Here is a 114,762-nt window from a genome sequence, read left to right as displayed (position 1 = left end):
TCTGGAAGTCGTCCGCCACCCTGTCAACCTCGACTGCGATCCACGACTCCATGTGGGAGACGTTGTCGCCTTGCGCGATCAGGTGGGCGACATTCGGCATCGCTGCGGTGTCACCGCTCGAGATACCTATGTTGGAAGGCACCCGGGCGATGGCGGACATATCGCCCGTCACGTGATCACGCGAAACCACGAAGAGCGGGTGCATGACGAGCCGGATAGCGCAGTTCTGGCGTACGAGCTCGGCATTCACCGAATCCACGAGAAAAGGCATGTCATCGGTAACGATGTACAGAACGCTGCGATCTGCCTCGTTGGCGATCTTGACGTTGGCGGTGCCCGGTTTGCGGCTCGTCCCGACTTCCCGGTGCGCTTCTGCCCTCGAGGTCAGTTGCTCGGCAGCGTATCTGCGAGCATCCTCCTCTGCGAGATGCTCGTAGTAGTCACCGAAGAACCCTTCACGGACTACTGCAGGTTTGGAACGATCCTCCACGCTGGACCCTGACGACATCGACAAACGCCTCCATCACATCTTGATTGCTGCGTCCTTGCAGCCCACATGGCGAGCCTAACGCTTTAGCCGTCGCCTTGCTCTGGAATAAATGACAGAGGATTTGCCGTTTTGCTGGCCAGGTGCACAGACCAATCTGGCGATTGCGTGCCGCAAGGCAGATTCGGGCGCTGCTTCGAGGAGCACGGCACCGGATAGCAATGCGGCGTCGCAGGCTTCCGTGTCAGATGGAAGAAACACCTCGATGCCGGAGCCAGGTCCGTACCGCTCCCATGCTTCGCGAAGCTCGCGTTCAGGTGACCGGCCTGCAGATGCTGCCCGGACCTTGTTCAAAACCACGAGGGGAGCCGCCTGCGGGACTGCCCGTTCGAGCTCTGCGAGGCCACGCACGAGTCGTGGAACCCCGATGGCATCGGCTGCGCCAACCGCGTAAACGGTGTCCGCCAGTTCGATACTGCGGAGAGTGGCGGCATTGCGCCGGGGTGCCATGCTGTCGAAACTGAGTTCCTCATCGGCCTCAAGGCAAAATCCTGCATCGACCACAACGATGTCGGCAATGTCCTTGGCGTGTTCGAGCACCGAGGAGAGGGCAGAGGCACGGAGTTCAGTCCACCGGTCCGCCCGCGTGATGCCTGTAAGAACGCGGAAGCTCCCCGACCTGGTGAACACAGGCGCGGCTATCCGTTTGAGGGATTCGGCGTCCAGAAGCCCCTGGTCGGCCAACCGGCAGGCCTGCGCCAACCCGGCGGATTCGTCCAGCAGGCCCAGCGAGGCCGCGACGCTGGCCCCATAGCTGTCCGCATCCACAAGGATCACGGGCTTGCCTTGGGCCGCGAGTTCTGCGGCGATGTTGACGGCCACAAGAGTTCGACCCGGCGCTCCAATGGGTCCCCAGACCGCGATGATCCGGCCGGCCCCTGCAGGCGCGGGTTCCGCTGCTTCCTCAACATCTGATGGGCGGAGTTCCGCGGCCGTGTCCGAATAACCGGAATCCCGCTCCCCTGGGCGTCGGCTCCCCTGCCCGGATAGTTGGGCTACTGAATCGAAGATATTGGAAGCCAGCGTCGCCGAATCCACCTCCAACGACGCTGTCACGACGCCGATGCTGCGCAGGCGCGCCACCTCCGCCGAGTCGTCGCTCAGGGCAACAATGGACACGCCGACGGCCGCCAGCCGGTCGACCAGCGACGCCGTCAGCTCATCAGTACCTTCGGCTACGACCGCTGCACGCGCGAGACCGCTTTGACACGCGGCCAGCAGTTCGGCGAGTTCACCACACCGGCGGACGACCGTAACCGGACCATGGAGCCGCTCGAGTCCCCCGACCAAATCTTCCCGTGACTGCCCGACGGTGACAACGGGGATATTCATTTGCCGCCACCGCCCGGGTTCCAGACGACGGCAACCTTCGCTTTGTTGGCCTGTGCGCCAAGAAGTTTCGGCATCTGCTCATCGGTCACAAGTACCAGCACCACCTTCTCCTTGGACGCTCCGAGCGTGGAAGCGCCCTCGGTAACCTGGGCGATTTCCGCGCTGGGCAACAATAGCTGCGGCGTGCCGAAGCCGTTACGAGCGTCGGGGAGCGAAACCCAGACGTCCACGCGGGATCCAGCCACAGCCTGGGAAGGCAGGGACTCCTGAATCGAGATCGCAACAGGCTTGCGGTTCAGCGTATCGGCCGCTCCCAGGCTTTCTTGCGGGACAAGTTGATTCTTGGCGATTCTTTGGACGGCGACCCTCCCTTCGGGCAGGCCATCCGCCAGAGTCACGTAGCTGGACTCGACGTCGTCGAGCCGCACCTTAACGATCGCAAGATCGTCCTTGCTGACTCTCTGACCCACGGCAATCGGCTCGCGCGCCGCATACACCTGGATGGTGCGGTCCGCGGTTCCAACGAGGGCGATGACTCCAGCCAACGATGCCAGGACCAATAGAATCCCTACCAAAAGGCGCGGATCCCTCCATGACGGTTTCTTGAGCCGCGCTGCAGCGGCCGCGGTAGTTGCACTCACCCTGCTCCCCAAATTGCGTAGTTGGTCGGCCGAAGCCTTCAGTGGCCTCATTCTGACGGCATACAGCCAGATTCCAAAAGTCAAGTTCGTCAAATCATGTCAAACTGTGGATAACCTCAGCAAATGGATTCAACAGTGGCAAAATAGAGGCATGCCCCGATTCCTCACCTTGGCTGATGTCGCCGAACAGCTTCAAATCAACTCGCCGCAGGCATACGCCCTGGTGCGAAGCGGAGAACTCAAAGCCATTCAGGTGGGTGGCAGGGGTCAGTGGCGCGTCGAAGAAAAGATGCTGGAGCAGTACATCGAGGAACGCTATGCCGAGGCCGGCAGGATGATCCAAGAGGCCAAGTCCAAGTCCTCCTGACCACCGGCAGCACCCAATAACTCCCAAGCACCAAAGGCTGCTCAAGCACCGAAGGGATGAAGGCGCCGGAGAGTCGCCGCCCGAGCTAGAGGTCTTGGCCCCGCAGTGATCGCAGCGCAGCAAGGGACTGGAACGGAACTGTCGCAACGGAAACAACATTGCCGGACCGACGCACTTCGCCCGGCATCATGACGGCGAGATCAAAGTGGTCCTTGCCCACGCGGTCAAGGACGCCGTGTATTGCCCTCTCCCCCGACGTCGACTCGAGCAGATGGACTGCCAGTTCCGACCTGTCCCGGGCCAGCATCCGGAGTGCGCTGGCCAAGCCAAGGCGCTGCGCCGCCTTCGCGTGGTTTGCCCGCGCTTGGCGGCCAAGTCCTTGATACGTCAGGACTGCGGCTAACGGCACCAGCCACTGGTGGCGCCCCTCATCCAGGACCAGCCACTCGCTTCCGACATGGCTCAGGGCCGCCGACACAAGCGTCCCCGAGCGAAGCTTCACATCAATTTTCCGGCCGATTGCTCCACGCAACCTGTCAGAGACCTCGATTCCGGCGATCTCCACCCGGGCCCGCTCTGAGATCTCGGACTCAAGTCCCAGCAGGTGTTCAGAGGCAAGTTGCGCCTCCATGTCTTCAAACAGAGCATCCCAACGCATTGCGTCAGCGTAAGCGGGCACCCTCAGCGGGTCAAGTTTTCCATCGTCGACACTCAACTTCTAGACAAGTGATCCGTTATGTGATCAAAATGGTTCAAGATTTATTAAACTGCATCAAATGACATCAAACGAGTAAGGAGAATCCATGGAACAGACCATGAGAACCATCCGGAACGACGCTGCAATGGCGGCCACCATTCTGATTCTCGGACTTTCGCTCGCTGCCACCGGACTGAAGTTGACTGACCGATGGCAGGCTGCAGCAGGGCGTCACCAGACACCCATGTTTGAAGATCTCCTGGGATTTGTGGCAACAGGCGTCGGCCTGGCCATCGTCGCTTGGTGGATTGCGGCATTTCTCCTGGCCGTTGCCGCGGCGGTCCTCCAGCAATCGGGCAAGGGCCGCAGCGCCAGCACCACCGCAAAGCTTAGCCCTGCCTTCATGCGCAGGCTGGCTGTGGCAATTCTCGGCCTAAACCTCGTAGGAATTCCGCTGACGAATGCCGCCCCGGCACCCGTTGAACCTGGGTGGAGCCCGGATGGCGGGACAACGCCATCCAACGGCATTTCCGTCCAGTGGGCACCAGCCCCAGTCCCCTCTATGCGCCATTCCACCCTGCCATCGATTGAGTCCGATCCTTCGAAGATCGAACCGCGCTGGCAACCCCGAGCGCCTGCTACTGAGCCCGGTCTCCTGGGGTCCGTACCGCAGCGAACGGCGGAAGAGCCAGCCTCGCCAGGTCAGCGCACGGTAGTGGTGAGCCGGGGAGATTCACTGTGGTCAATTGCCGCGCGGCAGCTTGGCCGGATGGCCAGCGACGTCGACATTGCCCTCCACTGGCCAAAGTGGTACGCCGCAAACCGACATGTCATCGGAGACGACCCTGGGCTCCTCGTCCCGGGTCAGATCCTCCAACCACCGCCCCGTGGCTGAACCGCCCGGACCACACATTCCGCAGCCCACCCGCCAGCCATTAGCAACCGACCGATTCAACCGAGGAATTCCATGAGCGCAACATCAGCTATCCATGCCCTGCCCGATGCACCCCGGAAGGTGACTTCGCCACGAATCGTTCCTCCTTCCCTCGCGGTCTCATCGCGTGCCAAAGACCGGGAAGGCAGTTCGTCCGGCAAGGGGCTGTCTTCTGTCCGCAAAGTGGCCGACGTGGTTAGCCTTGATGGGGAAATGCGCACGCTGGCCCGCAGCATCGCCCAAGCCGCGGTCGAAGTCCTTGCCGGCACGCGTCCTGCCCAGCAGCTCTCGCGGTCCCTGGACCCCAGATGCCTCACCGCGCTCCAGCACCGGGCCGCGCTGACGCGTGCCCATGCAGCCCGCGCCCAGACTGGGCGGTCACGGCTTCACCGCAATCCTGTGGTCCGCTCGGTTCGTGTCTGCGCCGTGAAGGAAGGCGTGTACGAGGCCAGCTTGGTCGTCTCTGAAGAACTACGCTCCCGCGCCGTAGCCATGAGGCTTGAAGGAGGCAATGGCGTGTGGAAGGTCACTGCCCTCGAAATCGGCTGAGGCGGAGTCCGCCAAGAACGGCACCGGAAACGGAGAAGAACCGGAACCGCTGTTCCAGTCCTTCTCCGCTTCGCAGTGTGTGCCTGGGAGCAACATGAGGCTGTCAGCTCCGCGTGTGTTGCAACGCCCGGGTTAGCGACGCTTCTTCTTGCTGGTCCCGCGCTGCTTGTCTTCGGCGGCGGCCTTGGCGGGGTCGCCTGAGCGTCCCGAGGACCGACCTTCTACCCGGGTCTGGCTTGCGCCGTCTTCACCGGGCGCCGTGTACTGCAGTTGAACAGGCTTCTCCGGAGCTTCGAGGCCGGCCGCATGGATTTGCGGATCGTGATGTTCCACGTGAACGCCTTCCGGGCTGCCGTCCACGACCACGACGTCTTCGGCGGGCGTGACTTCGACTTCCAGGTTGTAGAGGAAGCCGACGCTCTCCTCGCGGATGGCCTCCATCATGCTCTGGAACATCATGAACCCTTCGCGCTGGTACTCGACCAGGGGGTCCCTTTGGGCCATTGCACGGAGGCCAATGCCCTCCTTGAGGTAGTCCATCTCGTAGAGATGTTCCTGCCACTTGCGTCCAAGGACCGAAAGGACAACCCTGCGTTCCAGCTCGCGCATGTTCTCCGAACCGATGGCTTCCTCCCGCTCCTTGTAGACGAGCTGGGCGTCCGAAAGGATCTCGTTCTTGAGGAATTCCACGGAAACACGGGACTTTCCACCGGCTTCGTCAATGATCTCCTGGGACGTGACCGTCACCGGGTACAGCGTCTTGAGGTTGGTCCACAGCTGGTGGAAGTCCCAATCGTCGCCTGTTCCCTCCGCAGTTGCGGCATCGATCAGGGCATTGATGGTGTCTTCCAGGAAGAACTGGACCTTTTCGTGCAGGTCGTCTCCCTCGAGGATCCTCCGTCGGTCGCCATAAATGGCTTCACGCTGGCGGTTCAGGACGTCGTCGTACTTGAGGACGTTCTTGCGCTGCTCTGCGTTTCGCCCTTCAACCTGGCCCTGGGCCGAAGCGATTGCACGGGACACGAGCTTGGATTCGAGGGCGACGTCGTCCGGCACTGAGCTGTTCATGAGGCGCTCGGCGGCACCGGAGTTGAAGAGCCTCATAAGGTCATCGGTCAGCGAGAGGTAGAAACGGGACTCACCCGGGTCGCCTTGGCGGCCCGAGCGTCCGCGGAGCTGGTTGTCGATTCGACGGGATTCGTGGCGTTCCGTTCCCAATACATAGAGCCCGCCAAATTCAAGCACTTCCTCATGCTCGTCCTTGACAGCCTGCTTTGCGGCTTCAAACGCCTCAGGCCACGCGGCCTCGTATTCCTCGGAGTTCTCCTCGGGGTCCAGGCCGCGCTTTGCCAGATCGGCGATGGCCGTGAACTCGGCGTTGCCGCCCAACATGATGTCAGTGCCTCGGCCGGCCATGTTGGTAGCGACCGTGACCGCGCCCTTGCGTCCCGCCTGAGCGACGATGGCGGCTTCGCGCGCGTGGTTCTTCGCGTTCAGGACTTCGTGGCGGATGCCTTCCTTGGCCAACAGCTTGGCAAGGTATTCGCTCTTCTCCACGCTGGTGGTACCAACGAGGACGGGCTGGCCCTTTTCGTGTCGTTCCGCGATGTCCTTGACGACGGCTTCGAACTTCACGATTTCGTTCTTGTACACGAGGTCCGGCTGGTCGATGCGCTGCATATCCCGGTTAGTTGGAATGGGCACCACTCCAAGCTTGTACGTGCTCATGAACTCGGCGGCTTCCGTCTCAGCGGTACCCGTCATGCCCGATAGCTTGGAGTACATGCGGAAGTAGTTCTGCAGCGTCACCGTGGCGAGGGTCTGGTTCTCAGCCTTGATCTCGACGTTTTCCTTGGCCTCGATCGCCTGATGCATGCCTTCGTTGTAACGCCGTCCGGCAAGGATGCGGCCGGTGTGCTCATCAACGATGAGGACTTCGCCGTCCAGGATGACGTAGTCCTTGTCCCGCTTGAAGAGCTCCTTGGCCTTGATGGCGTTGTTCAGGAAGCCGATGAGCGGGGTATTGGCGGATTCATAGAGGTTCTGGATGCCGAGGTAGTCCTCGACCTTCTCGATGCCGGCTTCGTTGACACCGACGGTGCGCTTCTTTTCGTCGACTTCGTAGTCGGTTTCGGGCTGGAGGCGCAGCACGACCTTGGCGAATTCGCTGTACCAGCGGTTGGTGTCGCCCTGGGCGGGTCCGGAAATGATGAGCGGCGTACGGGCCTCGTCGATGAGGATGGAGTCCACTTCGTCGACAATCGCGAAGTGGTGGCCGCGCTGTACGAGCTCGGACTTGTCCCACGCCATGTTGTCGCGCAGGTAGTCGAAACCGAATTCGTTGTTGGTGCCATACGTGATGTCCGCCGCGTACATCTGCCGGCGCACTGATGGATCCTGGTTGGACAGGATGCACCCGCTGCTGAGACCCAGGAAACGGTAGACCCTGCCCATGAGTTCGGACTGGTATTCGGCGAGGTAATCGTTGACTGTGACGACGTGTACACCGTTGCCTGTGAGGGCATTGAGGTAGGCGGGCGCGGTGGCCACGAGGGTCTTGCCTTCACCGGTCTTCATCTCGGCGATATTGCCAAGGTGAAGGGCGGCCCCGCCCATGAGCTGGACATCGAAGTGACGCATCCCAAGCGTGCGGGAAGAGGCTTCACGCACAGCCGCGAACGCCTCCGGCAAGAGCTCGTCGAGCTGCTCGCCGTCCTCGTGACGGGCACGGAGCCTGTCGGTCTCTTCGCGCAATTCGGCGTCGGAGAAGGTCTTGAAAGAGTCTTCGAGGGCGTTGATGGAATCGGCATAGGTCCGCAGTTGCCTCAGGGTTTTTTTGTCACCCGTGCGGAGAAGTTTTTCGATAAGTGATGCCACGTAAAGTTGCTCCCAGTCTCAAGCTGCCGAATTCTGGCGGTTTCAGTCTACGGGAGAGACCTTGACCACGCGGCCTCGTTTCCCTGAGAGCGGAGAGCCGGGCGTCGTCCGCGGTTGGGGACGGCGGCAGAATTCAGTTTCGGGCGGCTACCGAGGCCAGCGCCGGGGAGAGATCGCCGCTCGGTGACACGACGACGTCGTCGAGCCCGAGCCAATCGGCCATGAGCCGCAACTCCGCGAAGAGCTCGACGGCGGTGTCCCCCGGAGCGTCCGGTTCACCATGTGCGGCGCGTACCAGAAGCTGCTTGGCCGAGCGGTCGGCTTTGAGGTCTACACGGGCGACTAGAGCATCGCGGAGGAGGAACGGCAGGACGTAGTAGCCGAACTTGCGCTTCGCCGCGGGTGTGTAGATTTCGATCCGGTAATGGAAGCCGAACAACTCCTCGAGCCTTCTACGCTCAAAGACCAGTGAATCAAACGGGCTGAGCAGTGCGCGGCCCGTGGCGGCCCGGGGAAGCCGTGCGTCCACATGCCGGTACAAAGCCCGGTCCCAGCCACGCACCGTGGCCGGCTCCAGGCGTCCGGCGGCAACGAGCCTGTCGATCGATGCTGCGGCCGCCTTCACTGGAGTCCGGAAGTAATCGGCGAAGCAGCGGATTGTTCCGATGCCATGGGCCCGGGCTGCGGAGTCGATCAGGCGGTCCATGGCCGCCGCTGACAGATTGGAGCCACCGCCCAGGAGCGCTCCTCCGCGAGCGTTGACTGCACGCAATCCCGGTGGCAGAACCCTCGACGTCAAGGTGTACCGGCGCTCGAACTGCTCGGTCCTCGACGCAGCCGTGACGAGTCCCTCTTCAAACAAGTGCTCCAAAACCCGTTTGACGAGGTTCCAATTCCAACCCCAGTTGTCGTGCTGCCGCTCTTCCTCGTGCCCCAAGTGCACGGTCAATTGGGCGGCCGTCATGGGGCCCCCGCTCGCGAGCGAGTCAAGGATACGGCCAGCCATATCCTCGCGGATTCCGCGCTCCAGGTGGGCCGCGCCAACCCAGGAACGGTTTTGCCACAGCAGCAGGTCCTGAAAGTGCTCGGGGCGGATGAAGCTGGCCTCGTGCGCCCAGTACTCCATCATGCGCCTCGGACTTCGCCCGGCCATCGCGTGAAGGATGCTTCGGTCATAGTTGCCGAGTCTGGAGAAGAAGGGGAGGTAATGGCTGCGTGAAACGACATTGACGGAATCGATCTGCACCACCTGGAGCCGGGCAAAGGTGCGGCCCACCGTCCGTGAAGTCACGGGGCCGGTGGGCCGCTCCTTGTCCAGTCCTTGGGCTGCCAATGCGATACGCCGTGCCTGCAACAGGCTCAGCGAAGCGGCCATGCCAGTCCTTTCATGGGAGATACGAATGTTGCCTAGGCTGTGGCAGCTTGGTCATTCGAGCGGTAAGCGTGGATCTTTTCCTCCACGGCTTCGTCTCCTGGTTCGCACGTGGAGTCGAGCGTGATTACTCCATATGTCCAGCCACGGCGGCGGTAGACGACCGACGGCGTGTTGGTTTCCTTGTCCATGAACAGGTAGAAATTGTGGCCCACCAATTCCATGTTGTCCACCGCGTCATCAAGGGTGAGCGAGGCGGCGGGGAAAACTTTGCGACGAATCAGGACCGGGGAATCACCGGCAGGAATGTCGTTGTCGACGTCGTAGGGCGAGGTCTCCACCGGTGGCGTCGTTGGCTCCTGGTGGTTGCTGGCCTCTACGTAAATGGGTTCGCTCGCGCTGGCAGGCTCAAGCGTCGCAGTAGCCTCACGAACGGCTTTGGGGGTGTGGCGGCCGTGGTGGACCTTCTTGCGGTCCTTGGCCCTGCGGAGTCTTTCCAGCAGCTTGCTATAGGCGAGATCAAAGGCGGCAAATTTGTCAGCGGCGCTCGCTTCGGCCCGGATCACAGGGCCCCGGCCCAGAACTGTGACTTCCACCGTGAGCTGGCCCGGCGTCTGGCGCGGGTTGGTTTCCTTTGAAACCTTCGCGTCAACCCTCTGGACCTTGTCCCCAAGCGATTCAATCTTTGAAATCTTCTCGCCGGCATACTCGCGGAAGCGATCCGAAACGGTCAGATTACGGCCGCTGATCATGAACTCCATGGTGCCCTCCAAACAACTCAGGTGACACGATAAGGGCGCTTCTCGGGGCTGATCTGACGGACAGTCGAGCCCCTTTCCGAGCCGCTATCGACAGGTACATCTGTTCTTGGTACCCATAACCGACGTTAGTTCATCGTCACGGGTAATTCACCCTTTCGTCACTTATTTTTTGTTTGAGTCGATGTGCGCTGCCGCTCCCCCGTATCTAGGGGAGCTCGTTTCCGGCCGGTGGTCGAGTGGCCGCAAGGACAACCGCACCACACACCGTGCCACCCGCGGCCGTCACTGCCCGGGCCGCTTCAGCGAGGGTGGCACCCGTGGTGAGGACGTCGTCGACGATGATGCAGGCCCTGCCCTCCAACGCCCGTTCCCGGAACAGCCGGACGGTCATGGATCCCCGGACACGGCGCGCACGGTCTCCACGGCCCAGGCCCTTTTGTCCGGTTCCTGGCCGCCGCAACGTAACGCCGGGCTTTTGGGCGGCACCCGCTGGATGGAAAGCCTCGCGCCAACGCCTGGCGTTTCCCACAATGCTGTCCGCAACACCTTGGAACCAGGCCGGCATTGCGGTGACGAGTGTCTGCACTGCTGTCCCGGGACTCACCTTCTTCAACGCGTCCTTCACCTCCAGGCCTGGCAAGGCACCCCGGCGCCGCAAATGACCGAGTAGGAGATGGACAGGACTGAATCCGCGGCGCCGGAAAGCCGCGTTGCTGCTGGGAACAGGAACCACACAGATATCCCCCCGGTATCCAACGGCTGCCCGGATGGCCTTCCCTAAAGCAGGGGCGAGTGTTGAAGCCAGCTGACCCTGGCCCAGATGCTTGAAAGACAGCAGGACCTGCGCGAGTTCGTCCCGATAGTGGCCCGCCGCGACAACAGGCAGGAGCACGGCGCCATCCACCGTGAGCAAGGCCGGCGCCTGCCCTTCAGCGCGGAAAGGGCGCTTGCACAAAAGACGCAACTGCCTCGCACAGGCACCGCAAAGAGCAGAGTCCTCGGCACCACAGCACACGCACTCCACGGGAGCCAGAATGGCCAGCAACTCGATGACCGCGTCGTCCAGGGCCTGTGCGAGCCGCATCAAACGGGCAGGATGAAATCCCCGATGACGCGCGGGGTGGACGCGGAGCGCAAGATCGGGGTCGCGCACGCGGCAGGGCCTGTTGTCATTCCCCATTCCCTAAGCATCCGGCTTCCCGTCCACCGCCAACAGCACCGGACGTGCTCATGTGGAGAACCAGGCTATGTGGACAACAGGCTGTGTCGAGAAGTTGACGATATTGACGACTAGCCCGGGAAGGCAGGGTCCACCGGACCCTTGAGTTGCAGTTCCCAGCCATTGCCCACCCGCTGGAACACTCCGGCGGCCGACTGTCCAAATATCTGGTCGGGCCCGTTGCCGGCACTGATGGTGGTCAGGCTCGGCCAAGCCGGCAACAGCTGCGGCTGGCTGGATGTCAGGGACAGCAGCTCGGGAACAACGTTTTGACTGGATGAGGCCTTCATCACGGCAACCGTCGTGGAATTGACCCAGACCCCTTGATCGGCAGGCGCTGAAGAAATCAAGGTAATCGGGGCGGTCAGATCTTTGGGGGTGCCGTCGGGATTGCGGACAATGCCGGTCACTTGCACGGATGACTTGCCATTCATTTCGGAGATGACGAGTGCGCGCGTGCCTTCGCGGGATATGCGGAAATCCCTCACCACGCGTCCGGCCAACCATGCCGGCGCCATGGTCACCGTGGGGACAGGCTGGCCCTGTGCAACGTTGGATGGTTTGAATGCCACAACCTCGGTGGCGCCGCTGGCTCCCGGCCCTGCCGTCCAGACCCAATCCTGCGGACTGAAGGAGGGGTGGCTCAGGGTGCTCCTGGTTGTCAACTGACGGGCGGGCTGGCCCGGAATGATCGAATAAAGGACTGTTCCAGCGTCGTTGAGGAAGGCCACCGCCTGGGATGTCGGGGACTCGGCTGGAGCCCTCGGGTCCAGTCCCGCCACCGGCTGCATGTCCGGGAGGGTCGAGATTCTGTTGTTCTCGTAGCGCACCAGTTCATTGTTGCTGACTGCGATCTGACGGGCAGGTGCATTCTTCTCCAGCACGGGCGGCAGGACCGAGCCATTGTCTTCCACCCGGACAAGATCCTGGTCAGCCCGGAGCTGCACGTTCACCACATCCGACTGGCTACGGAACGTCAGCGCCAGCTGATTCTGCATGCGCTGCCTATCCTCGGCGGAGGCGTCGACGAGCTCCTTCGCTGACAGGTCAACTTGGGCTGCTCCCGAAACAACGGGCACCGATTCCCTGGCCAGCTTCATGCCCGATGGGAAAGCGCTGACGACAGCGCCCCGCAGATATGGCGCCGGCCCGGCAAGCAAGGCGCTGGTCATCGCCTTGACGGTGTTCTTCTTAATGAACCAGCGGATATCCGGAACCGCATAAATAAACGTGGGGTCGTAGAAATAGATGGGCTGGGCCGCATAGATGACTTTGAAGGTCTCTTCCGGGATCGCAGTACCGTCCGGAACGGCCGAGATCCGCCACTCGCCGTCGACCTGTTCCAAAGTCACCGGAATTGTCTCCGTGGTTCCTTCTGGAAACTGCGTGGCAACGCCGTCGGCGTCGACCGCGTAAGCGAGGTCGAGCTGGTACTTGAACTCATTTTCCACGCCGGTTTTGACGACTGTCGCCTTGCGGAAAACGAGCGTTCGTTTGTCGGACTTCCAACTGACGGACAGCGACTGCGTAAGGTATTGGCGCGCCACGGCATAGTCGCTTTCGTACCCGCTGCCGGCGCCGTAGAAGTCTTCAATGATTGACGCCGGGCTGGCTCCGGGGTGTGGCGGCGGAGGGAAGAAGACGGGAGCGTTCGGGTTGCCCGCGCTTTCGTCCTTGCTCTTTCCCACAGGACCGGACCTTGGGATTTGCGCGCAGGAACTGAGGACTACCACGAGGACCGCAAGAATGGCGATTGTCGCCCTCAGCAGATACCGGCGCCGGGGCAAGTATGAGCGTCGGAAGCTCATGATGCGGTTCCTCCCGTTTTGTCGGCATCGCCCTTGCCGGCCGGAGGCAACGCCGGGGGGATCGCCGAAGGACCATTCGGCGTCGGGCCAGTGGAACCCTGCTCCGACGGCGCTTCGCCCGCATCCAAGACGAGCATTTGGCGCTCGGGGGCGGCGCCGGGCAAGTGGATATCCGCCGGTTCAAGCTGCAACGGGGATTTCACAATGGCGCCTCCCTTCTTGAGGGGCAAGGTCAAGCGGAAGTTGGACCCGGATCCTTTACGGCCCCAAGCCTGAAGCCAACCGTTATGGAGTTTGGTGTCCTCCGCTGCGATGGAAAGTCCAAGGCCGCTGCCGCCGGTTGTCCGGGCCCGGGCAGGGTCGGCACGCCAGAAGCGATCGAACACCCGCGCGGCCTCGGCCGGACTCATCCCTATGCCGAAGTCCCGCACTGAGACAGCGACCGCTTCATGGTTGGCTGCGACAGAGATATGGACGGGTTTCCCCTCGCCATGTTCAACGGCGTTGAGGAGCAGGTTCCGGAGGATGCGATCGATCCGGCGGGAATCCATGTCCACGATGATGCGTTTGTGGCGGGAGTTGAGACGCACTTCGGAGCCGTACTCCGCGGCGACCGGTGAGGCACTATCGATGACATGGGATACCACCTGGAGTATGTCCGTGGGCTCGGAGTCCAGGACAGCAGCACCGGCGTCGAAGCGCGAAATCTCCAGCAGGTCAGAGAGCAAGGATTGGAAGCGCTCCACCTGGTTGTAGAGGAGTTCGGCTGAGCGCTTGTTGATGGGGTCGAAGTCATCCCGCGCGTCGAACAGCACCTCTGCTGCCATCCGGACCGTCGTGAGAGGGGTCCGCAATTCATGCGACACATCGGAAACGAATCTCTGCTGCATCTGGGACAGGGTGGCCAACTGCGTAATTTGTTCCTGCAGGCTCGCGGCCATGTGGTTGAAGGAGGCACCCAGCCTCGCCACCTCATCTTCGCCCTTGACCACCATGCGCTCCTGCAACTGGCCGGCGGCCAGTTTCTCTGAGACGACGGCGGCGTGGCTCACCGGGCTCACGACGTTCCTCGTCACGTACCAGGCAATGCCACCGATCATCAGGATAAGTGCGGCGCCACCCGCCCACAGGACATTCTGGATCTCGTCCAGCGTTTGTTGGGCGGTATCCAAGTCGTAGAGGAGATAAAGCTCGTAGACGGTGCCGTTGAAGGTGACTTTGTTTCCGACGGCGATGCCAGGGTGGTCCTGGTTGCCGACCGGAAACTCCGTGGATGCCCAGTACTGGTCCTTGCCCGATTCCTGGACTGATTTGCGGAGCGCCGGGGGGATGACGCGCACCGTCAATTGATCCGACGCCCGCGATTCCACCCAGCGATTGCGAGGCTTTGTTTGTTCGGGCATGGCTTCGAAGACATATCGCCGCTGGATGACCGAACCGTTGCCCTCGACTGCCTTGAGGGTGTCGTAGACGAGCGTGATGACGCTTGACTGATCGTTGGCCTGTGAACCGTCGAAGGTGTCCTGGACCTGCTTGACGTAGTAGCGGCTCTCAGATTCGGCTTGCTTCAGACGCTCCTGGAACAGGTTGTTCGCTATTTGGTTGGAGAGGTACGCCCCGACCACCGCAAACGAAACGACCGACAGCACGATAGTCACGGCTACGGTCCTGAATTCAAGCGAGCGGCGCCAACGGCGCAGCAGGGCGCGCCACAAATACCGGATTCCCGGACGAATGTGGCGAAGTCCGGTCACCACAAGCCGAGACACACGTAGTGCCAAGATCAGGGCGCGGCGGGTCCAGATCCGAGTACGCTCCAGGATCCAAGGAAGGTTTAGTGCCCGGGCGTCGGTGTGTTCCGGGACAGGATGTCCTGCAACGGGGTGTTTGACCTCTGCCGATGCTGCCTCTAGGTCAGTGCCGGGCTCACCGGTGGAAGACTCAGGAGCCTGCTTTATATCCGACACCACGAACCGTCAATACAACTTCGGGGGCTTCCGGATCACGTTCGATCTTGGACCGCAGCCGCTGGACATGGACGTTGACCAGCCGGGTGTCGGCAGCGTGGCGGTAGCCCCACACCTGCTCAAGGAGCAGTTCGCGGGTGAACACCTGCCAAGGCTTGCGGGCCAGGGCAACCAACAGGTCGAATTCCAAGGGTGTCAGCGAAATCCGTTCTCCGCCGCGCGTCACCAAGTGGCCCGCGACGTCGATGGTGACATCGGCAATCCGCAGGGTCTCCGGTGCTTTCTGGTCTCCGGGGCGCAGCCGGGCGCGGACCCGTGCCACGAGTTCGGCCGGTTTGAAGGGCTTTGGCACGTAGTCATCGGCACCCGATTCAAGGCCGCGGACAACATCGGAGGTATCCGATTTGGCAGTGAGCATGACAATTGGAACGTCGGACTCCCCACGAATCTGCCGGCACACTTCGATGCCATCCGAACCGGGCAGCATCAGGTCAAGCAATACCAGATCAGGCTTTGAAGAACGGAAAACTTCAAGTGCTTGCCCTCCGTCCGCGCAAAACACCGGGTCGAAGCCGTCGTTCCGCAGCACGATGCCGATCATTTCAGCCAGCGCTTCGTCGTCGTCTACTACCAGGATGCGTGCCTTCATAGTTATATATTCCCTTATCGCCCAGCCTTTGTCCCGTTGAGCCGGATCACGGCATGGCGCGCTGCTAAAGGCGGGCCGATTGGGCTATGAGGCACGGCGGCGGAACTATAGGCTGGAGCGAACGGTCCCTTTCCGGGTCCGTGCACGGCTGCGGGCCGCATTTTTTGGGGAGGAAGACGTGTCACAGCCAGATCCGGGCGACCGGCCCGAACAGGGACCGCGGTCACCGTGGGATGCCCAGCCGCAATGGGGCGCGCCACCGCCCGGCGCCCAGCCGCAATGGGGTGCCCAGCCGCAATGGGGCGCGCCACAGTATCCGGGGCAATCATGGGGCGCCCCGGTTGATCCGCGCTGGTCCGCGAGCGGTCCGCCGCCTTATGGCCAGCCCCGCTATGTCGCTCCCCCGAAACCCGGAATCGTGCCCCTCCGGCCGCTGATGTTCGGCGAGATCATGGACGGCGCTTTCCAAACCATCCGCCGGAACGCCAAAACCATGTTCGGTTCCGCACTTATCGTCCAAGCCATCATCGGCGCCTTGAGCGGGGTTGCCGCGCTGGGGATGCTCGGGATCGCACAACCTCCCGTAGGCGGATTCACGAGCCAGTCGGAATCGATGCGGTATCTTGGCCCGATCCTTGGCGTCTTTGCCGGGGCTATGGGTATCTCATTGCTCGCCATGGGGCTCGCCGCCATCCTCCAAGGCGTCATGGCCATACCCGTCGCCAGGTCGGCGCTGAACCGCCCTACCGGGTTCAAGCAAATGTGGTCGCTGGCCCGCTCACGTATCTGGCCCCTCGTGGGCCTCGCTGTCCTCCTGCTGGCCGGATCATTGCTGTTCTTCGTGGTCCTGTTCTTGCTCGCCGCGCTCATCTTGACTGGCATGGGACCTGCCGGGCTGCTTCTGGTCCTTCCCCTGGGACTTGGCGCCGTCGTCGTATATATCTGGGTCTACACCAAGCTGATGGTGGCCCCGGCCGCCGTCACCATAGAAGGAGCCGGCGTCTTCGCCGGTCTTCGTCGCTCGTGGACCCTGACGTCGAGGAATTGGTGGCGGATCTTTGGCATCACACTGCTTGTTGGCTTCATGGTGGGAGTCATCGCGCAGGTCATCCAGATTCCCGTGAGCTTGGCGTCCGGCGGATTGACGGCCGTCTTTTCGCCTCATCCGAGCGCCGGACAAGTGACCACGACAACGGTGGTCCTGTTGGTGGTTTCCTCGGTCGTAGGGGCTCTCGTAGGTGCGGTTGGGTTCGCGTTCCAAACTTCCGTATCCGCGCTGATCTACATGGACTTGCGGATGCGACGTGACGGCCTGGATCTGGAGCTCCTGCGGCTTTTGGAGACCGGAGAAGATCCCGACGGCGTTCCCGGCCGCGGCGGGGTTCGTCAACTTAACGCGCCGCCATGGCCGCCCGTGACCGGCCAGGGTTCGCCAACAGGATGATCCCGGGATCCGCGCCTTTTTCCTTTCTTTTCGTTGCCTCCGAACCTCCCGTTGACCCGGACCGCGAGGAAGCCCAACGATGGGCGGTTGAGGAACTCTCCAAGCCGCGATACACGTCGGCCAAGCCCAGTTGGATCGATGAGATGTGGAACCAGTTCATCGAATGGCTCCGTTCCCTGAACGGCGATTCCATCAGCGGGCCGAACATCGGCATGCTCCTGATTGGAGTGTTGGCGGTAGTCCTCATCGTGGTTGCCGTGATCGTGGTCAGGCCACGGCTCAACCCCCGCCGGAAGGAATCTGCGGAGGTTTTCGACGACGCGTCCTCGGTGAATGCCGAGGCTTTCCGCGCGCGGGCATCTGCCGCAGCAGGCCGTGGAGACTGGCAGACGGCCGTTGTCGAGCAGTTCCGCGCGGTGGTTCGCTCGGCTGAGGACCGCGCAATCATTGATACCCAAGCGGGCCGGACCGCGGACGAGGCGGCTGTCCAATTAGGGCGCGCGTTCGCGACCGCCGGTTCGCGGCTTGAACACGCGGCCAGACTCTTCGACGGGGTGAAATACGGCAAGGCAGCGGCCACCTCATCCGATCACGCTGCCGTCCTGGCACTGGACACAGAATTGTCGGCGACAAAACCTGATTTCCTCGGTCAGGCAGGCAACGGTTTGGCGGTGCCGCGATGACTTCAGCTCCCGGCACGGCCAAGGAACGTGGCACCCCTGACCGAGCGCCGGGCGGAACACACGGTCAGGACAGGGCCCAGGACGGCCAGAGGCTTCGGTGGACCTCGCGGCTGCTTGGCTGGTCGAGACGCCATATCGCCTGGATCATCATCGGAGCGATCGTCGCCGTGCTTGGCATCCTCACCGTGGCCCAAAATTCCGCCAGCACGGACAAGGCACCCCTGTCTGCCCGCAATCCGGCCCCCGACGGGGCCATGGCAGCAGCCGAAGTCCTCCGACAGCACGGAGTAACGGTCACGGAATCCAATTCCTTCGCCTCCACAGCCTCGTTCCTGGCAGGGAAACCCGGCGCCACCGTCCTGCTGTACGACCGCAATGGCTATCTCGACCCTGCCCAATTGCACATGTTGCTGAAATCAGCCGGTCGCGTGGTGGTGGTGTCTCCCGGTCCCCGGACCCTGACCGGACTGGGCAGCGGGATCCGTCACGCCGGCGTGGTTCCTAGCGGCACGGCAACGTTGGACGCGGGATGTCGCCAAGCGGATCCACTCGTCGCAGGCCGTGTCTCCGGCAAGAACGGGTTCCTTTACAAGGGAGCCGACGCGATGTGCTACAGCCCAGGCACCGGCGACGGCGGGATGTACGCCGCCACCACGGACGGACGGCTGGTGGTTCTCGGCAGCGCGGCCATGATCAGCAACGATCTGCTGCAGGAAGAGGGCAACGCCGCATTGGCCTTCCGTACCCTTGGACCTGCCCCGGATCTCGTCTGGTATCTCCCCGGGCTCGGAGACGTACCCACCGCCGGCAGGCCGGCTACGCTCAATGAATTGGCGCCACCTTGGGTGGGCTTCCTGGGCCTGTGGCTGATGGTCGTCGCCCTGCTCGCCGTGCTGTGGCGCGGCCGGCGCCTCGGTCCGCTCGTGTTCGAACCGTTGCCGGTGGTGGTCAAGGCCGCAGAAACGGCCGAAGGCCGCGCCCGGTTGTACCAGGACTCGCGGGCGGTCGGCCGGGCAGCCGACAATCTACGGGCCGGCGCCCTGACCAGGCTTGCGAGGCATTTCCGGCTGGGCCCCGAAGTGGGCGCAGATGCCGTCATCGATGCGGTGGCCCGAAAGATGGACCGGCCGGCACAGGAGCTCCGGATGCTGCTGGACCACCAGCCCGGCACCGAATCCGAACTGGTCCGATGGGCACAAAACATCGAAAAACTCGAGCAGGAGGCGACAGCCCAATGAGCAATCAAGCAAACAGCTTCACCGACGGGAACTACGGCTACTCAGGAGGGCCGGCATCACAGGGACCACCGGCGCAGCAGCCGGTCCGGCACTCTGCGGACTCTGATCCCGACCGCAAAGCCCTGCTGGACGTCCGTCACGAAGTAGGCAAGGCCGTCGTCGGGCAGGATGCAACGGTGACAGGCATGCTCATCGCGTTGCTCTGCGGGGGTCACGTCCTGCTGGAAGGCGTACCCGGGGTTGCCAAGACGCTGCTCGTGCGTGCCTTGTCCACCGCGCTCAGCCTGGATACGAAACGCATCCAGTTCACGCCGGACCTCATGCCCGGCGATGTCACCGGTTCCCTCGTATACGATTCGCACACCTCGGAATTCACTTTCCGCGAAGGACCGGTCTTCACCAACATCATGCTGGCGGACGAAATCAACCGAACGCCTCCCAAGACCCAGGCCTCGCTGCTGGAGGCCATGGAGGAGCGCCAGGTATCCGTGGACGGACTTTCCCGTCCGTTGCCATCACCGTTCATTGTTGCCGCCACCCAGAACCCCGTGGAATACGAGGGCACCTATCCCCTGCCGGAAGCCCAGTTGGACCGCTTCCTCCTCAAGCTCTCCATGCCCTTGCCTGGACGCGCCGAGGAAATCGAAGTGATCCGAAGGCACTCCGAAGGTTTTGATCCGCGCAACTTACTGGCAGCCGGAGTCAGGCCGGTGGCGGGCGCCGTCGAACTCCAAAACGCCCGCGATGCCGTGGCCAGGGTGACGGTGGCCCCCGAGATCCTCGGCTACATTGTGGACGTCGTCCGGGCGACGCGCGCTGCTCCGTCGTTCCAGTTGGGGGTTTCCCCTCGTGGCGCCACTGCATTGCTGAACACCTCGCGTGCCTGGGCATGGTTATCCGGACGCAACTTCGTCACCCCCGACGACGTCAAGGCACTATCCCTGCCATGTCTGCGGCACCGCGTCGGGCTTCGCCCTGAAGCGCAGATGGATGGCGTCCGCGTGGATGATGTCCTGGGCAGCATCCTTGCTTCTGTCCCCGTTCCGCGCTGATGGTGCCGCGCCTTAAACCTGTCCGGGGGTGCTGAATGGCCATCACAGGCCGCTTTGTGCTGCTGGTATTCGCCGCGTTGGTCCCCTTGTTGCTGTTCCCTGCGTGGGGGACGGTCCTCCTCATCGCGGCCGGGCTTTTGGCCCTGATGGTGTCCGACATCCTGCTGGCCGCGTCGCCTGCCAAGGTCTCCCTGCGGCGCCAGGATCCGGGCAATGTCACCCTCCACTCGGAGGCGGAATCTGTACTGACGCTGGAGAACGGCAACCGTCGGACCTTCCGCGGGCTGGTGCGTGACGCTTGGCAACCCTCCGCCGGGACCATAGCCCCCGTCCAGCGCGTCGGGATCCCGGCTGGTGAGCGGCGGCGAATGTCAGTCCGGCTCAGGCCCACACGGCGTGGCGACCTGACAGCACCGCACGTCACGCTCCGTTCGATTGGCCCCCTCGGGCTGGCGGCGAGGCAACGAACTGTGTCTCTCCCCGGCCGCCTGCGCGTCCTGCCGCCTTTTCACTCCAAGCGGCACCTACCCTCCAAGCTGCGGAAACTGCGGGAACTCGACGGCAAGGCTGCGGTCCAGATCCGTGGAGCCAGCACCGAGTTCGATTCGCTCCGGGACTACGTACGGGGCGATGACGTGCGCTCCATCGACTGGCGGGCGACCGCGCGGCGCACCGCTGTCGTCGTCCGGACTTGGCGCCCCGAGCGGGACAGACGCGTGGTGATCATGCTCGACACCTCGCGCACGGCCGCAGCACGCATCGACGACGAGCCCCGCCTGGACACCGGGATGGAAGCCGCCCTCCTGCTCGCAGTGCTGGCAGAGCGCGGCGGAGACCGCGTGGACTTCTTCGCGTTCGATCGACGCGTCCGCGGGCGCGTCGACTCGGCAGCCAAGGGCAATCTCCTCGGCTCCTTGGTCCAGGCCATGGCGCCGCTCGAGGCCGAATTGATCGAGATGGATTGGGCGCAGATCCCGGCCCAAGTGCGGGCCATTTCCGCGCACCGTTCCCTGGTAGTGCTGCTGACCTCGCTCGACGGCGGGGCCCCCGAGGAAGGACTCATTCCCTTGGTGGCGCAATTGGTGAGGCAGCACGTCGTGTTGGTTGCATCGGTCCGTGACCCCCTGCTGGGGCGAATGAAGGAGGAACGCACGACGGCGAGCCAGGTCTTCCGTGCCTCGGCCGCCGAGCGAGCCCTCCTTGACCGTGAGGCAGTCAGCGCCCAACTGCGCCAGCTTGGTGCGGAAGTGGTCGACGCCGAGCCTCTTGAACTACCGCCACGCCTGGCCGATGCATACATTCGGCTGAAGGCTGCGGGCCGTCTGTAGCGCCGCCAGGCACTGAGCTATCAAACCAACACCCACAACCCGAGGAACCACCATGAGCACACCGATCTACGAGTTGGCGCTGGGCAGCAAGTTCCGGCAGTTGCAGCCTGAACTCCAGGACTATTTCTCGCTTGCGCCGGGGTCCGGATCATACGGAATCGGCGAGGGTGTGTTCGATGTGGTCGGCTGCCGGCAGAAATGGCTCCGTCCGCTCCTGGCCACGGTTGCCGGGGAACAGGCCTTCTTCCCCGAGTACGGCGAGCGCATTCCGTTCCGCATCGAGAACCACGCACACTTTGATCCGTTCGGACGGTCCAGCCTCACGGCGCGGCGTGAAATTTTCTTTCCCGGGCGTACCCGCTTGTTCCATGACACCACGGTCGCGGAGACCGGCAACGACCGTGGCACCCGGCTCATCGACTACCTGGGCCGCTACCGCCGGCTGGCCACGGGGCTGGATTTGGATGTCACACCGGAGGGGCGGCTTCGCGGCGTCTCGGGTGCGTCGCGTTTGTTCCTGGGTCCCCTGAGGCTGGCCTTGCCCGTTGCGCTCGATGCGAAGGCCTACGCAGAGCAGTGGTGGGATGCGGCGGAAGGCAAGCATCGGATCCAGGTGAAGGTGCTCCAGAAACACGTCGGCTTGGTCCTTGTTTACGCGGGCTCCTTTGATTACCGATTGGCGCCCTCGCTGCCCGGGACGGATGGCGCGGCAGCCTCGCGGACCGCCACCGCCGCCGTCGGGCTCCCCCGGTACGCCGAGCCGGACCGCTGGGAACGGCGGATCTAAAAGAGGCCGGGAAGCGGCTAGCCGAGGGCGAGCTGGTTCAATCCATCGGCAAGCTGGGCCAAGCGGGTCAGGACCTCTTTGGCCCCCGACGGCGAGTACTCGGCCAGCCCGTCCGACGGTGTGACACGCACGGCCCCCAAGCTCGACGCCGGTAAGCCGAGTTGGCGCCAAGGCCGCCAAACGGTGTCCACCACCTCGGCGGTGCGTGGCAAGGTTGCCCGCGGATTTTCAGTGGCCAGTGCGCCGGCCCAGAAGCGCTTGCCGTCCTCTACCGCCGTCGCAATCTGTTCCCATTGGCGCGTGGTGAGCGCCTTGAGCGGAAGGGCGACGCCGTCGGCTCCGGCGGCCAGAATCTGCTGGATGGGTGCTTCGATCTCCGGAACGGAGACTACTGTCTCGGCCACTCCAGCTGCCCGCAAAGCGTCGATCACCAACCGCCAGGCGCCGGTGACCTCTTCGCCAGGGATGGACCGAAGGGTACGGTAGCCGCTCGCGGTGGGAATAGTACCTGCCAACACAGAAGCAATGTCCGGCTCGTCGAGTTGGATCACCACGTCGGCTCCCGGCACTGCGGCTCGGACCCGCGTTATGTGCTCGGCGATGCCGGCGGCCAGGGATTCCGCGATGTCCCTGCGGGCCCCGTAGTCAAGAAGGGCACGCTCCCCGTTGTGCAGGTAAAGGCCCGCTGCGAGGCTCATGGGACCGCGCAGCTGAATCTTCAGCGCCTCCGCGGAAGTTTCTTCCGAGCCGGCAACGTCAGCCAGGACGTTGATGTCGGTAGCAAGCGCGGACCTTGCACGCCGCAGGTCTTTCCCCGGGCGGTCAACCAGGCGCCAGCCGTGGGGCTGCACGTCGATGGCCAGCTCAACCAGCAGTGAAGCAGTCCGGCCAAGGGGATCGGATCCAACGCCACGGTCCGGAAGCTCAGCCAGGAACGGCAGGTGCGGACTGCCCAGTTCGCCACGGATAATCCGTGCGGCCTCCGCGGGATCGGTCCCGGGCCAAGGACCCAGGGCCGTTGCCGTGACCTGGTTCTGCGCGGTTTCTGCGGGCATGTGTTCAGGCCTGCGCGATGGATGCCTGGTGGTCTTCGGCGATTGCCTCGTGGTGCCGGATGACCTCGCTGATGATGAAATTCAGGAACTTCTCGGCGAAGGCAGGATCCAGGTGCGCTTCCTCGGCGAGTCTGCGCAACCGTGCGATCTGGGCGGATTCGCGGCCCGGGTCCCCTGCCGGGAGCTTGTGCGTCGCCTTGAGGACACCAACCTTCTGGGTGGCCTTGAAGCGTTCCGCGAGGAGGAAGACGAGGGTGGCATCAATGTTGTCGATGCTGGACCGGATGGAGAGCAGCTCGTCCATGACGGACTTGTCCACACGGCCGGCAAGGGAGCTGGCCGCGGGATCGAAGGAATCGGCGTCGGGAAGGGCATGGTTCTGCTCAGTCATTCCTCCAGTCTATGGTGTGCTGGCCGCGCCTTGAGGGGCAGAATAGGCATGTCCGCGCCGATGAAAAGGAGAGCACGCATGAAAATCGCAGTTCTTGGCACCGGAAGGGTGGGGCACGCATTGGCCAGCAAACTGGTGGCGGTTGGCCATGAGGTCATGATGGGTTCCCGGGAGGCGGGCAATCCCAAAGGAACGGAATGGGCGGCGCAGGCGGGTTCGGCAGCTAGCTCGGGTTCCTTCGCCCAGGCGGCGGCCATGGCCGAGATCGTGGTCAACGCAACGCCCGGCACGGTCTCGCTCGCGGCGTTGAGTGAGGCCGGGGCTGCGAACCTGGCAGGCAAGGTCCTGGTTGATGTGTCCAATCCCCTGGACTTTTCCGCCGGGTTCCCGCCGACGCTTTCGGTCTGCAATACCGACAGCATCGCCGAAACCATCCAGCGTTCCTTCCGCGAGGCCCGCGTTGTCAAGGCCCTCAACACCTTGGAGGCTCCGCTGATGGTTGATCCGCTCAGGCTCGCCGACGGCGCCCACGACGTCTTCGTGGCGGGGAACGACGACGACGCGAAAGCCACCGTCGTCGCGCTCCTGCGGGAGTTCGGCTGGCTCCCCGAACACATCCACGACCTTGGCGGGCTCGACGTCGCCCGCGGCCTGGAAATGTGGATGCCGCTGTGGCTCCGGATCTTCATGCGTCAGCCGAAGGACAAGCTCTTCAACATCAGCATCGTCTCCGAATAGGCAGCACGGGAAAGACCGGCACAGACGAAAGACCCGCCTTTCACGAGAAAGGCGGGTCTTTCCGTCAGGGACGAGGCTAGCTTTCGAGTAGCTCGGTGCCCAGCAGCTCGCGGTTGTCTTCCCGGCGTCGGGCCTGCTCATCAGGGTCCGGCACCGGCAGCGAGGCGATGAGCCTGCGGGTGTAGTCATGCTGCGGATTTCCCATGATCTGGCTACCGATTCCCTGCTCCACCAGCTTGCCCTTGAACAACACGCCCACCCAATGGGAGAGCATGTCCACCACTGCGAGGTCGTGGCTGATGAACAGCGCGGCGAAACCGAACTCTTCCTGGATGTCCTTGAACAGTTCCAGGACCTTTGCCTGTACGGAAACGTCGAGGGCCGAGGTTGGCTCGTCGGCGATCAAAAGGCGTGGATTGAGGGCGAGGGAACGCGCCAGCGAAGCACGCTGGCGCTGCCCGCCGGAGAGCTCGTGCGGGAAGCGTTCAGCGTACGACGCCGGCAGCTGCACCGATTCAAGCAACTGCGCCACACGCAGGCGTGCTTGAGCCGGGCTCGGATGGGTGTGGATGAGTAGCGGTTCCGCTACGCACTCGCCGATGGTCAGCTGGGGGTTGAACGAGGCTGCCGGGTCCTGGAAGACGAAGCCGATGTCCTTGCGAAGCGGCTTGAACGTGTGTTCCTTGAAGTCCAGCATTTCGTAACCGAGGACCTTGAGGCTGCCACCGGTGATCCGGTTGAGGCCGGCTATGGCCCGTCCGATAGTGGACTTGCCCGAACCGGACTCGCCTACCAGGCCAAAGACCTCGTTCTCGGAGACCGTAAAGCTGACGTTGTCCACGGCCTTGAACCCGGGTTTTCCGAGGCGGCCCGGATACTCGATGGTGAGGTTCTTGGCTTCAACGAGGGCTTTCCCGCCTTGGTGCAGCCTTTGGGTGGCCCCTTCGGATGCTGAGTTGCGGCCGAGGTGCGGCACGGCGGCCAGCAGCTTCTTGGTGTAGTCCTGCTTGGGCTCCGCAAAGAGAACCTTGGCCGTGGCTTCTTCGACGACATCGCCCTGATACATGACCACCACGCGGTCAGCAAGGTCTGCCACCACACCCATATTGTGCGTAATGAGGACGATCGAGGTGCCGTATTTGTCCCGTAGGTCCCGGAGCAGCTGCAGGATCTCGGCCTGGACAGTGACGTCAAGTGCCGTTGTCGGCTCGTCCGCCACGATCAACCCCGGGTTCAAGGCGAGCGCAGCCGCGATGACTACGCGTTGCTTCTGGCCTCCGGAAAGCTGGTGGGGATAGTAGTTGACACGGGTTTCGGGATCGGGGATGCCCACCTTCCGCAGTGCCTCCGTGGCCCGCTTCTTGGCTTCCCTGGCCGAGATCCGGTGTCCGTCGGAGGCATGGGCCCGGATGCCTTCGGCGATCTGCCAGCCAACCGTGAACACGGGGTTCAGCGCAGTGGAAGGTTCCTGGAAGACCATGGCCACGTCCCGGCCACGGATCTTGCGGAGCTTGGACGCGCTGACGCTGATCACGTTGTTGCCATTGATCAGCACGGCTCCCGAGCTGATGGCTGTCTCGGGGAGAAGACCGAGAATGGTCTTCGCGGTGACAGTCTTGCCGGAGCCGGACTCCCCTACGATCGCCAGCACTTCCCCGGCCTTGACCTCGAGGCTGACGTCCTTGACGGCGTAGACGTCGCCGCTGTCCGTGGCAAAGGTGACTTTGAGCCGTTCAATGTCCAGGACTGGCCGCCCCGGTTCCTGCGGCTGGTCCGAGATGTTGCCGATGTTGGTGGTCATGCCTTACCTGCTTCTGATTCAGGAGCCGAAAGGGCTCCTGTGTTCTTGCCGTCGGTTCCTGCCGTCACTTTGGAGCGGGAGGCCTTGCCTCCGGCACGCTTGCGTCCGCGTAGGCGGGGATCGTTGAGGTCGTTGATGCTCTCGCCGACCAAGGTCAAACCGAGCACTGTGAGGACGATCGCGATACCGGGGAAGACGCCGGTCCACCAGATGCCGGAGGACGCATCGGCCATGGCCTTGTCGAGGTCGAAGCCCCATTCGGCCGCAGAGGACGGTTCGATGCCGAATCCCAGGAATCCGAGGCCGGCCAAGGTCAGGATTGCTTCGGAGGCGTTCAGCGTGAACATCAGCGGAAGTGTCCTGGTGGCGTTCTTGAAGATGTGGCGGGTGATGATCCGCAGGCTGGAAGCACCCAGCACCATGGCTGATTCGACGAACGGCTCGGCCTTGAGCCTGATGGTTTCGGCGCGGATCACGCGGAAGTATTGCGGAACGAACACCACGGTGATTGCGAACGAGCACGACAAGATGCCGCCCCAGAAGCTCGATTGTCCCCTGCTGACGACGATCGAGATGACGATCGCCAGCAGCAGCGTCGGGAAAGCATAGATGGCATCGGCGATGACCACGAGGACCCGGTCCAGCCAGCCGCCAAAGTAACCACTGAGCAGGCCCAGCGCCACTCCGAGGAAGATGGACATCGCCACGGCGACGACGATCACGGTCACGGCGGTCTGCGAACCCCAGAGGACCCGCGAAAGGACGTCATAGCCGCCGACTGTCGTACCGAGCAGGTGCTTGCTGTTGGGGGCCTGCTGGGTGGGGAACGAGCCGGAAGCATCACTCAGTTGGGCGTAGCCGTAAGGCGCTATGAACGGGGCCAGCACCGTGCAGAGCAGGAAGAACCCGGTCAGTACGAGCCCGGTGATGAGCATGCCACGCTGCAGGCCAACGCTCTTGTTGAGGTGGGAAATGACCGGGAGTCCGGACAGGAAGGACTTCTTCCGTCCGGGAATTGTTGCAGTGCTCATCTCAGTACCTCACTCGCGGGTCGATCAGCGCGGCGATGATGTCCACGACGAAGTTGGTGATGGCCACGATAACGGCCAACAGCACCACAATGCCTTGGACTGCTACGAAGTCCCTGGCGTTCAGGTACTGGACCAACTGGTAGCCGAGCCCCTTCCATTCGAAGGTGGTCTCGGTCAGGACAGCACCGCCCAACATGAGGGCGATCTGCAGGCCCATGACGGTGATGATGGGGATCAGCGCCGGCTTGTAGGCATGCTTGGTGACGAGCCGGAACTCGCTGACGCCGCGTGAACGCCCGGCCTCAACGTAGTCCTTGCCCAGCGTGCCGATGACATTTGTGCGGACGAGGCGCAGGAAGACGCCTGCGGTCAGGAGGCCCAAGGCAATGGCTGGAAGCACTGCGTGCGAGACGATGTCGCCCAGCGCGTTAAAGTTCCCGCTGCGCAATGCGTCTAGCCAGTAGATGCCGGTCGGAGCCGCGAGTTGACCCATGGTCAGCTCGGTGCGGGTGGAGACACGCCCGGCCACTGGCAGCCAGCCGAGCCACACGGAGAACGTCAGTTTCAGCAATAGCCCCGAGAAGAAGACCGGGGTGGCATAGCAAAGGATTGCAAAGCAACGGAGGAAGGCGTCTGCGGCCTTGTCGCGACGCTGAGCGGCGATCAGGCCCAACGGGATACCGACAGCGAGTGCCACGATCAGCGCGTTGATAGACAGCTCAAGGGTGGCTGCGCCGAACGTCGACAGCATTTCGACGACGGGCCGCCGGTCCGTGATGGTGGTGCCGAAGTTGCCGGTGACCAATTGGCCCAGGTATTCGAAGTACTGGATGATGATCGGCCGGTCGTAACCGGCGTCGTGGATTCGCTGTGCCAGGACGTCAGGAGGAAGCCGACCACCCTGCGCTGCAGTGATGGGGTCACCGATGACCCGCATGAGGAAGAAAACCAGCGTTACAAGGATGAAGATCGTGGGAATGATCAGGAAAAACCTGACCACGATGTACCTGCCCAGACCTCCGCCCGCTGATTTGCTCTTGGGAGCGACCGCGTCCGGTTCGACGTCGGGCACCTCTATAAGTGTTGTCATTGCTACCTAAAGTTCATTGCCCGCGGATCGCGCGGGGTTTTGCTCATATGTGAGGCAATCAGCAGTAAGGGGAGGCAAAGCGCCTGTTGGCACCCGCCTCCCCCGACCGGCTGCTTACTTTGAAACGGTTCCCAATCGGAACTTGAAGGATGCGTCAAGCGTCTTGTCGACGCCGTTCACGCCCTTCGCCGAAATGGCAACTTGTGCGCCCTGGAGCAGCGGCAAAGTGGAAATGTCCTTCGCCAATGCGTTCTGGGCGTCCTTGATGGCCGACTCGCGGGCCGACTTGTCAGTGGTGGTCAGCTGCTTGTTGATCAGATCCGTCACTGCCGGGTTGTCGTAGTGGTTCTTCAGGAAGCCGCCCTTCGGGAAGAAGGGGGTGAGGTAGTTGTCGGCGTCGCTGAAGTCCGGGAACCAACCGAACTGGAACAGCGGGTATTCGTCGGCGCGGCTGGCCTTGCTGTAGGTCACCCATTCGGTGGACTGCAGGTTGACCTTGAAGAGACCCGACTTCTCAAGCTGGTCCTTGATCATGGCGTACTCGTCGCCTGAGGACTTGCCGTAGTGGTCCGGGTTGTACTGCAGGTTCAGGGTGACAACATCCTTGACGCCGGCGTCGGAGAGGACCTTCTTGGCCTTGTCCAGGCTCGGCTTTCCGTTGTCGCCGTATGCGTCCTTGAAGGACTCGTTGGCGCCCAGGAAACCGCTGGGAACATTGGAGTACAGCGGCAGGTATGTGCCCTTGTAGACCTGGTCGGCGATTGCCTGGCGGTCAACCAGGTTGGCGATCGACTGGCGTACGGCGAGTGCCTTGGCCGGGTCCGCCCCCGCTGCCTTGGCGCCAAAAGGCATGGTGTTGAAGTTGAACGTGATGTAGCGGATTTCGCCGCCCGGTCCAACGTTTACCTTGACCTTGGAGTCCTTCTTGAGGTCATCGACATCGGTGGCGCTGAGGCTTCGGTTAGCAACGTCGATGTTGCCCTGCTGGATGTCCAACTTCATGTTGGTCGGCTCGGCGTAGTACTTGATGGTCGCCGCGTCATTGGCCGGCTTGCCCAGAACACCTTTGTAGTCCGGGTAGGCCTTGAGGCTGATGAGCTCGTTCTTCTTGTAGCTGTCGATCGTGTACTGGCCGTAGAACGCCTTGGCCTTGATGATGTCGTCATCGGAAAGCAGCTTGTCCGCCGGGAAGACCTGGTGGTCCACAATCGGCGCGGCCGGGCTGCTGAGGATCTGTGCAAACGTCTGGTCGTTGGCGAGCTTCAGTTTGAAAACCGCGGTGTTGGCGTCGGGGGTGGAGACACTATCCAGGTTTTCGAGGAGGGACGCCGGTCCGGCGGGGTCGTTGATCTTGACCTGGCGGTCGAACGAAAACTTAACGTCGGTGGAGTCCAGCGTGTGACCGTTGGCCCACTTGAGTCCGGACTTCAGCTTGACCGTGAACTCGGTGGGCGACGTGAACGACGCCGATTCCGCCAGATCCGGCACGGGCTCGGCGCTTCCGGGCTTCGAGTTGAGGAGGAAGGAATAGACCTGGTTCATCACCATGAAGGAACCGTTGTCGTAAGAACCAGCGGGATCGAGCGCGGTCACTTTATCGGTGGTGCCGTAGGCGATCGGGCCGCTGGCAGCTGAAGAAGCCGAACCGCCGCCGCCGGACGGGCCCGTGCAGGCCGTCAAAGCGAATGCGGAGATGCCCGCGAACGCGATAACGCTGCGCAGGGCTTTTTTGTTCATTGCCATCAGTGAACTTTCTGTTCGATGGATACGGCGTACCGCCGTCGGTAATTTCCTCGGAGCACATACTCCTGATTTCACGATTCAATCAGAAGGATTCTTGGTGAAACGTTTGATTCTGTGAGTTGAGACACAAAATTTACTTTTCTTTGGTCGCGTCGTCGGCTATATCGATCACCATGCGCAGGAACGCCTGATTCCGAAGGGCTATTCACCGGTCCCGTGGAACTTGTCCTGGACTCCGCCGGAAGCCTCCTCTTCAGCGGCGCGCTGTTCGTCCGAGACGAACAATGCAGCCTGCCGTTCACGGGACATCACCGGTTTCAGCGCCGCGTAGACGAGGCGGCCACCGGCGTCGAACCTCAAGACTCCGCCTCCGCGGATGTCCACATACTCGCGCTCGGTCTTCAGGCCAAGACGCACATAGGCCTCTTTTCGGCTCATGCGCACCGTCTGAATGAAGGACGCTCCGATCTCCGAGACGACGAAGCCGTCCGGGGTGACCCGCTCGGAAGTCCGCACTCGCGTGGAACTAAGCGGAGTTCGGCGCTCCAAACGGGCGGCATCGAGCAGCCGGGGGTTTTCCCAGACAAAGCGCTGGACCTCTTGGGGATCCGAGCCCAGTGCCGTGAGCCGAATAGGGTACCGCAGCCCCTGGTAGTTGTCCACCCCGGAAATATTGGACAGCGAGACTCGATGGATGCCGATCCCGGAGAATTCGGCTTGGAGGGCCTCCCGGTAACCGTGCGCGTCCTCTGGAACCATGTCCAGGTCCGATGCCATGACCCCCCGCAACAGGTCGTGCCAGGAGACGTCCACAGGAGGCATGTAGGCCAGCCCCCGGATGAGCATGCGCAGGACCCTGATGCCCACGATGGATCCGGACTCGGCTTTTTGCTGCAGGCTCTGCCCCTCACCGAAGCGGCGGTTCCGTTCGACCCAGAGTCTATGGACAGCTCGCAACACGGCCCCGACGACGACCGCGCCACGCTGGTGCGGCTCCGGCAGCTCCTGCCAGTGGTCGGGGACCGCACCGACGAACGGCTCACGCAGCGGGCCGCGGGCATAGAGATCCCGGGCAAAGTCGAAGATGGACCGCATCAAGACGGTCTCGTCCACTTCCTGTCCGGCCTCGAATCCGCCGGCCGCGGCCTTGAGCTGGCGGTACACCACGTCCCGCGAAGAAAACACAGAAAGGACGGCAACAAGGTCCGCCAGCGCTTCATGCAAGGCGATTTGTTCCGCCGTGGCCATCGCATCACCCCATGCCGGCCGGAATCCATCAAGGATTGCGTGCGTAACCTCGTGCGCCACGATGTCCCGGAACAACGCGGTCGGAACCTTGTAGCCCATGCGGTCGATGGACCCGAAGCGGATGATGTTGGTGTCCCGCTCGTAGCCGGTGTCCGTGGCCGTCACGAGGTCGCGGGCCTTCAACACGAGCCGCCCCTCCGGATTCCACGGCATGCGCCGGCCCAGGGTCGATTCGAACAGGTCAAGGGTTGCCGAAGCCACGCCATAGACGTGCTGGGCCAGGAACCTCGAATCGTCAAGGAGTGCCCGCAAGTCCGCGGGCGGGTCCTCGGAGACGAGGCGCCACGGATCCCCCGGCGCCGTGAGGGTAATGGGAACCACGCTGGTGCCGCGCCATTTCCTGATGTGCACGGCAAGCCGGTGTCCCGTGGGACCGCGCCGCAAGCGCTCAACGGGGATGCGCAGCCGGGCGATCAACGGACCGTCGCCGCCCCTGCCGATCGGGCCTTCAGCAAGAACCGCCACCTCGACCATTTGCCCGGCCTTGATGTCCCCCGGGGCCTTCTTTTGAAATGCCACAGCCATCGCCGTCCCGAATGCGGAACCCCAACCACCGCAGCGGAAACGCTGCTTAGCCAAGTATGGAGCGGGCCTTCACTGGAGGCAATGGCGCAGACACCGCTAGGGCGCTGCCGCGGACACCCTTAGAGCGCCGCGCGCTGGAGGGACCGGGCGGCGTCGATGGTTGCCTGGCCCAGTACACGCGTGCCTTGATACAACACGATGGTCTGTCCGGGGGCCACTCCGCGCAGCGGATCGATAAGTGTCACCACGAGGCCTTCACGCTCGATGCCGGCGTCGTCGACATTCCGCCCTACCGACGCCTTGGCCGGAACGGGGTCGCCATGGGCCCGCACCTGGGCATAGCAGTCGAACTCGGCTCCGGTAGCTACCTCGGCGATGGGCAGTCCGGCCCAGGACACCTTGATTCCGCGGATCTCGTCGATCGCGAGCAGGGCTTCGGGCCCGACGACAACCTTGTTTTCCTTGGGCCGGATTTCCAGCACAAAGCGTGGCCTGCCGTCAGCGGCAGGAGTGCCCAGCTTGAGCCCGCGGCGCTGGCCGACCGTGAACGCGTTGGCGCCTGGGTGCTCCCCTACCTTGGTCCCGGCCTCGTCCACGATGTCGCCTGTGGTCATGTCGATCTTTTCGGCAAGCCAACCCGCGGTGTCGCCATCGGGGATGAAGCAGATGTCATGGCTGTCCGGCTTGTTCGCCACGGACAGGCCGCGGCGTTCGGCCTCCGCGCGGACCTCGGCCTTGGAGGGGGTCTCGGCCAGCGGGAACATGGAGTGCTTGAGCTGTTCGTGGGTCAGGACGCCGAGAACGTAGCTCTGGTCCTTGGCCCAATCGGCCGCGCGGTGGAGTTCGGGATTGCCGTCCGCATCCTGGATGACCTTGGCGTAGTGACCCGTGCAGACCGCGTCGAAGCCCAGCGCGATGGCCTTTTCCAGTAAGGCCGCGAACTTGATCCGCTCGTTGCAGCGCATGCAGGGATTGGGAGTGCGACCCGCGGCGTATTCGTCGATGAAGTCCTGGACGACGTCTTCCTTGAATCGCTCCGAAAAGTCCCAAACATAATACGGGATCCCCAGCACATCGCAGGCGCGCCAAGCGTCACGGGAGTCTTCGATCGTGCAGCAGCCGCGGCTGCCGGTACGCAGCGTTCCGGGCATGCGTGACAGCGCCAAGTGGACGCCGACGACGTCGTGCCCCGCCTCGACGGCGCGGGCGGCGGCAACGGCGGAATCGACTCCGCCGCTCATGGCTGCAAGAACTCGCATGCTGGCTTTCTGTAGGTGTCGGGGAGGAGAATTGCGGCTGAAAAGAGTGAGCGCGCCCGACTATTCTAGCGCCCCGCCGGAATGGGCCCCAAAATGCCTTGACCGCCATCACGGACAATTCTAAAGTCAAAACTATCAGTTTTAGATGTTCGACTGCGTGAACCGTCCGCGTCCACGCGAACTTCCACTCCCCCGCGAATCGAGTCACCATGGAGACTGAACCCATCGTCATCGCCGGCGGCGGACTGGCCGGAGCCACCGCCGCCAAAACCCTACGCTCAGAAGGATTCGAAGGCAGGATCACGGTGGTTTGCGCCGAGGATGAGCAGCCCTATCTGCGTCCTCCGCTTTCCAAGGAGTTTCTCTTGGGAAAGGCAGACGAGGACGCCGTCCCGGTGCTGGCGGCCGGCTGGTACCAGGAGAACGGCGTCGAACTCCTCCTCGGCGAGGCGGCCATTGCCGCCGATCCTGCCACCCACACCCTGCAGCTGGATTCAGGGACGCAACTCGAGTTCAGCCGGCTACTCATTGCCACGGGAGCGCAACCGCGGCACATCCCCCTCCCCGGTTCCGAACTGGCCGGCGTCACGACGTTCCGGACTTTCAACGATTCGCGCAAACTCAAGGAAGGGCTGTCAGTCGGCGGAAGGAACGTGGTGATGGTCGGCTCTGGCTGGATCGGCATGGAGCTTGCCGCGGCCGCCAGGAGCTACGGCAACGCGGTGACCCTGCTGGGATTGGAGGACGTGCCACTGAGCCTGGCCATCGGACCCGAGCTGGGTGGCTTCTTCCGCAACCTGCACGAAAAGCACGGCGTCCAGTTCCGGCTCCCCGCGAGCGCAGCGGAGATCAGGGGACGTGACGGCAAGGCACAGGCGGTTGTCACCAACTCCGGCGAGGTCCTTCCAGCCGACCTGTTGGTGGTGGCCGTGGGCGTTGTTCCGGACACCGCCCTGGCCGAAGCCATGGGGCTGGAAATCCGGAATGGAATCGTGGTCGATTCTTCGCTCCGGACCAGCAGTCCCGATGTCTTTGCGGCGGGAGACGTTGCCAATGCCCTCCACCCCTTCACTGGCGAGCACCACCGCAGCGAGCACTGGTCCAACGCCCTCAACGGCGGCAAGGTCGCGGCCAAAGCGATGCTGGGGCAGGACGCGATGCTGGACGTGGTCCCGTATTTCTACACGGACCAGTTCGACGTCTCGATGGAGTACTGGGGATATCCCACGCTGGCGGCGGGTTCGGCGCCCGTCATCCGCGGCTCGATGGAGGAGAACAGCTTCATTGCCTTCTGGCTGCGGGACAGTGCCGTGGTGGCCGGTATGAGCGTCAACCAGCAACGCGTCCAGAAGCCCATCAAGGCGTTGATTGCCGGGCGGGTCCGCGTCGACACCGACCGCTTGGTTGACCCTGCGGTGCCGTTGGATCAGTTGTTGCCGGAAGCCTGATCTCCTGCTGGGCCCCTGGCAGAGTCGCCGACATAGCCGCGGGCCACCGTCGCCGCGGTCTGGATACTGGACTCATGCCCGGCCATTCCGGCCAACCTCGCCCGGGCGTACGCGCCGGGCAGCGCGCTGAGCAACGAGTCGACGTCGGCATCGTTCGAGGAATGCCCCAGGCTGAATCGCTGCGCGCCCCGCGCGGTGTCCTCATCCAGCCCCATGGCAAGCAAGACGTGCGAAGGCCTGGGGACGCCTGCGGTACAGGCGGATCCCGTGGAGGACTCAATACCCGCGAGGTCCAGCAGGAACAGCAAGGAATCGCCCTCACATCCCGGGAAGGTGAAGTGCGCGTTGCCCGGAAGCCGGGCGTCTCCAGGCGCTCCGCGCAACACTGCCTCGGGAATGGCCGCCTGGACTCCGTCAATGATCCGGTCGCGCAAAGCACCGATTCGCTCGCGCTCCGCGGGCAGGTTCTGGGCAGCTGACTCCGCCGCGGCGGCGAACGCCGCGATCGACGCTGTATCCAGTGTTCCCGAGCGGACGTCGCGTTCCTGCCCTCCCCCGTGCTGAACGGGCGTGACCTTGGTGGACCGCCCGAGGAACAGGGCGCCCACGCCCACTGGGCCGCCGATTTTGTGGCTCGACGCCGACATCGCGGCGAGCCCCGATTCGCGGAAACCCAGGGGGATCGAGCCGAAAGCCTGGACGGCGTCCGAGTGCACGGGAATGCCGTGACCTGCAGCGAGTTCCACGATCTCCCTGACCGGCTGGATACTCCCGACCTCATTGTTTGCCCACATGACGGTCACCAAGGCCACCGATTCCGGATCGCGTTCGATCTCTGTCCGGACAGCGTCGAGCCGCACCACGCCTTGGGAATCGACAGGGAGCCAGACTGCTTCGGCTCCTTCGTGCCGTTCAAGCCACTCGACGGTGTCCTGCACGGCATGGTGCTCGACGGCGGAGCAAAGGATCCGCTTGCGGCGGCCGTCTTCGTCGTGGCGGGCCCAGTACAGGCCCTTGACTGCGAGGTTGTCGGCCTCGGTACCTCCGGACGTGAAGATGAGCTCGGAAGGATGCGCCCCGGCAGCGGCGGCAATGGCCTCGCGCGCTTCTTCCACCGTTCGCCGGGCACGGCGCCCCGAAGAGTGCAGCGACGAGGGGTTCCCAGTCCGCGCCAGTTCGCGCGTCATTGCACTGAGGGCGACGGCGGCAATGGGCGTGGTGGCGGCATGGTCCAGATAAACAGGCACTACCCAAGTCTATCGACGGAGCGGGATTCAGGCTTTGCCAGGGGAAGGCGGCTGCTCAATCCGACTCCTCAAACCGCGGGGCGGATCCTGGCGCAGCAATGGCCTTCGCGGTTGTCATCGGCGATCCGGTCCTCGGCAATTCCGCACGCGGCCGCCGCTCCGCTCAGGAAGGCGCCGTTCATGGCGCAGACGACGTTCGTGTGGCTTTCGGCCAGCCGGTGGAACGGGCAATTGACCAGGGAGTACCCACCGTCGTCGTCAGCTTCCGGGCGATAGCCGTGGCTCGCGAGAAGGTCCAGGAATTGCGGCTCGGCGCTTCCGGCCTCGCGGCCCCGCGCATAAGCAGTTCCGAGGAGTACCTCACGGGGGGAACCTCCCTCGGCCATCAGATCCTGGATGGCCGAGGCCATCACTTCCCCGGCGAGGTCATAGTGGCGCTCCGGAACCGAGGCGCCGATCTCTTCAATGACCGGGGCGTAGAGCTTCGCGGGGCGCCCGGAACCTGGCCCAACCTTGCCACCGAGTTTGCGGAATTCAACGCTCAGGAGCCCGTCCCGGACCAGCCGGTCCAGGTGGAAGGAGGCGGTGCTCCGGGGAAGTCCGAGAGCCATCGCGGCGTCGTCGCGGCTCACCGCGCGGTTGGCACCGCAGACGTGTTCATACAAGCGGCGGCGGTTGCCGTCGTCGAGCGATGCGAGGGCCGAGAGTCGACGCAGCCAGGGAAGTCCGGTCATGGATCCAGCTTAACTCTAAAAACAACACTCGTTGCTTAATTCCTCCGAACATTCTAAAATCAAGCTATCTACTTTTAGAAGAGGCCATCATGAACACTGCATCATCCGCAACCCGAGCGAAAACCGGATCACTCACGTCCATGGATCCACAGCGGCAGGCATTCCTGCTCCTCCGGACCGTGTTCACCGTGGCGCCGATCATTTTCGGCCTGGACAAGTTCACCAATCTGCTTACCCACTGGACGATCTACCTGGCCCCCGTGGCCACCTCGGTGGTGCCGATCCCTGCCCAGACATTCATGTACATCGTGGGCGTCGTAGAGATTGTGGCCGGTATTGCGGTAGCGGTCCGCCCGCGCTTTGGCTCGCTCCTGGTAGCCGTATGGCTTCTGGGTATCATCGTGAACCTGCTGGTGCTCGGCAACTTCTTCGACGTCGCACTCCGCGACTTCGGGCTGCTGGTGGCCGCACTCGCGCTCAACCGCTTGGCCGTAGCCTCGCGTCGCTGAACGGCCTGCTCAGGCCAACACCCGCAGGGCGCCCGGAACCACGTCGATGTCCAAGGGAAGGAGGCCGATCCGCTCACCGTCGGCGTAGGCCACCACGTTGTGGGCCGCAAGGCGCACTGAGCGGACCCGGCGGATTTCCACGGCCGGATGCGAGGTATGGCGGCCGGAGAAGACCTTCGGGAAGACCGCAAGGAAGGCCAGCCGGGACAGAGGCTTGACGACAAACAGATCGAGCAACCCGTCGTCGGGCGCGGCGTCCGGGACGATGCGCATCCCACCGCCGATCGACTGAGCGTTGGCCACCGAAATCAACATGGCACCCTCCCTCGATGTCACGCCGTCGGCCGTCACGGTGTAGTTGATGGCCCGGAACGAACCCAACTCCCGGAGCATCGCCAGCGTGTAACGAAACGAGCCGCGGGGCCACCGCCAGGAGTTGGCCCGTTCGTTGACGGCGGCGTCGAAGCCGGCGGACACAGCCCCGGCAAACCACGTGGTCCGTCCGCCTGCGGTGATGCGGCCTGCGTCGAGCACCCGCCCGCCGTCGGCGAGCGCCGAGATCACGCGGGCGCACGACCCCGCAACATCCTGCAAAGGCAGCCCAAGCATCCGGGCTACGTCGTTTCCGGTGCCCACGGGAACGATCCCGAGCGGAAGCCCGGTCCCACCGAGTGAGTTGACCCCCAAATGGACCATGCCGTCGCCGCCCACCACCACCAAGGCATCGGTGCCCGTGTGAAGGGCTTCGTCTACCGCTTCCCGCAGAGCGTCCATGCTGTTGCGCCGAAGAACGACGACGTCGAGGCCGGCGGCGCGGAGGCAGCGCTCGGCTTCGTCCCCCGCAAGGGAGTGCCGGCCAAATGCTGCAGCCGGATTCACCGCCAGGACGATCCTTCGGCGGGGAGCGTCACGCGGCCGCTCAGGACCCGTGCCTGGTAGGTCAAGGGGACTATTGGCGCCGGCCGGGGAGTTCACAGCATGAATCATGCCACCGGCACGCGCGGGACCCCGGGAACTAAAGCCCGGGGCGCCGTCGTTCTCATGGATGGCTGGCTAGACTTGCCAAGATCGCTACTCCGCACCGGGACGGCGGGAAACTTCAGAATTTCCAGAGAAAGGCCCATGGTTGGCTGAGGGCAGCAGTTCCCACTATCAGGTCCTCCGGGTCCCCGTCACTGCGACGGACAAGGAGATCAAAGTGGCCTACCGAAAGGCTGCGAGGAACGCCCACCCGGACCATGGCGGGGATCCTGAAGTCTTTCGGCAGGTCACGCTCGCGTACGAGACCCTGATTGATCCCAAACGACGCGCGGAGTACGACCGCCGCTACGCGAGCGGCGCTTCCGGCAGGGCAACCCCCTATCCGGCGCAAAGACCGAACTACGGCGGGGCCGGCGCTCCCGGAGGGGAAACCCGCACCACCGCCGGGGTCCACAGGCCGAATGCCCCGCGCAACACCGCCGGCGACGCCCCCGTCTATGTCCCGCCCTTCGATGATCCACACGAGGTTCCCCTCATCTCCAAGGGCGAGGCCGCCCTGCAGATCCACGGGATTCCCCGGAAGCGTGGAATCTTCGGCGCCGAAGCCCGCATTCAGCGCGAAATGCGGACAGTCCAGCTCATCAGCCGCCAGATCCTGCCCGCCATCCCCTCGGCCCGCCTCATCAACGGTCTCCGCTCCCCCTCGGACGACAGCCACATCGATCACGCCCTGCTTGCCGGATACCGCCTGGCGTTGATCGGCTCCATGCTGCTTCCCAAGGGCGCCTATGCCTGGGACGGGTTGGCGCTCAAGCACGGCGGCCGTTCGGTGCCACCGCCGCGACTCGAGCTGATCGTGCGCCACATGCAGGAGATCTTCCCGGAATTGAATGTGACGGGCTGGGTGGTAGTCCACAGCCCGGACGGCAGCCCGCACGAACCAGTCATCGACCACTACCGGCGAACGGACGGAGATTTCGGTTCAGTCCAGATCGTCAACGCTTCCGGGCTGGCCCGCGGCCTCAAGCAGTTCCTGGGTTCGGGCCCCGTGCCCAACACCGTGGTGATCCCGGTGCTCGCCCGGCTGCTGCGCGGCATGCACTGAGCTGTCCAAGCGGGCACTTCCGCTGGCTAGGATTGGTACGTGTTCCGCATCCTCTTCCATACTCCTGAAATCCCGGGCAACACGGGCAACGCTATCCGGCTCGCCGCCATCACCGGCGCGGAGCTCCACTTGGTGGAGCCGCTGGGCTTCGACTTCTCCGACGCGAAGTTGCGCCGGGCGGGGCTCGACTACCACGACCTCGCGGTGGTCACGGTGCATAAGGACATCGAGGCGGCGTGGGCGGCCTTGCAACCCGATCGCGTTTTCGCATTCACGTCCGACGGCGAAGCCTCCTATGCGGACATTGCCTACCAGGAAGGCGACGTGCTGCTGTTCGGCCCGGAATCCGTCGGGCTTCCGCAGTGGCTGAAAGAGGACCCGCACGTCACGGCCCGCGTTCGGCTCCCGATGCTGCCATCGCTTCGCTCCCTGAACCTGGCCAATGCCGCCTCGATCGCCGTGTACGAGGCCTGGCGCCAACACGGTTTTGCGGGCGCGAAGCTCTAGCGGGCTGACCTAGCGGCCCAGATATCCGCAAGGTCACCTCGGCGGATCACCCATCCAAAGCTCCCGCTGCGCCGAACACCCTATGCAGGCACCAACAGCCTGGCAGGCATCTGGCCTGCGAAGCAAGGGGCCGGTGAAGCGACGGTCGCGGAAGGGGCTCAGGTGACTACTCTCAAGACTCGCAGTGCTTCTGGTACTGCCGGGGTCACGAGCAATCTATGCTGGACGGTGATGGATACACCGAATGTGCGAGGCCCCGAGGCCCCCGGCCTGATAGCCGGCTCCAATGCGCAGCTTGCGGAATTGCTGGGGTTGATGGCCGACGGCGACCGGGCCGCCTTCAGCGAGTTCTACCGGCTCACCGCGCGGCGGGTCTTCGGGATGGCCAAGCGCGTCTTGGTAGATGCGGGCTTGAGCGAAGATACCACCCAGGAAGTTTTCATCCAGGTCTGGCAGAACGCGGCCAAATTCAATCCCGAGGCGGGCAGTCCGCTCGCCTGGCTCATGACCATCACCCACAGGCGGGCGATCGACCGCGTCCGTTCGGCCCAGTCGGCCACGGACCGCGAAGCGAAGTATGGCGCAGCGAGCCAACTCCTTGACCACGATTCAGTGGAAGAAGAAGCCAGCAGCCGGCTTGAGGCCGAAGCAGTCACCCGTTGCCTTGGCACCCTTACGGAAACGCAATTGGAATCCGTGCGGCTCGCCTACTATGGCGGGCTCACCTATCGGGAAGTCGCCGAACAACTCGGTGCCGCGATTCCGACCATCAAGTCCCGCATCCGCGATGGACTTCTCCGACTCAAGACTTGCCTGGGGGTGAGCTGACATGACCGAACACGATGACAACAAGCAGAACTTCGGGAAGGAAGGTTACCTCCGCAAGATGTTCGCCACCGATATAGCCATTGATCTTGCCGAAGGCCGCGTCTTGGAGCTTGCCGAGATCTATGCCCTCGACGCGCTGAGCGACGCCGAGCGCGCGGAAATCGACAACTACATTGCCACCGCGCCTGAACGCTCAGCGTTCCTTGACCGGGTCAGGCAGTCACGCGAAACCCTCGCCACCTCCTTCGCCGACGAGGCCGAACCGCGGCCTGGGCTCTTGCAGGACATTCTGCGGCAGCTCCCCCAACAACCACGCGTGGCATCCGCGCCGTCGCCGGCTCCCGAAGCGTCGGCTGGCCCCACAATAATGCACGTTGCCCCCGACGTCGTGGACCTCGCCGCAGCCCGGAACCGACGGGATCGGCGACGTTTCGGCGGCGTCCGCGGTTGGGTGGCGGCCGCCGCGGCTGCTGCGGTGATTGCCCTTGGCGGGGTGGGCGTAGGCGTCTATGTAGCCGGGCAGAACGATCCCGTGAACCAGGTCCTGCAGGCCGGCGATGTCCGGCAAGCTACCGTCAACGTCAACGGCGGCGGCACTGCCACCGTGTCCATTTCCAGCACGAAGAACGCTGTGGTGGTCCGCATGAACGGAGTTCCCGCTCCCCCCGCGGGCAAGGTCTATCAGATGTGGCTCATTCCCAAGGACGGCTCCGACCCCGTATCCCAGGGACTCATGGACGCCGAAGCCCTGAGCCATCCGGCGGTGGTCTCGGGCATTTCCAGCGCGGCAGCCATCGGGATCACCGTGGAACCCGTGGGCGGCTCGAAGAAACCGACGCTCCCCACCGTTGCGGCAGCACCTCTCACGTTATAGGGAGAGGCTTCGCCGCTGACCCGTCCAGCCCGTCCAGCCCGTCCAGCAACAGGGCTTGACCTTGACGTAGCGTCAACTTCTACGCTGGATATATGAAGCAGGACAAAGCCGATACGTGGACCATTTCCGAAGTGGCCAAAGCCAGCAAAGTTTCCTCACGGACCTTGCGGCACTACGACCAGCTCGGACTATTGGAGCCTGCCCGTAGTACCGGGCACAACGGCTACCGGTACTACGGGCAGCCCGAGCTGCTGCGCCTGCAGCGCATTCTCCTGCTTCGTGAACTTGGCCTTGGGCTCGAGACCATCGGCGAAGTTCTGGATGGCCAAGCCGATCCTGCGGAGGCGCTTGCCGTACACAGGAACTGGCTGCTGGCTGAGCGGGACCGCCTGGACCGGATGTCCCGGACGGTCGACGCCACTATCGCAGCACTACGTCAAGGAGAAACCATGACCGCGGAGAATATCTTCAAGGATTTCGACAACAACCCCTACGAAGCCGAAGCGCGCGATCGCTGGGGCGACCGGGCCGTCGACGACAGCAAGGCCCGCCACTCGGCAATGACACCGGCCCGGAAACAGGCGTTCATGGAGGAGTACGCGGCCCTGAACCAGGAACTCGCCCGCTGCTTCGACGCCGCCCTTCCAGCGGCCCACCCGGCGGTCCAGGCCGCCGTGGACCGCCACTACAAGTGGATCTGCGCCAGTTGGACACCGAACGCCGAATCCTATCTAGGCCTGGGCCGGATGTATGTGGAGGACCCCCGGTTCACCGCTAATTACGACAAGGTCCGGGTCGGCTTGGCACCCTATCTGCTGGAAGGCATCAAAATCTACGCCGCCGAAAGACTTAGCTAAGGCTTCCCGCTGAAAGCGCGACTGCGGCCCGCCTCCCCCGTGTGGGGAGCCGGGCCGCCGTCGTACTTACCGCTCTGTGTAGTCCCGCTAAATGATCAGCGAGAGCACCATGATGAAGGTGAAGCCGACCACCGAGATAAGCGTCTCCATCACCGACCACGTCTTGAACGTCTGCCCGACCGTCAGGCCGAAGAGCTCCTTCACGAGCCAGAAACCGGCGTCGTTGACGTGGGACAGGAAGAGCGAACCTGCACCGATGGCCAGGGCAAGGAGTGCCGCGTGCGTCGGGCTCAGGCTGCTCGCCAATGGAGCCACGATGCCGGCGGCGGTCACAGTGGCAACTGTCGCCGAGCCCGTCGCCAGGCGGAGCGCCACAGCCACAATGAATCCCAGGACCAGCACGGACATGTTGGCGCCCTCGGCCCATTTCTTGACCGCGTCACCGACGCCGGCACCGATCAGGGTCTGCTTGAAGCCACCGCCGGCGCCCACGATCAGGAGGATCGCGGCGATCGGTCCGAGGCTGTCGCCGAGTTTGGCCGTGATCTTGGTGCCGGTGAATCCGACGGCGTATCCGAAAGTCACCATGGCGGCGAGTACTGCCAGGGTCATGGCCGCGAGCGGCTGGCCCACGAAGTCCAGGACCGTACGGATCATCGGAGCATGGGCGGCGTCGGGCCAGACGATGTCTGCCACGGCCTTCAGGAGCATGAGCACCACCGGGAAGATGATGGTCAACAACGTGACGATGAAGGTCGGCTGACGCTTGACTTCGCTGAGATCGACGGCGTGCTTGGTGTCGACGCCGCCGGCCACCGCGGGAGCATCCACGGGAACCCAGCGCGCGGCCAACCGGGAAAACAGCGGACCACAAATGATGACTGTGGGAATGGCGACCAAGAGTCCCAGTGCCAAGGTGGTGCCCAGTTCAGCCTTCACCGCGCTGATGGCGATCAGTGGCCCTGGGTGCGGCGGCACCAGACCGTGCAACACGGACAGGCCAGCCAAGGCCGGGATGGCGATGCGCATGAGCTTCATCTGCGAGCGTTGGGTGACCAGGACGATCACCGGCAGGAGCAGGACGAGACCAATCTCGAAGAACATCGGAAGGCCGATGATGACTGCGACCAAGGTGATCATCCAGACCACCTTGTTGCCGCTGGCCTTCTCCAGGAGGGTGTCCACCACACGGTTTGCGCCGCCGGAGTCAGCCAGGAGCTTGCCCAGCATGGCGCCGAGTGCAATCAGGATGCCGACCTCTTTGAGGACACCACCCACGCCGTCTTCGAAGTTGCTGATGACCTTGGCCAGTTCCACTCCGGATGCAAGGCCGACGAAGGCCGAGCCGAGCACCAGAGACAGGAAGGGATGAACCTTGAATTTGGCGATCAGCAGGACGATCAGCGCAATGCCGATGGCCGCGACCACGAGGAGTTGGGTATCGTGCCCGGTCCAGTTCACGCTGCATCTCCAGTTGTGTGTGCCGGCTGTGCCTCAAGGCCGAGCCGTTCGATGATTTCGTCAGCTTCTTCAGCCGGAGAAGCGGAAACGCACAGCGAGATGTGGTTCTCCTCCTCGGTGGGCGCCTCAAGTGCATCGAACTGTGATTCCAGCAACGAGGGAGGCATGAAGTGGCCGTGGCGCGAAGCCAGCCGATCGGAAATCTTGTCCTTGCTTCCTTGGAGGAAGACGAACACGACTCCCTCGCCGCGAAGGACATCACGGTAACGCTTCTTCAACGCCGAGCACGTGATGATGCCCGGCTTTCCAACCGCTGTGCGCTCCTTGATCCAATCGGCAATGATGTCCAGCCACGGCCAACGGTCCTCATCGCTGAGTGCGTGCCCTGCCTGCATCTTTGCCACATTCGCTTCGGGGTGCAGGTCGTCGCCTTCGGCGAGGTCCCAACCCAGGCGGCCGGCCAATACGCCGGCCACTGTCGATTTACCGGAACCGGAGACGCCCATGATCACCAATACCGGTTGTTGTGCAGTCTTCGCCATCAAAGTCTGCCTTCCTCAATTAAATATGATTTAAACGAGACTAAGCATATGACACAGGTTACACATCAGCAATTTCAGAAACCGGCGATGGTTCCGGAGCCGTTGACTTCCACTACGTGGAACGCCTCGGCGCCCCGTCCGGCCACCATCCCGGCGCGCGAGGCATTCCGCTCCAACATGCCCCGGACAGCGCGTTCCATACCTTCCAAGTCAGGATGCTGGCTCGCATGGATCCGGATCGCGGCGAGCTTGGCGTCAACGTGTCCTGTGACGTCCACGAAATAGTTCTCACGGGTTTCCGGACCGGCAAACAGCCATAGCCACGGCAACTTGTAGGCCTCGAGTCCGGCCTCCGCGAGTTCCGGGTAAGCGAACGGGTTTTCAACCGCGGGGTACACGGCCCGGGTCACGATTTCCCCCACAGCAAGGTGGTCCGGGTGGCTTTTCTGGATCCGGTCCCAGTTGCGTTCCGGGTGCATCGCCAGGACGACGTCGGGACGGATTTCGCGGATCAACTTCACCACTTGCCTGATGACTTCATGCGTCGGTTCGAGGTAGCCATCACGCCCGTGGAGGTAGTGCAGGTCCGTCACTCCGACGAGGGCCGCGGCTTGTCTCTGCTCCTCCGCGCGCATGGCAATGATTTCTTCGCGGTGGGCTGGATCGAACCCCCCGGCATCGCCGTCGGTCATGATGCAGTAACTGACTTCGACGCCGGCGGCGGTCCAGGCAGCGATGGTGCCGGCCGCACCAAAGTCGATGTCGTCCGGGTGGGCGGTAAAACAAAGCACCCGCTCAACGCGCTCCGTGGAGGCGTTGAACGGGCTCTTTGTTGACGTAGCGTCAGAAGACAAAGGGATCAGCCTTTCCGCTTTTTGATCTCTTCGGTGGCCTGCGGAACAACCTTGAAGAGGTCGCCGATGATGCCAAAGTCCGCGATTTCGAAAATCGGCGATTCCGCATCCTTGTTGATCGCGACGATCACCTTGGAGGTCTGCATGCCGGCCTTCTGCTGGATGGCACCTGAGATGCCTGCCGAGATGTAAAGCTGCGGGGAAACGGTCTTGCCCGTTTGGCCTACTTGGTAGTCATGGCCGATCCAGCCTGCATCCGTAGCGGCACGGGAAGCCCCGAGTGCACCGCCCAGCGCGTCGGCCAGTTCTTCCAAGGGACCGAAGTCGCCATCGACGCCGCGGCCGCCCGCAACCACAATCCGGGCTTCAGTGAGCTCGGGACGGCCACTGGCAGGCTTTTCGGCGCGCCCGGTGATCCGTGCGGCGTTCGCCGTGGCGTCGGCCGGGACGTCGATAGTGACGGCTTCAGGAGTGCTTGCCGCGGCCGGGGCCTCGACGTCAACACTGTTGGGCTTGACCGTGAGCACGGCGACGGCCGTCCGAGCCTTGGCCGTGGTGGTGTACGAACCCGCCAGGACCGACTTGTGGGCCGTGCCATCGGCGTCGACGCCCACAACATCGGTGATGACACCGGCGTTGAGCTTCACGCCAAGGCGGGCTGCGATTTCCTTACCGTCCGCCGTGTTCTCCAGCAGGACAGTTTCGGCTCCGGAGGCGGCAACAGCCGCGGCAAGGTATGCGGCTTTCGGCGCGACGAGGTAGTCGTCCAGGTCCGTAGTGGATGGCCGGTAGAGAACTGAGGCTCCGTGCGCCCCCAAGGCGGCGGCGACGTCGTCGTGCAGTTCACCGTTGAACGCGACTGCCGCTTCCCCGAGGGAACGGGCGATCGTCAGGAGTTCGAGGCTGCTCTTCTTGAGCGCCGATCCCGGGTTGTCAATGAATACAAGTGCTTTTGCCATGTGTCTGGAATCCTCTTAGAGCAGCTTCTGGGCGGCCAGGAACTCAACCAGCTTGATGCCGGCGTCGCCTTCGTCAGTGATGATGGTGCCCGCTGAGCGCGGCGGACGCGCTTCTGCGGTCTCGACGGCGGTCAGCGAACCCGCGGCGCCTACCTGGGCGGCATCGACGCCGATGTCGGCCAGGGTGAGTGGCGTGATTTTTTTCTTCTTGGCGGCAAGGATGCCCTTGAAATTGGGGTACCGGGGCTCGTTGATCTGGTCGGTCACGGATACCAAAGCCGGCAAGGTTGCCTCGACGGTGTCCGCATGGGCGTCGCCGTCACGGCGGGCGACTACGCGTTCGCCGTTGACTTCAAGGGAGGAAGCAAACGTGACCTGCGGAAGCCCGAGCCGCTCGGCGATCTGGGCGGGAACCAAGGACGTTTCGCCGTCGGTCGAGGCCATGCCCGTCAGGACAAGGTCCACGGGCGCGTCTGCGCCGAGATACCGGATTGCCGCGGCGAGGGCCAGCGAGGTGGCGGCCGCATCGGAACCGGCCAAAGCATCATCGCTCAAATGCGCACCCGATGAGGCTCCGATCTGCAAGGACTTCTTGATGGCGTTCACGGCGCCGGCGGGACCCATGCTCAAGGCGATGACCTCGTTGCCCGCCTTCGCACCTCCGCGGGCCTCGCTGAGCTGCAGGGCTGCTTCAAGCGCATACTCGTCCAGTTCGGAGAGGATGCTCTCGTCGCGGTCCGTCGTGTTGCCTGGGCCGGTGAGGTGTCGGTCGAACTGCGCGTCCGGGACGTGCTTGACCAGAACAACAATCTTCAATGTGTCTCCCACTGTGTTCGAGGCAGCCTTCCATACTCGGGGATGGCCAGCAGCTGGCGGCATGGCCAAGAGTGCCCAGCGTAAGGGCTCGTCCTAGCTAAGCATATTGCGGGACAAGTCGGGCAACGCCGCGTACCCGCGTTAACTCCTGTTTCATGGATCGCCCGCGTTTGCCGGGCTAAGCACACGACTGCGGGCGGCACCGTTGTGGTGCCGCCCGCAGTCGTCGATTACTAACCTTTTGCCCGATGGAAGGCTACTGTGCGGCGTCCAGGGTCACATCGAGCTCCTGCGACTGGCCGCCGCGCTGGATGGTCACCTTGACCGTTGCACCTGCCGGCTGCTCGCGGACAGCCGCGGTGAGCTGTTCGGGATCGTTGACGTCCATCCCTGCGAACTTGGTCACGACGTCACCCACCTTGATACCTGCCTTCTCGGCAGCGGAGCCCGCGGTCACGCTTGCCACCTGCGCGCCTACCGAGAACCCGGAGGTGCTTCCTGTGGCCGACTTGGGCTGCACGCTGACGCCGAACTGCCCATGGCTGGCCTTGCCCGACTTGATGATTTCATCAGCAACACGCTTGGCGTTGTTGATGGGGATGCTGAAGCCCACACCGATGTTGCCGCTCGACGAAGACGAGGAACTGTTGCTGCCGGCCGAGGCGATCGCCACGTTGACGCCGATGATCTCACCCTTGGCGTTGACCAGGGCCCCACCGGAGTTGCCCGGGTTGATGGCCGCATCGGTCTGGATCACGTTGAGCGAAACGGTGCCCTGGCCCGCACTGCGCTGGCTTTGGCCACCGCCTGGAGGAGCGAACTGGAATCCGCCCTGGCCGCCGCCCTGCGAGCTGTCAGAGCCGCCGTTGGGAACGGCCGAGGACGCCACACTGATGGTGCGGTTGAGCGTGGACACGATGCCATCAGTGACGGTGCCCGGCAGGCCGAGGGGGGCGCCAATAGCGACGGCGTTGTCCCCAACGTTGATCTTGCTCGAGTCACCGAGCGTAGCCGGCACCAGGCCCGAAGCGTTGTCCACCTTGATGACCGCGAGGTCCGACAGCGGGTCCGTACCCACGACCGTCGCCTTCATGACGCGTCCATCACTTAACCGCACTTCAATCGCGGCGTTGGCGCTGGCGCCGTCGAGGGTCACCACGTGGGTGTTGGTCAGGATGTGTCCCTGATCATCGAGGATGATGCCGGAACCCGTGCCGCCTTGGCTTCCACTGGAGGCCATGATGGTCACGACGCTTGGCGAAGCCTTGGCTGCTGCTGCCGTGATGGCGTTGACGTCGTCCTTGTTGTTGACGATCACCGTTCCCGTCTGGCTGCTGCTGGCCGCGATCTGGGTCCGGCTGCCGAACAGCTGATCACTGGCGGCCACCACTCCGCCGCCCACGAGCCCTGCCGCCAGGATGCTGGCCACCAGGGTCCCGACGCCGAAGACTGGCTTGCGCTTAGGGCCGGCCGCTGGACCGCCCGGGTGGGCCGCCGGCGGGAACTGCTGGGTGGGATAGTGCTGCGCCGGATTCGGTCCACCGTAGAAAGGCTGGTGCTGCGGATATGGGTGCCCCTGGCCTGCGGGGTAGCCCGGGCGCTGGGGTTCCGCGTGCTGCGGCGCCGCGCTGTGCTGGGGGGCGCCGTGCTGTGGCGGGTTGTTTTGGGGAGCGCCGTTTTGAGGCGCACTGTTTTGAGGCGCACTGTTTTGAGGCGCACTGTGCTGCGCCTGGATCTGTTCGGTGGCGTTTTCGGCCGGGCCCTGGGCCCAAGGTGCCGGGGTCTGCGCTGTGTGTTCGGTCTGCGCTGTGTGTTCGGTCTGCGCTGTGAAATCCTGACCCGGCTGGTATGCCGGCAGCGGCGCCGTAGGCTGGGAGCTTGCTTGCTTGTCCCCCTCCGCCTTGCCGTTGCCCTCAGGACCATGGTTCTCGGGGCCATTGTTCTCAGGCACGGCGCCCTGTGATGGGTTCTCCGTCATGGGACTTCCTTTCTTCCTCGTCCCCTTAACTATCGTCGCTCTTGCTGAATCAAGAGTCGACGTTCGCTGGGAGCTTGCTGAACGCCGTCCTCGGAACGGACGTGTGCCCCGAGTGGCCCCGGCTAGCCCCTTCAACGCCGGGGCAGGGCAGATCTCTCCCCGTTTCGCTGGCGGCATATTTACCGCTGTGGACGCTCCAAAAGGTGCACCATAGAATCAAGTGGAATTGCCACAGCGACCTGCGGCTTGACAACCATGCGTGGGGGCGCTGATGCATTCTGTTTCGATTGGTCCGGCCCGGACCAATCGCAGACGTGCTGAAGGGTTGCCATGCGGTCAATGTTGAAACGTGTACTCGCCGTCATCGGCCTGGCTGGAATGCTGGCCCTCCCGGCCGCAGCGGCCTGGGCCGCTGACCCGGTGACTATCCCGTCCGGCCAGAACATCACTGACGACGCCGGCGTCCTTCGCGACAAGACTGCGGTTCAAAACGCAATCAAGTCCCTCTACAACGAACACCAGTTCAATCTGTATGTCGTCACTGAAAAGACCTTCACCAACCCGGCCACGCCCACCGATTGGGGCAACGCGGTGGCAAAGAAGAAGTCCTTCGGATCGACCGACGTCCTGCTGGCCGTCGCCACGGACGAGGGCAAAGTAAACATCACCCGTGGACCTGGCAGCAAGATCACTGATTCCCAGCGCGACGACATCCTCAAAAACGCTGTCCTTGCAAACCTTGTGCAGGGCAAGAAGAACTACGACCAAGCAGCGATTGATGCCGCCAAGGCCATCGGCGACACCCAGAATTCCGGCGCGGGCACTGCGGTACTCATCGGTGCGGGCGTGGTTGCGGCTGGGGGCGTTGGAACGTACTTGTACTTCCGCAACCGCCGCAAGAAGAGCCCGGCATCCAGTGCGAGCTACGGCCCGCAGGGAGGTCAGCTGGATCCCCTTGCCTCCCTGAGTATCGCGGAATTGCGGCGCAAAGCTGGATCCCTGCTCATCGAAGCAGATGACACCATCAAGTCCAGCGAGCAGGAACTCGGCTTCGCGCAAGCGCAATACGGCGACGCCGCCGTCGGGAACTTCACCAAGGCCTTGCTGGATTCAAAAAACCACATGACCGAATCCTTTAAGCTGCAGCAACAGCTCGATGACCAGATCCCGGACACCGAAGAGCAGCAGCGTAGTTGGCTCGGCGAAATCATCCGACGCTCGGAGGCCGCCCTTGAGTCGTTGCGTGAGCAGAAGGCCGATTTCGACTCCCTGCGTGAGCTTGAGAAGAACGCTCCCCAGGCTTTGGCAGCCGTTGCTGCCGGCGCCAACGAAGCGGAGGCGAAGATCAGCAGTGCCGAGGAATCCCTCAACGGCCTGCGCGAAAAGTACGCAGACAGTGCGCTCGGCCACGTGAGCGACAACATTACGCAGGCCAAGGACCGCCTTGCCTTCGTTCAGAACGCAACAAGTACAGCCCAGGAAAAGCTGGCGGCAGGTGAAAGCAGCCTTGCCGCAGTGGCGGTCCGCGCCGCGGAAGAAGGCCTGCACCAGACCAACGTGCTGATCGGTGCGATTTCCAAGGTAGCGGGCAGCCTCGACGAAGCACGGAATTCGCTAGAGGGTGCGGTGGCGGAGACAAGCCAGGACCTCGCACAAGCCAAAGCGATGATCCAGTCCGGCGAGCACCCGGAACTGGCCGGTCCGGTGGCCGGAGTCGAAGCCGCGCTGGCTCAGGTCAAGGCAGAAATCCAAGGCGGCAAGATCGATCCCCTAGCCACCTTGGACCGGGTGGAGAGGGCACACCAGGCCTTGGACCAGTCCCTCTCGGGAATCCGCGATCAGCAGGAACAGGCGCGGCGCGCACAAGCCTCGCTTCAGCAGACCATCATGGCTGCTCAGTCCCAGATCAGCGCAACCTCGGACTACATCGCGGCGCGGCGCGGCGGCGTTGGCCCCGAGGCCCGTACCCGATTGGCCGAAGCCCAACGGAATCTCGACTACGCCCTGTCCATTTCGCGCAATGACCCGGTCACCGCGCTGACGTATGCTCAGCAGGCCCAGGCGCTGGCGGCACAAGCCGCGCAACTGGCGCAGTCCGACGTCGATCAATTCGGCGGCTTTGCCAACCAAGGTTACGGCCGTGGCGGCATGTTCGGCGGTGGAGGCAGCGGTGGCGGCCTCGGCGGAGCGATTCTCGGCGGCATCCTCATCAACTCCATCCTCCACGGCGGCGGAGGCGGCTGGGGCGGTGGGAATAACGGCGACGGAGGCGGCGGAGGTTTCTTCGGCGGTGGAGGCGACGGTGGTGGAAGCGGAGGCTTCTTCGGCGGCGACGGCGGCGGTGGAGGCTGGGGCGGCGACGGCGGCGGAGACGGGAGCTTCTAGCTCACGAAGGCTAGGTGGGGGCCAGTCCCCTGCGTAGAGCGGTACAAGAACTGATCACTGGATTCAGTGGGCACCACTGAGCAGGACGAAAGGCAACACCATGGTTAAGCAGTCCATTTTCGGGCGGATCGCGCAGCTCGCCAAGGCGAACATCAATGCCTTGCTCGACCAAGCTGAGGACCCGCAGAAGATGCTGGACCAGATGGTCCGCGACTACTCGAACAACATCGCCGAGGCCGAGTCCGCCGTGGCGCAGACCATCGGCAACCTCCGCATGCTCCAGGCCGACTACAACGAGGACACTAAGAACGCCCAGGACTGGGGCAACAAAGCCCTTGCAGCCTCCCGCAAGGCGGACGAGTACCGTGCCACTGGTAACCCGGCCGACGCTGTGAAGTTCGACAACCTTGCCAAGGTGGCCATCCAACGCCAGATGTCGGCCGAGAACCAAGCCAAGGCCGCCGAGCCCAACATCTCCTCCCAGTCGGAAGTCGTGGACAAGCTCAAGAGCGGCCTGGACCAGATGAAGGGCAAGCTCAACGAACTCACCAGCAAGCGCAACGAGCTGATCGCACGCTCCAAGACGGTTGCTGCTCAGACCCAGGTGCACGACGCCCTCAAGAGCATCGACATCATGGACCCCACCAGCGAGGTTGGCCGCTTCGAAGAGAAGATCCGCCGCGAAGAGGCCAAAGTACTCGGCCAGCAGGAGCTTGCAGCTTCCAGCCTGGACGCACAGTTCAACCAGCTTGAGGACCTCGGCGAGCAGACTGAAATCGAGGCTCGCTTGGCAGCCTTGAAGTCCGGCGGTTCGAAGGCTGCGATCAGCGCAGGCGCTACCGCTCCGGCAGATGACACGGTGGACGAAGCCGACTTCGACAAGCTCTGATCCAACCAACAGAATGGCCGGACCTCCATGGAGGTCCGGCCATTCGTACTTGCTGCGTGCTTTAGGCCCCGACGGCAAGCCGCCCGACGATTAGCCGCATGATTTCATTGCTGCCTTCCAGGATCTGGTGGACACGCAGGTCCCTGGCAATCTTCTCCAGCCCATATTCGGACAAGTATCCGTAGCCGCCATGCAGCTGGATGGCCTTGTTTGCCACGTTGAAACCGGCATCCGTGGCGACGCGCTTGGCCATCGCGCACAACCTCACCGTGTCCGGGGCGCCACGGTCCAAGGCGTCAGCGGCGCGGAGGATCAGCGTCCTGGCAGTTTCGAGTTCGGTGTCCATGTCTGCGATATCAAACAAGAGGGATTGCTGGTTGATGAGTGGCCCACCGAATGCCGAGCGTGACTTGAGGTAGGCGATGGACTTGTCCAGCGCCGCCTGGCCGCCGCCCACGGAACAGGCGCCCATATTGACCCGGCCCCCGTTGAGGCCCTTCATGGCGATGCCGAAGCCGCTGCCTTCCTCCCCAAGGCGGTTGGCCACGGGAACCCGCACGTCTTCGAAGATGACCTGGCGGGTGGGCTGGGCATTCCATCCCATTTTCTTTTCGTTCGGCCCGAAAGACAGGCCCGGTGCGTCCGCGGGTACCACGATTGCGGTGATTCCTTGGCTTCCCGTGTCCGCAGTCCGGGCCATGACCACATAGATGCTGGAAGCACCGGCGCCCGAAATGAACTGTTTGGTGCCGTTAAGAACGTAACTGTCGCCGTCGAGCACTGCTTTGGTGCTCAGCGCCGCGGCGTCGGAGCCTGCTCCCGGCTCAGTGAGGCAATAGCTGCCCAGGGCTTCCATGGACGCAAGCTGCGGGACCCATTGGGCCCGCTGCTCATCGTTGCCGAAAGCGTCGATCATCCAGACCACCATGTTGTGGATGGAGATGTACGCGGCGATGGTGGGGTCTGCTTTGGAGAGTTCCTCAAAGATCAGGGCAGCATCCGTGCGCGTGAGCCCCGAACCGCCGAACTCTTCCCGGACATAAATGCCTCCCATGCCAAGGGTGCCCGCTTCCCGAAGGACGTCCACCGGGAAGTGTTTGGTCTCGTCCCATTCGGCGGCGTGCGGGGCAATGGCAGTTTTGGCGAAGTCGCGCACCATCTCCACCACCGCTTGCTGGTCTTCCGTGAGCTCAAACATTGGCACTCCTTTTGCAGTTCTTCCCAGTTTTTCGGCTATTGGCAGCGGTTTACTTGCTGACTTTCCCCATCAGCGAAGCGATCGGACGCAGGAACAGCGGCCTGGCGAGGAACCAAGCGCCCACAATCACCAGGAGGGACGCGGCGAAAATGCCGAAACCAACCCAGTTGATGTCGTCGCTGCCGCCGTACATGTGGTTCAGGTTGCGCAGCGCCCCGGTGGCGAGGACCAAGGTGACATGCACGATGGTGAAAAGCACGAAGTACACCATCACCGGGAAATGCACGGCGCGGGCAAGCTCGATGGGATACACCTTGTTCACCGTGCCGGACTTCTTCGGCCATGCGGAGGATGTGCGCAGGCCGGTGATGATGGCCAACGGGGCGGCGATGAAGACCGTGACGAAGTAGGTCAGCAACTGCAGCGCGTTGTAGTTGACCCAGCCGTCCTCGGTAGGCCAGTTCAAGGATGCGTACTGGAGCGCGGCGGAAATTGCGTTCGGGAACACATCCCAGCTCGTGGGAATGATCCGCATCCATTGCCCGGTAGCGAAAATCACGATAATGAAGACAATCCCGTTCAGCACCCACAGCGCATCCAGCGTCAGGTGGAACCAAAGGTCCAAGCTGATCTTGGTAGGCGCGTTCTTGGTCCGGATCAGGCCGGTGTTGTTGCGGGTCCACTGGGCCGGTGGCCGCTTGGCTGTGCGAACCTGCCAACCGGAGCGGACGATGAGCACGATGAAGAAGACGTTCAGGAAATGCTGCCACCCGAGCCAGGCCGGGAATCCTACAGGGGCGCTCTCCGGGAGATTGGAAGCGCCCGGGTAGTCGTGCAGGAACGATTGCACACTCGACGTGCCCGTCAACCATTTGGCCACCAAGACAATGAGCAAAAGCACGATCAGCACACCGGGCACCACCCAGACGGGTTGGGACCACTTGCTTTTGGCTGTTGTCGACTTTTTCGCGGGGGTGGACATCTTCTCAGACACCTCTCGGATGAACTTTGCAATCACGGACGCATCAAGCTAACAGGCTTTGGACTGAAGCGGCCAAAGCCTGTTACGCCATCAATTGGATCGGGCTTTGATGGCCTCGACGAGTTTCGGAACAACGGTGAAAATATCGCCCACGATTCCGAAGTCGGCCACGTCAAAAATGGGCGCGTCCTCGTCTTTATTGATGGCCACAATGGTCTTGGCGGTCTGCATGCCTGCGCGGTGCTGGATGGCTCCGGATATTCCCAAAGCAACGTACAGCTGCGGGGACACACTGACGCCGGTCTGGCCAACTTGGGCCGTCTGGGCGATGTACCCGGCGTCGACGGCGGCCCGTGACGCGCCGATCGCCGCACCCAGAGCGTCGGCCAACTGTTCAACCAGCACAAAGTTCTCGGGCGAGCCCAGGCCGCGTCCTCCGGAGACCACGGTTGCGGCACTGCGAAGCTCCGGACGGGCGGAGACAACGGGATCATCGTTGAACCGGTCGATGACAGCGGCACCCGCCGTGGTGGCTTCCATGACCGCGGTGCTGACATCCGCCGTGGTTGCTGGAGCCTGGCCTTCGATCGCACCTTGTCGAATGGTGAGGATGGGCAGCCCGCCGTCCACCGCGGACTCAACGGTGTAAGCCCCGCCAAAGACTGAATGCTGGGCGACAACGGTTCCGTTGTCAGTGCGCACCTGCACGACGTCGGCGAGCACACTGCCGCCCGTCCGCACGGCAAGCCGGGCGGCGGCTTCGCGGCCATCCGCGGTGTTCGTGGTAAGCACGGCCGCAGGCTCATAAGCCTCTACCGCCCGGCTCAGCGCATCGACTGCAGGGGCCACCAGAACGGTCCCAGCGGCCGGTGTCACAGCCGAGTAGATCCTTGCCGCGCCCAGCTCACCCAGCCGCGCGACGTCGTCGTCCGCTAGAGGCTCCGATGAGACCACGACGGCGATCGGCGAGCCCAGCGTGGCAGCGGCTACCAACAGCCCGCGGGATGAGGCGGCAATCTCGCCACGGTGGGAAATTTCGATGAGTGCCAAAACGTTCGACATTTCTGTTCCTCCCTCAGACCAGGCGATTCACAACGAGGAACTCAGCCAGCTCATTGGCTGCCGTCCCGTCATCGATGAGTTTTCTTCCGGCTGCGCGCGGTGGCCGTTCGACAGTCGAGACCACCACGGTGCGGCTCGCGCTTGCCGGGACTTCGAGTGCGGAGACGGACAGCGTGGCAACTGGTTTGCGCTTCGCTGTCAGGATGCCTTTGAAGTTGGGAAACCGGGCTTCAGGGAAGCGTTCGGTCACTGTGAGAATGGCAGGCAGCCCCGCATGGACGTTAAGTGTTCCGCCGTCGCCCTGGCGAACGCCGCTTACCGCGCCGTCGGCGATCTCTGCGGAGATCAACGATCCCAGCAGAGGCAACTGGAGGTGCTCCGCCACCATGGCGGGCACGACGCCGGCGCGGCCATCCGTGGATTCGTTGCCGGCCAGCACCACGTCAAAACCTGTGGACCGCAAGGCGGCCGCAAGTGTCGCGGCGGTGCGCCCCGTGTCGGCGCCTTCGAGGGAATCATCCAGGATGTGTACCGCTGAATCCGCGCCCATGGAAAGAGCTTTGCGCAATGCCTGGGAGGCCTCGTCCGGTCCCATGGTCATTGCCACCACTTCGGTGCCCTTGTTGGCGTCCTTGATGCGCAACGCTGACTCGAGGGCGCGTTCGTTGATTTCATCAATCACGTTGTCGGCGGACTCACGGCCGAGCTGCCCCGTAGCGAGGTCCAGCTTCCGTTCTTCCGCCGTGTCCGGCACTTGTTTGACGAGCACGACGATCTTCATTCAAAAGCTCCCTCGATGCAAATGGCTGACGCCTGGAATCGAGAATACTAGGAACTCCTAGTATTTACCATGCAGCGATGGAAAGAATACTTGGATCTCCTATTGATTCTTGCGGGAACTGGGGTTCGCGCGCTGCGCATCGCGATGCGGTCCAGCGGTGGGTATCAGGATCCGGAAGGGACCGGCCTAACCCTGGCGAAGACCGAGAGTGTTCCCGTCGGGGTCACGGAACCAAGCTCCACGTGCGGGTCCGAGCTGGGCGATGTGTCCTGTCGTGGCAAGGGGGCCCTCTGTGTAGTCGAGGAACTCGACGCCCTTGGCGGCCAGGTCCTGGACCACGGCCTCGATGTCATCCACTTCGAAGTGGGCCAGGGTGTGCTCGGTAGCGGTAGGCGGACGTTTGAAGATAGAGATCTCACTGACCGACCCGCAACGGTACCGGACGCCTATGGGAGTTTCCCAGAGGAAAGTCAGCCCCAAGATGCGGCCATAGAATTCCTTCGCCCGTTCCAGATCCGTCACCGGAACTGTCGCGACGACCATCGTTGCATTGATCATCAGGAACCTCCCTGGCCGGCCCTTTGCGTCAGATGAACGGGCCATTCGGCCCAAGTTTCGTCCTCCAGGAGCTGGACTGTCAATGCTTGAAGCATGTGCTAGTTCGCGCAGTTTCCTGAGGGTCCGGGGGATGCGTTGCTGCTTCGCACGGCCACCATCACGCTGACAAACATCGACAACGCTATGACCACGACCATTCCGGTGAAGTTGGGCTGGAATTCCAAAGCCAATGCCCCGTTTTCGGTTCCGGCGTTCGCCATGAACAGACCTGGCAGGGTCGCCGGGGCGCCCGCCGAAATGGCGATCACACTCGTGGCCACGCACAGAATGAACGCCAGGGCCCATCCACCAGCCGCTCCTCCCAGGGCTGCGCCGACTATTTTCGATGTCTTGTTCATTGAGGTCCCTCCTCTTCCCCCACCAAGAAAATAGCCCTGTGTTTCGTCTCTAGGTGGTGGAAAGGGCCAATCCCCGTGCAGTTTTACCCAAAATAGGTGCATTTTTCGGCAATCTAGGTGTGGTTCTCCACCCGTCTAGGTGTAAGCCGCTGCGAATGGTTCAACTGGCATAGCCGCCCAGGACCGCAGCCAACGGGGCAAAACAAAAGAGCCCACCCTGTCGGGTGGACTCCTTCGTGTACTTGGTTGCGGGGACAGGATTTGAACCTGTGACCTCTGGGTTATGAGCCCAGCGAGCTACCGAACTGCTCCACCCCGCGTCGCAAAATCAACTCTACCGCACATTCAGGGGCGCCTCTGACCACTCAGGTGTGGGCTGGGGCACGTTGGGGAATACTCCGCTTTCCACCCACGAAAGCGATGGAAAACAAAAAGATCCGGCACAGTATTTCTACTGTGCCGGATCCTTTTCTCCAGTTGCGGGGACAGGATTTGAACCTGTGACCTCTGGGTTATGAGCCCAGCGAGCTACCGAACTGCTCCACCCCGCGTCGCAAGAACTACTTTACCTGCCGGTGAATGTCAGGCCAAATCCAAACGACGTGACCTCCGTCTCCCCCATCCGCCGGCAGCCCGCCCCTGGCCCCAAAACGGCCTGAGCACCGCGGTCAGGTCGCCGGAACAACCGGCCAGGTCACCGGGCCAAAAGAAAACCGGGCCAGCCCTGGTCTGGGCTGGCCCGGTCCTGTAATGCTCCCCAGCTAGGCCGATATCAGCCAGCTGGAGAACTACCTACTTGCTCGGCGAGGGCGACGACGTGGACGTCGGTGACGGCGTCGCGCTGGCCGAAGGCGCCGGCGTGACACCGAGCCGCGACTCGGCGTCGAGCGCCTTCTTCAGTGCGGCGGACAGAATGTTCTGCTGTGCGCCGTAGCCGGCGAAGTCACCCTTGGCCAACGCAGCCTGGCCGTCCTGGATTGCCTTGTTGGCTTCATCCAGCGCGGCCTTCAGCTGGGCCTGGGCATCTGCCGCGGCAGGTGGAGTGCTAGCCCCCGGCGTGGTGGGAGTCTGGCCGTTGTTGGCCGAGTCCCCAGCGGAAGCCCCGGAGTCGCCCCCGAACAGGATCTTCAACGCGGCGTCGAGCGTCGGCGCAAAGCCGACCTTGTCACCAAAGGCCACCAGCACCCTTTGAAGCGTCGGATATGACGTCTCACCCGTCGATTTCAGATACACCGGCTGGACATAGAGCAGGCCTCCGCCCACCGGCAATGTCAAAAGGTTGCCGTTGAGCACATCCGAGGCGCCTTGTCTCAGCAGGTTGAGTTCCCGCGAAACTTCAGGATCGGAGTTGAACTTGTTCTGGGCCTGGCCAGGTCCCGGGACTTGGGTGTCCGTGGGCAACTGCAGCAAGCGCAACTGCCCGTACGTGTCAGCCTTCACCCCCTTCTGGCCACCTGCGTCGGAATCTGCTGCCAGGAAGCCATACAGGATATTCCGAGCGGCCCCGTTGACAACCTGCGGGATAAAGGACGAGGTCAGTTGGAACGCAGGCTTGGTCTGGTCGGGCATTTGCAGAGACATGTAGAACGGTGGCTGTTTGACGGCATCGGTGACCGTGGGATCGTTCGGAACGCTCCACGCATCGTTGTTCTGGTAGAAGTTGTCCGCATTGGTCACGTGGTAACGCCCAAGCAGCTCACGCTGAACCTTGAACAGGTCCTCAGGGTAGCGAACGTGGCTCATCAGCTGCCCCGACATTTCCGAGTACGGCTTGATGGTGGTCGGGAAGATCTTTTCCCAGGCCTTCAGGATGGGGTCCTGGTCATCCCAGGCGTACAGGGTCACCGATCCGTCGTAGGCGTCAACAGTTGCCTTGACCGAGTTCCTGATGTAGTTGACGGTGCTGTTCGGCAAGGCTGCTGTACGTCCGGAGGTGGTTTGCGAGTCAGCCGTAGCGTTCTGCAGCTGCTGCTGCTGGGAGTAAGGGAAGTACTGGCTGGTGGTGTAACCGTCCACGATCCACTTCACACGGCCATCGACCACTGCCGGATAGGCGCTGCCGTCCACGGTCAGGTAGGGAGCAACCTTTTCCACGCGTTCACGCGGGGTGCGGTCATAGAGGATCTGGGACTTCTCGTTGACGCCGTCAGACAGCAGCAGATCCGAAGACTGGAACTTGATGGAGTACAGGAGGCGGTTGAACCAGTTACCCACATTCGGGCCACCGTTGCCCGCGAACGTGTACTGCGTTTCGGTCGAGGTGTCCTTGCCGGCAGGACGGTCCTGTTCACGGTGCGCAGCACCGTCCGGGGCGCCGACCACCGAGTAGTCCGGCGAATCTTCACCGAAATAGATACGGGGCTGGTAACTCGTGTCGCTGCCGAGCGTACCCGTGGACGGAATGCCGGAAAGCAGGAAGTCGGGCTTGCCGTCAACCGTGAAGGTGTTGCCTTTGGCGGCCACTACCCCATAACCGTGTGTGTAGACGATATGCCGGTTGACCCAGGTTTGTTGGCTGGCGTTCAACCCGTCCTGGTTCAATTCACGGACGGCAATAACGGTGTCCTGGGTCTTGCCGTCAACCGTGTACCTGTCAACGTTCAGGGCCTTGGGGAACTGGTAATACGGACGGTATTGCTCCAACTGGGAGAACGCGGAAGAGACCAGGTTCGGGTCCAGCAACCGGATATTGGCAGCCGTCTGCGCGTCCTTGGCAAGAGCCCCGCTCTTGGCGGCCGTCGTGGCGTTGTAAGGGGAAACCTTGATCTGGTCCAAACCGTAGGCGGCACGGGTCATCGCAATGTTGCGGTCGATGTACTTGTTTTCCAGTGTCTGCTCCGACGGGCGGACTTGGAACTGCTGAATGACCCACGGGTAGACGCCACCGGCCAGGATTGACGTGATAATGAGCATCGCGGTGCCGATGACAGGAAGGCGCCAGCGGCCGATCACAGCGGCCACGATGAAGAGGATGGCCACGAGGCCAGCGGCAACGGCCAGGATTGTCTTCGTGGGGATCACAGCGTTGACATCGGTGTAAAGGGCGCCCGCCCAGTGTCCGCCGTTGTTTTGGACGGTGCTGTAGACGTCCAGCCAGAAGTTGGCTCCAAGTAGCAGCAAGAAGATGGCGCCGGTCAAGGCCAGGTGGATCTGTGCCGCGCGGCTCGTGAAGATGCCGCGTTCCATGAGCCTGATGCTGCCGTAGAGGTAGTGCGTCAGGATCCCGGCGATTCCGGCAACCACCACAACGCTCATAAGGAAACCCGTGACGAATCCAAGGAACGGCAAAGTCATGAGGTAGAAGCTGATGTCCAGGCCGAACTGCGGGTCAGTCTGGCCGAACGGCACCTGGTTGAAGAACAAGAGCACTTTCTGCCATTGGCTCGCAGCAGCGCTTCCGGCGAAGAGTCCGAAGAGGACGGGGATGCCGATCATGACCACGCGGCGCACAGGTTCAAGCTGGGCCTGGTACCGGTTCATGTTGTCCCTGGCCTCGGAGTCCGGGGCATAGACGGGCCGCGCGTGGTAAGCGACGCGGATCGCGTAGAAGACTGCGACGAACATCAGGGCGAAGCCGGCCAGGAAGACGAGGATCCGGGCAAGATTCTCCCGGAAATACACTTCGAAGAAGCCCAACTGCTGATACCAGAGGACGTCAGTCCACACATTGGCAAAGAAGATGAATCCCACCACGACGATCGCCACGACGATCAGGGTAGGAGTCAGGGCACCCCGTCTCAGCGGCGGTCTTCCGGGCGGGTTGGTGCTGGCTGGACGGGACAAACTCGGTACCTCATAGCTGGTCGTCAGTTAATTGTCATCAGTGCGCGTGTTCGTCGGCCCCGGTGCCTGGTGCTGATGGCGGAGGCCGTCATATGTGCCACGAGTGGCGGTGGAGCTAAGTTCCATCGTCAGTCTAGTTGTTGGAGCACGTCGGAAGACGGGACATGTCCTGTCCGGAGGCGAGTCGTTCCACGGCCGACTTCGCATCCGCCAGGGTCTCCACTTTGACTACTTGCAGGCCATCCGGAATATGCCCTACGACTTCGTCGCAATTGGCTGCCGGTGCGAGGAAAAGGGTGGCGCCTCCGTTACGGGCTCCCCGCATTTTCTGGGCGATTCCGCCGATAGGTCCCACGGCGCCGTCGGGCGAAATGGTGCCGGTGCCGGCCACATGCTTGCCACCCGTCAGGTCGCCGGGAGTGATGCTGTCAATGATGCCCAGGGCAAACATCATGCCGGCACTTGGTCCGCCTACCTGGTCCAAGGAGATCTTGACATCGAACGGGAAGGTGAACTTGTACTGGAGCATCACTCCGAGGATGTAGCGGCCGTTTGAACTCTTGCCCGGCGTAATGTTTACGGTCACCGGAGTGCCCTTGCGATCGACGACGACGGCGGCTGGCGCGCCCGCACCATCGGCCAGTGCGGTTTGGACGACGTTGAGGGACGTAATGGCCTTGCCGTTGATCGAGGTGAAAACGTCTCCGGTTTGGAGTTTGCCTGCGGAGGCCGAGCCGTCGGACAACCCCGCGACTTCAAGTTTCTGCTGGTACGGAATGTTCTCTTCCTGGAGCGCAGAGGCAACCGCATTCTCTTGAGAGGTTGTCATGGCGAGCGCGCTTTCCTGTTCGGATTGCTGCTTGGTGACGCCCTTGGGATAGAGCAACTCTTCGGGGTACACGGCTTTGGAACCGTCCAACCAGGCCTGGAACGCCTCGAAAATGCTCACTGGCCCGTTGGGGCCACCGTTGATGAACACGGTGGTCAGATCGAGATTTCCTTTGGCGGGGAAGGTCTCGTGGCCCGTGATGCTAATGACCGGTTTGTTGTGGTCCGTGCCCAGGGTGTTGAACGTTGGCCCCGGCGATTCCACCACGTAAGGAACGGGGAGGGCAGCGGCGGCCACTCCCAACACGATGGTCAGAGCGCCGGAGACCAGCATCGCGAAGTACCGTCCGTCACGCCGCCGCGCCCGTTCAGGCGCGTGAGGCTGTTCCTGCTCCGGCTCCCGCGATTCAGCTTCCTGCGCCGGGGAAGGGGCAGGCGACGTCGGGGCGTCTTGCGGGAAGGGGGGGCCGAGAGGCTGTCCGGGTTCCCCGGACGCTCCGGGGCTCGGCAAACTAGTCAATGAAAGACCTCTCCGCGCAGGAACTTGTGCCCGACGCTACCGTTGCGGCCCCTCAGGGTGGAGGCCAGTAAACATACCAACGATCCACCCTACGACGCTGTGCCCACCGGACGTGCTTTGCCTAGAGCGAACGACGCGTTCCTGAGGCAGACAGCCCCCGGGCATCGCGGTACCTTGAAAGTGATCACCAGTCACATCGACGATCGGCGGCACCATGACCTCCAACCCCAACACCCCCTCCAACGGAGACGATTCACCCCAGGACCCTCTGGCAGAAATGCTGAAGAACCTGATGGGCGGGCAAGGCATGGGCAACATCGACCCCGCCGAATTGGCGAAGGCCGCCGGGCTGCCGAACGACCCCAATATGCTGCAGCAAATGTTTGCCCAAGTGCAGGCCATGATGAGCTCCACTTCCGAGGGCCCTGTCAATTGGCAGCTCGCCCACGAGAACGCCCGCCGCGTTGCCGCCGCCGGCACGGATCCGTCGGTGAATGCCGTGCAGGCCCGTGAAGTCGACGAGGCCCTGCGCCTAGCGGAACTCTGGCTGGATCCGGTCACTGACCTTCAAGCAACTGGCCTGATTGGCCGCGCCTGGTCCCGCGCCGAATGGGTGGAAGCCACCCTGGCCACCTGGAAACGGCTCACCGAGCCGGTGGCCAACAGCATCGCCAATGCGCTCTCGGACGCACTGACCCAGCAGATGCCGGAAGAAATGAAGGCCATGATGGGTGGCACCTCCTCCATGTTGCAGAACATGGGCGGCGCGATCTTCGGCATGCAGCTTGGCCAGGCCATCGGCGCCCTGTCCGCCGAGGTGGTCAGTTCCACCGACATCGGTGTTCCGCTCGCCGATCTCGAAATGGCCTTGCTACCGGCCAATGTGGCCAAATTCGGCGAAGGCCTAAGTATCCCTGAGAATGACGTCCGGCTGTTCCTCGCCGTCCGCGAAGCCGCGCATGCACGCCTGTTCGTGCAGGTTCCTTGGCTGAGGGGCCACCTCCTCGGCGCCATCGAGGCCTATGCCCGCGGCATCCACATTGACATGTCGCGCGTCGAAGACCTCGCCCGCGATCTCGACCCGGGCAATCCCGAGGGCATCCAAGAAGCCCTGTCTCAAGGCGTGTTCACGCCCGAGCGCACACCCGAACAAGCGGCGGCCCTGGAGAAACTCGAGACGGCCCTGGCACTTGTTGAAGGCTGGGTGGACGAACTCACCGCCGCTGCCACCGAGAAAGTGCTGCCCTCCGCCGTCGCACTCCGCGAAACGGTGCGTCGACGCCGCGCCACAGGAGGACCCGCGGAACACGCGTTCTCCTCACTGGTGGGACTGGAACTGCGCCCGCGGCGCCTGCGCGAGGCCGCCACGTTGTGGGCTGCGCTGAAGGACGAACGTGGAATCGCCGGCCGCGATGCCATCTGGCAGCACCCCGATTTGCTCCCCACAGCCCACGACCTGGACGATCCCACGGGCTTCACCGAACGGCGCCGCCTGGCCGAAGCCAGCGATACCGAGGTGGACGACGCCCTGCAGAAGCTCCTTGAGGGTGGCTACGACACCCCGGACGAGAACGGCCCGGAGGCTCAGGAGTCTGATGAGGAAGACACCTCGGGCGACAACCCGGAACCTGGTGGACCCAAGGCCTAACCGCGGCCCTGCCTTAAGGCGCGGCTCCATAAAGGAGCCGCGCCGCTCCCAGCAGCATTTAGTCGGCGTCAGCCTCGACGTCCCAGTCCCGGGCTGGTGCGTCGGCGCCATTGTCACCAGGGCCGAGCCCCCGCGACGTCGCAAAGGCGACGCCCTCCAGGAAGGCTTTGGCCCGCTGCGTCTCGGGGTATGCCTCCAACAATCGCCAAAACGCGGCGTTATGTCCGGCCACCAGAAGATGCGCGAGTTCGTGGAGCAACACGTAGTCGATCACCCACTGCGGCATGGCCCGGAGCTTGTCCGACAACCGGATGGTCCCGTCCGCCGGAGTAGCTGATCCCCACCGTGACTTCTGGTTGCTGACCCAGCGGACCGACGTCGGGATTGCACGACCGCCCAGATACTTTGATGACAGCTCCGAGGCATGACCGGCGAGGGCGGCATCGCTGGCAGGACGCCTCCTGCCGGCACCTTGGGTCCGCCTCTCCCCCTGGCGTTTGAGCTTGTCCAGCATCCGCCGGACCCATTCGCTCTCTTGCGCCTTCGTGAAGTGGGCAGGGATCGCAACAATTGCGTTCCCGTCCTCCCAGAAAGCCGCCACAGTTCGGCGGCGGCGTGCCGAACGTCGAACGACGACGGGCGCACCGTCGTCGGTGGTCAGCGGCAAAGCGGGCTGGCCCGCGACCCGCGGCACTAGGCAGACCCGTTCTCGACCAAGACCGCCAGCACGGCTTCGCCATACTTTTCCAGCTTGGAAGGACCCACACCAGCTAGCTTCGCCAGTTCCTCAAGCGAGGCAGGCCGAGCCTCGGCGATGGCAGTCAACGTGGCGTCGGTGAAGACCACATAGGCGGGAACCTCGTTGCTCAATGCTTCGTCCTTGCGCCATTGCCGTAAAGCCTCAAAGGTCTGTTCCTCATACGTGGGCGGGCACTGGCTGCAGCGACCCACTTTGCGTTCAGCGCCGGTGGCGAGCATGGTTCCGCAGACCCTGCACGACGCCGGTGCTGCCGCTTTGCGCCGCGGGATGGCGCGGCTGCGGGCGCTGGCTCCGAGCACCGAATCCGGGCGCAGCCCGTCGAGGAAGCGCGAAGGCTTGCGGTTGGCCCGGCCTCCAGGGGTGCGGGCCGTGGACCAGGAAAGCGTCAAGTGTTCGCGTGCCCGGGTGATCCCGACGTAGAGCAGGCGGCGTTCCTCGTCTACGCTCTCGGGGGTGTCGGCGAAGGAAATCGGCATGAGGCCCTCACTCAAGCCCACCAGGAACACGGCATCCCACTCCAGACCCTTTGCCGCGTGGAGTGAAGCGAGGGTCACGCCTTGGACCGTCGGGGCGTGCTGGGCCACTGAACGTTCCTGGAGTTCGTTGACGAATTCCATCAGCGTGAATTCCGGCCCACGGCTGATGGCAAGTTCGTCCGCGAGCGCCACCAGAGCTGCCAGCGACTCCCAGCGTTCGCGCAGGGCCCCGCCGCTGTGGGGGGCGGCATCCGTGTAGCCGAGCGAGGCCACGATGTCCCGGACCAACTGGCCGAGGGGTTCTTTGGTGGACTCCTCGGCCACTGCCCGCGTGGCAGCGCGCAACTGAAGGATGGCATCCCGGACTTCCTTGCGCGCGAAGAAGCGCTCACCGCCCCGAAGCTGGTAACCGATGCCCGCCGAAGCGAGGGCTTGTTCGTAGGCTTCCGACTGCCCGTTGGTGCGGAAAAGCACAGCGATCTCGCTCGCCTTGGTGCCGGCGTCGATCAGCTCCCGAATCCGGCCGGCGACCACCGCGGCCTCTGCCTCGTCATCCGGGCATTCCATGAACCGTGGCTCGGGTCCAGTTGGACGCTGCGCCACCAGCTGCAGTGGCTTTGCCCAAGCAGCATCGGCTACCGTTCCACCGCTCCGCCGGGATCCGAGGAGATCATTGGCCAGCTTCACCACCTGCGGCGTGGAGCGATAGTCACGGACCAGCTTCACGACTGAGGCCGAGGGGTACTGCCCCTTGAAGCCAAGGAGATGCTTCGGGGAGGCCCCCGTGAAGGAGTAAATGGTCTGGCTGGCGTCGCCCACCACGCAGAGTTCGTCGCGTCCACCAAGCCAGAGCTCCAAGAGCCGCTGTTGCAGCGGGGAAACGTCCTGGTATTCGTCCACCACGAAATGCCGGTACTGCTCGCGGACCGTGGCCGCTACTTTCGGGTCTTCCTGCAGGATGCCGACCGTTATCAACAGGACGTCCTCGAAGTCGATGACGTTCCGGTCCGTCTTCACGTCCTCGTAGGACTGGAAGACCCGCGCGACGGCGGTGAGGTCGAAGCCGCCCGGGGTGCCGCGTCCCTGGGCGTTTTCAAGGTAGTTTGCCGGCGTCAGCATGGAGACCTTGGCCCATTCGATCTCGGCCGCAAGGTCACGGAGGGAGGCTCGATCGGTACTGAGCCGGAGGCGACGTGCGGCTTCGGCGATGATGTTGGCTTTGTGGTCAAGCAAGTTTGGCAGGACACCGCCGATCGCTTGGGGCCAGAAGAACTGCAATTGCCTTAGCGCGGCGGCGTGAAAAGTGCGCGCTTGGACGTTCCCGACGCCGAGATCCCGCAGCCGGCTGCGCATTTCGGCGGCGGCGCGGGAAGTGAACGTGACGGCCAAGAGTCGCTGTGGGCTGTAGACACCGGAATGGACGCCGTATGCGATGCGGTGCGTGATGGCCCGGGTTTTCCCTGTTCCGGCTCCGGCAAGGACACACATGGGCCCGTTGAGGTTGCTGGCGACTTCCCGCTGCTCGGCGTCAAGGCCGCCGAGTATCCGGTCCTCGAGAGAAACGGTGTCGCTTGGAATAGCCTCCGTCACGGCTGGAGGTCCTCGATGACGCCGCCGTACCAGTGCTCGATCAGGGAACGCGCAATCGAGAGCCGCGTGGAGATCGTAATCTCGCCGCTGAGCACAGCGGCCTGGAGTTCCGGACGGCTGAACCAGCGCGCCCGGGTGACCTCGACGCCGTCGGGCCGGGCTTCGACGTCGTCCGTTGTTGCCGTAAACCCAAGCATGAGCGAGGCCGGAAACGGCCACGACTGGGAACCAAGGTACTGGCAAGCGGTGACCCGCACACCGACCTCTTCCCCGATTTCCCGCACCACGGCCTGTTCAAGCGACTCTCCCGGCTCAACGAAGCCAGCCAGGGTGGAGTAGTTCTTCGCGTCTACAGGCCCGCCCCCTCCCAGAAGCAGCCTGCCGTCGGAGCCGACGACCGTGACGATGATGGCCGGATCCGTCCGCGGATAGTGTTCCGAATTGTCCCGTGGGCATCGACGCACCCAGCCCCCGGCCTCGATGACGGTAGGGGTACCGCATTGCGGGCAATGTGTGTGGGTGGCATGCCAATTGGAAATGGCGCTGGCCTCAACGAACAAAGCGGTTTCCGTGGCATCGAGGCGGGCAGCGATCTCCCGAAACCCCGTCCAGGTGCCCTCGGCCGGAAGTCCCGCAGTTCCGGGGGCGGCCGGCTCGCCGGGCACGAAGAGGACGATCGGTGTTCGCTCCGGGACAGAGGAAGGGGCAAGTGTCCGGCCGAGATAAATGGCAGTGAGCGGTCCTCCGGCCGCCTGGAGGCTTTCAAAGAGCGGCGCAGCATCGCCCAGCCACAGCTTGTCACCCACAGCGAGAGCTTGGCGATGCGACAGCACCATGGCCTTGGCACCGCCCGAAGAGATCACTTCGTCAAGCATGCCTGGCGTCATGCGCTCGGCCGATCCCCGATCCACCAAGGCAGGACGCACCGGAAGAACGGTATCGATTAGGTGGTTTGCCGGTGCCGGGAACTCGGTGAAACTCATGTACCTACCGTACTGACTCGCACCGACAAATGACATTTGCATCCATCTTGGAGGCGCACTCCCTGAACGCAGTTTTCACGCGGATCTCAAGACTCGCCGCACTGCATCGCTCCCATAGGCGCCAGTCAATCTACCTTGGAATACGTGAGAAGAACACCGTTCGAACTGGCCGCTGTAGCAACTGCGGCGGTGCCCGGCCTGACGCCGACGGCTGCCGCCTCCGCCCCGGATGATGCTGCCGATTTCGATTCGGCGCTTCTGCTGGACTCGGAGGGCAAGCGTTGGCGCGTCCGTTCACCGCGCCATCCGGAAGCCAGCGCCCGGCTGGAGACCGAATTCATGATCCTGCGGGCCTTTGCCCCGGCGATCCGGGCCGAGCTGCCCTTTCTGATGCCCACAGTGGCCGGAACGGTGCGCCAAGGGGCGCTGAGCACTTTTGTCTATGCCCACTTGGCCGGGGCCACGCGCAGCATCGAAGAGCTGTCCGGCTGCAATGATGCATTGGCCAAGGAGATCGGCACGGCACTGGCAGCGGTCCACGACCTCCCCCAATCGCTCGTCAACAACGCCGATCTTCCCAGTTACACGGCGAACGAATTCCGCCAGCGCAAGCTGAATGAGTTAGACCAGGCCGCCACCACGGGCAAGATTCCGCCCTCCCTGCTTCGTCGTTGGGAGCACGCACTCGAGGACGTGGCGCTGTGGCGCTTCAATCCGTGCGTGGTCCACGGCGATCTCCATGAAGACAATCTGCTGATCGACGGCGACAGCGTCACCGCCCTGACGGGGTGGACCGATCTGCGCATCGGCGATCCGGCCGATGACTTCGCCTGGCTCGTGGCGTCAAACGAACAGAGGTTTGTAGAGTCCGTCCTACGGCACTACACGGAAGCCCGACGGGACACGCCGGACGGACACCTGCTGCGTCGCTCGGCACTCCTCGCCGAATTCGCCCTGGCCCAGTATCTCGTCAAGGCCATGGCGGCGGGGCACAGTGAAATGACGGACGAGGCCGAGGGCATGCTCAGATCCCTCGCCGACGACATTGATGAACAAAACGCACTGGCGGCCGAGGAGGCCGAGGCCGCAGCTGCGGAGCTTGCCGCTTCGGACGACGGCCCGGCGAAGCCCGCGGTGAGCGTGACAGCCATCCCGGAAGCGGTTCAAACGAAGGAGCCGGAAACATCCGCCACGACGCCACCAGTCACTGCTCAGCCCTTGGACGAAGCCCCTGTGGACAAGGTCACACTGGATGATGCTGCCGGAGACGAGGCCGCTTCAGACTTCGTGGTGGTTTCAGGCAACAGGACCGGCTCGACGCCGGAGGCGCTGTCCGAATCGGACGACACCTCGACGAAGGCCCTCCAGATAGTGGAGCCCGCTCCTTTGCAGGACGCCAAGGACCGCTAGTCGGTTTTCACGGCAGCGCGGTCTTTGCTGCCTAACGGTCTTTGCTGCCTAACGGTCTTGGCTGCCTAGCGCGGAAACGATGATGTTCTCCAGTTCAGCCACCGTGCCCAAATCGTGGGGCCTCACAACGGCGTCATCGGCTACGTAGTAAAACGCTGCGCTGACCCGCTCCAACGGCACGCCCTTGAGGCGTGCCCACGCCAGCCGATACACGGCAAGCTGCACGGCGCGGGTCTTAAGCTGCCGGCCGGCCGGTCGCTTGCCCGTCTTCCAGTCCACCAGTTCCCATGTACCGTCCGCCCCCTGAAAAACGGCGTCGATCCGGCCACGCACAACCACGTCTCCAATCCGTGTCTCCACCGGGACCTCGACGAAAGCAGGGGCACGATGTGCCCATTCGGACGTGACAAATGTTGCCACCATGTCATCAAGACCATAGGCCTCGTCGATGTGCGAGTCAGAACCGGGTGCCTCGTCGAGGTCCAGCATGCCGGTGGTTCCGAAGTACTCCTCCACCCATGAATGGAATGCGGTGCCCTTGCGGGCCGAGATCCCAGGCTGCCGCGGCACGGGCCGCCGGAGCTGGGCCAGAACGGCAGCAGGATCGTCTCCAAGATCGACGAACATGGATGCCGAGATATGCCCCGGCAAATGGACGTCCTGGACCGGTTTCCGTCGCAACTGCCGTTCCAACAACAGCCTTGCCTCGGCCGCCCAGCCCGCGGCCGCGCCGCGGAGCGGTTGAACGGACGGGCGGGACGGAGCACTAGCCAACGGGGCCTCGATGACGATCACCGAATCCGCCCGGAGCCCCTCAATGGCTTCCCTGACCCGGGTTGCCGCGGCCTCCATGGCAGCCCTCCTGCCCGGCACCAACCGGAGCCGTTCTGCCGTGCGAGGGTCGCTGGGACCTTCGAGCGGGTCATAGGGGAAGAGCGCCACTTCCGTGCCGACCGTCAGGGGGCTCTCAGTGGGCAGTGCGTCTTCACTGAGCGACTGCGGGTGAATGACAGCTGCGGATCCTCCAAGGGGGTCGTCGCTTACCTGGTCAGCCAGACATGCCAACTCAGCAAGGAACGGAGACGTCTCTGCAATCCCTGCCCGGGAACCGTTCCATGCGGCGCTCGATGCCCACAAGACGAACTTTGCACGCGTGTAGGCAACGTAGGCGAGTCGCCGTTCTTCAGCCTCGCCATGGTGCTGAACCTCTGATTTGAAGTCCTTTTCGGCATCCAGCCAGCCTTTCTGGTCCGGTTGGTCCAGATCCCATTGCGGGAGGTCGGCCCGATCTCCGCGGAGGGGCCATGGCAGGGCTGCGGTGCCGCTGCTCCATCGCGAGTCGCGGCTGCTCGGGAAGGCCCCGGCGTTGAGCCCGGGCACAAAGACAACGTCCCATTCCAACCCTTTGGAGGCGTGGACCGTCAGCAGTTGCACAGCCTCGTGGTTCACCTCGGCGTCGGCCATGTCCAGGCCGCCCTCTTCCGCTGCGGCGGCTTCAAGCCAGCCCAGGAAGGCCAACACATCCACGCGCTGAGAAGTGTGTAGGAAACTCGCAGCCGCGTCGTGGAATGCGTCCAGGTTCCGGCGAGCCTGATGGATACTCGTGCCGGGCTTCGCTGCGACCTCAATGTCCAGCAGCATCGCACGCTCCACCTCGCCAAGGAGGGTGGTGAGATCATCCCCAATGAACCCACGGAGGTTCCGAAGTTCCGCAGACAAGCGGCCGAGACGATCCAAAGCCGGGGCGCTGAGGGAGCGGCCGTGGCGTGAGGTCCATCCCGGTCGTGGCAAGAAGTCCAGAGCCTCCACAAGGCTCGCGGCGTCCGTGATATCGCCTTCCACGACGGTCTCCGCCGGGCTTTCGTCCGCTGCGTGGTCCGCCGCGCCTCCCTCTCCGGCACGGCCTTGGGAGCGCCGTCGGGCCAGGAACTGCGACCAGTCGCGGAATGCCATGAGGTCGGCCGTACCGATGCGCCACCGGGCTCCTGCCAGCAAACGCATCAGGGCATCGGAACGGCCAGGATCGGCCAGGACCCGGAGCGCAGCCACGAGGTCCACTACTTCAGGGGTGTCGAGCAGCCCGCCGAGGCCGACTATTTCGTACGGGATCCCTTGGACCTCGAATTCACGCCGCAAGCACTCCATCTGCGCCCGACGGCGGCAGAGTACTGCCATGGTGGGAGAAACTGGCGTACCGTCGGCCGAAGTTTCAAAGACTGTGCGCCGGTAGCGGTGGACGTCCCGGGCAATCGCAACGGCCTCGCCCTCGTCTGTGGCAAAGCGCCCGAGCACGACGCTGCCGTCCACAGCCGCTGGGCTCGGCTGCAACGGAGGTACTGCCACAGAGCTGTCTGTGGCCTTTGCACCCGGGGCACCGTCAATCGCGGCCGCCTTGTCGGACTGGGTTGCGCCGTTGAGCCGGGTTGCCTTGTTGAGCGGCGCGGAAATGACGTTGGCCGCGGCCAGGATGTTGCGTCCATTCCGCCACGCGGTTGTGAGGTATGAAGTGGGGGCAGTGGCAAAGGAAGCGGTTCCGAAGCTGTCCTCCACGCGGACGGGGAATTCCTGCACGAAGTGGAACAACTGGCCTGCCGAGGCACCCCTGAACCCATAGATTGACTGGTTGGGGTCCCCCACCGCCGTGACGGCATGTCCTCCCCCGAACAGACGGGAGAACAGGACCAGCTGGGCGTGCGAGGTGTCCTGGAATTCATCAAGCAGCACCACCTTGTAGCGGGCCCGCTCGGTAGAGGCAGCCAAGGGTATGTCCTGGGCGATCTTGGCCGCGAGCGCTACGAGGTCGCCGAAGTCCAGGACCCCCCGGTTCCTCTTGGCCATTTGGTAACGCTCCACCATGTCCGCAACGCTGGCCCTGGTACGCAACATGGCACCGAGATCGCCGGCGGCTTGGGTGGGGTTCTTTTTCGCCCCGTCCACATAAGGCAAGTGAGCGAACTCGGACACCCGCTCCATCAACCAGCGCTGAACTTCGGCGGGTTCCCGCAAATGCTCGGCGCACTCGCCCGCCAACTGCATCACGGCATTCACCAACGTGGACTTGGCAGCTGTGAAGTGCTCGTAATCGCCGTCGTACGCTTCAACCACCTCACTGGCAAGCTGCCAGGCCTGGGCGCCTCCCAGCAGCACCACATCGCGTTCGATTCCCAGGCGAAGGCCGTAGTCGGCCACAATCCCGCTGGCGTAGGAGTGGTAGGTGGACACCTTGGGTTCAAGTTCGTCGGAGCCTGCAACACCCTCCGGGAAACCGTAATGCCCGCTATCCGACGACGCTATGCGTTGCAGTGTTGCCAATTTGGCGCGGATACGGCTTGCCAGCTCCCCTGCGGCTTTGCGGGTGAAGGTGACGCCTAGGACTTCTTCGGGGCGGACCCACCCGTTGGCCACGAGCCATACAACGCGATCCGCCATGGTTGCAGTCTTCCCGGATCCCGCGCCGGCGATTACCAGCCGTGGGGTCAACGGGGACGCGATAATGCGGGACTGCTCTTCCGTCGGACGGTTCCGTTCGCCGAGGATATCGGCCAATTCGCCGGGCGAGAATCGAGGTTCGGGCAGCGCCGGGGCATCTTCGGCAGTCTCTTCAGCCTCGATACCGGCGAGTGTTTGGACGGTCATTCGGTGACCTGCTTTCCCCTGGAGCACAATGGGCAAATATCGGGCAGACGGCAACCGTGGCCCCCGTGGCTGCCTTTTGAGGGATCGTGACGGGCCTCGAAGGTAGCTCCGGCCATGAGTACAGCGGCCTCGCTGACAAGGTCCTGTGCCCAGTTATCTCCCGGGTCCAGAGGTTCCTGCACTTGGATTGCCGGCGTCTTCGTCTTGGTCCCAAGCTGTGCCAGAACGGCGCCGCCTGGAACAAGCCCGGGGACGGGCAGACCCTCGAATCCGCCGTGCAGCACCGCCGCCTGATACGCGCCCAATTGCGGGTGCCTCGCAAGTTCGGTTTTGCCCGGCTGGCGCTTGCCCGTCTTGAGGTCAACAATCACCAGCCTGCCTTCGGCATCTATTTCCAAGCGATCCACTTGCCCCCGAAGCACAGCGTTCCGGACAGCATCGGAATCCTCGGAAGAGGGATCGAGCCGCACCTCCGGCAGGGGAACGTCGAAGTCTACTTCCACCCCGGCCAGGCTTCGGCCTTCGCTCCGCATGACAAGGACGTATTGGGCGAGCTTCCGGACCATCTGTTCTGCACGCTGGAAGTCCAGCCTGCCCTCCCAGTTGTCCTTCATGCCAAGGGTCGGCCAGCGACGCACAAGTTCCGCAACGTACTCAGCGCCGGAGGCATGGGGCAGCTCCTGGGCAATCGCATGGACCAAGGTGCCAAGGCTACGGGCAAAGTCAGTGGCGGGTTCGCCACCCGCAGCCTGGACAAACCAATCCAACGGCGATTTGTGTACGGTTTCCACCTTCGAGGGAGAAACGAACACGGTGCCTCCTTGCGGGACCACCGGTTCCTCGCTGCTGAGCGGCGCCAATCCCCACCAGGAATCCGGATGTGCGCCCGGCACCGCAGGCTCTGCCGTGGCAAGGTGAGCCAGGACCCGGGCCGCTTCCGCGGCCTCCTCGGCCACGCCGGGGCGGCCAAGCGCGACGTCGTCCGGTTGAACGCGCTGCCTCAGCTCGGCCACCAAGGCACGAAGGGTCATGGGCCGGCCTACTGGCGTGTACTCACGTTGGTACTGTCCCGGCTCAAGGGCCGCCACGTAGTCAAGAAAGGCCGATTGCTGCTCATCTTCGGAAGAAACAGCCGTGCAGATGAGGACTTCGCGTGCACGTGAAACGGCTGTGGAGAAGCTGCGCAGCTCGTCATAGCGGATATCCCGCAGCCTGCTGAGGGGGCCCCGTTGCAAGGCGTGTGCAACCCCGTGCTCGATGGCATCGGCAAACAACGTACTTCCGAGGAGCTCACCCCGGAGCCTGGTGTTGGGCCAGACGCCTTCCTGCAGGCCCGCGACTATGACCACGGACCATTCCCGCCCGGCCGCGCTGGCCGGCGTCATGAGCTCCACCGCATCCTCCAACTGCGCCCTGGCGGCAAGGGTGTCCATGGGGAGTTCCTGACTGAGCAGATACTCCAGGAACTGTTCGGGACCGGAACCGGGGAGTTGGTCAACATAACGCTCGGCCGTGTGGAACAAAGCCATCATGGCGTCAAGGTCCCGGTCCGCGCGGGCGCCTGCCGCGCCGCCGTCGAGCGCCATTTCCGTCCAGCGCGAAGCCAGCCCGGTGGCTTGCCACAACGCCCACAACACCGTTTCAGCGTTGGCTCCGGGTTCGGCGGAAGCGAGACGTCCTGCCGTGATCATGCGGGCCAAGCGCCGTGCCGCGCCGCCCTCGATACCCAAAGAACCCAGAGCCCCAGGCTCCAGCAACGCTTCAACGAGCAACTCGTCACTGGACCGTCCGCCGCCGCCCAGCAGTTCCTCCCTGCGCAGGGATTGCCGCAGGCGGCGCAACTCGATAGCGGTAGCCCCGCCGATCCTCGACGTGAGTAGCGAGACGGCGGACTCAGGCGTCAGCTTGGCGGCATCCAGCACTAGCCCATACACCTCAAGCAGGGGACGAACAGCCACTTCATCGCGGACAGCCGAATCCGCGACAGGCACACGGACAGGAATTCCCTGACCGCTCAAATAGCGTTGCAGTTGGGCCAGTTGGCCACCGTTTCGCACAATCACGGCAATGTCAGCGAACTCGTGGTTCTCACGGAGCTGAGCTCCAAGGATTCGTTGCGCCACGTAGCGCAATTCGTGGACTGCGGAGGGAAGGACATGCGCTTCCACCCGGCCCACAGGCTGCGGGCCAGCTGGCGTAGGCGGTGGATCCAGACGCCGGGCCAACTGGCCTCCCGCACGCCGCGAGATACGCGCGGCCACGCCCGTCCACGCTTTCGCGACCTCGGGGAGGTGCCGGTGGGTGTGCCAAAGAGGAAGCTCCCGCACGGTACCCGCAAGGCCTGCGAGGGCTGTGCCCCCGAGCAGTTGGGGCAATTCGGCGACAAGATCGGGACGGGCACCGCGAAACCCCTGGACCACGGTGTCCGGGGAGGACGTCACCAGAACATCCTTGCCCTCTGCGATGTCCGCGAGCAGTTCGAACACCGCAGGATTTGCCTCTTGGATGTCGTCCACGAGGATCAACTGCAGCCGTTCACGCTCGGCCGCCAGGAATCCGGGCGAATCCTGAAAGATCTGGCGCGCCGCGGTAATGATTCCCGCCGGGTCAAACGCCTCCGGCATCCTCAGATCCAGCACGTCGCGGTACTCCCCATACAGGTCCGCAGCGGCAATCCAGTCCGGCCGGCCGCATTCGTAGGCAAGCGCCGTCAGGTCTTCCGCAGTGCGGCCGGATTCAATGATGCGGTCAAAAAGCTGACGGACCTCCTGCCGGAAACCCCGAGTCGGCAACGCCGCAGACAAATCCTGGGGCCACGGAAGTTCAAAGCCCGGTTTGGCGTGCCCCTCCAGCAATTCCTTGATGATCAGGTCCTGTTCCGGCCCCGAAAGCAACTTAGGCGGCCGCTGCAGCGGCAGCACGCCCTCGGCTTTGGCTCGCCGGATCAGATCGAAAGCGTATGACGCCCAGGTCCGTGCCGGCGTCGTACTCAAACTGCGGTCCAGGCGCCCCGTAAAGGTGTCCCGCAACGCCGACGCAGCCTGCCGGCCGGGTGCGAGAATCAGGATGCGTTCGGGATCCACGCCATCGCGCTGAACTCGCCGGACAGCGGCCTCGACCAGCACAGTGGACTTCCCGGTGCCCGGCGCCCCCGGCACCAACACCGGCCCGGATCCGAGCGGAAGTTCGACGACGGCGGCCTGGTCAGCGGACAACGTCGGTGCTGCGTAATGGACTTCACGCGGCGGAAGCAGGCGCAGCCGGGCGGAGGCCTGCCGCGGTGTTTGCCGTGTTGTTGCTTGCTGTGTTGTCGCTTGCGGGGACGGTGTTGGACTCACACAGTCATTTCATCATCGGGCACTGACAATTTATGGAGCTGACGCTCGAGTTGCCCAGAGATCACATCGATACTGTCGAAATCCTGATCCGTCGGAGCCCACCGGGCCAAGGCGAGGTCAACCCGCCACCGGCCCTCGCCAGTCCGCAGATACTCTGCGTAGGCGCCGTGGAGCGGCGTTCCCTCGTCCAAGTAGTGGCGCAGCGCCTCCGCCTCAAGGCCCGGCGGGGCCTCGCCGCTGGCGCGAAGGACGCGCCACCAGGCCACGGCGCTCCCGTGGTGGCTCATGACGGATCCGATCTGCCGGGGACCACCGGAGCCTAGAAGCTCGGCAACATCCCCATATGACACCGCTACCCCAGGCGGCATGAGATCCACGACGGCCAGCACCGCCGTCACAAACTCCATCCGCATGCCACCAGCGTATCGTCATAGTCCGCCGCATCGTCCCAGAGGGAGTGTGTCGGTCCGGTTCTTGTCGGAGGGCGACGGTAGCGTTGAAGCATGAGCTCCTGGAACACCCTCCCCCGTGCCGCGTTCGACCTTGAGACCACGGGACGGAACTCCCGTTCCGCGAGGATCGTCACCGCTTCCGTCACGGTCGTGGATGACGATGGCGGCGTCATCAAGGAGCTCGAATGGTTGGCGGACCCTGGCGTGGAGATCCCCTTGGAAGCCAGTGAAATCCACGGCATCACCACGGAGAAGGCGAGAGCCGAGGGCCGTCCGGCCGCAGAGGTCACACGTGAGGTTGCGGCCGCACTCCAGGAACTGTTCGACGACGGCGTGCCCATCATCGCGTTCAATGCCAGCTATGATTTCACGGTCCTGGCCGCCGAGTCCGCCCGCTACGGCGTGCCGCAACTGACCCGCTTCCCTGTGCTTGACCCCTACGTCATGAACAAGCAGGTTGACCGGTACCGCAAGGGCAAGCGGACCCTTACAGCTTTGTGCGAGGAATACGGCGTGAACCTCGATAACGCCCACACCTCCGCCGCGGACGCCCTCGCCACCCTGCGCGTCCTGGATGCCATGGCCGGCAAATTCCCGAAGCTGCAGATGCCCGCTTCCAAGCTGCACCACCTCCAGGTCGATTGGGCCGCTGCCCAGGCGGCCGATTTCCAGACCTACCTGCGCAAGACCAAACCAACGGCTGTCATTGAAGGCAATTGGCCGGTGCTTCCCCCGGAAGATGCCAGCCGCGGAGACTTCTAAAGGCCTAGGTCCACGGACTGGACGCTTCTCCAAGCGTCCGAATGATGGGATGCACGTCACATTGCCCTTTGCTGCCTGAATGCCAGCTGGACGTCAGTCACGAATTCCCTGTTCATGCGGAACGGCACGGCACTTCAGTGGTAATTGCGAATCAATTGTGAATTTAATTCGGAGTTTCTGGGATTGGTGCGCCATATTGTCGCCAATTCATCGTCGAATAGGCTGATGACATAATTAAGTTTGGCGGGTCGAGTTCTGATATTGCGGCCCAAACCTGCTTTGGCCGCGTTCCCCGCCCATCTCGATACGAACGCCGTGTTCCCCGATGAAAGTGATTTGCTTGATGAAAATCAAAGCCCTGAAGTGGTTCTCTGCTGTCCCCGTGGCTGCAGCCCTGGTTGTCTCCCTAGCCGCCTGCAGCGGCGGAGCGGGCACCACCAGCAGCGCCTCGCCGAGCGATGCCCTGGCTGGTAGCAACCAGCAGGCGCTGGACAAGTACACCACCAAGGACGTGACGCCGCTGGACAAGATCGACAAGTCCAAGCTCGGCCTGATTACGGACGGCACGATCAAGGTCGGCACCCTCTCGGACGCGCCGCCGAACATCTTCATCGACAAGGACGGCAACTTCACGGGCTACGATAACGAGCTTCTCAAGGCCATGGCGGCCAAGCTCGGCCTCAAGGTGGAGTTCGTGTCGACGAAGTTCCAGGGTCTGCTGGCCCAGGTCAAGACCAAGCAATTCGATGTCGGATCCTCTTCGATCTCCACCACTGACGCCCGGCGCGACACCGTCGCCTTCACTAATGGCTACGACTTCGGCTACATGGCCATCGTGACCAAGGACGGGGCGAAGGTGAAGACCTTCGACGACCTCAAGCAGGGAGTGCGCATTGGCGTTGTCCAGGGCACGGTCCAGGATGACTTCGTGACCAACACGCTCAAGCTGGAGCCTGTCCGCTTCCCGGACTACAACACCGTCTACGCCAATGTGAAGAGCGGCCAGGTGGACGCCTGGGTTGCCCCGTCTCAGCAGGCCGAGGGCCAGGTCAAGGCTGGCGATGGCACGACGATCGCCCAGAAGAAGGTCAACACCCAGAACTTCACCGCCTACGCAGTTGGCAAGGAGAACAAGCCGCTCGTTGACGCACTCAACACTGCTCTGGATGCCGTCATCGCCGACGGCACGTGGACCAAGCTCACCGCGCAGTGGTACACGGACCGCCCGACCCTCAAGGAGCAAACGCCTGAAGGCTGGAAGCCCGGCAGCAAAGCCGTCCAGATTCCCGCGAAGTAATCGACTGACAGGCGCCACATGGATTACCTGAACCAGCTCGCCGAGACCTTCCTCAACTGGAAGGTCATCGGCGAGGTCCTGCCTTCGATGTTCGCCGTCGGCCTGCCTAACACCATTGTGCTGGCCGCCATCTCCGGCGTCATCGGGACTCTGCTCGGCATGGTGCTCGCTCTCATGGGCATCTCGCGCAATCCTGTGGCACGGTGGGCCGCACGGGTTTACACAGACGTGTTCCGTGGGCTCCCGGCGGTACTCACAATCCTCGTTATCGGCCTGGGATTCGGCCCGATAGTCCGGGAATTGACCGGAATCTCAAGCCCGTACCCCATGGGTATTGCTGCCCTGTCGCTCATGTCCGCCGCCTACATTGGAGAGATCTTCCGGTCCGGCATCCAGAGCGTTGACAAAGGCCAGCTTGAGGCAACACGCGCCTTGGGGTTCGGCTACGGCGCCTCGATGCGCCTCGTCGTCGTGCCCCAAGGCGTCCGCCGCGTCCTGCCGGCGCTTGTCAACCAGTTCATCGCCCTCATCAAAGAATCTTCCCTTGTCTTCACCCTGGGCCTCATGTCTTCTGAACGTGAACTCTTCCAGATCGGCCAGGACGCCGCGGCCCGCAGCGGCAACCTCTCAGGGTATGTCGCTGCAGCCATCTTCTATCTGGCGCTGACCATTCCGTTGACTCACTTCGTGAACTGGATTGACCGCCGTCTTCGCTCGGGCCGGCCGGAGAAGAAAGAACCGGACGAGGTAGCCGCCGTCGTCGGAAAGGGAGCCCACGTATGAGCGAGTTCGTTTCCGGAACGCTGACCGCGAAGAACATCCACTTGTCGTTCGGATCCAACCATGTCCTGCGCGGAATCGACCTGCATGTCGAGAAGGGCACCACGGCTTCCGTGATCGGTCCCTCCGGCTCAGGGAAATCCACGCTCCTGCGGGTCATGAACCGGCTGATCGAACCCGAGCAGGGTGACATTTTGCTCGATGGCCGTTCGGTGCTCAAGGACAACCCGGATGAACTGCGCCGGCGGATCGGCATGGTCTTCCAGCAGTTCAACCTGTTCCCCCACAAGACCGTGGCGGAAAATATCACGCTGGCTTTGCGGAAGCTGCGCGGTATGTCCAAGGAGCAGGCACGCGAGGAGGCGTTGGCACAGCTGGACCTCGTCGGACTCAAGCACAAGGCCGATGCCCGGCCCGCCAATCTCTCCGGTGGGCAGCAGCAGCGTGTGGCCATTGCCCGCGCGCTGGCCATGAAGCCCGAGGTCATGTTCTTCGACGAGGCAACTTCCGCCCTGGACCCTGAACTAGTCAAGGGCGTGCTCGCGCTCATGGCCGATCTGGCCAAGGGTGGCATGACCATGGTGGTGGTGACCCACGAAATGGGCTTCTCAAGGAACGTGTCGGACACCGTGACGTTCATGGATGCGGGCATCGTCGTGGAGTCGGGATCGCCCGAACAGCTCTTCACGGAGCCTCGAACCGAACGTTTGAAGGGCTTCCTTTCGGACGTACTCTAGGCCTTACAAAGAAATCCCCGGCTTCCAGACGAACCACCCGCGCGCGGTGGTGAATCGTCTGGAAGCCGGGGATTTTCGCGTCCGGCCTGCTGCCGTCCGGCCTACTGCCGTCCGGCCTACTGCCCGGCCTTGACCTGAAGAACGGTCAAGGCCGCGGCATCGACCGTTTTGCGGAAATCAGGATCGGTCTTCGCCCGTTCCAGGACCTGGGCGTACATCACCCGAACGGAGGCCGTATCTGCGCACAAAGCCATGGTGCCGCCCGCGGCGATGAAATTCGTTGCCCTGTCCCCGGGGCTCCAAGGCGACAGCTGCACGGCGTTGCACAGGTCATCGGACACGATGATTCCGGTGAACCCTGCGTCTGCACGCAACATGGTGCGCATGATGACGGGTGAGAACGGCGCCATGTGGTCGGGATCGATCTTGTCGTAGTAGGCGTTCGAAATCATGACCCACCGGAGCCCTCCGTCAATCGCAGCCTTAAATGGAGCGAGGTAGGGATCCTTCCGGGTGGTTTCGGCGTCGCGGACGTTGGCGCTGACGTCGGTATTCAAGCTGACGCGTCCCATGCCCGGAAAATGCTTGACCACCGGCGCCACCCCTGCGTCCCGCAGCCCGGCCGCCATCGCGTTCCCGTGCTCGGACACCGAGGCCGGGGTGAAGCCGTACTCGCGCTGGAACGCACCAATGGGCTTATTCGAGGGAGCGAACTCAGGGCTGGGAACCGTATCCAGTACCGGTGCCAGGTCAACATTCACTCCGGCCTGCAGCAGCTCGGACCCCCAGTTCCGTGCGTCGGCGCGTAATTGTTCCGGGCTCGATTTTCCTTGGTCCAAGGCGGCGGGAATAGGCAGGAACCCGGGTCCCCTCAGGACTTGGACGGAGCCGCCCTCCTGATCCGTCGCGACGAAAAGCGGCAACCCACGGGTTGAAGCCGGCGAAACGCCTGCCTTCAGTTTCTCCACTACTGATGCCGTTGCAGCCACGCCCGCCTGGCTGCGTCCGGCCAGATAGATGTTGCCCACATGGTTGTTCAGGAGCTCAGCCACCGCGCTGGCATCGCCTCCATCGGCCTTGGCTGCCACCATGAACAACTGCCCCACCCTCTGTTCCAGGGTCAAGGCCGCGAGCCGTTGCTCCGGCGTCGGGTGGGGAGGAGGCGGCAACTCAGTAGGCGTAGCAGGGGAAACAGAAGCAGACGGCGATCCCTCCGCCGGAGGGGTGGAAAACACGGGCATCGGAGCGGCCTGCGCAATACCCGCCGTCGGGGGTGAATCCCCGCCCGCCAACAGTCCGCGGTCCGGGCTATCAGAACGCGCGATGCCGGAAAACACCCCGGCTATGAGGGCTATGAGGACAAGCAGTGAAATTCTGGACGGCTTGAGCAGATGAATCATCGCCTTGTCGATTCGATCATTGTCCGCAGCCTGCTCCCGGCCCATCGGTCGGCGCACGGAGCAGGCTGCAAGACATCGGGAAAACGCCGCGTGTCAGGCAGTCGCCTCCGCGGCTGCCTTGGCTGCGGCCGGCAGCGCGTCGAAGATCCGGTTCATCGCGGGGTCGTCGTGCGCGGCGGACAAGAACCACGCTTCGAAGACCGACGGCGGCAGGTAGACACCCGAGTCCAGCATGGAGTGGAAGAACGGCGCGTAGCGGAAGACCTCCTGGGCTTGCGCGTCGGCGTAATTGTGGACGCCGTTGGCGGACGTACCAAAGGCCACGGAGAATAGGTTCCCGGCGCGCTGGATCGAGTGGTCCACGCCGGCGGTGTCCAGTGCCGATGAAAGTGCCGCGGAGAGTTCCAGCGAGCGGGCATCCACGAAACTGTAGACCTCGGGCGTAGCGTGCGTCAGGGTCGCGACGCCGGCGGCCATTGCCACGGGGTTCCCGGACAAGGTACCCGCCTGGTACACCGGGCCAAGGGGCGCAAGGTAGTCCATCACGTCGCCCCGTCCGCCAAGGGCCGCCGTCGGCATGCCGCCCCCGATCACCTTGCCGAAGGTCAGCAGGTCCGGCACCCAGCCTTCCTGGCGGCCCGTGAGGCCCCAGTAGCCCGCGTAGCCGGTGCGGAAGCCGGTGAGGACCTCGTCCAGGATCAAGAGAGCGCCGTGTTCGCGGGTGATGCGGGAGAGCCCGGCGTTGAAGCCTTCGTTCGGCGTGACTACGCCCATGTTGGCAGGAGCAGCCTCAGTGATGACGGCCGCGATGTTGTTTCCGTGGGCAGCGAAGGCGGCTTCCACAGCGGCGAGGTCGTTGTATGGAAGGACGAGCGTTTCAGCCGCGGCCGCTTCCGTAACGCCGGCCGAACCGGGCAGCGCCATGGTCGCGAGGCCCGAGCCCGCGGCGGCGAGGAGTCCATCGAGGTGGCCGTGGTAGCAGCCGGCGAACTTCACTATCAGGTTGCGTCCAGTGAATCCGCGGGCCAAGCGCACCGCGGTCATCGTGGCTTCCGTACCCGTGGACACCATGCGGATTCGCTCGACGGCGGAGACGCGTTCCTTGACGATCGCGGCGAGGTTTGCCTCGTCCGGCGTCGAAGCACCGAAGGACAGGCCACGGTCCACGGCGGCGTGGACGGCTCCGAGCACGGCCGGGTGCGCGTGACCCAGCAGTGCCGGACCCCAGGAGCATACGAGGTCTACGTACTCGCGACCATCCGCATCGGTCAGGTAGGGACCCTGTGCGGAGACCATGAACTTCGGGTTGCCGCCCACGGAGCCGAATGCGCGCACCGGGGAGTTGACGCCGCCGGGCATCAGCGAACGGGCGCGGTCGAACAGCTGGTCGGAGACAGGGGTGTTTGAAGTCATGGCTTCCATTCTTTCAGGGATTCGGGGCGGTCCAGACGCCGGCGAGAGCGGTTCAGGCAACGGCGGTTTAGGCGCGCGTTCAGGTGCGTTCAAGGGACAGCGAGCAGTTCGCTAACCAGAGGGGCTACTACAGTGCCGAAGAGTTCGATACAGCGCATCATGGATTCATGGGGCAGGGTTCCGTTGCTGTATTTGAGGTCAAAACGGTCCACGCCGAGGTTCTGCTTCAGCAGCACGATTTTCCGGGCGACGGTTTCCGGGGAACCGACATACAGGGCACCCTCGGGACCGCACATGGCGTCGAACTCGCCCCTGCTGGCCGGGCCCCAACCCCGTTCAGCGCCGATCCGGTTGCGCTGCGCTAACCAGTGCGGGAACAACTCTTCGCGGGCTTGCTCGTCGGTCGGAGCGACGTGGCCGGGCGAGTGCGTGGCGATCTGCTGCATGGGGTGTCCGTATTTCCCCATTGCCTCGCGGTACAGGTTTACCAGCGGGGCAAAACGGCGCGGCTCTCCACCGATGATTGCGAAGATGATCGGATAGCCGTATTGGGCGCAGCGCAGCACCGACTCAGGAGTTCCCCCCACACCAATCCACGTTGGCAGCAAGTGATGTTCCAGCGGCGGAAAAACGCTCATTCCGTTGACATTTGGCCGGGTGCGGCCCTCCCAATGCACGGGCTTTTGCGCCCGGACCTTGTCGAAGAGATCGAGCTTTTCCTCGAACAAGACTTCGTAATCTGCCAGGTCCAAGCCAAACAACGGGAAGGATTCCACGAAGGAGCCACGGCCCAGCATCACTTCTGCCCGGCCGTTGGAGAGTGCATCAACGGTGGAGAAGCGTTGGAAGACCCGAATGGGGTCATCAGAACTCAGGACGGTGACGGCAGAACCGAGCCTGATCCGTGATGTGCGGGCGGCTGCGGCCGCGAGGAACACTTCGGGCGCTGAGACAGCGAAGTCGCGGCGGTGGTGCTCCCCCACGCCAAAGGCGTGAAGCCCGACGGCGTCCGCCAGTTCCGCTTCCACCAGCAGCTCCCGCAAAACCTGGGCGTGCGGTTTCGGGTTGCCATCCGCGTCCACCCCGGCGTCACCGAAGGTGTTCAGTCCGAGGAGGATCTCCGTAGGACCCACCGGGGCTGTGGGAGTGGAACCGGTTTCGGTCATCAGGACTCCTTGAGCCAGCCGGCAAGCTCGGACGCCCAGTACGTCAGCACCATGTCGGCGCCGGCCCGTTTGATGCCGAGCACGGATTCTGTGATGGCGCCGCGGCGGTCGATCCAGCCGTTTGCGGCAGCCGCTTCGATCATGGCGTATTCACCGGAGATTTGGTAGGCCGCCACGGGAACCGGGCTCATGGCCGCGACGTCGGCCAGAATGTCGAGGTAGCTCATGGCCGGCTTGACCATCACCATGTCCGCGCCCTCTTCGAGGTCGAGTTCCACCTCGATGATGGCTTCCCGGCGGTTGGCAGCATCCATCTGGTAGGTGCGGCGATCGCCCTTGAGCTGCGAATCCACGGCCTCGCGGAATGGGCCGTAGAAGGCCGAGGCATACTTCGCCGCGTACGCGAGGACCGCGGTGTTCTGGTGTCCGGCAGCTTCCAGGGCCTGGCGAATCACGGCGATCTGGCCATCCATCATCCCGGACGGTCCCAGGACATGGGCGCCGGCCTCGGCCTGCGCCACGGCCATCTGGGCGTAGATCTCCAGGGTGGCATCGTTGTCCACATAACCGTTGGCGTCGAGGACCCCGCAGTGGCCGTGGTCCGTGAACTCGTCCAGGCACACGTCGCCCATGACCACCAGGTCATCGCCCACTTCGGAGCGGACATCGCGGATGGCCTTGTTCAGCACGCCGTCCGGATCCAGTGAAGCGGTGCCGCGGGCATCACGGACTGCGGGAACACCGAAAAGCATGATTCCGCTGACACCGAGTTCCACGGCTTCCGCAGCGGCGCGCTTCAGCGAGTCCGTGGTGTGCTGCACGACGCCGGGCATGGAAGTGATCGGAGCCGGCTTGCTAAGCCCTTCGCGAATAAAGGCCGGCAAGATGAGGTCCGCGGGCGCCAGCCGGTGTTCAGCCGTCATCCGGCGCATGGCGGGCGTGGTGCGGAGCCTGCGGGGCCGGTGGTTTGGAAAGCTCAACTTTCGTTCCTTTCGCTTGCGAATACAGTGCGTAGGGCGGCCACGATCCCGGCGGGTGTGGGTTCCTTGGCGGTTGCGGCAACCGGGAGGCCGAGAGCGGCAGCCTCTGCCGCCGTCGAGCGCCCGATCGCGATGAAGCGGCAGTCTTCCAGCGGTGCAAGTGCGGCATGGATGCGGCGCGCTGCACTGGGCGAGGCGGCGACGACGGCGTGGAGCCGGCCGCTGGAGAGCTCGGCTTTGGCGGCTGCCGGACTGAGCTCCGGGGCACCCAGTGCCGTCCCGGCTTGCCAGCCGTTCGCCGAGAGCAAGGCAGCCGCAAGCCGGCATTCGGGGTCCGCCGGGTAGTCCACGGTGTGGTAAGCCGTGACGGTCTGGACCACGGCTCCCTTGGCTTCGATCCCCGCCGCCAACACTGCACCGGCGATGTCCGCTTGCGGCAACAGCACACTGACAAAGCCTGTGGGCCAAACATCGACGAGTCCTGCGGCAGACTGGACATCCTCCGGCGCGAGGTCCACACGGATGCCCTCCGCTTCGAGGACTCGTCGGCTCGAAGGGCCAATCGTTGCGACCATGACCGAGTCCGGAATCAGTTCCTTCAACTCCATGCGGCGTTCGGCCGCTTTTTCCTTCAGGGCGCGCACAGTGGTAATGCTGCTGACCACGAGCCAGTCATATGCACCCGCGCGGAGGGCGTCCAACGCAACCTCGAGCGAATGCTGGTCCCGGGCACGCTCGAAGTCGATCAACGGAAGCAGGAGCGGTTCGGCGCCAGCTTCCCGCAGGGCAGCGACGAGCGGCGCTGCACGGTCCGGACTGCGCGTCACAAGGACCCGGGCGCCTTCAAGGGCCCGGGTCTCCCCTGACTTCACCGCGCTGTGCCGTCCCATGGTCTCCTGTTGGCTCCGGTTATCGGGAAGCGGCAAGATCTGCGATGTCCGCAGCACCCGCAGCAAGCAGGAGCTCAGCGACTTCGATTCCCAGCAACGTGGCGCCCACCTCAGTGAGGCCGTCCGTGGCTTTCTTCTCCCGTACGGTTTTGCTCCCATCCACGGCACAGACAACGGCTTCCAAGTACAGCATGCTGCCCTTGCGGTAGGCATAGGCGCCCACGGGGGCAGCGCAACCGGCTTCGAGTCGGGCCAATACGGCGCGCTCCGCGGTGACGGCCAGGCGGGTGTCCTCGTCGTTCAGGGCGGCGAGGGCCTGGGCGAGGGCATTTTGGGTACTTTGGGCGCCCTGGGAACCCTCGAGCGAGCCGGCCTGTCCGGGAGCATCCGCCGCGCGGCACTCGATCGCGAGCGAGCCCTGCCCCGGCGCGGGAAGCATGACGTCCGTTTCGAAAAATTCAGTCACGACGTCGAGCCTGCTGATCCGTTCCAGTCCCGCCGCGGCGAGGACGACGGCGTCGAGGTCTCCGGGTGCATCTTCTGCGTTGCCGGTGAGCCCCGGAACGCGGCCCAGCCGGGTGTCCACGTTGCCGCGGATGTCCACGACGTCGAGATCCGGGCGGGCGGCGCGCAGCTGGGCGGCGCGGCGCGGCGATCCGGTGCCAACCTTTGCGCCTGCCGGAAGATCCGCCAGCTTGAGCCCGTCACGGGCGCACAAGGCGTCCCGGACGTCGACGCGTTTGGGCGTTGCGGCAATCGTGAGTCCTGGAGCCGCACCCGTGGGGAGATCCTTCAAGGAGTGCACAGCGACGTCGCACGCGTTCGCCAACAGCGCGTCACGAAGAGCGGCGACGAACACGCCAGTGCCGCCCATCTGGGACAGGGAGCCCGTCCGGACATCGCCTTCGGTCTTGATGCGCACCAGTTCCACGGGAAAGCCCCCGACGGCGGCCAGCTGGTCAGCTGCCTGCTGGCTCTGGGTGAGCGCGAGTTTGCTCGCGCGGGTACCGATCCGGACGGTCATTTCGCGCTTTCTCCTGCGGGGTAGGCATCATGGCCGGTCCCGACGGTGGTGTCTGCACCCGCAATCGTGGGCTTCTCGCCGCGGAAGTTGGCGCAGCAACCGGGCCGGCAGACGTCGTACCACGGACCCAATCCCGTCATGGCCGGGCGATCGGCGATGTTGTTGGCTACCGTCCGCTCACAGATGAGGTCCGCCAGGCCGGAGACGAACTTGCGGTGGGTACCCGGGGTGGGAACCCGGGTGGCGGCTAGCCCGAAGTTCTTGCAGGTTTCCAGTGCCTCGGTGTCCAGGTCCCACGCCACTTCCATGTGGTCAGAGACGAAGCCGAGGGGAACAATGACAACACCTTTGATCCCCTGCCCGGCCAATTCCTCGAGGGCATCGTTGATGTCCGGCTCAAGCCAGGGAACATGCGGGGCGCCTGAGCGGGACTGATACACAAGGGACCACGGCGCGGTGAGCCCGGATTCGGCTTCAACCCGACGAACCACCTCGGCGCCTGCCGCCAGGTGCTGGGCCACGTAGGCCGAGTCCTGCTCGAACTCGCGCGGCTCGGCGTCCGAACGCCCGGCGGCTTCGGCGTCACGGGTTGGAATGGAGTGGGTCGCGAACAGGATGTGGATCGGAGCGTCCTCGAGGCCGGCTGCGGCCAGTTTCGACCGTACCTCTGCGAGCCCCGCCGCGGTTCCTTCCACGAAAGGCTCGACGAAGCCGGGGTGGTCGAAGTACTGGCGGACCTTGTCCACCTCGAGTTTGCCGTCAAGGCCGGTCTCGGTCAGCGCGATGCCGATGTCCTCACGGTACTGGCGGCAGCTGGAGTAGCAGGAGTAGGCGCTTGTGGTGACCATGAGCAGCTTGCGGTGGCCGGCGTCGTAGGCTTCCTGGAGCGTCTGCGGAATGTATGGATCCCAGTTGCGGTTGCCCCACAGCACCGGAAGGCTGACGCCTCGGGCGGCAAGCTCTGCTTCGAGTGCGGCCTTCAGGTCCCTGTTGTGCTGGTTGATGGGGCTGATGCCACCAAAGGCGCGGTAGTGGTGGGACACCTCTTCGAGGCGCTCATCGGGGATGCCGCGGCCGCGGGTCACATTGCGAAGGAAGGGAATGACGTCGTCCTGGCCTTCGGGACCGCCGAAAGAGGCGAGGAGCACGGCGTCGTACTCTTTGGGAGCCATGCGCCCGGCCTCGGTGACGTCATTGACCTCAGTGAGGCTGGCTGGCCCGGTGGAGTGGCGGCCGCTCACGCGAGGACCTCGGCGATCTCCGCGGCGGTGATCCGGCGGCCGGTGTAAAACGGGATTTCTTCGCGCACGTGGTTGCGGGCATCGGTGGCCCGCAGGTGGCGCATGAGGTCGACCAGGTCAACAAGCTCGGGAGCTTCCAGGCCGAGGATCCATTCCCAGTCGCCCAGGGCGAAGGAGGACACAGTGTTGGAGATGACCTGCGGGAAGTCGCGGCCCAGCATGCCGTGGTCGCGCAGCATCTTGCCACGCTCTTCGGCCGGCAGGATGTACCATTCGTAGGAACGGACGAACGGGTAGACGCACAGCCAAGTGCTGGGTTCGACGCCGCGGGCGTAAGCCGGAACGTGGTTCTTGGCGAATTCGGCCTCACGGTGGACGCCCATGGCGGACCAGACAATCTCGGTGCCGGCGAATAGCGCGCTGCGGCGGATGTCACGGACGGCCTGCTGCAGGGCCTCGGGCTTGGCCCCGTGGAGCCACACCATGACGTCGGCGTCGGAACGCATGGCGGAGACGTCGTAGCTTCCGCGGAGGACCACGCCGTCCTCGGCGAGCTTGGCAGCCAGCTGCTCGAAATCCTGGACGGCATCGGCGCTGCGCAGGGCATCGCCCAACCGCTTGAAGACGGTCCACAGCGTGAAGAACTGCTCTTCGGATTCGGCAGTTTTAGTGACAGATTCGGCAGAAGTGTGGCTCATGGTACAAGTCTGCCCCGTGGATGCCACTAAGTCGAAATGCACCACTTCTACAAGACGTAGAAGTGGTGCATTTCACAATATTGCGTCGATTTGCGCAGAAGTATCGGCAACTACCGCAGCCAGGCCGTTTCCGGCGAGCCAGCCGCCCACAATCGCCAGCCCCTCGGCTTCGGAGCAGACGCGGCGCACCTCGGCAACCCGCTGTTTGTGACCGACCGCGGCGAACGGCAAGGCACCCGCCCAGCGGACCACGTCCCAATCGAGCACGTCTTCGCGGACAATCGGCACGGTCAGCAACGTCGAGGCATCGCGGAGCGCAGCCTCAAACAGAGCATCGTCATCCAGCGCGGCCGCCGATTCAGGGGCGTCCGCCCCTTCGCCCCGCCCATAGGACAGGCGCAGCACGTGCGTGCCCGGGCCCGCTTCTTCGGCCAGCCAGTCCCATTTGGCCGTGGCATGTGTCAGGGCCTTTGCCTCGATTCCGGCGGTTTGCGGTGCCACCAGGATCCCGGTACCGCGGGGGCGGCGGTCCAGTTCGGGCACGTCAACCACCAAGGTCACCAAGCTCACCAGCGGGCCCGCCGCGGGACGCAACCCGGACAGCTCCGGAAGTGCCTTCTCCAGGAGCCCGACGGCGGCCGGACCGTCCAGCGCCACCACCAGCCGCCCGGCGTCGTACGTTTTGTGTGCGGTGGAAACCTGCCAGCCGCTTTCGGTGCGGGCGATGGAATCCACCCGGGCACCGGAAATCAGGGTGACACTTTGAGAGCGAAGCTCCGCGACGAGGGCGGCGATCAGGGTGTTCATCCCGCCTTTCAAGCCGCCGACGGCGGATCCGGCCTTCGCCTCGCCCGTTCCGTTTTGCTTTGAAGCAGCCTGTCCCGAAGCAGCCTTGCGCTGACTGGCCACCGCAGCAGCAAGCGAACCGTGCTCACGCAACGCTGCACGGAGGCCGGGGGCCACCATGTCGACGTCGAGCAGTCCGGGATCGGCAGAGTGCACTCCGCCCACCACAGGTGCCACAAGCCGTTCGAGCACCCGCTTGCCCATCCGTGCGCGGACCAACGCAGAGACGCTCGTGACCGCGGCCGAGGTACCCACTGATGCGGGCAAATAGCGGTCAAGAGAGGCCCTCAAGGAACCGGCGAGACCCAAGGAGCGGCGGACTTCCGGGTCCCAGGGATTCGCGGGAATTCCGAGCACCCCGGTCTTGGGGAGCTCCTGCGGGCCGTCAGGCAACTGCACCCAGGCGCCCCCCGGATGTGGAGCGACGATGTTGTCACCGAGCCCGAGTTCGCGGGCGAGATCGGCCACTGCGGTGGACCGGGTGGCGAAGGACTCGGCGCCGCTGTCCAGCTCAAGGCCGGCCACGGTATGGCTTCCCACGCAACCGCCCCACGCGTCGCTCGCTTCGAGCACCGTGACAGTGATTCCCGCTTTGGCCAATCCGCGTGCCGCGAGGAGGCCGGAAATACCGCCGCCCACGACGACGGCCGTCAGCCCGGTTTGTGATGTCTCGGGAAGGGGGTGTTCGGGCTTTGGGTGTGCCCCGCGCATTCCGGCTACCGTGCCGGGATCGAGTGGATGAGTTCCACAACCCGGGTCAGGACTGCGGGGTCTGTCTCCGGCGGCACGCCATGGCCAAGGTTAAGTACGTGGCCCGGGGCCGCGGAGCCGGCGGCGATCACCTCACGGACGTGCGCTTCCAGGACGTCCCACGGCGCGGAAAGGAGCGCCGGGTCGATGTTGCCCTGCAGAGGGACGGTGCCGCCCAGGCGTCGGTTCGCTTCGTCCAACGGCAGCCGGTAATCCACGCCCACAACGTCCACTCCGACGTCGCGCATGGCGACAAGTAACTCGGACGTTCCCGTGCCGAAGTGGACCAGCGGCGCGCCGAGGTGGCGAACGTGGTCAAGGGCACGGGCCGAGGCAGGAGCAACGTACTTGGTGTAGTCAGCCAGCCCTAGGGAGCCTGCCCAGGAGTCGAACAGCTGCCCGGCAGACGCACCGGCTTCCAGTTGGGCGCGAAGGAACATTCCGGAAGCATCCGCGGCCCAATTGGCCAGGGCGGTCCAGGTCTCCGGATCGGCGTGCATCATGGTGCGCGGACCGAGGTGGTCCCGGGACGGCTTGCCTTCCACCATGTACGCAGCGAGAGTGAACGGTGCACCCGCGAAGCCGATCAGCGGTGTGGCACCTAGTTCCGCCACCGTGAGGCGTACGGCTTCGCGAATCGGTTCAAGGGCTTCCCACGTCAGCTGCGGCAGCGCGGCGACGTCGGCCGCGGTGCGGACGGGCTTGTCCAGGACGGGCCCGACGCCGGGCACGATGTCTACACCAACTCCCGCCAGCTTGAGGGGAATGACAATGTCGGAGAAGAAGATCGCTGCATCAACGTCGTGGCGGCGGACAGGCTGCAACGTGATCTCCGAGGCGAGCTCGGGACGCAGGCACGAGTCCAGCATCGCAACGCCTTCACGGACCTTCAGGTATTCCGGCAACGATCGGCCGGCCTGGCGCATGAACCACACCGGGCGACGGGACGGCTTGCCGCCACGATAGGCCTGGATGAGGGGCGAGTCTGCGGTGCGGCCATCCATGAGCGGGTGGTTTGCGTCAAGGCTTGAGGCGACGATGCCGGAAGCGCCGTCGGCCGACACAGAGTTGGCCGACACGGAGTGGGGCAGTGCAGAACTGGAAGTCATGCCTTCGATTGTGCCGAAGATCGGGCCCAAAAGATAACGACAGCCTGTCCCACACCATGGGACGTGGCGGGCGTCACTCCAAGCAGTGCGGAGAACCACTGCCGTGCGTTGTTCTACATGGCGCCGAAAAAGCTATGATTGCTTTGCTGTGGTTCTTTTCTCATTGGTGGCTACACACGCCGACATCGACCTTGAAACCGTCGCTCAGTTGAGCAACGGTTCATCCGAGGTTGCCTCGTCCGCTTTGGCCGACTCCCAACTTGTCTCCGGCGCCGTGGTCCTGGCCACTTGCAACCGCTACGAAATCTATGGTGAAACGCCGCATGTCGAGAACCTCGAAGCCGCGCGCTCGGCGCTCGTCACGCAGATCAGTGGCTTGAGCGGACTCAACGAGCAACTCGTCTCACGCGCCTTCAGCACCCGCACCGGGCCGGAGGTCAGCAGGCACCTCTTTGCCGTGAGCGCCGGACTGGACTCCGCCGTCGTGGGCGAACGCGAAATCGCTGGACAGGTGCGCCGCGCCCTCATCACTGCCCAGCATGAAGGAACCGCAAGTTCAGGACTTGTCCGGCTGTTCCAGGCCGCTTCCAAGACCGCCAAGGACGTCGGGGCCCAGACTGCCCTCGGTTCGCGTGGCCTGTCGATCGTTTCCGTTGCCCTGGACCTCGCCACGGATCTCTCGGAGAACGCCGACTGGAGCACCAAGAAGGTCGTAGTCTTCGGAACCGGCGCCTACGCCGGAGCCACCATGTCACTTCTTCGCGAGCGGGGCTGCACCGATGTGTCGGTCTATTCGTCCTCCGGCCGGGCCGAGGCTTTCGTGGCGACCCGCGGCGGAACCGCGCTCGACGCCGAGACCCTTCCTGCCGCCGTCGCCGCTGCGGACGTCATGATCGGCTGCAGCGGATCGGACACGCGCGTCGAGGCCGCGGAGCTTGCCCGGGTCCGCGCATTGTCCCCTCAAACGCTCATTGCGATCGATCTCGCGCTCACCCACGATTTCGACCCCGCAGTGGGCGAGCTCGACGGCGTCGAGCTCCTGACGCTCGAATCCGTCCGCTTGGCAGCACCGCAGGAGCAGGCGGAGTCGCTTGCACAAGCGAGCACTATCGTGTCCGGCGCAGCAGCGGCCTTCGAACAAGAGCGGGAGGCCCGCTCTGTTGACTCGGCCATTGTGGCGCTCCGCCGCCACACCATGAGCGTCCTCGACGCCGAAATGGAGAAAGTCCGGGCACGGCATGGCTGCACCGCTGCGGCCGAAGAAGTGGAGTTCGCCCTCCGCCGCATGGTCAAGCAATTGCTGCATATCCCCACGGTCCGCGCTCGGGAACTTGCTGCCAACGGCCAGCAGGACGAGTACGTGGCCGCACTCGAGGCGCTGTACGGCATCCAGGTGGAGCAGCCTGTTGCCGCGGCTCCGGCAGCTGAATGCCCTGTGGACCACCAACAGGCACCTCAGCAGGCTGAAAGCGCGTAGCACACGCGACGCCGCCCGCCCCCGGCGGTTCGCTTCACTTGGAGCATGCTCTGCCATGATCGCTAGCACTGGACATAACAGGGTTATGTCCAGTGGCAATAACCGCGAATGAGCATGTCCCTCGTGGTGGTGGTTCGCGAACCGCGGGTTCCTATGCGAACGCGTTGACGCCCGTCATTTCGGCGGAGACGGCCCACAACCGTTGTGCAGATTCCGGATCCACGGCGTGCGCGTCGACGCCCTGGTACCGAGCCAGGGGCGAGGCCGGGTCCGTGGGGTTGGCGATATCGCAGTCTTCGCAATACACCCCGCCCATGCCCTCCAGCGCCGGTGATGTGGCTGCCCACGTGGACGTGGCGGCTCCCTGCTCCGGAGTCTTGAAACCCTCCCTGACGTTGCCTTCGGCGTCCATCCACCCGGCAGCAACCATCTCTTCCCGCGGCAGGTGGCGCTGCAGCTCGGTCATGATGCCTCCGGGATGGACCGCAAAGGCCCGCACGCCGAAAGACCGGCCCAGGCGGTCCAGCTCCACGGCGAACAGCGCATTGGCCGTCTTTGCCTGGCCGTAGGCCTTCCATTTGTCGTAGCCAGTCTCGAAGTTGATGTCCTCGAAGCGGATCGGCGAGAGTTTGTGTCCTGTGGAGGACAAGGCCACGACGCGGGCCGAGCCGGCAGCCGCCAGCGCGGGCCACAACGTGTTGAGAAGCGTGAAATGGCCCAGGTGGTTGGTGGCGAACTGGGATTCCCAACCCGGGCCCACGCGCTGCTCCGGGCTAGCCATGATGGCCGCGTTGTTGATCAGGATGTTCAGTGTTGGGTTCGATGCCAGGAAGCGTGCCGCGAAATCCTTCACTCCTTCCTGGTCGGCCAGATCCAAAGCCTCCACGGAGACTTGTTCCGGCCCCAGACCGGCCGAGGCGAGGACTTCTTTCGCGTGCTCGGGCCGTCTGGCTGGAACCGTGACCCGCGCCCCGGCAGCGGACAATGCCCGTACCGTTTCCAGGCCGAGCCCGGAGTAGCCACCCGTGACGATGGCCGTTTTACCGTGGAGGTCCACCCCGGCGAGCACGTCCGATGCCGTGGAACCGTGGCCGAATCCCGATCCGACCGGGTGCTGCGGTGTTGTCATGGAATCCTCGCTCATGTCAGGGCCTTTCGTGTTCAGTACGCTGTCGGGTCAGTAGACCGGCTTGCCGGGCTCGACGTCGCGCACCCAAGCCAGGATCCCGCCGTCGAGATGGCTGACGCGCGTGTAACCGGCACGCTGCGCTGCCGCGAGCACCGCGGCCGAACGGGTGCCGCCCTTGCAATGGAACACGATCTCTTTGTCCTGCGGAAGCTCCGTCCAGGCCTCCCCCGCCAGGATCCGTCCCTGTGGGATGAGCACCGAGCCGTCGATGTTCACAATCTCGTGTTCACCAATCTCGCGGACGTCCACCAGTTCGAAGTCGCGCTCCCCCGCCGCGCGGGCCGCGAGCATGGCGGAGAGCTCGGCGGCCGTGACCGTCCGAATCGAGTCACTTGGAGGCGCAGGGGTAAACCCGCAGAATGCCTCGTAGTCGGTCAATTCGGTGATCGGCGCGGCCTCCGGATCCTTGGAAACCTTGATTTCGCGCCAACTGCCGCCAAGCGCGTCAAAGAGCGCTACCCGCCCCAGCATGGAGCGCCCGACGCCGGTGATCAGCTTGATTGCCTCCGTCACCATGAGTGAACCGACTGCGGCGCACAGCATGCCGAACACGCCGCCTTCGCCGCAGGACGGGACAGATCCAGCCGGAGGGGCCTCCGGATAGAGATCGCGGTAGCTGGGGCCGTGCTTCTCCCAGAACACGCTGACCTGGCCGTCAAAGCGGAAGATGGATCCCCACACATAGGGTTTGCCGAGAATGGCGGCAGCGTCGTTCACCAAGTACCGGGTGGCAAAGTTGTCCGCGCCGTCCAGGATGAGGTCGTAGCCGGCGAAGAGCTCCAAAGCGTTGGAAGAGTCCAAGCGCACATTGTGCAGTTGGACGTTCACGAGCGGGTTGAGTTCCTTTATGGCGTCCCGCGCCGATTCAATCTTCGGCCGGCCAACGTCGGCCACCCCGTGGATGACCTGGCGCTGCAAGTTGCTGAGGTCGACGACGTCGTCGTCCACAATGCCAAGTGTCCCGACCCCGGCTGCGGCCAGGTAAAGCAGGGCGGGTGAGCCCAATCCACCGGCACCTATCACGAGCACTTTCGCGTTCTTGAGCCGACGCTGACCGGCCGCCCCGATTTCGGGAATAATGAGGTGGCGCGAGTAGCGTTCTACCTCTTCGGTGGTCAGCTCTCCGGCCGGTTCCACGAGGGGCGGCAGTGAGGACGGCAACGTTTGGGCAGCAAAAGTAGTGGCCATACTCCAAAGTATGCCTGCCGGTGCCGCCCGGTCATATTACTGCGCAGTATTGTGGTCATAACTGCAAAGGAAAGGCGGCAGACAAGTGGCTGAGAGCGCACGTATCAAACAGGAGGCACAGGTCAAGCAAGACCGGACCGGTTCGCCACGCTCGGCGAGGCTGCCACGCGATGAACGCCGGGCCCAACTCCTGAACGCCGCCCTGGAAGTGTTTGTTGCCAACGGCTTCCATGGCGCAGCCATGGACGAAATCGCCGAGACTGCCCATGTCAGCAAGCCTGTGCTGTACCAACACTTCCCGTCGAAGCGGGAGCTGTACATGGCACTCCTGGACAGCCATCTGGCCATGCTCACGGACCAGATGCTCACGGCACTGAATTCGACCTCTGACAACAAGGAACGCGTCCAGGCCGTCATGCGTGCCTACTACCGCTTCATCGCGGGAGATGACCAGGCTCACCGGCTCGTTTTCGAATCCGATCTCATCAATGACCCCGACGTCAGTTCCCGGCTTGAAACTTTCAACCGCACGTTTGCCGACGCCGTCGCCAAGGTGATTGCCGAAGACACCAAGCTACCCCCGCTGGAGGCCCAGTTGCTGGGCAGGGGCCTGGCAGGAATGGCGCAGGTCAGCGCCCGCTATTGGCTGGAAACCGATGGCGATTTGGACCTCGATGTCGCCAGCGACCTGATCTACCGTTTAGCTTGGCGCGGAATCAGTCGCTTCCCCAAAGAGTCCTAGGCTACAAATAGAGGACTGAGTAATTTCTTGATTGGCTGGGAGGCCCTGCTGTGGAAGTAAAGATCGGCATTCAGAACGTTGGCCGTGAGATCGCGCTTGAATCCGCTCTGGATGCCGAGGCTGTTGCCAAGATCGTGAGCGACGCCATTGCCAATGGCACGGACCTTCGGCTCACCGACGAGAAAGGCCGCCAGGTCATCGTGCCCGGCAACGTCCTCGGCTACGTTGAGATCGGGGCTGAGGAAGTCCGCAGGGTCGGTTTCGGCGCCCTCTAAGCTTTATCTCAGAACACCAGCGAGCCAGGAGTCCGCATGCTCTCACTTGTCATCGTGGCGCTAGCCACTCTCGGTTCAGGCTTCATTGTTTGGGGAAATGACAAACATCGTGGCACGTACGGAATCGCCGTCCCCGCCTGTGTTTCGGTAGCTGCCGCCATGCTGAGTTGGATGGTCTTCATCCAGCTCGGCTTTGGCTACCAGCCCGGTGTGACCTGGATCCCGTGGGTCTTGCCCATCATTCTGGGCACTGCGGCGGCCGCAGCTGTCGCGTTCTTGCTGGGCCGCCATCGGTTCCGGCACGACACCGCGCAGCTGACGGCAGCCCTGCGGCTCTGACTTTCCGGGCCGGGCTGTCCCTGAACCGAGCGAAAGTAACAAAACGGGGATATTCGGTCTATGGTGATGCTAGTCACATATTTTCAAGGCCTAAGGACACAAATCTCTTACGAGTCGCCACCTTATGTACTAGAAAATCGAGCTGTCTGCCTACCGTTTGGCCATGATCAAGACTCCTTACGACGTGGTAATTGTTGGCGGAGGCCACAACGGTCTCACTGCAGCGGCCTATCTGGCGCGTGCAGGCAAAAGTGTCTTTCTGCTCGAGCGTGAAGACCACCTAGGGGGCGCGGCAGTATCTGCCGCGGCCTTTGAAGGAGTCGACGCCCGACTGTCGCGGTATTCGTATCTCGTGAGCCTGCTCCCGAAACAGATCATCGACGATCTGGGGCTGGATATCGAGCTCGCCCGCCGGCGCTACTCCTCCTACACGCCCATCCCCGGAGATACCACCGGCGGTTTGCTCATCGACAGTGGCGACGCTGATGCCACCCGCCTGTCCTTCGGCCGCGTTGGCGGCGGCACCGACACGGATTTCGACGCCATGAGGGGCTTCAACACAGACACGGAACGTCTGGCACGAGCACTTTTCCCGACCGTCTGCGGGCCGCTGCCGACCCGCTCAGAGGCCCGGAAAATGCTCGACGACAACGCCCTGTGGGGAGAGTTCATCGAAAAGCCCCTCGGCCAGGCCATTGTCCAGCGATTTGAAAACGACCTCGTACGCGGTGTCCTAGCGACCGATGCACTTATCGGGACGTTTACCTCACTGGACGACCCGTCTTTGGAGGCCAACCGGTGTTTCCTTTACCACGTGATCGGAAATGAAACAGGTGACTGGGACATCCCGATCGGTGGCATGGGAGTTGTTTCCCGTGAACTGGAGCGGGCCGCCAGAGCTGCCGGTGCAGATCTGGTCACCGGGGCCGAAGTCATCTCAATCTCCGCAGATGGCGACGTTCGCTATCGCCTACAGGATGAGGAACATGTGGTCGAAGGCGGGCGCATTCTGGTCAATGTGGCTCCTTGGGTGCTGCGCGGGCTGCTGGGGGATGACAACAATGAGGAAATCGCCCGGCCCGAAGGCGCTCAAGTCAAAGTCAACCTGCTGCTCAGTCGGCTCCCGAGGCTCCATGACGAATCAGTGCGCCCCGAGGCAGCTTTCGGAGGAACTTTCCACATCAACGAAGGCTACGGCAGGCTTGAGAGTGCCTTCCACGAAGCCCTTCAAGGATCCATCCCTGACCCCCTACCTTGCGAAATTTACTGCCACTCGCTGACGGACCCAAGCATCCTCTCGCCTGAACTCACCGCTGCCGGAGCTCAGACGCTCACCGTGTTCGGGCTGCACACTCCTGACCGTTGGATCAACGAAGAAAACAACGATGCCAGCCGAGACCGGCTCCAGGCCGCCGTGCTTCGTTCCTTGAATTCGGTGCTGGCTGAGCCGATCGAGGACCTTATTCTCAAAGACGCCACGGGCAAGCCATGCATTGAAACCAAGACCACTTTGGACCTTGAGCATGCCCTCAACATGACGGGAGGCAACATCTTCCACGGGCCCCTACAGTGGCCGTTCCTGGAGGACGACGCCCCCCGAAATACAGCAGCCGAACGGTGGGGTGTCGACACCAGCAACCCGCGCATTCTTCTCTGTGGTGCCGGTGCCAGGCGCGGCGGCGGAGTCAGCGGACTCGGCGGCCACAACGCTGCGATGGCAGTCCTAGAGGACCCGCCAATCAATAGGAACAATCTGCGGGACACGATGCAATAGGTTCCCCCGAGTTCGTCAACGCCACTTTCTCCCCCCACGTCAACTCCGTCGCCAAGGATGACACGCTGGCTGCCTTGGTTCCCGCGGCCATCAAGTCCAAGGGCACGCTGACCATCGGCTCGGACACTACCTATGCTCCCGCGGAATTCCTCGGGACCGACTGCCAGACTCCGGTCGGTTACGACGTCGACATCGAGATCGGCTTTGCCCGCGAGGTCGGCGACACGCTGACATTCATGAATACCCGGCGACGCACAAATGCTCTGTCGAGCCTGGAATTCCAGCCTCGTCAGGGCATTTCCGTGTCGCCAGTCAGGTCTGATGTCGCCAGTTAACCCGAGCTACAGATCCGGCTCGTGGCCCGATTCGGTGCAGAGGCACAACCTATTTCCTTGTGAATCCGTGACCACCACCCATTTGGGTGCGTGGTCGTGGCCCATTAACGCCCCGGTAGCGGCGGTCTTCTCCAAAGCGGGTTCCGATTCAGTCTGGCTTCGGTGCACGTCCAAGTGGAGCCGATTCGGGTGGGGAGTTTGGGTTTCCTGGAACCACACGTTGGGCCCGCGGCCATAGGGATCCTCAAGGCCTCCAAAGCGGCCCTTGCGGTAGCCAAGCGCCACTCGCCAGACTTCCGAAATCCCTACGGGATCAGGGGTGTCTATTCCAACTTCTACCGTGCGGTAGAGTCCCGGCTCGGCCACGGCCCCGGCTTCCTTGGCTGCTTGGCTGGCGTGGGTGGCTGCGCGGATGTCGCGCTGCGTTACCTCGCTCCCGGCGTCGTGGGAGGTATAGCGGACGAACACCCGGTTGTACCGCCAGTCCAGGTCCGGGTGGTGGTTCTGTTCCTCGGCGATGCGCCCGACGGCGGCAATCAGCCCGAGCGCGGCAGCCGACGTCGGGCATTTGTAGGCGGTGACGAGACCGCCTAGGCGGTACCGCCAGTCCGGCAGCTCCGTCAAGGCGTCGTCAATCGCGGACCTGGTGAGAACGTCATCCTTGCCGGCCATGGGGGCTCCTTCGCTGACGTTGAATCCTTCGCAGGATGCCCCCCGCGGCCGGCAGAAGCCCGCTAGAGGAACTCGGCCCGGCCTTCCATGGCCGAGGACGCCAGAGCGTGCTCCCGGCGCGGGATGCGGCCCGCCTGCTTCGCCAGCCTACCGGCGATGACTGCGTGTTTGAAGGCCTCGCCCATCTGCACGGGGTTCTGGGCCCGGGTCACCGCGGTGGCAAGCAATACGGCGTCGCAGCCGAGCTCCATGGCCAGGGCTGCGTCGGACGCGGTGCCAATGCCGGCGTCGAGCACTACCGGCACTGAAGCGCGGGACACAATGAGCTCGATGTTGTGGGGATTCAGGATGCCCAAACCGGTGCCGATTGGCGCCCCCAAAGGCATCACCGCGGTAGCCCCGAGGTTTTCCAGGCGAAGCGCCAGCACGGGGTCGTCGTTGGTGTAGGCGAAGACCTTGAAGCCACGGTCGACGAGTTTTTCGGTGGCATCCACGAGTTCCACCGCATCCGGCAGGAGCGTGTGCTCGTCTGCGATGACCTCGAGCTTCACCCAATCCGTTTCCAGCGCCTCCCGGGCAAGCTCGGCTGTCATGACAGCGTCCTTTGCGGTAAAACAGCCTGCGGTGTTGGGGAGGACACGGATCCCGTGATCCACGAGCAATTGGAACAGGGAGCCTGTTTCCGTGGGCGTGTACCTCCGCATGGCAACGGTAGTGAGTTCGGTACCCGAGGCCAGCAGGGCCGCCCCCAGACCGTCCAGGCTCGGCGCCCCGCCCGTCCCCATGATGAGGCGCGAGCCGAACTCAACACCGTCGATCACCAAGGCGTCGGTTTGGGTGCTTGCTGTTTGAGTGCTTGCTGCGGTCATGGTTCAGCCTCCCTGTACTGCGGTAACGATTTCGAGTTCGTCGCCTTCTGCGAGCGCGGTGGCAGCCCACTGGCTGCGCGGCACCACTTCGGAATTGCGCGCGACGGCGACGCCAATCTTTCGTCCGTCGGCCGCCTGGCCTTTGGTATCCAAAGTCCGTCCGGTGATGTGGGTGACGAGCGTGGTCACGGAGGCGTCGTCGCTCAGTGTGTGGTCGGCGCCGTTCAATTTGATATTCATGCGTGGTCCTTCGGAAGGGGATCTACGGTGGCAGCCTGCGAGCCGTTTGTCGCGACGCCTGCTTTTGCGAGTGGTTTGGAGAAGCGGTCCGGGCGGAACTTGTTCCAGCGTGGATCGTCAGTGCCATCCATGAGTCCGACGCAGATTTTCGCGGCTGCCGGGGTCAGGAGCACTCCGTGCCGGAAAAAGCCGCTGGCCACGATGAGGCCGGGCACGGTGAGGCCGGGCACGGTGCCTTCTGCTCCTTCGGGGCCGGCACCTGTTGCCACCCTCCCCAGCAAGGGTGCGTTGTCCGGTGTCCCCGGACGGGCACGGGCTGTGGCTTCCAGGAGTTCCAATTCTGCTACGGCCGGGACCAGCACCTGCGCGTCGCGGAGCAATTGGTATACCCCACCGGCCGACACCGGGTTCGCGGATCCACCCGAAACCGACAAGCCGTCCTCGCGTTGCGTTGCGCCGATCACCACGGTCCCGTCCTCCCGGGGCACGATGTAGACCGGCACCCCCCGCACCATCCCGCGGACCGTTGCGGTGACCAGGGGCCGAAGGTGTTCCGGAACGCGCAGCCGCAGTATGTCGCCGTACACGGGGCGTAACGGGAGGGACAAGCCATCCGGCAGCCCGTTCAACTGGGCAGCGTGCAGCCCGTTGGCAACCACTGTTTCCTTGGCGAGCACCCTTGTGCCTGACTCGAGCTCAGCCCCGACGACGCGCCCGTCCTCCCACAGAAGGCTCGCCGCCTTGTTGCGGACCGCAAAGCCCTCCTCTGCCCCCTCAACCCAACTGGAGTCACCGGGTTGGTGGTCTCCCAGTGCGCCAACAATCGCGGCCGCAAGTCTTCGCGGATCCACTTGGTGGTCGCCGGGAATGTGGAAGGCACAGGAAATCTGCGGGCTCAACAGCGGCTCACGTTCGCGTGCCTCGCGCAGCGGCACAGATTCCACCACCAAACCGTTGGCCAGCTGGACGTCCCGGAGGTCGGCGAGCGCCCGGCGGTCCGCAGCGTCCGCGCCGACGGCGAGGGTCGGCGTCGTGCGGTATCCAGTACTGCGTCCGGTACTTGAGCCGGTCACATTGCGTTCGAAGTCCGGCCACAAGGCCGACGATTCGAGCATGAGTTCCAGGAGGTCCTCTTCCTGGTAGTGCAGTTCGCTGACGGGCGCCAGCATGCCCGCTGCCGCGAACGTAGCGCCGCTGGCCGGTGCGGGGTCGATGAGGACCACCGAGCGGCCGGACCTGCGGGCTTCCCACGCGATGCCGAGGCCGATGACACCGCCCCCGATCACCGCCACATCGGCGTGCAGGCGTTCGTGCTGAGTGTTCACTTCGTCCATGGAGTCCTTCCCTACGCCGGTACTAGCCGGATCAGGTCAAGCGGTCGGCGCTGAAGCCCTCTCAGCCGCGCGGCGATTGTGACTGCCGCCGCGGCTCCCGCGGTACCAGCCCAGTTTAGAGGAACTACTCTGTTTCCATGACCCAGCACGATGTCCACACCACCGCCCGCCTGTACCTATGCACCGACGCCCGCAAACAGCAGGGCGATTTTGAGCAGTTTGTCGATGCCGCGTTCGAGGGCGGCGTGGACATCATCCAGCTGCGGGACAAGACCATTGAGGCGGCCGAAGAACTGGAACTCCTGGAAGTTCTGCATTCCGTGGCGCACCGTCACGGCCGCCTCTGGGCCGTCAACGACCGCGCAGATATCGCGTCCCTCTCCGGCGCTCCGGTGTTTCATATCGGCCAGAAGGACATCCCGCTGCGCTCGGCCCGGAAGCTGCTCCACGACCCCACCATCATCGGCCTCTCGACGCACACCCCCGAACAGATTGACGCGGCCATCGCCGCATCGCCTGGCCGCAGCGGCCTGGACTATTTCTGCGTCGGACCGGTGTGGGCAACTCCCACCAAGCCGGGGCGTTCCGCCGTCGGGCTCGATCTCGTAAAGTACGCTGCCGAGGCCATGAAGAAGGCAGACGCGGAGACCGTGGGCGGCGTTGTGCTCCCTTGGTTCGCAATCGGCGGCGTCGATCTCAGCAACGTTGAGGAAGTGGTGCAAGCAGGCGCCAGCCGCATCGTGGTGGTCCGGGCCATCACTGAAGCAGAGGATCCGACGGCCGCAGCCCAGGCGCTCCTTGCCGCCCTGGACGCTGCGGCGGCTTAGCAAGACTCCGGGAGATTTTGGAGTTACCCTGACTTTCGTGTCACATCAGCGGATAGCACCGAATCTCAGTGAAACGTCGAACACGCTCGCAGAGGCGCTGGCGGCGCTTCGAACTGAGCTTGAGCTGCCTGCCGGCTATCCCATCGAAGCGCTGCGCGACGCCGAAACTGCGGTTTCCGGTCACACGCTGCCCGCCCAGGACCTCACGGAGATTCCGTTCATCACGATCGACCCGGCATCTTCCACGGATCTCGATCAAGCGCTTTTCATTGAGCGGTCCGGCAATGGTTACAGGGTCCTTTACGCCATCTCCGACGTGCCCTCCTTCGTCACTCCGGGAGGGGCGCTCGACGGCGAGACCCGTCACCGTGGGCAAACGTACTATGCCCCGGACGGGCGCATCCCGCTGCACCCCGAGATCATCAGCGAGCGTGCCGGAAGCCTGCTGGCTGGTCAGACGTGCGGCGCCTTCGTATGGGACTTCGAACTCGACGCCGAGACGGAGTTCCGTACGGTCTCCGTGCGTCGGGCCAGGGTTCGCAGCCGCGCCAAGCTCAACTACAAGGGCGTCCAAGCGGAGATCGATTCCGGAACAGCGGATCCGGTCCTGCAACTCCTCAAGGAGGTCGGGCTCAAGCGGGTGGAACTCGAACGCCGACGAGGCGGAGCCAGCCTGAACATGCCGGAACAGGAAATCGTCCAACTGCCCGACGGCGAGGGGTACAGGATCGTTGCTGCTCCCCCGTTGCCGGTAGAAGACTGGAACGCCCAGATTTCGCTTATGACCGGGATGGCCGCAGCCCAGCTGATGCTCGACGGAAAAGTGGGCATCCTGCGTACCATGCCCGCCCCCGATGAACGCTCGTTGCTCCATTTCAAACGGCAGACGGGCGCCCTCGGCAAGCCTTGGCGCGACCGGATCAGCTATGGCGAGTACCTGCGGACCCTCGATGCCAGGGACCCCCGGCAGCTGGCAATCCTCCATTCGGCAGGGATGCTCTTCCGCGGCGCCGGCTACACGCCTTTCGACGGCGAGGTACCAGACAGCGTGATGCAGTCCGCGATCGGAGCCCCGTACGCCCACGCGACCGCTCCGTTGCGGCGGCTGATCGATCGCTTCGTCTTGGTCATCTGCGAAGCCCTGAGTAACGGGACAGCAATTCCCGCGTGGGCACGGGACGCCCTGCCGAGCTTGCCTGCAATCATGGCGTCATCCGATCAGATTGCCGGCAAGCTTGAGCGCCTGGCCCTGGACACTGTGGAGGCAGCGCTCCTGGTGAACCATATCGGCCAGGAGTTCGACGCCGTCGTCATCTCCGGGTCGAAACCCGCCAAGAACAACGGCAACGGCAACGGGAACAGCACCAACGGCAACAACGGGAATGGGAACGGAGCCCCGCACGGTCCCTACGGCATCGTCCAGATCGCCGAGCCCGCGGTCACCGCTCGCTGCGACGGCGAAATGGAATCCGGCACGAAGGTCCGGGTGAAACTGCTTGACGCGGAAATCGCCACCCGCCAAATCACCTTCGAACTGCTCGCTTAGCGGAGTCCTTCGCAGGCCCGGGGCCGCGATCCGGGGTTTATTGCCCCCAGACGCTAGACTGTGTGAGTAGTAATGGATGCCCGGTCGTTGATCCAGTTAATTTTTTGACATCAACAAGCCCGCCCCTACGCGATCTTGAGATACACCAACTGGTCCCCAGTGCCAGTATTTAGATAGCCCGCGATCGGCTTCCACTGGATTTGCTTGCGCCCATCCGTGCTCCGGAACGGCCCTGCCACAACCGTTGAGCACGCAGCGCAGCCCAAATGAATAAGGAAAACTCCACTGTGAGTGAATTGCACACCCATGAAGTCCTGACAGACGGAACCGAAACGATCGAACCCGAGGAGACCATTTCCTCGGATGAAATACCCCACGAGATCGCAGAAAAGTCCTTCGCCGATTACAACGTCCGCGCCGACATCGTTGAATCCCTCGCCGACGCCGGGATCACCCACCCCTTCCCCATCCAGGCCATGACCCTCCCGGTAGCCCTGGGCGGTCACGACATCATCGGCCAGGCCAAGACGGGTACCGGAAAGACCCTCGGCTTCGGTATTCCGGCGCTGCAGCGCGTCGTCGGACCGGACGACGCCGGCCACCACAAGCTCGCCGTCCCGGGTGCACCCCAGGCCCTCGTGATTGTTCCTACCCGCGAACTCGCCGTTCAGGTGGCCAACGACCTCCAGACGGCATCCCGGAAGCGCAACGCGCGCATCGCCACGATCTACGGCGGCCGCGCTTACGAGCCCCAGATCGAGGCCCTGCAGAAGGGCGTCGAGGTTGTCGTCGGCACGCCCGGCCGTTTGATCGACCTCTACAAGCAGAAGCACCTTAACCTCAAGAACGTCCGCATGGTGATTCTCGACGAAGCAGACGAGATGCTCGACCTCGGCTTCCTTCCGGACGTCGAGACCCTGATTGCCGGAACACCCGCCGTCCGCCAGACCCTGCTCTTCTCGGCCACCATGCCCGGCCCGGTCATCGCCATGGCCCGCCGCTACATGACGCAGCCCACTCACATCCGTGCCGCCGACCCGGACGACGAAGGCCTGACCAAGCGCGACATCCGGCAGCTCATCTACCGTGCCCACAGCATGGACAAGGTCGAGGTAGTCGCCCGCATCCTGCAGGCCCGCGGACGCGGCCGGACCATCATCTTCACCAAGACCAAGCGCACCGCAGCCAAGGTCGCCGAGGAACTCGTGGACCGCGGCTTCGCCGCCGCCGCCATCCACGGTGACCTGGGCCAGGGCGCCCGCGAGCAAGCCCTCCGCGCCTTCCGCAACAACAAGGTGGACGTCCTTGTGGCCACTGACGTCGCCGCCCGCGGCATCGACGTCGATGACGTCACGCACGTGATCAACTATCAGTGCGTCGAAGACGAAAAGATCTACTTGCACCGCGTTGGCCGCACCGGCCGCGCCGGCAACAAGGGCACGGCCGTGACGTTCGTCGATTGGGACGACATGCCGCGCTGGGGTCTCATCAACAAGGCACTTGGCCTGAGCTATCCGGAGCCGGTGGAAACCTACTCCTCGTCGCCGCACCTCTTCGAGGAGCTGGACATCCCTGCGGGCACCAAGGGCCGCCTGCCCCGCGACAAGCGCGTTCTGGCCGGCGTCGACGCTGAGGTCTTGGAAGACCTCGGCGAGACCGGCAAGAAAAACTCGCGCTCCGGGGGCGATTCCGGGCGTGGACGCTCCGGCCGCGACAGCGGACACGAAGGTGGACGCCGTGGCGCGAAGTCCGGCGATGCTCCCTCTCGCGAGGGCAGCGGCGAGGGTGGACACAACCGCACGCGCCGTCGTCGTACTTCCGAAGGCGACGCGGCCCCCGCCGAAGCTGCAGCCCAGTCTGCCGAGCCGCAGTCCGGCGAAAGTGCGGACAAGCCTTCCCGCGCACGCCGTTCGCGCACGCGCCGCCGCAACGGCGAAGTGGTGGCCGCTTCCGGTGGTTCTGCCGAGAGCACCGAGGCTTAACGGCCTCAATGACTGACACTGTTTGGGCGCCGGACGGCAGCAATTTGGTGGTTCACGCGGACAACGCGGATTTCCTCCCCACGCTGCCGGACGGCGCCTTCACACTGATTTACGTGGACCCGCCCTTCAATACGGGCCGCGTCCAGAGCCGCCAGGAAACGCGCATGGTGCGCAACGCCGACGGTGACGGCGACCGCGTCGGGTTCAAGGGCCGCTCCTATGACACCATCAAGGGCGCCCTGCACAGCTACGACGACGCCTTCAGCGACTACTGGTCCTTCCTGGAACCCCGGCTCGTGGAGGCCTGGCGCCTACTCGCCGAAGACGGCACCTTGTACCTGCATCTGGACTACCGCGAGGTGCACTACGCCAAGGTCATGCTGGACTCGATCTTCGGCCGGGAATGTTTCTTGAACGAGATCATCTGGGCCTACGACTACGGCGCCCGCGCCAAGAACCGTTGGCCCACCAAGCACGACAACATCCTCGTGTACGTGAAGAACCCCGCCAAATACCACTTCGACAACGCCGAGGTGGACCGCGAGCCGTACATGGCGCCCGGCCTCGTGACGCCGGCCAAGCGGGAACTCGGGAAACTCCCCACGGACGTGTGGTGGCACACCATAGTTTCGCCCACCGGCAAGGAAAAGACCGGCTATCCAACGCAAAAGCCGGAGGGCCTGGTCCGGCGGATCGTCACCGCATCCAGCCGGCCGGGAGACTGGTGCCTGGACTTTTTCGCCGGGTCCGGCACGCTCGGTTCAGTCGCCGCGAAGCTCGAGCGCAAGTTCGTGTGCGTGGACCAGAACGCCCCGGCCATCGACGTGATGCGTAAGCGCCTGGACGGCAAGGCCACTTTCTACCCCAACTAGCTAGCAGTTGGGCTTCGCGGGACCTCCGTCAGCGGACCACGGAACTTCCTGTGCCAAGTTCCTCGATGCGGGCCAGGACCTCCGGGGACGTCAGGTTCTCCCCGAACAGATTGGGTTTGCCGGTTCCGTGGTAGTCGGAAGATCCGGTCATGAACAACCCGTTCTCTGCAGCCAGGCGCCGCAGGAACACGCGGCCTTCCTCGGGGTTGTCGCGGTGCTCCACTTCCAGCCCTTGGAGCCCGGCGTCGATCATTTCCCGGTAAGTCCGTTCCCCCACCACCCGGCCGCGGGCCGAGGCGACCGGATGGGCGAAGACGGGCACGCCACCCGCCGCACGGACGAGCTCGACGGCGAGCGCCGGGGCCGGTGCGTAGTGCTGCACGAAGTAGCGCGAGTGCGAGGTCAGGATCGCGGAGAAGGCCTCGGAGCGGTCAGCCACGGCACCGGATGCCACAAGGGCGTCGGCGATGTGTGGACGGCCCACGGTTGCGCCAGGAGCCACATGGTGGATGACATCGTCCCAGCTCAAGGGATAGTCCTCGGCAAGGAGCGTGACCATGCGCTTCGCTCGAGTGAGCCTCGCGTCCTTTGCTTTGGTGATTTCTTCGAGCAGGCCGGGATGCTCCGGATCATGGAGATAGCTCAGCAGATGGACGCTGATCCCCTCCCGGGTGCGGCAGGATATCTCCATCCCCGGCACGAAGGCCAGGCCGAATTCAAGGGCGGCAACGGAAGCCTGATCCCAGCCACCGGTGGAGTCGTGGTCTGTCAGCGCCACCACATCCAGACCCGCGGCAGACGCTGAAGCGATCACTCCCGCGGGAGCCTCGGTCCCGTCGGAAACATTGGAGTGCGCGTGCAGGTCGATCTTCACTTTCCAAGCCTATTGGATCAGGGGCGGCTTGGACCGTTGCGGCGTTGGCCTAGTGTCGGCCTTGATGGGACGATGGGACGGTGAACGATGCAGATAACACCCAAAACGGTGAAACCACAGCCTCCCAGCCCCTGGAGGAGCGCGTCAACAACCGCTCCCAGCGGCCCACATCCGATGCCTTCAAGGCGTTCATGGCCAGCAATTGGGCGCCCGCCCCGCAGGTGACCCCTGCGCGCGACGCCGTTGCAGACCACGCCGCCACGCGTCGTCGGGCCATCTCCGACAAGTTCGCCGGTGTGCGCCTGGTCGTACCGGCGGGTCCTCCCAAGGTCCGTTCGAACGATTGCGACTACCGCTTCCGCCCCCACTCCGGCTTCGCCCACCTCACGGGCTTGGGCCTGGACCACGAGCCCGATGCCGTGCTGGTCCTGGAACCTGTCGAAGAAGGAACCGGCGACGACGGCGGCAACCACCTCGCGACCCTCTACTTCCGTCCGCTGGCTGGCCGGGACACGGAGCAGTTCTACGCGGACTCGCGTTCCGGTGAGTTCTGGATCGGTGCCCGTCCCACGCTCGCCGAATTCGAAGCGCGCCTCGGGCTCAAAACTGCTCATATCGATGAACTCGAGATGGCCATCACAAAGAACGTCGGCGCCGCGGAAATCGGAGGCATCTCCATCCGCCTGGTCCGCAAAGTGGACGAGAACATCGAAGCCCTCGTAGATACCGCCCGCTACAACACGGCCAAGGATCCGGAGAACTTGGACCTGAGCGAACTCGATGCCCTCGACGAACTGCTCAGCGAGGCCCTCTCCGAGCTTCGCCTGCTCAAGGACCCCTGGGAAGTCGAGCAGATGAAGATCGCCGTCGCAGCTACGGTCGAGGGTTTCGCCGACGTCGTCCGTGCCCTCCCCCGCGCCATGACCCACCACCGGGGCGAACGGGTCGTCGAGGGCGCGTTCTTCGCCCGTGCGCGCGAGGAAGGCAACGAACTCGGCTACGACACCATCGCGGCAGCCGGAAACAACGCCACGGTGTTGCATTGGACCCGGAACACGGGCAAGGTCAACGCCGGGGAGCTCCTGCTCGTGGACGCTGGCGTGGAGGCGGATTCGCTCTACACGGCGGACATAACCCGCACCATTCCGGCTAACGGAAAGTTCTCGGATGTTCAACGCAAGGTCTACGAGGCCGTGCTTGACGCTGCCGACGCCGGATTCGCCGCGGCCCAGCCGGGCGTGAAGTTCCGCGAGGTCCACACCGCCGCGACCACGGTGCTTGCCGAGCGCCTTGCCGAGTGGGGTCTGCTGCCGGTTTCGGTGGAGGAAGCCATCAACCCCGAAGGCCAGCAGCACCGCCGCTGGATGCCGCACGGCACCAGCCACCACTTGGGACTGGACGTCCACGACTGCGCCCAGGCCAAGCGCGATCTCTACCTGGACGGTGTCCTCACGGAGGGCATGGTGTTCACCATCGAACCCGGGCTCTACTTCAAGAACGAGGACCTCGCCATTCCTGAGGAATACCGTGGAATCGGTGTCCGGATCGAAGACGACATCCTGATGACCGCCGACGGTCCCGTCAACCTCAGCGCCGCCCTCCCCCGCAAGGCGGACGACGTCGAGACCTGGATGGCGGGCATTTACCAAGACGCCGAAGCGTAATTAGTCAGGCAAACGCAAAAGGAGGGCTACCGGGTACTGATCCGGTAGCCCTCCTTTTTTGCTTTGGGGACGACCCTAGTAATGGTGGCGGGCTGCAATGATGACGAGTTGTTCCGGCTCGGCAGCATAAACCAGCCGGTGCTCTTCGGTGATCCGTCTGGACCAGTACCCCGAAAGCTGGTGTTTTAGGGCCTCAGGCTTGCCGATGCCATCAAAGGGATCACGTTGGCAGTCTTTGATCAGCGCGTTGATGCGCCTGGTCATCGCCTTGTCGGTACCGATCCAGTAAACGTAGTCGTCCCAAGCTTTGTCGGTGAAGAGGATGTTCACTCGGCCAGTTCGCGCCGGACTGCCGACCCGGCGCGGTGCTGTGCGATGCTTTCGAGCAGGTGAGCGGCATTTGCCGGCGTTCGTAGCAGGTAAGCCGTCTCTTCCAGTGCCTCATAATCCGCTAGGGACATGAGAACAGCACTGCCCTTCTTGGACACGATTTCAATGGCTGTGTGATCGGCGTTGACTCGCTCAATAAGAGGGAACAACTCCGCTCTGGCTTTTGAAGCGGTGATCGCCATGACTTCTTCCTCGCTCACGTTTGGTACCAAATATTGTACCATTTCGACACGAGCAGCGGCTACTGCTTGGCCGCGTCCTCGCCGTCAGATTCGTGCTGCTCGCCGTTTCCCGCACCGTTCACTCGAACGCCGTACTGTGGCCGGCCGTCCGGAAGGTCCGGGTAGCGCACGCCTGTGGTGGGCTGTGCCGCTTGGACTGGAACATCCGCGGCTGGCTGGGCCGGCTCGCCGGTTGTCGGCTGTCCGGACTCGGGTCCGCGCTGGCCGTAGGGGTCCTGCCAGGAAGCCGGCCGTTCGGGGGCGGGGCCCTGTGGGCCTGGCTGGACTGGCGGGTTCCGGTAGTCCTGCGGCGTGTAGGCCTGAGGCGGCCGGCCAAACGCCGCCTCGGAGGGATTCATCGGCAATTGGTGAAGGAGTCGGCGCGCTTCCTGCGATGCTTCCAACGCGACAATGACGTCATAGTTTGTCGCCACCACCTGGCTGGTGGACGTGAAATCCCGCTTTCCGCGCTGGGCGGCATAAGTGACGATCCCAAAGAGCATGAAGAAAGCAGCACCCATGAGAACCGATGTCACAATCGAGAACGGGCCCCCGGCCGGGGTGAAGAACGAAAGCATGACCCCCACGAACAGGCCGAACCACATGCCGCTCAGGGCGCCTGACAGTGCAACCCGCGGGTAGCTGAGCCGTCCCGTCACCCGCTCCACCATTTTGAGGTCGTTTCCCACAATGGAGACATGCTGGACCGGGAACTGCTGGTCGGCCAGATAATCAACCGCCTTCTGGGCATCAAGATAGGAGGTGTAGGAGCCAACGGTGTCGCCCTTGGGGACGCTGCGGGATTCCTCCGTGGCCTTTGGGGTACCGAAAATGTTCGCCATAGCCCCATTCTGTCCCATTCACATGTGCAGCGGCTGAAATTCAGCTAAAAGAGAGCAGACTCGGTAGCCTGTAGGTGTGAGCACAAATCCTTCACGCGTCTTTGTTGCGCGCCTGCTCGGCCTCGATGTCTTCGACCCCCTGGGGGATCGTTTGGGCCGGCTGCGCGATGTCGTTGTGCTCTCGCGCGGCTTGCGCGGGGCACCGCATGCAGTCGGTATCGTCGTCGAAGTTCCGGGCAAGAAGCGCGTCTTCGTTCCCATGACCCGGCTGACGTCCATGGACCAGAGCCAAATCATTTGCACCGGCCTGGTCAATCTGCGCCGCTTCCAGCAACGCGGTGCAGAGCAACTGGTGGTCGGCGAGCTCTTTGACCGCAAGGTGACGCTCAAGGACGGCAGCGGCGACGCCATCATCGAAGACATCGCCATGGACCAGCAACGCAACGGCGACTGGTTGGTCTCCAAACTCTTCATTCGCCGCGGGACGTCTACCTCCAGGCTTCGGGGGCTGCGTCGCGGCCACACGCTGCTTGTGGACTGGGCGGACACGCTGCAGGGCTCCGAGAACGATCCCCAGGGTGCCAGTCACTTCGTTGCCACCCATGAGGACCTCAAACCCGCGGACTTTGCCGACGCACTGCAGGAGATGTCGGACAAGCGCAGGATCGAAGTGGCCAGCGAGCTCCAGGACGAACGCCTCGCGGATGTGCTCCAAGAGTTGCCGGAAGAAGACCAAGTGACGCTCCTTTCCGCCTTGGACAACGAACGGGCAGCCGATGTGCTGGAAGAAATGGACCCGGACGACGCCGCCGACCTGCTGGCAGACCTGCCTTCCGCGAAGGCCGAGGAATTGTTGCTCCTGATGGAGCCCGACGAGGCGGACGACGTCCGCCGGCTCCTGCAGTATGACGAAGACACTGCCGGTGGCCTGATGACCCCCGTACCCGTCATTCTGCCCCCGGAGGCTACGGTCGCTGAAGCGCTTGCGCATGTGCGCAGCGAGGAACTCTCCCCCGCCTTGGCCTCGGCCATCTTTATTTGCCGCCCGCCGTTGGAGACCCCCACGGGACGATTCCTCGGCGTGGTGCATATCCAGCAATTGCTTCGCAGCGCACCGCCCGAACAGCTGGGCAGCATCGTGGACAAGAACCTGGAACCGGTTTCCGATCACGCCAGCGTCAGCGAGGTCAGCCACACCATGGCCTCCTACAACCTCAATTCCCTCCCGGTCGTCAACAGCGCCGGTCGCCTGGTAGGGGCGGTGACTGTTGATGACCTCTTAGACCATTTGCTCCCGGACGACTGGCGAACCCACGAAGACGGAGCCCCGATCAGGAAACTAGGAGGCCGAATTGGCTGAGAAGCCCACAAGCGGAGGACTGGACACCCCGCTCGAGCTGCGTTCTCGCATGCTACCGAATTTCGGCAACGACCCCGATGCCTTCGGCCGATTTGCCGAGCGCTTCGCCCGCTACATGGGTACAGCGAATTTCCTTTTCTATATGACGATCTTCGTGATCGTCTGGATCGCGTTCAATGTTGTTGGCTTGTTCGGCTTCCAATGGGATCCCTACCCGTTCATCCTCCTCAATCTTTTCTTCTCCACGCAGGCCTCCTACGCCGCTCCCCTGATCCTGTTGGCCCAGAACCGCCAGGACGACAGGGACCGCGTGACCATCGAGCAAGACCGCGCCCGCGACGAGCGCAATCTTGCTGACACGGAATACCTGACCCGTGAGGTCGCGGCTCTTCGCATCGTCCTGCGCGAGGTCGCCACGAGGGACTACGTGCGTGCCGAACTCCGCTCTCTCCTTTCAGACCTCATCGAAGCCCAGGAAGAGTTGCGTCCGAACAATTCCACGGGCTCGAACAACGGCGAAAAGGCCAAGGAGAAGATCAAGGACAAGCGCGACAAACAACGCAATCCCCGCACGCAGCAAATCCCCAAAGTCCACCCGGCGCATTCCAGCGCCACGCCAGCCGACCCGGGACTCTCGATCGTCGGCACCTCGACGGGGCCACTTTCTGGTTCCGACCAGCCTGAAAGCTGAACATCCACTCCATGAGCACACCATCCGTCGAGGCCCTCAACGCTGCCTTGGCTACCGTCATCGATCCCGAACTCCGCCGTCCCATCACTGAGCTGGGGATGCTGGATTCGGTGGAAGCCGGAGCGGACGGAACCGTCCGGGTTGCAGTGCTGTTGACCATCGCCGGTTGTCCCCTGCGTGAGACCATCACGGCCGATGCCACGGCTGCCCTAACGCGGGTTCCGGGAGTTACCGGCGTCGAGGTCGAGCTCAAGGTCATGACGCAGGAACAACGCGATGCGCTCAAGGAGCGGCTGCGCGGCACCGGCGGCCAACGCGGAATCCCCTTCAACGAGCCGGGCTCACTGACCAAGGTCTTTGCTGTGGCCAGCGGCAAGGGAGGCGTGGGAAAGTCCTCGGTGACGGTCAACCTTGCGTGCGCCCTCGCGGCGCAGGGGCTGCGCGTAGGAATCGTCGACGCCGATGTCCACGGTTTCTCCGTCCCGGCACTCATGGGAATCACGCAGCAGCCCACCCGTGTGGACGATATGATCCTCCCGCCGGTGGCCTACGGCGTGAAGGTGATCTCCATTGGAATGTTTGTTTCCGGGAACAAGGCAGTGGCCTGGCGCGGCCCCATGTTGCACCGGGCGTTGGAGCAATTCTTAACTGACGTGTATTTCGGCGACCTGGATGCCTTGTTCCTGGATCTGCCCCCCGGCACCGGCGATATCGCCATCTCAGTGGCGCAGTTGCTTCCCAAGGCCGAAATCCTCGTGGTGACCACCCCGCAAGCCGCCGCGGCGGATGTTGCCGAGAGGGCCGGCACTATCGCAACGCAGACCGGCCAAAAACTTGCCGGCGTCGTAGAGAACATGTCCTTCCTGGAAATGCCCGACGGCGGCAGGATGGAATTGTTCGGCAGCGGCGGTGGGCTCGTGCTGGCTGAACGGCTGAGCGCTGCCGTCGGCACCGACGTGCCGCTGCTGGGACAGATCCCCTTGGACATCCGTCTGCGCGAAGGCGGTGACACGGGCCGTCCCGTCGTGCTGGCGGCTCCGGAGACGCCCGCGGCACAGGCACTTCAAAGCATCGCGGGCAAGCTCAACGCCAAGCCGCGCGGTCTGGCCGGAATGTCGCTCGGCATCCAGCCAAAATAGCTTTAGGTGGCTTCGGAGTCGAAGGGCGCCTTTTCACCGACGGGAAGCCGTTCAATAACCCGTTCAGGGGCCTTGGCCACCGTTTCCACGGCAACGGCAGCGACAGGCGCACCTGCGCTCACCGGCTTCGTGTCGTCGTCGAGCAGTGCTTCCTTGATGATCCGGCGCGGATCGTATTGACGGGGGTCGTATTTCTTCCAGTCGACTTCATCGATGTCGATGCCGACTTCTTCCTTGATCTGTTCGCGGGCACCGGA

General features: G+C 63.7%; 102 protein-coding genes, 2 tRNA genes and 1 riboswitch (2 of these 105 only partly in view). Of the genes, 39 read left to right on the top strand and 65 right to left on the bottom strand.

Going from position 1 to position 114,762, the window contains the following annotated elements; genetic code table 11:
- The 3 genes in view from OOZ51_RS01560 to OOZ51_RS01550 are tightly spaced (at most 57 nt apart) and all read right to left on the bottom strand, a layout consistent with a single transcriptional unit that may run on beyond the window.
- Window positions 1-508: the 5' portion of an NAD-glutamate dehydrogenase gene (locus OOZ51_RS01560; protein WP_265977128.1), read on the bottom strand. Its footprint begins 4,346 nt before the window's first position; only the first 508 of its 4,854 coding nucleotides appear in the window; it begins with the start codon at window positions 506-508; its stop codon lies off the left edge, out of view.
- A gap of 57 nt (window positions 509-565) precedes the next feature.
- A complete protein-coding gene (locus tag OOZ51_RS01555; protein WP_265977127.1) occupies window positions 566-1,879 on the bottom strand; it encodes a CpaE/TadZ family protein in 1,314 nt (437 codons plus the stop codon).
- The gene (locus OOZ51_RS01550) at window positions 1,876-2,520 is read right to left on the bottom strand and encodes an SAF domain-containing protein (protein WP_265977126.1); all 645 of its coding nucleotides are present in this window, start codon (window positions 2,518-2,520) and stop codon (window positions 1,876-1,878) included. Before OOZ51_RS01550 ends, OOZ51_RS01555 begins: the two co-directional genes overlap by 4 nt.
- A gap of 151 nt (window positions 2,521-2,671) precedes the next feature.
- On the opposite strand from OOZ51_RS01550, the gene OOZ51_RS01545 reads away from it, so the two are divergent.
- Window positions 2,672-2,887 (top strand): helix-turn-helix domain-containing protein, encoded by a 216-nt coding sequence (locus OOZ51_RS01545; RefSeq protein WP_265977125.1) that lies wholly within the window; start codon window positions 2,672-2,674, stop codon window positions 2,885-2,887.
- Between the two features lie 85 nt (window positions 2,888-2,972).
- Here OOZ51_RS01545 and OOZ51_RS01540 read toward each other — a convergent pair whose 3' ends face one another.
- Complete coding sequence (locus tag OOZ51_RS01540; RefSeq protein WP_265977124.1) at window positions 2,973-3,545, bottom strand: hypothetical protein; 573 nt, start codon at window positions 3,543-3,545, stop codon at window positions 2,973-2,975.
- Between the two features lie 145 nt (window positions 3,546-3,690).
- On the opposite strand from OOZ51_RS01540, the gene OOZ51_RS01535 reads away from it, so the two are divergent.
- Both OOZ51_RS01535 and OOZ51_RS01530 read left to right on the top strand, forming a co-directional pair.
- Window positions 3,691-4,479 carry a LysM peptidoglycan-binding domain-containing protein gene (locus OOZ51_RS01535; RefSeq protein ID WP_265977123.1) on the top strand — a complete coding sequence of 263 codons (789 nt, stop codon included), beginning with the start codon at window positions 3,691-3,693 and terminating at the stop codon, window positions 4,477-4,479.
- A 72-nt stretch (window positions 4,480-4,551) separates the two neighbouring features.
- A complete protein-coding gene (locus tag OOZ51_RS01530) occupies window positions 4,552-5,067 on the top strand; it encodes an Rv3235 family protein (protein WP_265977122.1) in 516 nt (171 codons plus the stop codon).
- A gap of 132 nt (window positions 5,068-5,199) precedes the next feature.
- Here OOZ51_RS01530 and secA read toward each other — a convergent pair whose 3' ends face one another.
- From secA to mtrA, 7 genes are all read right to left on the bottom strand, one after another.
- The gene (gene secA / locus OOZ51_RS01525; protein WP_265977121.1) at window positions 5,200-7,944 is read right to left on the bottom strand and encodes a preprotein translocase subunit SecA; all 2,745 of its coding nucleotides are present in this window, start codon (window positions 7,942-7,944) and stop codon (window positions 5,200-5,202) included.
- A 133-nt stretch (window positions 7,945-8,077) separates the two neighbouring features.
- Entirely contained in the window at window positions 8,078-9,319 is a 1,242-nt protein-coding gene (locus tag OOZ51_RS01520; RefSeq protein WP_265977120.1) for a winged helix-turn-helix domain-containing protein, read from the bottom strand.
- A 32-nt stretch (window positions 9,320-9,351) separates the two neighbouring features.
- On the bottom strand, window positions 9,352-10,077 hold the full coding sequence (hpf, locus tag OOZ51_RS01515; protein WP_265977119.1) for a ribosome hibernation-promoting factor, HPF/YfiA family: 726 nt from the start codon (window positions 10,075-10,077) through the stop codon (window positions 9,352-9,354).
- Between the two features lie 205 nt (window positions 10,078-10,282).
- Window positions 10,283-11,230, bottom strand: a complete 948-nt coding sequence (locus tag OOZ51_RS01510) for a ComF family protein (RefSeq protein ID WP_265977118.1) — start codon at window positions 11,228-11,230, stop codon at window positions 10,283-10,285.
- A gap of 137 nt (window positions 11,231-11,367) precedes the next feature.
- Window positions 11,368-13,104, bottom strand: coding sequence for an LpqB family beta-propeller domain-containing protein (locus OOZ51_RS01505; protein ID WP_265977117.1), 1,737 nt, complete (start codon window positions 13,102-13,104; stop codon window positions 11,368-11,370).
- Window positions 13,101-15,062, bottom strand: a complete 1,962-nt coding sequence (mtrB, locus tag OOZ51_RS01500) for an MtrAB system histidine kinase MtrB (protein ID WP_416346337.1) — start codon at window positions 15,060-15,062, stop codon at window positions 13,101-13,103. Before mtrB ends, OOZ51_RS01505 begins: the two co-directional genes overlap by 4 nt.
- Window positions 15,046-15,720, bottom strand: a complete 675-nt coding sequence (gene mtrA, locus OOZ51_RS01495; protein ID WP_184736948.1) for an MtrAB system response regulator MtrA — start codon at window positions 15,718-15,720, stop codon at window positions 15,046-15,048. Before mtrA ends, mtrB begins: the two co-directional genes overlap by 17 nt.
- Window positions 15,721-15,898: 178 nt before the next feature.
- Here mtrA and OOZ51_RS01490 point away from each other — a divergent pair, with 178 nt between their 5' ends.
- The 6 genes from OOZ51_RS01490 to OOZ51_RS01465 are packed head-to-tail and all read left to right on the top strand — an operon-like array spanning window position 15,899 to window position 22,252.
- On the top strand, window positions 15,899-17,164 hold the full coding sequence (locus OOZ51_RS01490) for a DUF7847 domain-containing protein (RefSeq protein ID WP_265977115.1): 1,266 nt from the start codon (window positions 15,899-15,901) through the stop codon (window positions 17,162-17,164).
- Window positions 17,125-17,847 (top strand): DUF4129 domain-containing protein, encoded by a 723-nt coding sequence (locus OOZ51_RS01485; protein WP_265977114.1) that lies wholly within the window; start codon window positions 17,125-17,127, stop codon window positions 17,845-17,847. Before OOZ51_RS01490 ends, OOZ51_RS01485 begins: the two co-directional genes overlap by 40 nt.
- A complete protein-coding gene (locus OOZ51_RS01480) occupies window positions 17,844-19,085 on the top strand; it encodes a DUF4350 domain-containing protein (protein ID WP_265977113.1) in 1,242 nt (413 codons plus the stop codon). The genes OOZ51_RS01485 and OOZ51_RS01480 overlap by 4 nt, the downstream gene beginning before the upstream one ends.
- On the top strand, window positions 19,082-20,137 hold the full coding sequence (locus OOZ51_RS01475; RefSeq protein ID WP_265977112.1) for an AAA family ATPase: 1,056 nt from the start codon (window positions 19,082-19,084) through the stop codon (window positions 20,135-20,137). Before OOZ51_RS01480 ends, OOZ51_RS01475 begins: the two co-directional genes overlap by 4 nt.
- 35 nt (window positions 20,138-20,172) lie before the next feature.
- Window positions 20,173-21,465 (top strand): DUF58 domain-containing protein, encoded by a 1,293-nt coding sequence (locus tag OOZ51_RS01470; protein ID WP_265977111.1) that lies wholly within the window; start codon window positions 20,173-20,175, stop codon window positions 21,463-21,465.
- Window positions 21,466-21,517: 52 nt separating this feature from the next.
- Window positions 21,518-22,252 carry a DUF4166 domain-containing protein gene (locus tag OOZ51_RS01465; RefSeq protein WP_265977110.1) on the top strand — a complete coding sequence of 245 codons (735 nt, stop codon included), beginning with the start codon at window positions 21,518-21,520 and terminating at the stop codon, window positions 22,250-22,252.
- Between the two features lie 17 nt (window positions 22,253-22,269).
- Here the strand turns inward: OOZ51_RS01465 and OOZ51_RS01460 are convergent, their stop codons facing one another.
- Together OOZ51_RS01460 and OOZ51_RS01455 are read right to left on the bottom strand one after the other, a co-directional pair.
- Complete coding sequence (locus OOZ51_RS01460) at window positions 22,270-23,307, bottom strand: uroporphyrinogen decarboxylase/cobalamine-independent methonine synthase family protein (RefSeq protein ID WP_265977109.1); 1,038 nt, start codon at window positions 23,305-23,307, stop codon at window positions 22,270-22,272.
- A gap of 4 nt (window positions 23,308-23,311) precedes the next feature.
- Window positions 23,312-23,698, bottom strand: coding sequence for a chorismate mutase (locus tag OOZ51_RS01455; protein ID WP_265977108.1), 387 nt, complete (start codon window positions 23,696-23,698; stop codon window positions 23,312-23,314).
- Window positions 23,699-23,776: 78 nt separating this feature from the next.
- On the opposite strand from OOZ51_RS01455, the gene OOZ51_RS01450 reads away from it, so the two are divergent.
- Window positions 23,777-24,436, top strand: a complete 660-nt coding sequence (locus OOZ51_RS01450) for an NADPH-dependent F420 reductase (protein WP_323054646.1) — start codon at window positions 23,777-23,779, stop codon at window positions 24,434-24,436.
- A 76-nt stretch (window positions 24,437-24,512) separates the two neighbouring features.
- Here the strand turns inward: OOZ51_RS01450 and OOZ51_RS01445 are convergent, their stop codons facing one another.
- The 6 genes from OOZ51_RS01445 to mnmA form a co-directional block, all read right to left on the bottom strand.
- Entirely contained in the window at window positions 24,513-26,237 is a 1,725-nt protein-coding gene (locus tag OOZ51_RS01445) for an ABC transporter ATP-binding protein (RefSeq protein ID WP_265977106.1), read from the bottom strand.
- Window positions 26,234-27,268 (bottom strand): ABC transporter permease, encoded by a 1,035-nt coding sequence (locus OOZ51_RS01440; RefSeq protein WP_265977105.1) that lies wholly within the window; start codon window positions 27,266-27,268, stop codon window positions 26,234-26,236. The genes OOZ51_RS01445 and OOZ51_RS01440 overlap by 4 nt, the downstream gene beginning before the upstream one ends.
- A gap of 1 nt (window position 27,269) precedes the next feature.
- Window positions 27,270-28,358 carry an ABC transporter permease gene (locus OOZ51_RS01435; protein WP_265977104.1) on the bottom strand — a complete coding sequence of 363 codons (1,089 nt, stop codon included), beginning with the start codon at window positions 28,356-28,358 and terminating at the stop codon, window positions 27,270-27,272.
- A gap of 114 nt (window positions 28,359-28,472) precedes the next feature.
- Complete coding sequence (locus OOZ51_RS01430) at window positions 28,473-30,101, bottom strand: ABC transporter substrate-binding protein (protein WP_265977103.1); 1,629 nt, start codon at window positions 30,099-30,101, stop codon at window positions 28,473-28,475.
- Between the two features lie 201 nt (window positions 30,102-30,302).
- Window positions 30,303-31,928 carry a gluzincin family metallopeptidase gene (locus OOZ51_RS01425; RefSeq protein ID WP_265977102.1) on the bottom strand — a complete coding sequence of 542 codons (1,626 nt, stop codon included), beginning with the start codon at window positions 31,926-31,928 and terminating at the stop codon, window positions 30,303-30,305.
- 125 nt (window positions 31,929-32,053) lie between these two features.
- Window positions 32,054-33,175: a tRNA 2-thiouridine(34) synthase MnmA gene (gene mnmA / locus OOZ51_RS01420; protein WP_416346336.1), complete on the bottom strand. Its 1,122-nt coding sequence runs from the start codon at window positions 33,173-33,175 to the stop codon at window positions 32,054-32,056.
- A gap of 227 nt (window positions 33,176-33,402) precedes the next feature.
- On the opposite strand from mnmA, the gene OOZ51_RS01415 reads away from it, so the two are divergent.
- On the top strand, window positions 33,403-34,641 hold the full coding sequence (locus tag OOZ51_RS01415; RefSeq protein ID WP_265977100.1) for an NAD(P)/FAD-dependent oxidoreductase: 1,239 nt from the start codon (window positions 33,403-33,405) through the stop codon (window positions 34,639-34,641).
- Here the strand turns inward: OOZ51_RS01415 and OOZ51_RS01410 are convergent.
- Window positions 34,620-35,888 (bottom strand): cysteine desulfurase family protein, encoded by a 1,269-nt coding sequence (locus OOZ51_RS01410; RefSeq protein WP_265977099.1) that lies wholly within the window; start codon window positions 35,886-35,888, stop codon window positions 34,620-34,622. The two genes, OOZ51_RS01415 and OOZ51_RS01410, sit on opposite strands and share 22 nt — an antisense overlap.
- Window positions 35,889-35,956: 68 nt before the next feature.
- The gene (locus OOZ51_RS01405) at window positions 35,957-36,622 is read right to left on the bottom strand and encodes a helix-turn-helix transcriptional regulator (RefSeq protein ID WP_265977098.1); all 666 of its coding nucleotides are present in this window, start codon (window positions 36,620-36,622) and stop codon (window positions 35,957-35,959) included.
- Window positions 36,623-36,711: 89 nt separating this feature from the next.
- Between OOZ51_RS01405 and OOZ51_RS01400 the strand changes: the two genes are divergently transcribed.
- Entirely contained in the window at window positions 36,712-37,131 is a 420-nt protein-coding gene (locus OOZ51_RS01400) for a hypothetical protein (protein ID WP_265977097.1), read from the top strand.
- Between the two features lie 9 nt (window positions 37,132-37,140).
- On the opposite strand, the gene OOZ51_RS01395 is transcribed toward OOZ51_RS01400, so the two are convergent.
- On the bottom strand, window positions 37,141-38,010 hold the full coding sequence (locus tag OOZ51_RS01395; protein ID WP_265977096.1) for a diacylglycerol/lipid kinase family protein: 870 nt from the start codon (window positions 38,008-38,010) through the stop codon (window positions 37,141-37,143).
- Between the two features lie 247 nt (window positions 38,011-38,257).
- Here OOZ51_RS01395 and OOZ51_RS01390 point away from each other — a divergent pair, with 247 nt between their 5' ends.
- The 5 genes from OOZ51_RS01390 (at window position 38,258) to OOZ51_RS01370 (ending at window position 42,283) form a co-directional block, all read left to right on the top strand.
- Window positions 38,258-39,217, top strand: a complete 960-nt coding sequence (locus tag OOZ51_RS01390) for a J domain-containing protein (protein WP_265977095.1) — start codon at window positions 38,258-38,260, stop codon at window positions 39,215-39,217.
- A gap of 39 nt (window positions 39,218-39,256) precedes the next feature.
- On the top strand, window positions 39,257-39,724 hold the full coding sequence (locus OOZ51_RS01385; protein ID WP_265977094.1) for a tRNA (cytidine(34)-2'-O)-methyltransferase: 468 nt from the start codon (window positions 39,257-39,259) through the stop codon (window positions 39,722-39,724).
- 231 nt (window positions 39,725-39,955) lie between these two features.
- On the top strand, window positions 39,956-40,552 hold the full coding sequence (sigK, locus tag OOZ51_RS01380) for an ECF RNA polymerase sigma factor SigK (protein WP_265977305.1): 597 nt from the start codon (window positions 39,956-39,958) through the stop codon (window positions 40,550-40,552).
- A 1-nt stretch (window position 40,553) separates the two neighbouring features.
- Window positions 40,554-41,426, top strand: a complete 873-nt coding sequence (locus OOZ51_RS01375) for an anti-sigma factor (protein ID WP_265977093.1) — start codon at window positions 40,554-40,556, stop codon at window positions 41,424-41,426.
- Window positions 41,427-41,518: 92 nt separating this feature from the next.
- Window positions 41,519-42,283, top strand: coding sequence for a MerR family transcriptional regulator (locus OOZ51_RS01370; protein ID WP_265977092.1), 765 nt, complete (start codon window positions 41,519-41,521; stop codon window positions 42,281-42,283).
- An 87-nt stretch (window positions 42,284-42,370) separates the two neighbouring features.
- Here the strand turns inward: OOZ51_RS01370 and OOZ51_RS01365 are convergent, their stop codons facing one another.
- The 6 genes from OOZ51_RS01365 to OOZ51_RS01340 all read right to left on the bottom strand — a co-directional run bounded on the left by OOZ51_RS01365 (window position 42,371) and on the right by OOZ51_RS01340 (window position 48,893).
- Complete coding sequence (locus OOZ51_RS01365; RefSeq protein ID WP_265977091.1) at window positions 42,371-43,744, bottom strand: GntT/GntP/DsdX family permease; 1,374 nt, start codon at window positions 43,742-43,744, stop codon at window positions 42,371-42,373.
- On the bottom strand, window positions 43,741-44,286 hold the full coding sequence (locus OOZ51_RS01360; protein ID WP_265977090.1) for a gluconokinase: 546 nt from the start codon (window positions 44,284-44,286) through the stop codon (window positions 43,741-43,743). Before OOZ51_RS01360 ends, OOZ51_RS01365 begins: the two co-directional genes overlap by 4 nt.
- Window positions 44,287-44,360: 74 nt before the next feature.
- Window positions 44,361-45,140: a PIG-L deacetylase family protein gene (locus tag OOZ51_RS01355; RefSeq protein ID WP_265977089.1), complete on the bottom strand. Its 780-nt coding sequence runs from the start codon at window positions 45,138-45,140 to the stop codon at window positions 44,361-44,363.
- A gap of 5 nt (window positions 45,141-45,145) precedes the next feature.
- Window positions 45,146-46,099 carry an electron transfer flavoprotein subunit alpha/FixB family protein gene (locus OOZ51_RS01350; protein WP_265977088.1) on the bottom strand — a complete coding sequence of 318 codons (954 nt, stop codon included), beginning with the start codon at window positions 46,097-46,099 and terminating at the stop codon, window positions 45,146-45,148.
- 15 nt (window positions 46,100-46,114) lie between these two features.
- On the bottom strand, window positions 46,115-46,915 hold the full coding sequence (locus OOZ51_RS01345; RefSeq protein WP_265977087.1) for an electron transfer flavoprotein subunit beta/FixA family protein: 801 nt from the start codon (window positions 46,913-46,915) through the stop codon (window positions 46,115-46,117).
- Between the two features lie 256 nt (window positions 46,916-47,171).
- Window positions 47,172-48,893: a S1C family serine protease gene (locus OOZ51_RS01340; RefSeq protein WP_265977086.1), complete on the bottom strand. Its 1,722-nt coding sequence runs from the start codon at window positions 48,891-48,893 to the stop codon at window positions 47,172-47,174.
- Window positions 48,894-49,223: 330 nt separating this feature from the next.
- Between OOZ51_RS01340 and OOZ51_RS01335 the strand changes: the two genes are divergently transcribed.
- Together OOZ51_RS01335 and OOZ51_RS01330 are read left to right on the top strand one after the other, a co-directional pair.
- Window positions 49,224-51,278, top strand: coding sequence for a TPM domain-containing protein (locus tag OOZ51_RS01335; RefSeq protein WP_265977085.1), 2,055 nt, complete (start codon window positions 49,224-49,226; stop codon window positions 51,276-51,278).
- Window positions 51,279-51,378: 100 nt separating this feature from the next.
- The gene (locus tag OOZ51_RS01330; protein ID WP_265977084.1) at window positions 51,379-52,167 is read left to right on the top strand and encodes a PspA/IM30 family protein; all 789 of its coding nucleotides are present in this window, start codon (window positions 51,379-51,381) and stop codon (window positions 52,165-52,167) included.
- Window positions 52,168-52,228: 61 nt separating this feature from the next.
- Here the strand turns inward: OOZ51_RS01330 and OOZ51_RS01325 are convergent, their stop codons facing one another.
- The 10 genes from OOZ51_RS01325 to OOZ51_RS01280 all read right to left on the bottom strand — a co-directional run bounded on the left by OOZ51_RS01325 (window position 52,229) and on the right by OOZ51_RS01280 (window position 62,091).
- Window positions 52,229-53,365 (bottom strand): acyl-CoA dehydrogenase family protein, encoded by a 1,137-nt coding sequence (locus OOZ51_RS01325; RefSeq protein ID WP_265977083.1) that lies wholly within the window; start codon window positions 53,363-53,365, stop codon window positions 52,229-52,231.
- A gap of 49 nt (window positions 53,366-53,414) precedes the next feature.
- The gene (locus OOZ51_RS01320) at window positions 53,415-54,347 is read right to left on the bottom strand and encodes a cytochrome b/b6 domain-containing protein (RefSeq protein ID WP_265977304.1); all 933 of its coding nucleotides are present in this window, start codon (window positions 54,345-54,347) and stop codon (window positions 53,415-53,417) included.
- 90 nt (window positions 54,348-54,437) lie between these two features.
- On the bottom strand, window positions 54,438-55,409 hold the full coding sequence (locus OOZ51_RS01315; protein WP_265977082.1) for an electron transfer flavoprotein subunit alpha/FixB family protein: 972 nt from the start codon (window positions 55,407-55,409) through the stop codon (window positions 54,438-54,440).
- A gap of 13 nt (window positions 55,410-55,422) precedes the next feature.
- Complete coding sequence (locus OOZ51_RS01310; RefSeq protein WP_265977081.1) at window positions 55,423-56,190, bottom strand: electron transfer flavoprotein subunit beta/FixA family protein; 768 nt, start codon at window positions 56,188-56,190, stop codon at window positions 55,423-55,425.
- 186 nt (window positions 56,191-56,376) lie between these two features.
- Entirely contained in the window at window positions 56,377-56,748 is a 372-nt protein-coding gene (locus OOZ51_RS01305) for a VOC family protein (protein WP_265977080.1), read from the bottom strand.
- A gap of 98 nt (window positions 56,749-56,846) precedes the next feature.
- Entirely contained in the window at window positions 56,847-57,146 is a 300-nt protein-coding gene (locus OOZ51_RS01300) for a hypothetical protein (protein WP_265977079.1), read from the bottom strand.
- Between the two features lie 243 nt (window positions 57,147-57,389).
- Window positions 57,390-57,466 (bottom strand) — tRNA-Met (locus tag OOZ51_RS01295).
- 157 nt (window positions 57,467-57,623) lie between these two features.
- Window positions 57,624-57,697 (bottom strand) — tRNA-Met (locus OOZ51_RS01290).
- A gap of 241 nt (window positions 57,698-57,938) precedes the next feature.
- On the bottom strand, window positions 57,939-60,929 hold the full coding sequence (locus OOZ51_RS01285; RefSeq protein WP_265977078.1) for a UPF0182 family membrane protein: 2,991 nt from the start codon (window positions 60,927-60,929) through the stop codon (window positions 57,939-57,941).
- 133 nt (window positions 60,930-61,062) lie between these two features.
- On the bottom strand, window positions 61,063-62,091 hold the full coding sequence (locus OOZ51_RS01280; protein WP_265977303.1) for a YlbL family protein: 1,029 nt from the start codon (window positions 62,089-62,091) through the stop codon (window positions 61,063-61,065).
- A 400-nt stretch (window positions 62,092-62,491) separates the two neighbouring features.
- Between OOZ51_RS01280 and OOZ51_RS01275 the strand changes: the two genes are divergently transcribed.
- On the top strand, window positions 62,492-63,925 hold the full coding sequence (locus OOZ51_RS01275) for a zinc-dependent metalloprotease (RefSeq protein WP_265977077.1): 1,434 nt from the start codon (window positions 62,492-62,494) through the stop codon (window positions 63,923-63,925).
- Between the two features lie 58 nt (window positions 63,926-63,983).
- On the opposite strand, the gene OOZ51_RS01270 is transcribed toward OOZ51_RS01275, so the two are convergent.
- Genes OOZ51_RS01270 through nudC form a run of 3 tightly spaced genes read right to left on the bottom strand, consistent with a single transcriptional unit; the run spans window position 63,984 to window position 67,734 of the window.
- A complete protein-coding gene (locus OOZ51_RS01270) occupies window positions 63,984-64,619 on the bottom strand; it encodes a M48 metallopeptidase family protein (protein WP_265977076.1) in 636 nt (211 codons plus the stop codon).
- Window positions 64,619-66,751, bottom strand: coding sequence for an ATP-dependent DNA helicase UvrD2 (locus tag OOZ51_RS01265; RefSeq protein ID WP_265977075.1), 2,133 nt, complete (start codon window positions 66,749-66,751; stop codon window positions 64,619-64,621). The genes OOZ51_RS01270 and OOZ51_RS01265 overlap by 1 nt, the downstream gene beginning before the upstream one ends.
- Complete coding sequence (gene nudC, locus OOZ51_RS01260) at window positions 66,748-67,734, bottom strand: NAD(+) diphosphatase (RefSeq protein ID WP_265977074.1); 987 nt, start codon at window positions 67,732-67,734, stop codon at window positions 66,748-66,750. The genes OOZ51_RS01265 and nudC overlap by 4 nt, the downstream gene beginning before the upstream one ends.
- A gap of 144 nt (window positions 67,735-67,878) precedes the next feature.
- On the opposite strand from nudC, the gene OOZ51_RS01255 reads away from it, so the two are divergent.
- Window positions 67,879-69,144 (top strand): macrolide 2'-phosphotransferase, encoded by a 1,266-nt coding sequence (locus OOZ51_RS01255; protein WP_265977073.1) that lies wholly within the window; start codon window positions 67,879-67,881, stop codon window positions 69,142-69,144.
- A 48-nt stretch (window positions 69,145-69,192) separates the two neighbouring features.
- Here OOZ51_RS01255 and OOZ51_RS01250 read toward each other — a convergent pair whose 3' ends face one another.
- The 3 genes from OOZ51_RS01250 to OOZ51_RS01240 all read right to left on the bottom strand — a co-directional run bounded on the left by OOZ51_RS01250 (window position 69,193) and on the right by OOZ51_RS01240 (window position 76,531).
- The gene (locus OOZ51_RS01250; protein WP_265977072.1) at window positions 69,193-72,780 is read right to left on the bottom strand and encodes an ATP-dependent helicase; all 3,588 of its coding nucleotides are present in this window, start codon (window positions 72,778-72,780) and stop codon (window positions 69,193-69,195) included.
- Complete coding sequence (locus OOZ51_RS01245) at window positions 72,777-76,040, bottom strand: ATP-dependent helicase (RefSeq protein WP_265977302.1); 3,264 nt, start codon at window positions 76,038-76,040, stop codon at window positions 72,777-72,779. The genes OOZ51_RS01250 and OOZ51_RS01245 overlap by 4 nt, the downstream gene beginning before the upstream one ends.
- Window positions 76,041-76,114: 74 nt before the next feature.
- The gene (locus tag OOZ51_RS01240) at window positions 76,115-76,531 is read right to left on the bottom strand and encodes an MGMT family protein (protein ID WP_265977071.1); all 417 of its coding nucleotides are present in this window, start codon (window positions 76,529-76,531) and stop codon (window positions 76,115-76,117) included.
- A gap of 90 nt (window positions 76,532-76,621) precedes the next feature.
- Here OOZ51_RS01240 and OOZ51_RS01235 point away from each other — a divergent pair, with 90 nt between their 5' ends.
- The 4 genes from OOZ51_RS01235 to OOZ51_RS01220 all read left to right on the top strand — a co-directional run bounded on the left by OOZ51_RS01235 (window position 76,622) and on the right by OOZ51_RS01220 (window position 80,146).
- A complete protein-coding gene (locus OOZ51_RS01235) occupies window positions 76,622-77,332 on the top strand; it encodes a 3'-5' exonuclease (protein WP_265977070.1) in 711 nt (236 codons plus the stop codon).
- A gap of 343 nt (window positions 77,333-77,675) precedes the next feature.
- Window positions 77,676-78,629, top strand: coding sequence for an ABC transporter substrate-binding protein (locus OOZ51_RS01230; RefSeq protein ID WP_265977069.1), 954 nt, complete (start codon window positions 77,676-77,678; stop codon window positions 78,627-78,629).
- An 18-nt stretch (window positions 78,630-78,647) separates the two neighbouring features.
- On the top strand, window positions 78,648-79,412 hold the full coding sequence (locus OOZ51_RS01225; protein WP_265977068.1) for an amino acid ABC transporter permease: 765 nt from the start codon (window positions 78,648-78,650) through the stop codon (window positions 79,410-79,412).
- Window positions 79,409-80,146 (top strand): amino acid ABC transporter ATP-binding protein, encoded by a 738-nt coding sequence (locus tag OOZ51_RS01220; protein ID WP_265977066.1) that lies wholly within the window; start codon window positions 79,409-79,411, stop codon window positions 80,144-80,146. The genes OOZ51_RS01225 and OOZ51_RS01220 overlap by 4 nt, the downstream gene beginning before the upstream one ends.
- A 116-nt stretch (window positions 80,147-80,262) precedes the next feature.
- Here the strand turns inward: OOZ51_RS01220 and OOZ51_RS01215 are convergent, their stop codons facing one another.
- The 10 genes from OOZ51_RS01215 to hemE all read right to left on the bottom strand — a co-directional run bounded on the left by OOZ51_RS01215 (window position 80,263) and on the right by hemE (window position 91,663).
- Complete coding sequence (locus tag OOZ51_RS01215; RefSeq protein WP_265977064.1) at window positions 80,263-81,603, bottom strand: glycoside hydrolase family 3 N-terminal domain-containing protein; 1,341 nt, start codon at window positions 81,601-81,603, stop codon at window positions 80,263-80,265.
- Window positions 81,604-81,639: 36 nt separating this feature from the next.
- Window positions 81,640-82,959: a glutamate-1-semialdehyde 2,1-aminomutase gene (hemL, locus tag OOZ51_RS01210; RefSeq protein WP_265977063.1), complete on the bottom strand. Its 1,320-nt coding sequence runs from the start codon at window positions 82,957-82,959 to the stop codon at window positions 81,640-81,642.
- An 89-nt stretch (window positions 82,960-83,048) separates the two neighbouring features.
- A complete protein-coding gene (locus OOZ51_RS01205; protein WP_265977062.1) occupies window positions 83,049-84,125 on the bottom strand; it encodes an LLM class flavin-dependent oxidoreductase in 1,077 nt (358 codons plus the stop codon).
- Window positions 84,125-85,105: a porphobilinogen synthase gene (gene hemB / locus OOZ51_RS01200; RefSeq protein ID WP_265977061.1), complete on the bottom strand. Its 981-nt coding sequence runs from the start codon at window positions 85,103-85,105 to the stop codon at window positions 84,125-84,127. Before hemB ends, OOZ51_RS01205 begins: the two co-directional genes overlap by 1 nt.
- Window positions 85,102-85,995: a uroporphyrinogen-III synthase gene (locus tag OOZ51_RS01195; protein WP_265977060.1), complete on the bottom strand. Its 894-nt coding sequence runs from the start codon at window positions 85,993-85,995 to the stop codon at window positions 85,102-85,104. Before OOZ51_RS01195 ends, hemB begins: the two co-directional genes overlap by 4 nt.
- 19 nt (window positions 85,996-86,014) lie before the next feature.
- Window positions 86,015-87,019 carry a hydroxymethylbilane synthase gene (hemC, locus tag OOZ51_RS01190; protein WP_265977059.1) on the bottom strand — a complete coding sequence of 335 codons (1,005 nt, stop codon included), beginning with the start codon at window positions 87,017-87,019 and terminating at the stop codon, window positions 86,015-86,017.
- Window positions 87,016-88,191 (bottom strand): ferrochelatase, encoded by a 1,176-nt coding sequence (locus OOZ51_RS01185; protein WP_265977301.1) that lies wholly within the window; start codon window positions 88,189-88,191, stop codon window positions 87,016-87,018. Before OOZ51_RS01185 ends, hemC begins: the two co-directional genes overlap by 4 nt.
- 65 nt (window positions 88,192-88,256) lie before the next feature.
- Window positions 88,257-88,958, bottom strand: coding sequence for a hydrogen peroxide-dependent heme synthase (gene hemQ, locus OOZ51_RS01180; protein ID WP_265977058.1), 702 nt, complete (start codon window positions 88,956-88,958; stop codon window positions 88,257-88,259).
- A 72-nt stretch (window positions 88,959-89,030) separates the two neighbouring features.
- Complete coding sequence (gene hemG / locus OOZ51_RS01175) at window positions 89,031-90,515, bottom strand: protoporphyrinogen oxidase (protein ID WP_265977057.1); 1,485 nt, start codon at window positions 90,513-90,515, stop codon at window positions 89,031-89,033.
- Window positions 90,516-90,520: 5 nt separating this feature from the next.
- Window positions 90,521-91,663 (bottom strand): uroporphyrinogen decarboxylase, encoded by a 1,143-nt coding sequence (gene hemE, locus OOZ51_RS01170; RefSeq protein WP_265977056.1) that lies wholly within the window; start codon window positions 91,661-91,663, stop codon window positions 90,521-90,523.
- 148 nt (window positions 91,664-91,811) lie between these two features.
- Here hemE and OOZ51_RS01165 point away from each other — a divergent pair, with 148 nt between their 5' ends.
- Window positions 91,812-93,140, top strand: a complete 1,329-nt coding sequence (locus OOZ51_RS01165; RefSeq protein ID WP_265977055.1) for a glutamyl-tRNA reductase — start codon at window positions 91,812-91,814, stop codon at window positions 93,138-93,140.
- Window positions 93,141-93,291: 151 nt separating this feature from the next.
- Here OOZ51_RS01165 and OOZ51_RS01160 read toward each other — a convergent pair whose 3' ends face one another.
- Both OOZ51_RS01160 and moeB read right to left on the bottom strand, forming a co-directional pair.
- Window positions 93,292-94,284 carry an SDR family NAD(P)-dependent oxidoreductase gene (locus tag OOZ51_RS01160; RefSeq protein WP_265977054.1) on the bottom strand — a complete coding sequence of 331 codons (993 nt, stop codon included), beginning with the start codon at window positions 94,282-94,284 and terminating at the stop codon, window positions 93,292-93,294.
- A gap of 33 nt (window positions 94,285-94,317) precedes the next feature.
- Window positions 94,318-95,517, bottom strand: a complete 1,200-nt coding sequence (gene moeB / locus OOZ51_RS01155; protein ID WP_265977053.1) for a molybdopterin-synthase adenylyltransferase MoeB — start codon at window positions 95,515-95,517, stop codon at window positions 94,318-94,320.
- 85 nt (window positions 95,518-95,602) lie between these two features.
- Between moeB and OOZ51_RS01150 the strand changes: the two genes are divergently transcribed.
- From OOZ51_RS01150 to OOZ51_RS01130, 5 genes are all read left to right on the top strand, one after another.
- Window positions 95,603-96,259, top strand: coding sequence for a TetR/AcrR family transcriptional regulator (locus OOZ51_RS01150; protein WP_416346330.1), 657 nt, complete (start codon window positions 95,603-95,605; stop codon window positions 96,257-96,259).
- A gap of 50 nt (window positions 96,260-96,309) precedes the next feature.
- Window positions 96,310-96,534 carry a DUF3107 domain-containing protein gene (locus OOZ51_RS01145; protein ID WP_265977052.1) on the top strand — a complete coding sequence of 75 codons (225 nt, stop codon included), beginning with the start codon at window positions 96,310-96,312 and terminating at the stop codon, window positions 96,532-96,534.
- A gap of 36 nt (window positions 96,535-96,570) precedes the next feature.
- Window positions 96,571-96,873 (top strand): hypothetical protein, encoded by a 303-nt coding sequence (locus OOZ51_RS01140; RefSeq protein ID WP_265977051.1) that lies wholly within the window; start codon window positions 96,571-96,573, stop codon window positions 96,871-96,873.
- 163 nt (window positions 96,874-97,036) lie between these two features.
- Window positions 97,037-98,647, top strand: a complete 1,611-nt coding sequence (locus OOZ51_RS01135; protein ID WP_265977050.1) for a phytoene desaturase family protein — start codon at window positions 97,037-97,039, stop codon at window positions 98,645-98,647.
- Between the two features lie 74 nt (window positions 98,648-98,721).
- A complete protein-coding gene (locus tag OOZ51_RS01130) occupies window positions 98,722-98,982 on the top strand; it encodes a hypothetical protein (protein ID WP_265977049.1) in 261 nt (86 codons plus the stop codon).
- Window positions 98,983-98,988: 6 nt separating this feature from the next.
- Here OOZ51_RS01130 and OOZ51_RS01125 read toward each other — a convergent pair whose 3' ends face one another.
- From OOZ51_RS01125 to thiO, 4 genes are all read right to left on the bottom strand, one after another.
- Window positions 98,989-99,654 (bottom strand): 4a-hydroxytetrahydrobiopterin dehydratase, encoded by a 666-nt coding sequence (locus tag OOZ51_RS01125; protein ID WP_265977048.1) that lies wholly within the window; start codon window positions 99,652-99,654, stop codon window positions 98,989-98,991.
- A gap of 62 nt (window positions 99,655-99,716) precedes the next feature.
- Window positions 99,717-100,523 (bottom strand): thiazole synthase, encoded by an 807-nt coding sequence (locus tag OOZ51_RS01120; protein ID WP_265977047.1) that lies wholly within the window; start codon window positions 100,521-100,523, stop codon window positions 99,717-99,719.
- Window positions 100,524-100,526: 3 nt separating this feature from the next.
- Window positions 100,527-100,763 carry a sulfur carrier protein ThiS gene (thiS, locus tag OOZ51_RS01115; protein ID WP_265977046.1) on the bottom strand — a complete coding sequence of 79 codons (237 nt, stop codon included), beginning with the start codon at window positions 100,761-100,763 and terminating at the stop codon, window positions 100,527-100,529.
- A complete protein-coding gene (gene thiO / locus OOZ51_RS01110; protein ID WP_265977045.1) occupies window positions 100,760-102,097 on the bottom strand; it encodes a glycine oxidase ThiO in 1,338 nt (445 codons plus the stop codon). Before thiO ends, thiS begins: the two co-directional genes overlap by 4 nt.
- Window positions 102,089-102,208: riboswitch (TPP riboswitch) on the bottom strand. It overlaps the preceding gene by 9 nt.
- A gap of 26 nt (window positions 102,209-102,234) precedes the next feature.
- Between thiO and thiE the strand changes: the two genes are divergently transcribed.
- From thiE to OOZ51_RS01090, 4 genes are all read left to right on the top strand, one after another.
- The gene (gene thiE, locus OOZ51_RS01105) at window positions 102,235-102,924 is read left to right on the top strand and encodes a thiamine phosphate synthase (RefSeq protein WP_265977044.1); all 690 of its coding nucleotides are present in this window, start codon (window positions 102,235-102,237) and stop codon (window positions 102,922-102,924) included.
- Window positions 102,925-102,961: 37 nt separating this feature from the next.
- Window positions 102,962-104,470: an RNB domain-containing ribonuclease gene (locus OOZ51_RS01100; RefSeq protein ID WP_265977043.1), complete on the top strand. Its 1,509-nt coding sequence runs from the start codon at window positions 102,962-102,964 to the stop codon at window positions 104,468-104,470.
- A 287-nt stretch (window positions 104,471-104,757) separates the two neighbouring features.
- On the top strand, window positions 104,758-106,452 hold the full coding sequence (locus tag OOZ51_RS01095; RefSeq protein ID WP_265977042.1) for a DEAD/DEAH box helicase: 1,695 nt from the start codon (window positions 104,758-104,760) through the stop codon (window positions 106,450-106,452).
- 8 nt (window positions 106,453-106,460) lie between these two features.
- Window positions 106,461-107,324 carry a DNA-methyltransferase gene (locus tag OOZ51_RS01090; RefSeq protein WP_265977041.1) on the top strand — a complete coding sequence of 288 codons (864 nt, stop codon included), beginning with the start codon at window positions 106,461-106,463 and terminating at the stop codon, window positions 107,322-107,324.
- A gap of 28 nt (window positions 107,325-107,352) precedes the next feature.
- Here the strand turns inward: OOZ51_RS01090 and OOZ51_RS01085 are convergent, their stop codons facing one another.
- Complete coding sequence (locus OOZ51_RS01085) at window positions 107,353-108,198, bottom strand: PHP domain-containing protein (RefSeq protein WP_265977040.1); 846 nt, start codon at window positions 108,196-108,198, stop codon at window positions 107,353-107,355.
- Window positions 108,199-108,278: 80 nt separating this feature from the next.
- Between OOZ51_RS01085 and OOZ51_RS01080 the strand changes: the two genes are divergently transcribed.
- Entirely contained in the window at window positions 108,279-109,862 is a 1,584-nt protein-coding gene (locus OOZ51_RS01080) for an aminopeptidase P family protein (protein ID WP_265977039.1), read from the top strand.
- 75 nt (window positions 109,863-109,937) lie between these two features.
- Here the strand turns inward: OOZ51_RS01080 and OOZ51_RS01075 are convergent, their stop codons facing one another.
- Genes OOZ51_RS01075 through OOZ51_RS01065 form a run of 3 tightly spaced genes read right to left on the bottom strand, consistent with a single transcriptional unit; the run spans window position 109,938 to window position 111,315 of the window.
- Window positions 109,938-110,192: a Txe/YoeB family addiction module toxin gene (locus OOZ51_RS01075; RefSeq protein WP_265977038.1), complete on the bottom strand. Its 255-nt coding sequence runs from the start codon at window positions 110,190-110,192 to the stop codon at window positions 109,938-109,940.
- Window positions 110,189-110,452 carry a type II toxin-antitoxin system Phd/YefM family antitoxin gene (locus OOZ51_RS01070; RefSeq protein ID WP_416346329.1) on the bottom strand — a complete coding sequence of 88 codons (264 nt, stop codon included), beginning with the start codon at window positions 110,450-110,452 and terminating at the stop codon, window positions 110,189-110,191. Before OOZ51_RS01070 ends, OOZ51_RS01075 begins: the two co-directional genes overlap by 4 nt.
- Window positions 110,453-110,493: 41 nt before the next feature.
- The gene (locus OOZ51_RS01065; RefSeq protein WP_265977037.1) at window positions 110,494-111,315 is read right to left on the bottom strand and encodes a YflT domain-containing protein; all 822 of its coding nucleotides are present in this window, start codon (window positions 111,313-111,315) and stop codon (window positions 110,494-110,496) included.
- A gap of 76 nt (window positions 111,316-111,391) precedes the next feature.
- Between OOZ51_RS01065 and OOZ51_RS01060 the strand changes: the two genes are divergently transcribed.
- Genes OOZ51_RS01060 through OOZ51_RS01050 form a run of 3 tightly spaced genes read left to right on the top strand, consistent with a single transcriptional unit; the run spans window position 111,392 to window position 114,505 of the window.
- A complete protein-coding gene (locus OOZ51_RS01060; RefSeq protein ID WP_265977036.1) occupies window positions 111,392-112,675 on the top strand; it encodes a magnesium transporter MgtE N-terminal domain-containing protein in 1,284 nt (427 codons plus the stop codon).
- 49 nt (window positions 112,676-112,724) lie between these two features.
- Window positions 112,725-113,366: a DUF1003 domain-containing protein gene (locus OOZ51_RS01055; protein ID WP_265977298.1), complete on the top strand. Its 642-nt coding sequence runs from the start codon at window positions 112,725-112,727 to the stop codon at window positions 113,364-113,366.
- 11 nt (window positions 113,367-113,377) lie between these two features.
- The gene (locus OOZ51_RS01050) at window positions 113,378-114,505 is read left to right on the top strand and encodes an Mrp/NBP35 family ATP-binding protein (protein WP_265977035.1); all 1,128 of its coding nucleotides are present in this window, start codon (window positions 113,378-113,380) and stop codon (window positions 114,503-114,505) included.
- 2 nt (window positions 114,506-114,507) lie between these two features.
- Here OOZ51_RS01050 and OOZ51_RS01045 read toward each other — a convergent pair whose 3' ends face one another.
- Window positions 114,508-114,762 carry the 3' portion of a twin-arginine translocase TatA/TatE family subunit gene (locus tag OOZ51_RS01045; RefSeq protein WP_265977034.1) on the bottom strand. The gene runs 129 nt beyond the window's last position, so only the last 255 of its 384 coding nucleotides appear in the window; its start codon lies off the right edge, out of view; it ends in the stop codon at window positions 114,508-114,510.

The sequence above is a fragment of the Arthrobacter rhizophilus genome (assembly GCF_026241105.1).
Taxonomy (GTDB): Bacteria; Actinomycetota; Actinomycetes; order Actinomycetales; family Micrococcaceae; genus Arthrobacter.
The sequence above is the reverse complement of the archived record's forward strand: the minus strand, read 5'-3'. Positions and strand labels throughout refer to the sequence as shown.

Excerpts from the sequence above, each read along its gene's own strand:
- OOZ51_RS01400 (WP_265977097.1), top strand. The coding sequence starts at position 36,712 with ATGAACACTGCATCATCCGCAACCCGAGCGAAAACCGGATCACTCACG.
- OOZ51_RS01330 (WP_265977084.1), top strand. The coding sequence starts at position 51,379 with ATGGTTAAGCAGTCCATTTTCGGGCGGATCGCGCAGCTCGCCAAGGCG.
- OOZ51_RS01275 (WP_265977077.1), top strand. The coding sequence starts at position 62,492 with ATGACCTCCAACCCCAACACCCCCTCCAACGGAGACGATTCACCCCAG.
- mtrA (WP_184736948.1), bottom strand. The coding sequence starts at position 15,720 with ATGAAGGCACGCATCCTGGTAGTAGACGACGACGAAGCGCTGGCTGAA.
- OOZ51_RS01140 (WP_265977051.1), top strand. The coding sequence starts at position 96,571 with ATGCTCTCACTTGTCATCGTGGCGCTAGCCACTCTCGGTTCAGGCTTC.
- OOZ51_RS01485 (WP_265977114.1), top strand. The coding sequence starts at position 17,125 with ATGGCCGCCCGTGACCGGCCAGGGTTCGCCAACAGGATGATCCCGGGA.
- OOZ51_RS01235 (WP_265977070.1), top strand. The coding sequence starts at position 76,622 with ATGAGCTCCTGGAACACCCTCCCCCGTGCCGCGTTCGACCTTGAGACC.
- OOZ51_RS01435 (WP_265977104.1), bottom strand. The coding sequence starts at position 28,358 with ATGACAACACTTATAGAGGTGCCCGACGTCGAACCGGACGCGGTCGCT.
- OOZ51_RS01240 (WP_265977071.1), bottom strand. The coding sequence starts at position 76,531 with ATGCGGATGGAGTTTGTGACGGCGGTGCTGGCCGTCGTGGATCTCATG.
- OOZ51_RS01535 (WP_265977123.1), top strand. The coding sequence starts at position 3,691 with ATGGAACAGACCATGAGAACCATCCGGAACGACGCTGCAATGGCGGCC.
- OOZ51_RS01185 (WP_265977301.1), bottom strand. The coding sequence starts at position 88,191 with ATGGCTCCCAAAGAGTACGACGCCGTGCTCCTCGCCTCTTTCGGCGGT.
- OOZ51_RS01160 (WP_265977054.1), bottom strand. The coding sequence starts at position 94,284 with ATGAGCGAGGATTCCATGACAACACCGCAGCACCCGGTCGGATCGGGA.
- OOZ51_RS01455 (WP_265977108.1), bottom strand. The coding sequence starts at position 23,698 with ATGACTGAGCAGAACCATGCCCTTCCCGACGCCGATTCCTTCGATCCC.
- thiE (WP_265977044.1), top strand. The coding sequence starts at position 102,235 with ATGACCCAGCACGATGTCCACACCACCGCCCGCCTGTACCTATGCACC.
- thiO (WP_265977045.1), bottom strand. The coding sequence starts at position 102,097 with ATGGACGAAGTGAACACTCAGCACGAACGCCTGCACGCCGATGTGGCG.
- mnmA (WP_416346336.1), bottom strand. The coding sequence starts at position 33,175 with ATGAGCGGCGGAGTCGATTCCGCCGTTGCCGCCGCCCGCGCCGTCGAG.
- OOZ51_RS01335 (WP_265977085.1), top strand. The coding sequence starts at position 49,224 with ATGCGGTCAATGTTGAAACGTGTACTCGCCGTCATCGGCCTGGCTGGA.
- OOZ51_RS01540 (WP_265977124.1), bottom strand. The coding sequence starts at position 3,545 with ATGCGTTGGGATGCTCTGTTTGAAGACATGGAGGCGCAACTTGCCTCT.
- OOZ51_RS01195 (WP_265977060.1), bottom strand. The coding sequence starts at position 85,995 with ATGGGACGGCACAGCGCGGTGAAGTCAGGGGAGACCCGGGCCCTTGAA.
- OOZ51_RS01530 (WP_265977122.1), top strand. The coding sequence starts at position 4,552 with ATGAGCGCAACATCAGCTATCCATGCCCTGCCCGATGCACCCCGGAAG.
- hemQ (WP_265977058.1), bottom strand. The coding sequence starts at position 88,958 with ATGAGCCACACTTCTGCCGAATCTGTCACTAAAACTGCCGAATCCGAA.
- OOZ51_RS01440 (WP_265977105.1), bottom strand. The coding sequence starts at position 27,268 with ATGAGCACTGCAACAATTCCCGGACGGAAGAAGTCCTTCCTGTCCGGA.
- OOZ51_RS01340 (WP_265977086.1), bottom strand. The coding sequence starts at position 48,893 with ATGACGGAGAACCCATCACAGGGCGCCGTGCCTGAGAACAATGGCCCC.
- nudC (WP_265977074.1), bottom strand. The coding sequence starts at position 67,734 with ATGAGTTTCACCGAGTTCCCGGCACCGGCAAACCACCTAATCGATACC.
- OOZ51_RS01220 (WP_265977066.1), top strand. The coding sequence starts at position 79,409 with ATGAGCGAGTTCGTTTCCGGAACGCTGACCGCGAAGAACATCCACTTG.
- OOZ51_RS01050 (WP_265977035.1), top strand. The coding sequence starts at position 113,378 with ATGAGCACACCATCCGTCGAGGCCCTCAACGCTGCCTTGGCTACCGTC.
- OOZ51_RS01225 (WP_265977068.1), top strand. The coding sequence starts at position 78,648 with ATGGATTACCTGAACCAGCTCGCCGAGACCTTCCTCAACTGGAAGGTC.
- OOZ51_RS01460 (WP_265977109.1), bottom strand. The coding sequence starts at position 23,307 with ATGCCCGCAGAAACCGCGCAGAACCAGGTCACGGCAACGGCCCTGGGT.
- OOZ51_RS01230 (WP_265977069.1), top strand. The coding sequence starts at position 77,676 with ATGAAAATCAAAGCCCTGAAGTGGTTCTCTGCTGTCCCCGTGGCTGCA.
- OOZ51_RS01250 (WP_265977072.1), bottom strand. The coding sequence starts at position 72,780 with ATGACCGTCCAAACACTCGCCGGTATCGAGGCTGAAGAGACTGCCGAA.
- sigK (WP_265977305.1), top strand. The coding sequence starts at position 39,956 with ATGGATACACCGAATGTGCGAGGCCCCGAGGCCCCCGGCCTGATAGCC.
- OOZ51_RS01445 (WP_265977106.1), bottom strand. The coding sequence starts at position 26,237 with ATGACCACCAACATCGGCAACATCTCGGACCAGCCGCAGGAACCGGGG.
- OOZ51_RS01405 (WP_265977098.1), bottom strand. The coding sequence starts at position 36,622 with ATGACCGGACTTCCCTGGCTGCGTCGACTCTCGGCCCTCGCATCGCTC.
- hpf (WP_265977119.1), bottom strand. The coding sequence starts at position 10,077 with ATGGAGTTCATGATCAGCGGCCGTAATCTGACCGTTTCGGATCGCTTC.
- hemE (WP_265977056.1), bottom strand. The coding sequence starts at position 91,663 with ATGACTTCCAGTTCTGCACTGCCCCACTCCGTGTCGGCCAACTCTGTG.
- OOZ51_RS01325 (WP_265977083.1), bottom strand. The coding sequence starts at position 53,365 with ATGTTTGAGCTCACGGAAGACCAGCAAGCGGTGGTGGAGATGGTGCGC.
- OOZ51_RS01315 (WP_265977082.1), bottom strand. The coding sequence starts at position 55,409 with ATGTCGAACGTTTTGGCACTCATCGAAATTTCCCACCGTGGCGAGATT.
- OOZ51_RS01520 (WP_265977120.1), bottom strand. The coding sequence starts at position 9,319 with ATGGCCGCTTCGCTGAGCCTGTTGCAGGCACGGCGTATCGCATTGGCA.
- OOZ51_RS01450 (WP_323054646.1), top strand. The coding sequence starts at position 23,777 with ATGAAAATCGCAGTTCTTGGCACCGGAAGGGTGGGGCACGCATTGGCC.
- hemC (WP_265977059.1), bottom strand. The coding sequence starts at position 87,019 with ATGACCGTCCGGATCGGTACCCGCGCGAGCAAACTCGCGCTCACCCAG.
- hemL (WP_265977063.1), bottom strand. The coding sequence starts at position 82,959 with ATGACTTCAAACACCCCTGTCTCCGACCAGCTGTTCGACCGCGCCCGT.
- OOZ51_RS01545 (WP_265977125.1), top strand. The coding sequence starts at position 2,672 with ATGCCCCGATTCCTCACCTTGGCTGATGTCGCCGAACAGCTTCAAATC.
- moeB (WP_265977053.1), bottom strand. The coding sequence starts at position 95,517 with ATGGCCACTACTTTTGCTGCCCAAACGTTGCCGTCCTCACTGCCGCCC.
- OOZ51_RS01305 (WP_265977080.1), bottom strand. The coding sequence starts at position 56,748 with ATGATCAATGCAACGATGGTCGTCGCGACAGTTCCGGTGACGGATCTG.
- OOZ51_RS01135 (WP_265977050.1), top strand. The coding sequence starts at position 97,037 with ATGATCAAGACTCCTTACGACGTGGTAATTGTTGGCGGAGGCCACAAC.
- OOZ51_RS01465 (WP_265977110.1), top strand. The coding sequence starts at position 21,518 with ATGAGCACACCGATCTACGAGTTGGCGCTGGGCAGCAAGTTCCGGCAG.
- OOZ51_RS01065 (WP_265977037.1), bottom strand. The coding sequence starts at position 111,315 with ATGGCGAACATTTTCGGTACCCCAAAGGCCACGGAGGAATCCCGCAGC.
- OOZ51_RS01375 (WP_265977093.1), top strand. The coding sequence starts at position 40,554 with ATGACCGAACACGATGACAACAAGCAGAACTTCGGGAAGGAAGGTTAC.
- OOZ51_RS01370 (WP_265977092.1), top strand. The coding sequence starts at position 41,519 with ATGAAGCAGGACAAAGCCGATACGTGGACCATTTCCGAAGTGGCCAAA.
- OOZ51_RS01055 (WP_265977298.1), top strand. The coding sequence starts at position 112,725 with ATGCTACCGAATTTCGGCAACGACCCCGATGCCTTCGGCCGATTTGCC.
- OOZ51_RS01120 (WP_265977047.1), bottom strand. The coding sequence starts at position 100,523 with ATGACCGCAGCAAGCACTCAAACAGCAAGCACCCAAACCGACGCCTTG.
- OOZ51_RS01470 (WP_265977111.1), top strand. The coding sequence starts at position 20,173 with ATGGCCATCACAGGCCGCTTTGTGCTGCTGGTATTCGCCGCGTTGGTC.
- OOZ51_RS01350 (WP_265977088.1), bottom strand. The coding sequence starts at position 46,099 with ATGGCAAAAGCACTTGTATTCATTGACAACCCGGGATCGGCGCTCAAG.
- hemG (WP_265977057.1), bottom strand. The coding sequence starts at position 90,515 with ATGCGCGGGGCACACCCAAAGCCCGAACACCCCCTTCCCGAGACATCA.
- OOZ51_RS01430 (WP_265977103.1), bottom strand. The coding sequence starts at position 30,101 with ATGGCAATGAACAAAAAAGCCCTGCGCAGCGTTATCGCGTTCGCGGGC.
- OOZ51_RS01090 (WP_265977041.1), top strand. The coding sequence starts at position 106,461 with ATGACTGACACTGTTTGGGCGCCGGACGGCAGCAATTTGGTGGTTCAC.
- OOZ51_RS01125 (WP_265977048.1), bottom strand. The coding sequence starts at position 99,654 with ATGGCCGGCAAGGATGACGTTCTCACCAGGTCCGCGATTGACGACGCC.
- OOZ51_RS01300 (WP_265977079.1), bottom strand. The coding sequence starts at position 57,146 with ATGAACAAGACATCGAAAATAGTCGGCGCAGCCCTGGGAGGAGCGGCT.
- OOZ51_RS01505 (WP_265977117.1), bottom strand. The coding sequence starts at position 13,104 with ATGAGCTTCCGACGCTCATACTTGCCCCGGCGCCGGTATCTGCTGAGG.
- OOZ51_RS01320 (WP_265977304.1), bottom strand. The coding sequence starts at position 54,347 with ATGTCCACCCCCGCGAAAAAGTCGACAACAGCCAAAAGCAAGTGGTCC.
- OOZ51_RS01205 (WP_265977062.1), bottom strand. The coding sequence starts at position 84,125 with ATGACCGAAACCGGTTCCACTCCCACAGCCCCGGTGGGTCCTACGGAG.
- OOZ51_RS01555 (WP_265977127.1), bottom strand. The coding sequence starts at position 1,879 with ATGAATATCCCCGTTGTCACCGTCGGGCAGTCACGGGAAGATTTGGTC.
- OOZ51_RS01360 (WP_265977090.1), bottom strand. The coding sequence starts at position 44,286 with ATGGCGAAGACTGCACAACAACCGGTATTGGTGATCATGGGCGTCTCC.
- OOZ51_RS01280 (WP_265977303.1), bottom strand. The coding sequence starts at position 62,091 with ATGCTGGTCTCCGGCGCTCTGACCATCGTGTTGGGAGTGGCCGCCGCT.
- OOZ51_RS01480 (WP_265977113.1), top strand. The coding sequence starts at position 17,844 with ATGACTTCAGCTCCCGGCACGGCCAAGGAACGTGGCACCCCTGACCGA.
- thiS (WP_265977046.1), bottom strand. The coding sequence starts at position 100,763 with ATGAATATCAAATTGAACGGCGCCGACCACACACTGAGCGACGACGCC.
- OOZ51_RS01310 (WP_265977081.1), bottom strand. The coding sequence starts at position 56,190 with ATGAAGATCGTCGTGCTCGTCAAACAAGTGCCGGACACGGCGGAAGAA.
- OOZ51_RS01415 (WP_265977100.1), top strand. The coding sequence starts at position 33,403 with ATGGAGACTGAACCCATCGTCATCGCCGGCGGCGGACTGGCCGGAGCC.
- OOZ51_RS01475 (WP_265977112.1), top strand. The coding sequence starts at position 19,082 with ATGAGCAATCAAGCAAACAGCTTCACCGACGGGAACTACGGCTACTCA.